Source organism: Streptomyces sp. NPDC002476 (assembly GCF_042889785.1).
Taxonomy (GTDB): domain Bacteria; phylum Actinomycetota; class Actinomycetes; order Streptomycetales; family Streptomycetaceae; genus Streptomyces.
Window position 1 is genome coordinate 161,263 of sequence record NZ_JBIARH010000004.1, and the last position, 82,093, is coordinate 243,355.

At 70.0% G+C, this 82,093-nt stretch carries 69 protein-coding genes, 1 tRNA gene and 5 pseudogenes (1 of these 75 cut by a window edge); 41 read left to right on the top strand and 34 right to left on the bottom strand.

The annotated features are described in order from the left end of the window. The 6 genes from pknB to ACFYXM_RS06535 form a co-directional block, all read right to left on the bottom strand. Nucleotides 1–552: the 5' portion of a Stk1 family PASTA domain-containing Ser/Thr kinase gene (gene pknB / locus ACFYXM_RS06510; protein ID WP_389287430.1), read on the bottom strand. It extends 1,431 nt beyond the left edge of the window; 552 of the gene's 1,983 nt are visible here — the first part of the coding sequence; its start codon is at nucleotides 550–552; its stop codon lies beyond the left edge, outside the window. A gap of 167 nt (nucleotides 553–719) precedes the next feature. Then, nucleotides 720–2,174: a penicillin-binding transpeptidase domain-containing protein gene (locus ACFYXM_RS06515; RefSeq protein WP_389287432.1), complete on the bottom strand. Its 1,455-nt coding sequence runs from the start codon at nucleotides 2,172–2,174 to the stop codon at nucleotides 720–722. After that, nucleotides 2,171–3,571 (bottom strand): FtsW/RodA/SpoVE family cell cycle protein, encoded by a 1,401-nt coding sequence (locus ACFYXM_RS06520; protein ID WP_389287434.1) that lies wholly within the window; start codon nucleotides 3,569–3,571, stop codon nucleotides 2,171–2,173. Before ACFYXM_RS06520 ends, ACFYXM_RS06515 begins: the two co-directional genes overlap by 4 nt. Before the next feature lie 22 nt (nucleotides 3,572–3,593). Further along, a complete protein-coding gene (locus tag ACFYXM_RS06525; RefSeq protein ID WP_389287436.1) occupies nucleotides 3,594–5,102 on the bottom strand; it encodes a Stp1/IreP family PP2C-type Ser/Thr phosphatase in 1,509 nt (502 codons plus the stop codon). A 129-nt stretch (nucleotides 5,103–5,231) separates the two neighbouring features. After that, nucleotides 5,232–5,747, bottom strand: a complete 516-nt coding sequence (locus tag ACFYXM_RS06530; protein WP_351517553.1) for an FHA domain-containing protein — start codon at nucleotides 5,745–5,747, stop codon at nucleotides 5,232–5,234. Between the two features lie 10 nt (nucleotides 5,748–5,757). Further along, nucleotides 5,758–6,645, bottom strand: a complete 888-nt coding sequence (locus tag ACFYXM_RS06535) for an FhaA domain-containing protein (RefSeq protein ID WP_389287439.1) — start codon at nucleotides 6,643–6,645, stop codon at nucleotides 5,758–5,760. A 314-nt stretch (nucleotides 6,646–6,959) separates the two neighbouring features. Between ACFYXM_RS06535 and ACFYXM_RS06540 the strand changes: the two genes are divergently transcribed. The 7 genes and pseudogenes from ACFYXM_RS06540 to ACFYXM_RS06570 all read left to right on the top strand — a co-directional run bounded on the left by ACFYXM_RS06540 (nucleotide 6,960) and on the right by ACFYXM_RS06570 (nucleotide 14,105). Continuing rightward, nucleotides 6,960–7,042: transfer RNA gene (locus ACFYXM_RS06540), tRNA-Leu, on the top strand. Between the two features lie 544 nt (nucleotides 7,043–7,586). Continuing rightward, nucleotides 7,587–9,212 (top strand): sensor histidine kinase, encoded by a 1,626-nt coding sequence (locus ACFYXM_RS06545; RefSeq protein WP_389287707.1) that lies wholly within the window; start codon nucleotides 7,587–7,589, stop codon nucleotides 9,210–9,212. 28 nt (nucleotides 9,213–9,240) lie between these two features. Continuing rightward, nucleotides 9,241–9,900: a response regulator gene (locus ACFYXM_RS06550; RefSeq protein WP_389287441.1), complete on the top strand. Its 660-nt coding sequence runs from the start codon at nucleotides 9,241–9,243 to the stop codon at nucleotides 9,898–9,900. A gap of 434 nt (nucleotides 9,901–10,334) precedes the next feature. Continuing rightward, nucleotides 10,335–10,902, top strand: a pseudogene (locus ACFYXM_RS06555) (hypothetical protein); the annotation flags it as partial. 326 nt (nucleotides 10,903–11,228) lie between these two features. Continuing rightward, nucleotides 11,229–12,668 carry a DUF2252 domain-containing protein gene (locus ACFYXM_RS06560; RefSeq protein WP_389287709.1) on the top strand — a complete coding sequence of 480 codons (1,440 nt, stop codon included), beginning with the start codon at nucleotides 11,229–11,231 and terminating at the stop codon, nucleotides 12,666–12,668. Nucleotides 12,669–12,736: 68 nt separating this feature from the next. Then, on the top strand, nucleotides 12,737–13,714 hold the full coding sequence (locus tag ACFYXM_RS06565; RefSeq protein ID WP_389287443.1) for a hypothetical protein: 978 nt from the start codon (nucleotides 12,737–12,739) through the stop codon (nucleotides 13,712–13,714). A 46-nt stretch (nucleotides 13,715–13,760) separates the two neighbouring features. Next, a complete protein-coding gene (locus ACFYXM_RS06570) occupies nucleotides 13,761–14,105 on the top strand; it encodes a rhodanese-like domain-containing protein (protein WP_389287445.1) in 345 nt (114 codons plus the stop codon). A gap of 279 nt (nucleotides 14,106–14,384) precedes the next feature. Here the strand turns inward: ACFYXM_RS06570 and ACFYXM_RS06575 are convergent, their stop codons facing one another. The 6 genes from ACFYXM_RS06575 to paaA form a co-directional block, all read right to left on the bottom strand. Continuing rightward, complete coding sequence (locus ACFYXM_RS06575; RefSeq protein ID WP_389287447.1) at nucleotides 14,385–15,608, bottom strand: acyl-CoA dehydrogenase family protein; 1,224 nt, start codon at nucleotides 15,606–15,608, stop codon at nucleotides 14,385–14,387. Between the two features lie 166 nt (nucleotides 15,609–15,774). Next, nucleotides 15,775–16,833 carry a 2Fe-2S iron-sulfur cluster-binding protein gene (locus tag ACFYXM_RS06580; protein ID WP_389287449.1) on the bottom strand — a complete coding sequence of 353 codons (1,059 nt, stop codon included), beginning with the start codon at nucleotides 16,831–16,833 and terminating at the stop codon, nucleotides 15,775–15,777. Further along, on the bottom strand, nucleotides 16,834–17,346 hold the full coding sequence (gene paaD, locus ACFYXM_RS06585) for a 1,2-phenylacetyl-CoA epoxidase subunit PaaD (RefSeq protein ID WP_389287452.1): 513 nt from the start codon (nucleotides 17,344–17,346) through the stop codon (nucleotides 16,834–16,836). Continuing rightward, nucleotides 17,340–18,041: a 1,2-phenylacetyl-CoA epoxidase subunit PaaC gene (gene paaC / locus ACFYXM_RS06590; RefSeq protein ID WP_389287454.1), complete on the bottom strand. Its 702-nt coding sequence runs from the start codon at nucleotides 18,039–18,041 to the stop codon at nucleotides 17,340–17,342. Before paaC ends, paaD begins: the two co-directional genes overlap by 7 nt. Next, entirely contained in the window at nucleotides 18,038–18,328 is a 291-nt protein-coding gene (paaB, locus tag ACFYXM_RS06595; RefSeq protein WP_073790700.1) for a 1,2-phenylacetyl-CoA epoxidase subunit PaaB, read from the bottom strand. Before paaB ends, paaC begins: the two co-directional genes overlap by 4 nt. Beyond that, nucleotides 18,325–19,338 (bottom strand): 1,2-phenylacetyl-CoA epoxidase subunit PaaA, encoded by a 1,014-nt coding sequence (gene paaA / locus ACFYXM_RS06600; protein ID WP_389287457.1) that lies wholly within the window; start codon nucleotides 19,336–19,338, stop codon nucleotides 18,325–18,327. Before paaA ends, paaB begins: the two co-directional genes overlap by 4 nt. A gap of 118 nt (nucleotides 19,339–19,456) precedes the next feature. On the opposite strand from paaA, the gene ACFYXM_RS06605 reads away from it, so the two are divergent. From ACFYXM_RS06605 to ACFYXM_RS06615, 3 genes are read left to right on the top strand one after another with little or no spacing between them, the layout of a single operon-like run. Beyond that, a complete protein-coding gene (locus tag ACFYXM_RS06605; protein ID WP_389287458.1) occupies nucleotides 19,457–20,269 on the top strand; it encodes a DUF5819 family protein in 813 nt (270 codons plus the stop codon). Continuing rightward, entirely contained in the window at nucleotides 20,266–21,579 is a 1,314-nt protein-coding gene (locus tag ACFYXM_RS06610) for an HTTM domain-containing protein (protein ID WP_389287461.1), read from the top strand. The genes ACFYXM_RS06605 and ACFYXM_RS06610 overlap by 4 nt, the downstream gene beginning before the upstream one ends. Nucleotides 21,580–21,638: 59 nt before the next feature. Further along, nucleotides 21,639–22,340 (top strand): TrmH family RNA methyltransferase, encoded by a 702-nt coding sequence (locus tag ACFYXM_RS06615; RefSeq protein ID WP_389287711.1) that lies wholly within the window; start codon nucleotides 21,639–21,641, stop codon nucleotides 22,338–22,340. A 235-nt stretch (nucleotides 22,341–22,575) separates the two neighbouring features. Here ACFYXM_RS06615 and paaN read toward each other — a convergent pair whose 3' ends face one another. Then, complete coding sequence (paaN, locus tag ACFYXM_RS06620; RefSeq protein WP_389287462.1) at nucleotides 22,576–24,276, bottom strand: phenylacetic acid degradation protein PaaN; 1,701 nt, start codon at nucleotides 24,274–24,276, stop codon at nucleotides 22,576–22,578. Between the two features lie 123 nt (nucleotides 24,277–24,399). Here paaN and ACFYXM_RS06625 point away from each other — a divergent pair, with 123 nt between their 5' ends. Beyond that, nucleotides 24,400–24,993: a TetR/AcrR family transcriptional regulator gene (locus tag ACFYXM_RS06625; protein ID WP_389287464.1), complete on the top strand. Its 594-nt coding sequence runs from the start codon at nucleotides 24,400–24,402 to the stop codon at nucleotides 24,991–24,993. A 72-nt stretch (nucleotides 24,994–25,065) separates the two neighbouring features. On the opposite strand, the gene ACFYXM_RS06630 is transcribed toward ACFYXM_RS06625, so the two are convergent. Then, nucleotides 25,066–25,587 (bottom strand): Lrp/AsnC family transcriptional regulator, encoded by a 522-nt coding sequence (locus ACFYXM_RS06630; RefSeq protein ID WP_389287465.1) that lies wholly within the window; start codon nucleotides 25,585–25,587, stop codon nucleotides 25,066–25,068. A 267-nt stretch (nucleotides 25,588–25,854) separates the two neighbouring features. On the opposite strand from ACFYXM_RS06630, the gene pdhA (ACFYXM_RS06635) reads away from it, so the two are divergent. The 7 genes from pdhA (ACFYXM_RS06635) to ACFYXM_RS06665 all read left to right on the top strand — a co-directional run bounded on the left by pdhA (ACFYXM_RS06635) (nucleotide 25,855) and on the right by ACFYXM_RS06665 (nucleotide 34,881). Continuing rightward, nucleotides 25,855–27,030: a pyruvate dehydrogenase (acetyl-transferring) E1 component subunit alpha gene (gene pdhA / locus ACFYXM_RS06635; RefSeq protein WP_389287466.1), complete on the top strand. Its 1,176-nt coding sequence runs from the start codon at nucleotides 25,855–25,857 to the stop codon at nucleotides 27,028–27,030. Next, nucleotides 27,027–28,058 (top strand): alpha-ketoacid dehydrogenase subunit beta, encoded by a 1,032-nt coding sequence (locus tag ACFYXM_RS06640; protein WP_389287468.1) that lies wholly within the window; start codon nucleotides 27,027–27,029, stop codon nucleotides 28,056–28,058. Before pdhA (ACFYXM_RS06635) ends, ACFYXM_RS06640 begins: the two co-directional genes overlap by 4 nt. Then, nucleotides 28,058–29,617: a dihydrolipoamide acetyltransferase family protein gene (locus ACFYXM_RS06645; RefSeq protein ID WP_389287470.1), complete on the top strand. Its 1,560-nt coding sequence runs from the start codon at nucleotides 28,058–28,060 to the stop codon at nucleotides 29,615–29,617. The genes ACFYXM_RS06640 and ACFYXM_RS06645 overlap by 1 nt, the downstream gene beginning before the upstream one ends. Nucleotides 29,618–29,875: 258 nt before the next feature. Next, entirely contained in the window at nucleotides 29,876–30,724 is an 849-nt protein-coding gene (locus ACFYXM_RS06650; RefSeq protein WP_389287471.1) for an NTP transferase domain-containing protein, read from the top strand. Further along, a complete protein-coding gene (locus ACFYXM_RS06655; protein WP_389287473.1) occupies nucleotides 30,721–32,637 on the top strand; it encodes a molybdopterin-binding protein in 1,917 nt (638 codons plus the stop codon). Before ACFYXM_RS06650 ends, ACFYXM_RS06655 begins: the two co-directional genes overlap by 4 nt. Beyond that, nucleotides 32,595–33,731 carry a potassium channel family protein gene (locus ACFYXM_RS06660; RefSeq protein WP_389287475.1) on the top strand — a complete coding sequence of 379 codons (1,137 nt, stop codon included), beginning with the start codon at nucleotides 32,595–32,597 and terminating at the stop codon, nucleotides 33,729–33,731. Before ACFYXM_RS06655 ends, ACFYXM_RS06660 begins: the two co-directional genes overlap by 43 nt. A 163-nt stretch (nucleotides 33,732–33,894) precedes the next feature. Beyond that, complete coding sequence (locus tag ACFYXM_RS06665; RefSeq protein ID WP_389287476.1) at nucleotides 33,895–34,881, top strand: NAD(P)H-quinone oxidoreductase; 987 nt, start codon at nucleotides 33,895–33,897, stop codon at nucleotides 34,879–34,881. Between the two features lie 623 nt (nucleotides 34,882–35,504). Here ACFYXM_RS06665 and ACFYXM_RS06670 read toward each other — a convergent pair. From ACFYXM_RS06670 to ACFYXM_RS06690, 5 genes are all read right to left on the bottom strand, one after another. After that, nucleotides 35,505–36,053 carry a bacterial proteasome activator family protein gene (locus ACFYXM_RS06670; RefSeq protein ID WP_389287478.1) on the bottom strand — a complete coding sequence of 183 codons (549 nt, stop codon included), beginning with the start codon at nucleotides 36,051–36,053 and terminating at the stop codon, nucleotides 35,505–35,507. A gap of 119 nt (nucleotides 36,054–36,172) precedes the next feature. Continuing rightward, nucleotides 36,173–39,022: an FtsX-like permease family protein gene (locus ACFYXM_RS06675; RefSeq protein WP_389287480.1), complete on the bottom strand. Its 2,850-nt coding sequence runs from the start codon at nucleotides 39,020–39,022 to the stop codon at nucleotides 36,173–36,175. Further along, nucleotides 39,019–39,810 carry an ABC transporter ATP-binding protein gene (locus ACFYXM_RS06680; protein WP_389287482.1) on the bottom strand — a complete coding sequence of 264 codons (792 nt, stop codon included), beginning with the start codon at nucleotides 39,808–39,810 and terminating at the stop codon, nucleotides 39,019–39,021. Before ACFYXM_RS06680 ends, ACFYXM_RS06675 begins: the two co-directional genes overlap by 4 nt. Before the next feature lie 267 nt (nucleotides 39,811–40,077). Further along, nucleotides 40,078–40,716, bottom strand: coding sequence for a PadR family transcriptional regulator (locus ACFYXM_RS06685; protein WP_389287484.1), 639 nt, complete (start codon nucleotides 40,714–40,716; stop codon nucleotides 40,078–40,080). 1,430 nt (nucleotides 40,717–42,146) lie between these two features. Next, nucleotides 42,147–43,835, bottom strand: a complete 1,689-nt coding sequence (locus ACFYXM_RS06690) for a protein kinase (RefSeq protein ID WP_389287487.1) — start codon at nucleotides 43,833–43,835, stop codon at nucleotides 42,147–42,149. Nucleotides 43,836–44,303: 468 nt separating this feature from the next. On the opposite strand from ACFYXM_RS06690, the gene ACFYXM_RS06695 reads away from it, so the two are divergent. Continuing rightward, nucleotides 44,304–45,947, top strand: a complete 1,644-nt coding sequence (locus tag ACFYXM_RS06695) for a protein kinase (protein WP_389287489.1) — start codon at nucleotides 44,304–44,306, stop codon at nucleotides 45,945–45,947. 230 nt (nucleotides 45,948–46,177) lie between these two features. On the opposite strand, the gene ACFYXM_RS06700 is transcribed toward ACFYXM_RS06695, so the two are convergent. The 3 genes from ACFYXM_RS06700 to ACFYXM_RS06710 all read right to left on the bottom strand — a co-directional run bounded on the left by ACFYXM_RS06700 (nucleotide 46,178) and on the right by ACFYXM_RS06710 (nucleotide 49,062). Next, a complete protein-coding gene (locus ACFYXM_RS06700; RefSeq protein ID WP_389287713.1) occupies nucleotides 46,178–47,170 on the bottom strand; it encodes a phosphotransferase in 993 nt (330 codons plus the stop codon). Nucleotides 47,171–47,624: 454 nt separating this feature from the next. Further along, a complete protein-coding gene (locus ACFYXM_RS06705) occupies nucleotides 47,625–48,077 on the bottom strand; it encodes a pyridoxamine 5'-phosphate oxidase family protein (protein WP_389287491.1) in 453 nt (150 codons plus the stop codon). Between the two features lie 325 nt (nucleotides 48,078–48,402). Further along, nucleotides 48,403–49,062, bottom strand: a complete 660-nt coding sequence (locus ACFYXM_RS06710; RefSeq protein WP_073790663.1) for a response regulator transcription factor — start codon at nucleotides 49,060–49,062, stop codon at nucleotides 48,403–48,405. 341 nt (nucleotides 49,063–49,403) lie between these two features. Here ACFYXM_RS06710 and pdhA (ACFYXM_RS06715) point away from each other — a divergent pair, with 341 nt between their 5' ends. The 4 genes from pdhA (ACFYXM_RS06715) (at nucleotide 49,404) to ACFYXM_RS06730 (ending at nucleotide 53,874) form a co-directional block, all read left to right on the top strand. Continuing rightward, a complete protein-coding gene (pdhA, locus tag ACFYXM_RS06715) occupies nucleotides 49,404–50,630 on the top strand; it encodes a pyruvate dehydrogenase (acetyl-transferring) E1 component subunit alpha (protein ID WP_389287493.1) in 1,227 nt (408 codons plus the stop codon). Nucleotides 50,631–50,632: 2 nt separating this feature from the next. After that, on the top strand, nucleotides 50,633–51,613 hold the full coding sequence (locus tag ACFYXM_RS06720; protein ID WP_073790660.1) for an alpha-ketoacid dehydrogenase subunit beta: 981 nt from the start codon (nucleotides 50,633–50,635) through the stop codon (nucleotides 51,611–51,613). A gap of 19 nt (nucleotides 51,614–51,632) precedes the next feature. Further along, nucleotides 51,633–53,114: a dihydrolipoamide acetyltransferase family protein gene (locus tag ACFYXM_RS06725; protein WP_389287496.1), complete on the top strand. Its 1,482-nt coding sequence runs from the start codon at nucleotides 51,633–51,635 to the stop codon at nucleotides 53,112–53,114. A 370-nt stretch (nucleotides 53,115–53,484) separates the two neighbouring features. After that, the gene (locus tag ACFYXM_RS06730; RefSeq protein ID WP_389287498.1) at nucleotides 53,485–53,874 is read left to right on the top strand and encodes a VOC family protein; all 390 of its coding nucleotides are present in this window, start codon (nucleotides 53,485–53,487) and stop codon (nucleotides 53,872–53,874) included. Nucleotides 53,875–54,114: 240 nt separating this feature from the next. Here the strand turns inward: ACFYXM_RS06730 and ACFYXM_RS06735 are convergent, their stop codons facing one another. Continuing rightward, a complete protein-coding gene (locus tag ACFYXM_RS06735; RefSeq protein WP_389287500.1) occupies nucleotides 54,115–54,729 on the bottom strand; it encodes an ATP-binding protein in 615 nt (204 codons plus the stop codon). Nucleotides 54,730–54,954: 225 nt separating this feature from the next. Here ACFYXM_RS06735 and ACFYXM_RS06740 point away from each other — a divergent pair, with 225 nt between their 5' ends. After that, nucleotides 54,955–55,842: a helix-turn-helix domain-containing protein gene (locus tag ACFYXM_RS06740; RefSeq protein WP_389287502.1), complete on the top strand. Its 888-nt coding sequence runs from the start codon at nucleotides 54,955–54,957 to the stop codon at nucleotides 55,840–55,842. Then, nucleotides 55,839–56,024 (top strand): DUF397 domain-containing protein, encoded by a 186-nt coding sequence (locus ACFYXM_RS06745; protein ID WP_389287504.1) that lies wholly within the window; start codon nucleotides 55,839–55,841, stop codon nucleotides 56,022–56,024. Before ACFYXM_RS06740 ends, ACFYXM_RS06745 begins: the two co-directional genes overlap by 4 nt. A 345-nt stretch (nucleotides 56,025–56,369) precedes the next feature. Here the strand turns inward: ACFYXM_RS06745 and ACFYXM_RS06750 are convergent, their stop codons facing one another. Then, on the bottom strand, nucleotides 56,370–56,897 hold the full coding sequence (locus tag ACFYXM_RS06750) for a sugar O-acetyltransferase (protein ID WP_389287506.1): 528 nt from the start codon (nucleotides 56,895–56,897) through the stop codon (nucleotides 56,370–56,372). Between the two features lie 114 nt (nucleotides 56,898–57,011). Here ACFYXM_RS06750 and ACFYXM_RS06755 point away from each other — a divergent pair, with 114 nt between their 5' ends. The 9 genes and pseudogenes from ACFYXM_RS06755 (at nucleotide 57,012) to ACFYXM_RS06795 (ending at nucleotide 62,799) form a co-directional block, all read left to right on the top strand. Then, nucleotides 57,012–57,977: a LysR family transcriptional regulator gene (locus tag ACFYXM_RS06755; RefSeq protein ID WP_389287508.1), complete on the top strand. Its 966-nt coding sequence runs from the start codon at nucleotides 57,012–57,014 to the stop codon at nucleotides 57,975–57,977. After that, a pseudogene (locus ACFYXM_RS06760) lies at nucleotides 57,929–58,048 on the top strand (Scr1 family TA system antitoxin-like transcriptional regulator); the annotation flags it as partial. The gene ACFYXM_RS06755 and the pseudogene ACFYXM_RS06760, both read left to right, overlap by 49 nt. A 164-nt stretch (nucleotides 58,049–58,212) precedes the next feature. Next, nucleotides 58,213–58,446: pseudogene (locus ACFYXM_RS06765) on the top strand (transcriptional regulator); the annotation flags it as partial. Between the two features lie 379 nt (nucleotides 58,447–58,825). Then, nucleotides 58,826–59,491: a nitroreductase gene (locus ACFYXM_RS06770; protein ID WP_389287510.1), complete on the top strand. Its 666-nt coding sequence runs from the start codon at nucleotides 58,826–58,828 to the stop codon at nucleotides 59,489–59,491. Between the two features lie 214 nt (nucleotides 59,492–59,705). Further along, nucleotides 59,706–59,816, top strand: a pseudogene (locus ACFYXM_RS06775) (ATP-grasp ribosomal peptide maturase); the annotation flags it as partial. Beyond that, nucleotides 59,809–60,735, top strand: coding sequence for a protein-L-isoaspartate(D-aspartate) O-methyltransferase (locus tag ACFYXM_RS06780; RefSeq protein WP_389287512.1), 927 nt, complete (start codon nucleotides 59,809–59,811; stop codon nucleotides 60,733–60,735). The pseudogene ACFYXM_RS06775 and the gene ACFYXM_RS06780, both read left to right, overlap by 8 nt. Then, the gene (locus ACFYXM_RS06785; RefSeq protein WP_389287514.1) at nucleotides 60,732–60,929 is read left to right on the top strand and encodes a hypothetical protein; all 198 of its coding nucleotides are present in this window, start codon (nucleotides 60,732–60,734) and stop codon (nucleotides 60,927–60,929) included. The genes ACFYXM_RS06780 and ACFYXM_RS06785 overlap by 4 nt, the downstream gene beginning before the upstream one ends. Before the next feature lie 369 nt (nucleotides 60,930–61,298). Next, entirely contained in the window at nucleotides 61,299–62,261 is a 963-nt protein-coding gene (locus ACFYXM_RS06790; protein WP_389287516.1) for a hypothetical protein, read from the top strand. 196 nt (nucleotides 62,262–62,457) lie between these two features. Then, nucleotides 62,458–62,799 (top strand): DUF5713 family protein, encoded by a 342-nt coding sequence (locus ACFYXM_RS06795; RefSeq protein ID WP_389287518.1) that lies wholly within the window; start codon nucleotides 62,458–62,460, stop codon nucleotides 62,797–62,799. Nucleotides 62,800–62,937: 138 nt separating this feature from the next. On the opposite strand, the gene ACFYXM_RS06800 is transcribed toward ACFYXM_RS06795, so the two are convergent. Next, the gene (locus tag ACFYXM_RS06800) at nucleotides 62,938–63,837 is read right to left on the bottom strand and encodes a D-alanyl-D-alanine carboxypeptidase family protein (protein WP_389287520.1); all 900 of its coding nucleotides are present in this window, start codon (nucleotides 63,835–63,837) and stop codon (nucleotides 62,938–62,940) included. A gap of 140 nt (nucleotides 63,838–63,977) precedes the next feature. Continuing rightward, nucleotides 63,978–64,988: a Bro-N domain-containing protein gene (locus tag ACFYXM_RS06805; protein ID WP_389287522.1), complete on the bottom strand. Its 1,011-nt coding sequence runs from the start codon at nucleotides 64,986–64,988 to the stop codon at nucleotides 63,978–63,980. A 227-nt stretch (nucleotides 64,989–65,215) separates the two neighbouring features. On the opposite strand from ACFYXM_RS06805, the gene ACFYXM_RS06810 reads away from it, so the two are divergent. Together ACFYXM_RS06810 and ACFYXM_RS06815 are read left to right on the top strand one after the other, a co-directional pair. After that, nucleotides 65,216–65,935, top strand: coding sequence for a GntR family transcriptional regulator (locus ACFYXM_RS06810; protein ID WP_389287716.1), 720 nt, complete (start codon nucleotides 65,216–65,218; stop codon nucleotides 65,933–65,935). Then, nucleotides 65,932–67,242 (top strand): nitrate/nitrite transporter, encoded by a 1,311-nt coding sequence (locus ACFYXM_RS06815; protein WP_389287524.1) that lies wholly within the window; start codon nucleotides 65,932–65,934, stop codon nucleotides 67,240–67,242. Before ACFYXM_RS06810 ends, ACFYXM_RS06815 begins: the two co-directional genes overlap by 4 nt. Nucleotides 67,243–67,477: 235 nt before the next feature. Here ACFYXM_RS06815 and ACFYXM_RS06820 read toward each other — a convergent pair whose 3' ends face one another. Further along, the gene (locus tag ACFYXM_RS06820) at nucleotides 67,478–68,302 is read right to left on the bottom strand and encodes a maleylpyruvate isomerase family mycothiol-dependent enzyme (protein ID WP_389287527.1); all 825 of its coding nucleotides are present in this window, start codon (nucleotides 68,300–68,302) and stop codon (nucleotides 67,478–67,480) included. Nucleotides 68,303–68,472: 170 nt separating this feature from the next. Between ACFYXM_RS06820 and ACFYXM_RS06825 the strand changes: the two genes are divergently transcribed. After that, nucleotides 68,473–69,273, top strand: coding sequence for a carbon-nitrogen family hydrolase (locus tag ACFYXM_RS06825; RefSeq protein WP_389287529.1), 801 nt, complete (start codon nucleotides 68,473–68,475; stop codon nucleotides 69,271–69,273). A 117-nt stretch (nucleotides 69,274–69,390) separates the two neighbouring features. On the opposite strand, the gene ACFYXM_RS06830 is transcribed toward ACFYXM_RS06825, so the two are convergent. Further along, a complete protein-coding gene (locus tag ACFYXM_RS06830; protein ID WP_389287531.1) occupies nucleotides 69,391–69,882 on the bottom strand; it encodes an LURP-one-related/scramblase family protein in 492 nt (163 codons plus the stop codon). Nucleotides 69,883–70,066: 184 nt separating this feature from the next. Here ACFYXM_RS06830 and ACFYXM_RS06835 point away from each other — a divergent pair, with 184 nt between their 5' ends. Continuing rightward, entirely contained in the window at nucleotides 70,067–70,198 is a 132-nt protein-coding gene (locus tag ACFYXM_RS06835) for a hypothetical protein (RefSeq protein ID WP_389287730.1), read from the top strand. A 32-nt stretch (nucleotides 70,199–70,230) separates the two neighbouring features. Next, entirely contained in the window at nucleotides 70,231–71,754 is a 1,524-nt protein-coding gene (locus tag ACFYXM_RS06840; RefSeq protein ID WP_389287533.1) for a recombinase family protein, read from the top strand. 76 nt (nucleotides 71,755–71,830) lie between these two features. Here the strand turns inward: ACFYXM_RS06840 and ACFYXM_RS06845 are convergent, their stop codons facing one another. The 3 genes and pseudogenes from ACFYXM_RS06845 to ACFYXM_RS06855 all read right to left on the bottom strand — a co-directional run bounded on the left by ACFYXM_RS06845 (nucleotide 71,831) and on the right by ACFYXM_RS06855 (nucleotide 73,608). Then, nucleotides 71,831–72,076, bottom strand: coding sequence for a DUF2283 domain-containing protein (locus tag ACFYXM_RS06845; protein WP_389287535.1), 246 nt, complete (start codon nucleotides 72,074–72,076; stop codon nucleotides 71,831–71,833). Between the two features lie 68 nt (nucleotides 72,077–72,144). Continuing rightward, a pseudogene (locus ACFYXM_RS06850) lies at nucleotides 72,145–72,596 on the bottom strand (transposase family protein); the annotation flags it as partial. A gap of 430 nt (nucleotides 72,597–73,026) precedes the next feature. After that, on the bottom strand, nucleotides 73,027–73,608 hold the full coding sequence (locus ACFYXM_RS06855; protein ID WP_389287718.1) for an XRE family transcriptional regulator: 582 nt from the start codon (nucleotides 73,606–73,608) through the stop codon (nucleotides 73,027–73,029). A gap of 282 nt (nucleotides 73,609–73,890) precedes the next feature. Between ACFYXM_RS06855 and ACFYXM_RS06860 the strand changes: the two genes are divergently transcribed. Together ACFYXM_RS06860 and ACFYXM_RS06865 are read left to right on the top strand one after the other, a co-directional pair. Continuing rightward, nucleotides 73,891–74,088: a hypothetical protein gene (locus ACFYXM_RS06860; RefSeq protein WP_389287537.1), complete on the top strand. Its 198-nt coding sequence runs from the start codon at nucleotides 73,891–73,893 to the stop codon at nucleotides 74,086–74,088. A 238-nt stretch (nucleotides 74,089–74,326) separates the two neighbouring features. Then, on the top strand, nucleotides 74,327–76,192 hold the full coding sequence (locus tag ACFYXM_RS06865) for an NHL domain-containing thioredoxin family protein (RefSeq protein WP_389287539.1): 1,866 nt from the start codon (nucleotides 74,327–74,329) through the stop codon (nucleotides 76,190–76,192). A gap of 128 nt (nucleotides 76,193–76,320) precedes the next feature. Here ACFYXM_RS06865 and ACFYXM_RS06870 read toward each other — a convergent pair whose 3' ends face one another. The 3 genes from ACFYXM_RS06870 to ACFYXM_RS06880 all read right to left on the bottom strand — a co-directional run bounded on the left by ACFYXM_RS06870 (nucleotide 76,321) and on the right by ACFYXM_RS06880 (nucleotide 81,771). Then, nucleotides 76,321–77,082 carry a DUF4232 domain-containing protein gene (locus ACFYXM_RS06870; RefSeq protein WP_389287541.1) on the bottom strand — a complete coding sequence of 254 codons (762 nt, stop codon included), beginning with the start codon at nucleotides 77,080–77,082 and terminating at the stop codon, nucleotides 76,321–76,323. Nucleotides 77,083–77,283: 201 nt separating this feature from the next. Continuing rightward, the gene (locus ACFYXM_RS06875; protein ID WP_389287543.1) at nucleotides 77,284–80,205 is read right to left on the bottom strand and encodes a BTAD domain-containing putative transcriptional regulator; all 2,922 of its coding nucleotides are present in this window, start codon (nucleotides 80,203–80,205) and stop codon (nucleotides 77,284–77,286) included. 267 nt (nucleotides 80,206–80,472) lie between these two features. After that, the gene (locus ACFYXM_RS06880; RefSeq protein WP_389287545.1) at nucleotides 80,473–81,771 is read right to left on the bottom strand and encodes a M18 family aminopeptidase; all 1,299 of its coding nucleotides are present in this window, start codon (nucleotides 81,769–81,771) and stop codon (nucleotides 80,473–80,475) included. Nucleotides 81,772–82,093 lie beyond the last annotated feature (322 nt).

The window sequence follows — 82,093 nt, forward strand, 5'->3', positions numbered from 1 at the left end:
CGAGAGGTACTGGGCGGTGCCGATGACGGCCGAGGTCTGGGTCATCGTCATGCCGGAGTCGCCCATGGCGCGGGCGATGCCGAAGTCCATGACCTTGACCTGGCCGGTGCGCGTCAGCATGACGTTCGCCGGCTTGATGTCACGGTGGACGATGCCCGCGCGGTGCGAGTACTCCAGCGCCTGGAGGATGCCGACGGTCATCTCCAGGGTGCGCTCGGGCAGCAGCTTGCGGCCGGAGTGCAGGAGCTCCCTGAGCGTCGATCCGTCGACGTACTCCATCACGATGTACGGGATGGAGACCCCGTCGACGTAGTCCTCGCCGGTGTCGTAGACCGCGACGATCGCCGGGTGGTTGAGCGAGGCGGCGGACTGGGCCTCACGGCGGAACCGGGCCTGGAAGGACGGGTCGCGGGCCAGGTCGGCCCGGAGCGTCTTCACAGCTACGGTGCGGCCGAGCCGGGTGTCGTGTGCGAGGTAGACCTCGGCCATGCCACCACGGCCGAGCACCGAGCCCAGCTCGTACCGGCCGCCGAGGCGACGCGGCTCTTCCATAACTGTTCCAGCCCTCTCCGTCAGTCCCGACCGCACCGGTGCGCGGTCCGGCGGTGTGCTGCTCGCGCCTACGCTACCGGCCGCGCACTACCCGATCGGCCCGGAGCCCGGACCTGATACCTGACCGGTATCCGAAGATGCAGGTATGGCACTTGGTGTGACGGTCATCACTTCTTGTCGATGACCGCTTGCATCACTGCCTTGGCGATCGGGGCGGCCAGACCACCACCGGAGATGTCGCCGCGGTTCGCCTCGCCGTCCTCGACGACCACGGCCACGGCGACCGGGGAGCCGTTGTCGGTCTTGGCGTACGAGATGAACCAGGCGTACGGCTTCTCGCTGTTGTTGAGGCCGTGCTGGGCCGTACCGGTCTTGCCGCCGACGGTGACGCCGGGGATCTGGGCGTTCTTACCGGTGCCGTCCTGGACGACGGTCTCCATCATCCGCTGGAGCTTCTGGGCGTTCTCGGCGGAGAGGGCCTGGCTGAGCTGTTCCTTCTTGTGGGTGTAGATGACGTCGAGGTTGGGCGCCTGACGCTCGGCGACCATGTACGGCTGCATCAGCTTGCCGTCGTTGGCGACCGCGGCGGCGACCATGGCCATCTGGAGCGGGGTGGAGCGGTTGGACGCCTGGCCGATGCCGGCCATGGCGTTCTGCGGCCGGTTGTCCTTGGGGTAAATGCTGGCGTCGGACCGTACCGGAGTGAAGATCTCCTTGTTGAAGCCGAACTTGTCAGCCTGGTCGATCATCTTCTGGTTGCCGAGGTCGTCGCTGATCTTGCCGAAGACGGTGTTGCAGGACCACCGCAGCGCCTCCCGGAGCGAGGCGTTCTCGCACGGGATGTTGCCCTCGTTGTTCAGGTTGTTGGTCGAAAGGGGCAGTCGCCAGGGCAGCGGGGAGTTCGTCTTCGCGTCGATGTCGGTGTACAGCCCGTTCTCCAGGGCTGCGGCGGCGGTGACGACCTTGAAGGTCGAGCCCGGCGGGTAGGTCTCGCGCAATGCCCGGTTGAGCATCGGCTTGTTCTTGTCCTCCAGGAGGACCTTACGGGCCTTCTCGTCCTCGAGGGAGTTGCCCGCGAACACCGAGGGGTCGTACGAAGGCGTACTGACCAAGGTCAGGATCGCGCCTGTCCTCGGGTCGAGTGCGACCACGGCGCCCTTCTTGTTGCCGAGCTTCTCGAATGCTGCCTTCTGTGCAGCACCATTGAGAGTGGTGACGATGTTGCCGCCCTTCTTCTGACCGCCCGTGAAGAGGGACAGCGTGCGGTCGAAGAAGAGCTGGTCGCTGTTGCCGGTCAGAATGCCGTCTTCAAGGTTCTCGAGCTGCGAGGCATCGAAGGCCTGTGAGGAGTAACCGGTCACAGGAGCCCACATGGGGCCGTTCTTCCAAACCCGCTTGTACTTGAAGTCGCTGCCTGAGGTCTCGACGGATCCGGTGACGGGGTTGCCGTCGACGATGATGTTGCCGCGCTCGTGCGAGTAACGCTCGATCTGAACACGGCGGTTGTGCTCATGCCCATTCAGTTCGTCGGCACGCACGTACTGGAGCCAGTTGACACGGACCAGGAGAGCGAGGACTAGCACCCCGCAAAAAATAGCGATCCTGCGAAGTGGCTTGTTCACGGTCGGACCACCTGGGTCATTTCGGCGTCGGGTGACGGAGCTGGGGCCGGCGCGGGGCGCCGTGCGGTGTCGCTGATACGGAGCAGGATGCCGACCAGGGCCCAGTTGGCGATCACGGACGAACCACCTGCCGCGAGGAACGGCATGGTCATGCCGGTCAGCGGGATGAGGCCCATGACACCACCGGCGACGACGAAGACCTGAATGGCGAAGGAGCTGGAGAGACCGATCGCGAGAAGTTTGCCGAAGGGGTCGCGTGCGGCGAGAGCGGTGCGAATGCCACGCTCCACGATGAGGCCGTAGATCAAGAGGATGGCCATCATTCCGGCAAGGCCAAGCTCTTCGCCGACGGTCGCAAGGATGAAGTCGGAGTTGGCGGCGAAGCCGATCAGGTCAGAGTTGCCCTGGCCGAGTCCGGTGCCGAGAGTTCCGCCGGAACCGAAGGCCATGAGGGACTTGGCCATCTGCTCGCTCGCGGCTTCCTTGCCCCAGCCCGCGAAGGGGTCGAGCCAGGCGGTGACGCGCTGCTGGACGTGTGGCTCGAACGAGGCGACGCCGACGGCGCCCACAGCGGACATCAGCAGACCGAAGACGATCCAGCTGGTGCGTTCCGTGGCCACGTACAGCATGACGACGAACATGCCGAAGAACAGCAGGGAAGAACCGAGGTCGGTCTCGAAGACCAGAATCAGGATCGAGAAGGCCCAGACCATGAGGATGGGGCCGAGGTCACGGCCTCGCGGAAGGTACAGCCCCATGAAGCGACGGCTGGCCAGGGCCAGGGCATCGCGCTTGACCATCAGATAGCCCGCGAAGAAGACCGTGATGATGATCTTGGCGAACTCGCCGGGCTGAAGGGTGCCGATACCTGGGATCCGGATCCAGATCTTGGCACCGTTCACCGCTGGGAAGAACATCGGAAGGATCAGCAGGAACAGCGCTACGACCATGGAGATGTAGGTGTAGCGCTGCAGGATGCGGTGGTCCTTGAGGGTCAGCAGTACGACCACGAGCAGCCCGACCCCGACCGCCGAGAACATCAGCTGTTTGGACGCGGCGGGTGCGAAGGTCTTCAGCGCCTGGAATCTCTCCGACTGGTCCAGGCGCCAGATGAGCGCAAGGCCCAGACCGTTGAGCAGCGTGGCCAGCGGTAGGAGAAGCGGGTCCGCGTAGCGAGCGAATCTGCGCACGGCGAGATGCGCGATGCCTGCGAGCAGGGCGAGCCCGAGGCCGTATCCGAGCATGCCGGAGGGCAGTTCGCCGTTGAGAGCGAGGCCCACGTTCGCGTAGGCGAAAACCGAGATGAAGACGGCGAAGACAAGCAACGCCAACTCGGTGTTGCGGCGGCTCGGTGCGTCGATCGCGCCGATCGTGGTCGTATTGGTGACAACGCTCATGGTGCTGAAGGCCCCCTACGGCTTACTGCTTACCGCACTGCGGGACCAGCTTTTTCTCTTCCGCCGAGAGGCTGGGACCAGGAGTGGGGGTCGCTGCGGTCGACTTGGTCTTGGCGGTGCGGCTCGGTGTGGCGGGCGGCTTGACGGCGTCCGAGTCCGTACCGGCGGCTTGGCCCTCGTCGGAGCGAGCCTTCTCGGCCGCGCGTCGCTGGGCGTCCTTCTTGCAGGCGGATGCCTGGACGGCGAGTTCGCCGATCTTCTCGCGGGCCGAGGCGAGGTCGCTCTCGGCGATGGTCGCCTCCACCTGCTTGCGCTGGTAGGCCGGGAGGTACTTGAGTTCGATCTCCGGGTGGTCCTTCTCGACCTTCGAGAGCGAGACCCACGCCAGGTCCTGGCTGATGCCCCGGAACAGCGCGACGTGCTCGTTGTTCGCGCCGACGTAGAACTGGTTCTGGGTCCAGCGGTATCCGCTGTAGACGCCACCGCCGATGACGGCCAGCGCCAGGACGGTGCAGAGCGACCTCTTGAACCACTTCCGGCCGCCGCCCGGCTTCACGAAGTCTTCGTCCGTGTACGCGTCGAAGGAGCCCTCGGGCATTTCTCCGTACCCGGCGGCGTCACCGCTCCCGGGCGGGCCGAACCCGCCCGCGGGAGGCGGTACGGGGCGGCCCAGGCCGGCCGCCCGTCCGGCGGGGGTCTGCATGGCGGCCGTGCTCTCGGCGGCGGCCATCTGCGCCGCCTGGTTCTCGGCGACAGCGCCGACCACGACCGGGGTGTCGTTGAGCCGCCCGGACAGGGTGTCGTTGTTGTCGACGTCGACAACATCGGCGACGATGCAGGTGATGTTGTCCGGGCCGCCGCCGCGCAGAGCGAGCTGGATCAGCTCCTGGATGGTCTCCTGGGGGCCCTGGTAACTGGCGAGAGTCTCCTCCATCGTCTGGTGGGAGACGACGCCCGAGAGCCCGTCGGAACAGATCAGATAACGGTCGCCGACCCGGACCTCGCGGATCGACAGATCGGGCTCGACGTGGTCGCCACTGCCCAGTGCCCGCATCAGGAGAGCACGCTGCGGGTGGGTGGTGGCCTCCTCCTCGGTGATCCGGCCCTCGTCGACCAGCCGCTGCACCCAGGTGTGGTCCTGGGTGATCTGGGTGAGCACGCCGTCGCGCAGCAGGTACGCGCGGGAGTCGCCGACATGGACGAGACCGAGGCGCTGCCCGGTCCAGAGCAGGGCGGTGAGCGTGGTGCCCATGCCCTCCAGCTGGGGGTCCTCCTCGACCATCATGCGCAGCTGGTCGTTGGCCCGCTGAACGGCCGAGCCGAGCGAAGTGAGGATGTCCGAGCCCGGGACGTCGTCGTCGAGCTGGACGAGCGTGGAGATCACCTCGGAGCTGGCGACCTCGCCGGCCGCCTGTCCGCCCATGCCATCGGCAATGGCGAGGAGGCGCGGACCGGCGTAGCCGGAGTCCTCGTTGCCCTCCCGGATCATGCCCTTGTGCGATCCGGCGGCGAAGCGCAGGGAAAGACTCATGCGCACCTCGCCCGTCGGCTCGGGGTACCGCCGGTCTCGAGCCACACTGCCCACCCTCCGGTCGGGAGCCGGGCCGGGTCCGTTGCTCGGGCCGCCGCGGCTCGCTCGCTCCGCTCGCTCATTGTCGTACTACTTCCGCAGCTCGATGACGGTCTTGCCGATACGGATCGGCGCGCCCAGCGGAACAGGCGTCGGGGTGGTGAGCCGGGTCCGGTCGAGGTACGTGCCGTTGGTGGACCCGAGGTCCTCGACGATCCACTGACCGTCACGGTCGGGGTAGATCCTGGCATGCCTGCTGGACGCGTAGTCGTCGTCCAGCACGATCGTCGAATCGTGGGCCCGTCCCAGCGTGATGGTCTGCCCCTGGAGCGCGACCGTGGTGCCGGTGAGCGATCCCTCGGAGACGACCAGCTTTGTGGGCGCTCCCCGGCGCTGCCGACCGGACTGCTGGCGCTGCTGCGGCGGGGCCGCGGCATTCTGGCGTGCCTGTTGCGGTCGTGCGTCGTTCGTGGTGCGGCGTGAGCCGCGCTGCGTGACGCGCGTTCCGAACAGGTCGCTGCGGATGACCTGGACGGCCACGATCACGAACAGCCACAGAACGGCCAGGAAACCTAGCCGCATGACCGTCAGGGTCAGCTCTGACATTGCCCCCGCTTCACCCTTCGGCTTGCCGGTAAACGATGGTGGTGCTGCCCACGACGATCCGCGAGCCGTCGCGGAGCGTAGCGCGGGTGGTGTGCTGCCCGTCCACCACGATGCCATTGGTGGACCCGAGATCCTGGATCGTCGAGGGCGTCCCAGTCCGGATCTCACAGTGCCGGCGCGATACGCCGGGGTCGTCGATCCGCACGTCGGCGTCGGTGCTGCGCCCCAGCACCAGCGTCGGGCGGGAGATCTGGTGGCGAGTGCCGTTGATCTCGATCCAGCGCCGCACCTGCGCGTTCGGCAGGGGGCTGGGACCGGACGGCGGGTGCCGGTCGGCGCCGGGCGCTCCCGGCCTGCCGGTGCCCGGCGGCGGGGCCGTGGGCATGGGCGGGGCGGAGCTGGGCGGGTAGCCGTAGCCACCGGTGGGCTGCGGGGGCCGCCCCTGGGCCGGGTAGGGGGACTGGCCGGGCTGTCCCTGGTGGTTCGACGCTCCCTGCCGGCCCAAGTCCTGGTGCTGTGAGGAACTCGACGCCAGGGTGCGGCTGCGCACCCGGTACAGGCCGGTGTCGAGATCGTCGGCCTTCTCCAGGTGGACCTTGATGGGGCCCATGAAGGTGTACCGCTGCTGCTTGGCGTAGTCGCGGACCAGCCCGGAGAGTTCGTCGCCCAACTGGCCCGAGTACGGGCTGAGTCGCTCGTAGTCGGGCGTGCTGAGTTCGACGATGAAGTCGTTGGGCACGACGGTCCGCTCGCGGTTCCAGATCGTCGCGTTGTTGTCGCACTCGCGCTGGAGGGCTCCCGCGATCTCCACCGGCTGGACCTCGGACTTGAAGACCTTGGCGAAGGTGCCGTTGACCAGACCCTCGAGACGCTGCTCGAAACGCTTCATGACTCCCATGGGGCACCTCCTCCGTTGTGGTCGGCCCGGTACTGCTTACTGATCGTATCCACGCGTCGGGAAATCGGCTGGTTCCCCTTGTCTGCCCTGTGGATGAGTGTCACCTCTCACACGGATCGTAGAGGCGGCCTCCTGCCAGTGTCCCGCACAAGGGGGGTACTGGGGAGGAGTGGGGGCGGCCGCTCGGCGTTCCCTCTCCCGCCATGCCTTCGGTGAAACAACGGATGTGAATCCACCCTGTCCAGCGTGCTAATCTTCCGGATGTCGCCAGGCGATCGCACCAAACGGTGGGAGAGCCCGGAAACACCACTCATGCGCGAGTGGCGGAACGGCAGACGCGCTGGCTTCAGGTGCCAGTGTCCTTAGGGACGTGGGGGTTCAAATCCCCCCTCGCGCACAAGGGAGAAGCCCCACGGGTCAAACGATCTGTGGGGCTTCTTCGTTCCCGGGTTTCCGTGACTTTTTCGGCGCTTCCGCTGGTTTTGGTTCTTCCGGGGCCTTCCTGTGCTTCATGGCGTTCGCTTTGTTTGCCCGGTTCCGCGGGTTCGCAGGGTTCACAGGGCTAGCTGGGCTCACGGAGCCTGTGGCGTCCACGGCGTTCGCCGTGCTCTTCGTCGCTTTCTGAATGTTTCGGTGCCTTGCGGAGATTTCTGGCTTTACGGGGCTTTCTGGTGGCTTCTGTGTACATGGGGCTACATGTGGTTCTTGGGGTTATAGCGGTTCTTGGGGATGCATGCGTCCATGAGGCTTGTGGGGGTTCGTTCGTCGGGTGACGACTTTCGTCGTGGGCGGGTGCGACGAAAGTTGGGCGTCATACACATACAGGACTGTCTAGGGTGCGGAGCGTGTACGCGATATCGAAGCTCCGGGCCGGGTGGCGATGGTGGGCCGCGCCCGAGCTGTGGTCCCGGCGCAGGACGGCCGGCGAAGCGGTGCTGGCTATGGTGCTGGGACTGCTCGCGGCCGGTACGGAAGAACTGCTGCGCAGCGGGAACCTGCGCCTGTGGGCGGTGTCGGCCGCGGTCGTGGTGCTGTCTCTGATGAGGCGCCGACTGCCCGTGACGGTGCTGGTGGTGACGTCTGCCCTGGCTGGTCTGTCCGGTGGCTTCGCGCTGCTGCTGATGGTCGTGGCGTGGAGTTCCGGGCGCAGGATCGCGGGGGCCGGGCTGGCCCTGGGCGCCTTCACCGCCTCGTACGCGCTCTATGCGGGGCTGACCGTGGCGGTGAGCTGGTCGGGGACGTGGCCGCTGACCCAGGTGCTGTTCACCACCCTCTACTTCCTGGCGACGACGCTCGTGCCTGGTCTCGCCAGCCGGTACTGGACGCAGCGCCGGACCCTGCTGCACGCCTTGCAGGAGCGTAACGCGCAGCTCATCCGAGAACGGGCCATGATCGTGGGACAGGCACGGCTCATGGAGCGCCAGCGGATCGCCCAGGACATGCACGACAGCCTCGGTCACCGGCTGGCGCTCATCTCTGTCCATACGGGGGCGCTGGAGGTCGACCGTGAGCTGACGGCACGGCAGCGGGAAGTGGTCGGGGTGCTGCGAGATGCCTCGGTGCACGCGATGCATGAGCTGCGTGAGGTCGTCGGCATTCTGCGGGACGGTGTCGAGGGACCGGTGCAGGGCGGCGAAGGCGGGCAGTCGACGGCACGGGGGACCGCAGGCATCGAGGAGCTCACGGCGGCGGCGCGGGCTGCCGGGAGCGCTGTGGAGCTTCGTCGCACAGGGAGGATCCGGGCACTTGCCGCGGCCTCGGACCATGCGGCGTACCGCATCGTCCAGGAAGCGCTGACGAATGCGTACAAGCATGCGCCGGGTGCGGAGATCGCGGTCGAGTTGCGCTACGAGCCGGATTCTTTCGTCGTCGAGATCGTCAATGGTCCACAGGGGCATGCGCGGCCCGCGGGTGAAGTCGTCAGTGGCGGGCAGGGGCTGCCCGGTCTGCATGAGCGGGCCCGGCTGGTCGGCGGCATGGTGCACACCGGCCAGACCCAGGACGGCGGCTTCCGGGTGGCCGGGGTTCTTCCGTACGGCGCCGAGGGCGCGGGCGGCGGGTTGGCGGGTGCGCCGATGGTTGATGCGGAGGACGACTTTCGGCAGCAGTCCCGGATGGTTCTGCGGGGAAATGGTGGTCCGGTCATGGACTGGACGGTTTCCGAGCGGGAGTTGGCGATGAGCGGTGGCAGAAGAGGTACGGGCAGCGGGGTCGCGCTGGGCTGCGGGATAGGAGCGGGAGCCCTGGTGCTGTTGGTACTGGCCTGTGGCTTCGGTCTGTACTTCTTGGTGGTGGAGGCGAACAAGGGGATGATCGATCCGAGTCAGTACCGGTCGATTGAGATCGGCACTGCGGAGGACGAAGTTCGGGAGAAACTGCCTGCCGGGGATACATTCATGACGGACGGAATCGACGATGAGGGGCCAGAGAAGCCCGCCGGGGCGAGGTGTCTGGTCCTGATGTCTTCCGAGATCGGCGACAGTTTCGACACCGAGCCGGTGTTCCGGTTCTGCTTCCGGGACGGCAAGCTGATCGAGAAGAAGTCCTATGAGGTCGCCAGTAGATGAGGCGCCTGGGACGAGCGCGGGGGTGTGAGTGATGGGTCAGCTGATCAGGGTTGTCATCGCTGACGACGAGCCTCTCATTCGTGCCGGGATACGAATGATCCTCACCTCGGACCGTTCCATCGAGGTTGTCGCCGAGGCGGCGAACGGGCGGGAGGCCATCGAGCTGGTCCGTGCCCATGGCGCGGATGTGGTGCTGCTCGACATTCAGATGCCGGTGATGGATGGGCTTACGGCGTTGGCAGAACTGCGAACGGCGGCTCCGGCGGCACGGGTGATCGTGCTCACGACGTTCGGGGAGCGGGAGAACGTCCTGCGGGCGCTGGAACAGGGGGGCGCTGGCTTCCTGCTCAAGGACACCGCCCCGGCCGAACTGATCCAGGCCGTGCGGGCGGCGGCGGCCGGGGACGCGTATCTCTCCCCCGGCGCCACCCGGCACGTGGTGGATCAGCTCACTCTGGGACGGGCTGCGGTCCGGGGCGAAGAGGCGCGCCAGAGGGTCGCGGCCCTCACCGGGCGGGAGCGCGAGGTCCTCGGACTGCTCGGGGAGGGGCTGTCCAACGCGGACGCGGGCCGACGCCTGCATATGAGTGAGGCGACCGTGAAGACGTATGTGAGTCGGATCCTGGCGAAGCTGGGATGCGAGAACCGGGTGCAGGCCGCGTTGCTGGCGAGGGACGCCGGGCTGTAGGCGGGGAACGCGGGGCTGCGAGTGAGGGACGCCGGGCCGTGGACGGGCCGTCCGGCGCGATACGTGGTGGTGGCGGCGAACCCGTCCGATCCATGGTGAACTCGGTCGAGCCCCAGGGTCGTGTTTCACGTGAAACACCCCATTGGGGGTGTTCTCGCGGTTGGGGTGGTCTCACACGTACGAGTCCCGGAACCGAGTCCCGGAACTGTGGATCCCGATGCGTCCTGCGTTGTCGCCGCAGGTCGACCGGGATGGCAGCGGCTACCGCGGTTCGACCGGTGTGGCGGCGTTCGCGCAGTTCGCGGAGTTGTAGCGCAGCAGGTACTCCGCGAACTTCGCGGGATCGTCCTCCGTCCAGCCCGCGAGGCGGTCCTGGTAGGCGGCGCGTCGGCTGGCCTGCGTCGAGGCGAGTGTGCGGGTTCCGGCCTCCGTGGGGTCCGCTGTTCGGCCTGGTGGATCAGGGGCTCGGCGGACTGTGGGCGACGGCCTGGCTCTACTCCGCGGGCATCCTGCTGATCGGCGTGGGGATGCACACCTTCCTCGAGCGGTGGACGACGCCCGGCGCGATGGTGCTCTTCGTGATGCTCAACCTCACCAGCGCCGGCGGCATCTTCCGGCTCGAGATGCAGCCCGGTTCTTCGGCTCGCCGCACTCCTTCTGGAACGAGGCGGGCTTCGTCGAGGGCGTACGGAGCCACGTGTACCTCGGCGGGCACGCGCTCGGACGGCATGTCCTGGTGTTCGCGCTCTGGTTCGCCGTGGGCCTGGTGATGATGTGGCCGACCGGTCTGGCCGAGTCCGGGCGCCGGAAGGCAGCCTCGGGGACGGCCCCGGCGGGAACGGCTCCGGCCGGCACCGTCGCCGTATTCGTCGGCACCGTCGCCGGATTCGTCGAGGCCGAAGGGCGCGTGGGCGGGGGCGGCATGTCAGGACCGGCGCCACGGCCGGGGCGAACGAGGGCGAGCGGCTGGAGGAGGAACTGAAGGAAGCCGTCGACGTCTGACCGGGCCGAGCCCGACCGGGTCGGCCCCGACCGGGTCGGGGCCGACCGAGCCATGTCCGACTGCGTCGCGTCCGACCCGGAGTGCTGGAGAGTCCACAGGCCGACAGGTGGTTTCCACAGGGTTGTCCACAGGGGGAGACGGATTTCGGCCGACAGCGGTAGCGTCGTCGCGGTTGATCTGCGACAAGGCACCGGGCCGGTGCGCAGGACAGAGTCGGGGGAGGCTGCGCGCCATGCGTGAAATCGAAGTGACAGCTCTGGAGCGAAGGACGGAGCCGGGGCGGGGGACGGCGCCTGATCGGGCCGCGGTGGCGGACCGGGCGTCGATGCCGGAGCAGTGGGCTGCGACAGGGGAGCAGCGCATCCCGGTCGTGCCCGGATTCGCACCGCGGGGGTATGTGGCGGCCAAGGGTTCCGGCAAGGCGCCGCGGTCGCTCAAGGCGGCGGGCAAGGCGCTGCGGGAGCGGGTGCCCAGGGCCTCGCATTCCTCCTTGGTCCTTCCGCCCGGGCGGCCCGATGCCGTGCAGGCGGTCGAGCGGTCGAGCCTGGGCAGGGTGCCCGCCCTCGCGCCGATACGGGTCGGACGGATGGCGGCCACGCCGTTCGCCTTTCTGCGCGGCTCGGCCGGGCTGATGGCGCATGACCTGGTGGGCACGCCGGTCAGCCGGGTGGGCGCCCAGCTCTGCGGCGATGCCCACGCGGCCAATTTCGGGTTGTACGGGGATGCGCGCGGCAGCCTCGTCATCGACCTGAACGATTTCGACGAGACCGTGTTCGGTCCCTGGGAATGGGACCTCAAGCGCCTCGCCACCTCCCTGGTGCTGGCCGGGAGGGAGGCCGGTGCGGACGAGGACACCTGCCGTCGGGGCGCGTACGACACGGTGGGTGCGTACCGGCGGACCATGCGGTTGCTGGCCGGGCTGCCCGCGCTCGACGCCTGGAACGCCATCGCGGACGAGGAACTGGTCTCGCACACGGACGCGCGGGATCTGCTCGGCACACTGGAACGCGTCTCGGAGAAGGCCCGCAGCAACACCAGTGCCCGTTTCGCCGCCAGGTCCACCGAGGACTCCGGTGACGGGGGGCGCCGCTTCGTCGACGCCCCTCCCGTGCTGCGGCGGGTGCCGGACGAGGAGGCCGCGGCGGTGGCGGCGGGGCTCGGTGACTATCTGGGCACGATCTCCGAGGACATGGTGCCCCTCCTCGGCAGGTACGCGATACACGACGTGGCGTTCCGGGTGGTCGGCACGGGGAGCGTCGGCACCCGGTCGTACGTGGTGCTTCTGCTCGACCACCGGGGCGAACCCCTGGTGCTCCAGGTGAAGGAGGCGCGGCTCTCCGCGCTCGCGCCGTATCTGCCGGCCGTCGGGTTCGACGTTCCGGAGGCGGCGCACGAGGGGCGCCGGGTGGTGCTCGGGCAGAGGCGGATGCAGGTCGTGAGCGACATCCTGCTGGGTTGGGCGACCGTGGACGGACGTCCGTACCAGGTGCGGCAGTTCAGGAACCGCAAGGGCAGTGTGGACCCGGCGGCCCTGGCAGCCGACCAGGTGGACGACTACGGCCGGATGACCGGGGCATTGCTGGCGCGTGCACATGCGCACAGCGCCGACCCGAGACTGATCGCCGGGTACTGCGGCAAGAACGACGAACTGGACGAGGCGGTGGCGGCGTTCGCTGTGACGTACGCGAACCGTACGGAGGCGGACCACGCGGAGTTGCTGCGGGCCATAGCGGCGGGGCGGATAGCCGCCGAGCCGGGCGTGTAGGTGCGTGCAGGGGGGCGCTCCGCCACCATGCGTCCTCGGGACGGTGGTCGTGGCCATACGCTGGACGGGTGACGCACGAAGCCGCCGGGGTGCCGACCACCCGGAACGACGATGACCGGCAGGACAACGACCAGCAGTACGAGCCGCATGCGCGGCCCGAGCCGGCCGAGCGGTCCGGGCAGCCCGAGCAGGACGGTCGGTCGGCCGGTGGTGGTCCGGGGACCGATACCGCCGCCGGGAGCGGTGGAGCCACGGACGGGAAGGCCGAGGAGGCGCGGCCCGAGGCGCGGCTGGCCAGGGCCGTGCGGGTGGCGGAGCAGGCTCTGATCGAGTTCGAGATCGCGGTGGAGACCTTCCGGGTGGAGGTTGAGAACTTCTCCCGGTTGCACCACCAGAAGCTCGGCCCGATGTACGCGAGCCTCGACGAGCTCGACGCGCGGATCGCGGAGGCCCGGGCCGCCAGAACGGGGGACCCCGAGGATCTGCGCAAGGCGCGTGAGGCCCGGGCGGCCGTGATGCCGATGCCGGGTGTCGACGAGCTGTTCCACGACTGGATCGACTCCGACGGGCTGTCCCCCGAGGCGGCGGCGATGCTGACCGAGCAGCCGGTACGGCCGCCGAAGCGGGTCCGGCCGAGCGACGAGGCGCGCAAGCGCTACCGCGAGCTGGCACGCAAGGCCCACCCGGACCTGGCGCAGGACGAGAGGGAGCGGGCGCGCCGGGAGGAGTTCATCACCCGGGTCAACGCCGCTTACGGACGCGGTGACGAGGCGTTGTTGGAGGAGCTGGCGCAGGAGTGGGCGGCGGGTCCGGTGGTGCCGGAGGTGGAGCTGAGCGAGAGCGAGGAGCTCTACGCCCGGCTGAACTGGCTGACCCAGCGCAAGGAACTCCTGACGGTTCTGGCGCGGGAGCTCGAGGAGAGCGCGATCGGCGCCATGCTGCGGATGGCGCCCGACGACCCGGACCGGTTGCTCGACGAGATCGCCGACCAGCTGCTGGCCGAGGTGGCCCGGCGCGAGGAGGAGCTGGCGGGACTGGTGCAGTAGCGTTCCTGGTGACTCAGGAGCGTACGCACGAGAGAAGGCACACCCCATGAATTTCGCCCCGCTGCCCTCGGTGGATGCCGCGGCGGTCCCGTCGGACGGCTTCGTGCTGGACGTCCGGGAGGACGACGAATGGGCGGCCGGGCACGTCGAAGCTGCCCTGCACATTCCGATGAGTGACTTCGTGGAGCGTTTCGGTGAGCTGACCGAGGCCGTCGAGGACGGTCGGCGGGTGCATGTGATGTGCCGGGTCGGCGGTCGGTCCGCCCAGGTGACCCAGTACCTGGTGGGACAGGGCATCGATGCCGTGAACGTGGACGGCGGCATGCTCGCCTGGGACGGTGCCGGGCGCCCCATGGTCACCGACAATGGCAACGCGGCCGTCGTGCTCTGAAGCGGTCCTGAGGTGCCCTGAGGCGGCCCTGAGGCGTTCCGAGGGAGCCCCGGCCTCCGTTTCCGGGGCAGAGGGGTGTGCACAGCCCTTCCGGGGCCGGTTCCCAGGATCACCAGGACGCCTGGGCCTCCGGAGCGGTTCGGTCCCGTCGCCGTGCGGGCCTCGTGCGGTTCGGGCCCGCTGTGGTTCGATTCCTGGTACGGCACGGGCGCCGATGTCGTTCGGTGCGGCGTCGGTGCCTTTCTCGGCGCCTCCGCGCCGGGTGAGGCGCTGGTCGGGTCAGCCGAGCAGGTGCGCGGCCAGCAGGTCGCCGAGTGCTTCCTCGTGTGCGGCAGCCGGACCGAGGGAGAGCTCCACCTGCTTCGCCCAGGCATGGAAGCGGTGCAGGGAGTAGTCGGTGTCCGTACCGAAGCCGCCGTGCACATGCTGTGCCGTTTGCACGACCCGGCGGACTCCCTCCGAGGCCCAGATCTTCGCCACGGCGATGTCGCCCTCGACCGGCAGGGCGCCGTCGGCCCCGGTGGACAGGCGCCAGGCCGCCTGCCAGAGCGTGACCTCCATGGCTCGAAGGTCGATGTAACGGTCCGCGGCCTGCACGGCGACGGACTGGAAGGTCGCGATCGGATGACCGAACTGCTCGCGCCTGCCCGCGTATTCGCTCGTCATGCCGAGCACGGCCTCGCCCAGCCCCAGCGCGAGCGCGCACGTCTCGGTGGTGAGCAGGGCGCGCAGCCATTCCCAGGCCCCGGCGGTGTCGATCAGCGCCTCGCCACCGACACGTACCGCGTCCAGCCGGATCTCGGCGAACGGTTCACCGCTGGTGGAGAACTGCTCGGCCAGGGTGACGCCTTCCTGCGAGGGGCGGACCAAGGCGATGACCGTCCGGCCCTCCTCCGTACGGGCGGGCACCGCGATCCGGTCCGCGGACGCCGCCCACGGCACTCCCGTCTGCACCCCGTCCAGCACCCGAACGGTGTCGTCCCCCCTGTGGCCGGACGCATCACGGCGATCACCGTCGGGAGCACCGCCCGGGGTGTCACCGGCGCCTCGTCCCGCGACATCGCGAGGGACGGCCCGAGCGGTGACGGCGAGTTCCGCCGGGTCGTGGCCGGAGCGGCCGTTGGCCCCGACGGTCAGGACCAGTTCCCCTCGGCCGACCCGGGGCAGAAGGCCGGCGGCCGACGCCGGGTCGCCGTAGCGCTGGAGCGCCATCGCGACGGCGTACGTCTCCAGCAGCGGTACCCGAGCGAGCACCCTGGCGGATTCCCGCAGCACCAGGCAGAGGGCGACGAGGTCGAGACCCGCCCCGCCGTGTTCCGGTGTCAGGGGCAGACTCAGCAGGTCGCTCGCGGCGAGCCGGGCCCACAGACTCCGGTCGATGTCGTCGGCCACGGCGCCCGGCACGCGAGCGGGGCTGGGAACGCCGTCGGGTGTGACACCCGAGAAGACCGCTTTCGCCGCCTCCGCGGCCGCTCGCTGTTCCTCGGTGAAGGTGAAGTCCATCGTCCCTGCCTCCCGCGAACCGCCGCTCCCGATCCCATGTCTGACGGTCCGTCAAGATAGAACAAGTTCTACGAGAAGGGAACCAGGAGACCATGCGAGTGCGCGCGGCGGACGGCGGGATGGCGGAGTGAGGTGAGGCGGCGCGGGGTGGGCGGTGCGGGTACGCTCAGCGGTCGAAGTCCAGCTCCACCTCCGGTGTCGCCGGATGCGACTGGCACGCCAGCACGTATCCCGCGTCCGTCTCCTCGGGTTCCAGCGCGAAGTTGCGGTCCATCCGGACCTCGCCCGAGACCAGGAACGCCCGGCAGGTCCCGCACACACCGCCCTTGCAGGCGTACGGCGCGTCGGAGCGGCTGCGCAGGACCGTCTCCAGCAACGACTCGCCCTCCTGAACGGGCCAGGTGCCGGACCGGCCGTCCAGGGTCGCCGTGAGCCTGCTGTGGGCAGGTGCTGCGGGCCGGGGCCGGGTGGCCGACTCCGGGGCGTCGTCCACATGGAAGATCTCCTGGTGGATGCGCGTCCGGTCGACACCAAGGTCGTGCAGCGCGCCTTCCGCCGCCTGCACCAGGCCGAAGGGTCCGCACAGATACCAGCCGTCCGTCTCCGCCACCGGGAGCAGCGCGGGCAGCAGTCGGCCGAGCCGGTCCCGGTCCAGTCGGCCAGAGGGCAGACCCGCCTGCTGTTCCTCCCGGGAGAGCGCCGTGACCAGCTGGAATCTGTCCGGGTAACGGTCCTTCAGGTCGGCGACCTCGTCCAGGAACATCGTCGATCCGGCTGTCCGGTCGCTCCGGATCAGGCAGAAGACGGCGTCGGGCTCCCGCTCCAGCAGCGTCGCCGCGATGGACAGCACCGGTGTGATCCCGCTGCCTCCGACGATCGCCGCGAAGCGCCCGGGGCGCGGGACGAGCACGAATCGGCCCATCGGGGGCATCGCCTCGACCATGTCGCCCACGGAGAGTTCCTTCAGCGCGTAGGTGGAGAACGCGCCGCCGTCGACGAGCCGGATCCCCACGCGCAGCACCGGGTCGGCCGGTTCCCCGGCGGCCGGGGAACAGATCGAGTACGAGCGGCGGATCTCCTCGCCGTCGACGGTGTAGCGCACGTTGAGGTGCTGACCGGGCTTGTGGCGGAAGGTGTCGCGCAGCTCGGGCGGCACGGCGAGGGTGACGGCCACCGAATCGTCCGTGAGCCGTTCGATCGCGTGGACCCGGAGCGGATGGAACATCTACAACTCCTTGAAGTGGTCGAACGGTTCGTGACACGCCACACACCGGCGCAGCGCCTTGCACGCGGTGGAGGAGAACCGGCTCAGCAACTCCGTTTCGGTCGAGCCGCAGTGCGGGCAGCGCACCGAGAGCGCGAGTGGTACCGGGCCGGCGCCGGGGGCCGCGGACGAGGCGTCGTGCGGGCGCGGGGGCGCGATGCCGGACTCGGCGAGCTTGCGCCGTCCTTCCGCGCTGATGTCGTCCGTGGACCATGCCGGGGAGAGGACGGTGACCACGGAGACCTCCGCTATGCCGTGGTCGTTCAGCACTCGCTCGATGTCGGCGGACATGGCCTCGATCGCCGGGCATCCGGTATACGTCGGGGTGAGACGCACGGTGACCCGTCCGGGTGCGAGCACCTCCACGCCCCGCAGTACTCCCAGTTCGTCGAGGGTCAGCATGGGCATCTCGGGATCGGGCACGGAGCCCGCCAGCCGGTGCAGTTCCGCTTCGAGAAGGGTCTCGGTCACCATGTCGCCCCCGGATGGCTGCGATGCAGATGCTGCATCTCGGCGAGCATCCGGCCGAAGGGTTCGGTATGGATGCCCTGGCGTCCCGCACCCGCCGTCCATGCTGTGGACCGCGGGCCGTCCGGCACGGTCAGCGCGGCCCGTTCCAGCACGTCCGTGACGGATTTCGACCAACTGTCCTGCAGCGAGGGCCAGTCGACCTCCACTCCCTCGACGGGCTGGAACAGCTCACCGGTGAACCGCCAGAGTGCGTCCACGGCGCGCTGCATCCGCTCATGGCTCTCGTCCGTGCCGTCGCCGAGCCGCACGGTCCAGTGCTCCGCGTGGTCCAGGTGGTACGCGACTTCCTTGACCGCCTTCGCGGCCAGGTCGGCGAAGGGACCGCCGCTCGCCGCCAGTCGCTCGTACAGCAGGTGCTGGTAGGCGGAGAAGTAGAGCTGCCGGGCGATGGTGTGGGCGAAGTCGCCGTTCGGTTGCTCGACCAACTGGACGTTGCGGAACGCGCGTTCCTCGCGCAGATACGCCAGCTCGTCCTCGTCGCCCGCGAGGGAGAGCAGCACACGGGCCTGTCCCAGCAGGTCCAGGGCGATGTTGGCCAGCGCCACCTCCTCCTCCAGGACAGGGGCGTGACCGGCCCACTCCCCCAGCCGGTGCGAGAGCACCAGCGCGTCGTCGCCCAGGGCGAGTGCCGCGGTCACAGGTGCTTCACCCCTTCGGGGATGTCGTAGAACGTCGGGTGCCGGTACGGCTTGTCGGCGGCCGGTTCGAAGAACGAGTCCTTCTCGTCCGGCGACGACGCCGTCACCTGGGCGGACGGGACGACCCAGATGGAGACGCCCTCGGAGCGGCGGGTGTACAGATCGCGTGCGTTGCGCAGGGCCATCTCCGCGTCCGGGGCGTGCAGGCTGCCCGCGTGGGTGTGGGACAGTCCGCGGCGCGAGCGCACGAACACCTCCCACAGCGGCCATTCGGTCGAGCTGCTCATGCCGTCGCCTCCCCGTTGCGTACCGGTGTGTGCTTCGCGGCGTACGCCGCCGCCGCGTCCCTGACCCAGGTGCCTTCCTCGTGCGCCCGGCGGCGCTGGCCGAGGCGTTCTTCGTTGCACGGACCGTTGCCCTTGAGGACCTCCTGGAACTCCGCCCAGTCGATCGCTCCGAAGTCGTGGTGCCCACGCTGCTCGTTCCATCGAAGGTCCGGATCCGGGAGGGTGAGTCCCAGGGCCTCGGCCTGCGGGACGCATATGTCCACGAAGCGCTGCCGCAGCTCGTCGTTGGAATGCCGCTTGATCTTCCAGGCCATCGATCGTGCCGAGTGGGCGGATGCGTCGTCCGGCGGACCGAACATCATCAGGGACGGCCACCACCAGCGGTTCACCGCGTCCTGCGCCATCTCTTGCTGGGCCGGGGTGCCGCGGCTGAGGGCGAGCAGCAGCTCGTATCCCTGGCGCTGGTGGAACGACTCCTCCTTGCAGATGCGGACCATCGCCCGGGCATAGGGGCCGTAGGAGCAGCGGCAGAGCGGTACCTGGTTGGTGATCGCGGCGCCGTCCACCAGCCAGCCGATCGCTCCGACGTCCGCCCAGGTCAGCGTGGGGTAGTTGAAGATCGACGAATACCGTTGGCGGCCCGCGTGAAGCTTGTCCAGCAGCTCCTCGCGGCCGACGCCGAGCGTCTCGGTGGCGCTGTACAGATAGAGCCCGTGTCCTGCCTCGTCCTGCACCTTGGCCATCAGGATCGCCTTGCGGCGCAGCGAGGGCGCTCGTGAGATCCAGTTGGCCTCCGGCTGCATGCCGATGATCTCGGAATGGGCGTGCTGGGCCATCTGCCTGATCAACGAGGCGCGGTAGGCGTCCGGCATCCAGTCGCGGGGCTCGATGCGTTCGTCCGCCGCCACCGCGGCGTCGAAGGCTGCTTCGAGCGCCTCGTCCGTGCCGCAGGCCCCCTCGGGCCCGCCTGCCCCCGTCTTCGTCGTCTGGCCCGCAGTCACTGCCGTCATCCCGGACTCCCTACCGACCGACCGATCGTTCGGTTCGTTGTCTACAATGGTGAGTCGGCGGCCCGTAGGGTGTCAACCCTGTGGACAACTCACCGGGATCGACGGGGATCGGGGCGGGATGGATTCGTACGACGAAACGGACGGCGAGAGCGGAAACGGAGGTGCCGAGCCGGGGCGGCAGCGGCGCGGAGCGCGGCAGGGCGAGGACGCGCCGACCGGCGCCGCCCCGGGGCCGGGACGTGCCTCCCCGGGCGGCGTGGCCGCGCTCTCGCTGCCGTACCAGGCCGTTGCGGCGATCGCGCTGTCGGTCATCGGACTTCTCGCCTGCGGCCACCTGGCCATGGTCTTCCTGCACGTCGCGCCGTCCAACACGCTGACCAAGCAGCACGGCGAAGCGGTCGACGACTGGATCTACCCGGAGTTCGAGCAGAACTGGAAACTGTTCGCCCCCAACCCGCTCCAGCAGAACGTGGCCGTGCACGTACGGGCCGAGGTGGCGGGGGACGACGGCCGGCGCACCACCGCCTGGATGAGCCTGACCGGTGAGGACACCGAGGCGATACGCGGAAACGTCATACCGAGCCACATCCACCAGAACGAGCTGCGACGCGCCTGGGACTTCTACATCAACTCCCACGACAACGAGAACCGGGCGAACGGCGTGCGCGGCGAACTGTCCGAGCGCTACATACGCCGCATCGCGATGCGGCGCCTCACCGGACACGACTACGGCGGCACCATTGAGCGCATCCAGCTCCGTTCCGAGGTCCGGTCCGTCGGGGCGCCCGCCTGGAGCAACGAGAAGATCAGCCCCAAGCCGTCCTATCGGGTGCTGCCGTGGTGGACCGTGACCTCCGCCGATCTTCCCGAAGACGCTGAGGAAGCCGGGAACGCGATGAGTGCCGGGAACGCCGAGGGGGCCGACAAGTGAGTACGCTCTCCCTCGATCGCAAGCTCGCCCGCGCCGTCCAGCGCGTCACCTCCACGGCCCTCGGCCCGTACCAGAGCGCCGTCATCCGGATCGGTTTCTCCGCCACCTATCTGCTGTTCCTGCTGCGCGAGATACCGAACCGCCATGAGATGTACGGCCCCGATGCTCCGTGGCACTGGGACATGGCGCGGGAGCTCATATCGGGCAACCAGGCGTTCACCACGCTCATGTGGTCGGACAGCACGGTCTGGTTCGAGATCGTGTACGCGGTCGCTCTGCTCTCGGCCGCGCTGCTGATGGTCGGATGGCGCACCCGCGCCGCGTCGGTCCTCTTCATGGTCGGTGTGCTCTCCCTGCAGAACCGCAGCATCTTCATGGGCGACGGCGGTGACAACGTCATCCATCTGATGGCCATCTACCTCGTACTGACGCGCTGCGGGCAGGTCTGGTCGCTGGACGCGCGACGCGCGGCCCGTACGGCGCGTGCCGCCGGTCTCACGGCCCTTCCGCCTCCGGTGGGCGACGAGGCGCCGGGGCAGGCGGACGCGCCCGCGGAGGCGAACGCCGACGAGCCGGCGCGGCCCGTGCGGCGGGATGCGGTCGGCCCGGTTCTCTGGGCAGCACTGGGCCTGGTCCTGATCGCGGCCACGCTGACCGACGGCCTCGGGGGCACCTGGTGGTTCCCGGCTCTTCTCTGGATCCTCTGGGTGAGCCAGGGGCTCTGGTGGATCGTGAACCGGCGCGCCCCGCACAGCGAGATGCGCACCCTGCTCGACGTCGTCGCCAACCTCGCCCACAACGCCGCCCTCGTCGTGATCATGGCCGAGGTCTGTGTGATCTACGCGACGGCCGGCTGGTACAAGGTCCAGGGCTCGAGGTGGCAGGACGGTACGGCGCTGTACTACCCGCTGAAGCTCGACTACTTCGCGCCGTGGCCGGCGCTGTCGGACATCCTCGCGTCCAGCGGTGTGATCGTGATGCTGGTGAGCTACGGCACGGTGATCGTGCAGGTCGCTTTCCCGTTCACCCTGTTCAACCGGAAGGTCAAGAACGTCCTGCTCGCCGTCATGATCTGTGAGCACGTCGGCATCGCCCTGCTGCTCGGGCTGCCCTTCTTCTCCATGGCGATGATCGCCGCCGACTCCGTGTTCCTGCCGACCGTCTTCCTGGTGTGGCTCGGCGACCGGATGACCCACGGGCGGAGGCTGCTGTTCGGGCGGAAGGTGAAGGTGCCCGGTCAGCGGCGTTCCACCGATGCCGAGGAGGCCCCGCAGCAAGTCGGCAGCGAGGGTCATACGCTCGTCGGGTGAGTAGCGAGAACGGCAGCAGAACCGGCGGTATCGGCCGCACCAGCAGCATCGGCGGGAATCTGCCGACCGATGAGCTGCCAGGACCCGTGGCGTCCGGTGCGCCCGGACCGGCGGCGGAGCCCGTGCAGTACGACGACGGGTTCGGGCCGCAGGTCGGGGTGGGCCCGCATCCCCTGCCCTGGCCCGTGGACGAGCGGTACGACCCCGAACTGCTCGCCCACGGGGACCGGCGCAACGTCGGCGACGCTTATCGCTACTGGACGCGGGAGGCGATCGTCGCCGACCTGGACCTGCGGCGGCACGACTTCCACGTGGCGGTCGAGAACTGGGGCCACGACTTCAACATCGGCTCCGTGGTGCGGACCGCGAACGCGTTCCTCGCCAAGGAGGTGCACATCGTGGGGCGACGGCGCTGGAACCGGCGCGGTGCGATGGTCACCGACCGGTACCAGCACGTGCGGCACCACCCCGACACGGAGTCGCTGACCACGTGGGCGGCCGCGGAAGGCCTGCCGATCATCGGCATCGACAACCTTCCGGGCTCGGTTCCGCTGGAACGCACCGAGCTGCCGCGTCGATGCGTGCTGCTCTTCGGACAGGAAGGGCCCGGGCTGACCGAGGAAGCCCGCGAGCACGCGGCGATGGTGTGCTCCATCGCCCAGTTCGGGTCGACACGGTCGATCAACGCGGGCGCCGCCGCCGCGATCGCCATGCATGCGTGGGTGCAGCGGTACGCGGAGATTCCGGAGCCGGGGCAGTAGCCGGGGCAGCAACAGGGCAAGCGCCGCCTCAGGACTCCTGGCGCGGGCGGGAACATCCGGCGAGGCCAGGTCGCGGATGTGGGCGCGGATGCGGACACGGACGCGGGTACGGTGCCGTTGCTGGTTTCCCGGCTCTCGGCTCCCGGACCCGACCTCGGCCCATGACCCTGCCCCTGACCGTGACCCGAGGCCCGGCCCTTCGCCCCCGGCCGGCTCCTCGTCGCCCGGCCCGGTGTCACGCCTGGCGACGGACTTCCACCATACGGAAGCGGTTGGCCACGAAGGCCCCGTCGCACAGAGCCGCGTTCGCTGCCGGGTTGCCGCCCGAGCCGTGGAAGTCGGAGAACGCCGCGGTCTGGTTGACGTAGACGCCACCCGTGAGGTTCAGCGACAGTTGGGCCGACTCGTCCAGGCAGACGTCCTCGACGGCGCGCTCCACGTCCGGTGAGGTGGTGTACGCACCGACGGTCATCGCGCCCTTGTCGCGGATCGTACGGCGGAGCAGTTCCACGGCGTCGGCCGCCGAGTCGACAGCGACGGCGAAGGAGACCGGTCCGAAGCACTCCGACATGTAGTGCTCCGCGTCGTCCGGCTTGTTGCCATCCAGCTTGACGATCACGGGCGTGCGGACCACGGCGTCGGGGAATTCCGGGTTGACCACAGCGCGGGAGGGCAGGGCGACCTCGCCCAGCCCCGCGGCCGCCTCCAGCCGGGCCTTCACATCGGGGTTGACGAGGGCGCCGAGCAGGGCGCCCGCCCGCGCGTCGTCTCCCAGCAGGCCGTCGACCGCGGTGCCGATGTCGGCGACGACCTCGTCGTACGTCTTGTCGCCGGCGTCGGTCGAGATGCCGTCGCGGGGAATCAGCAGGTTCTGCGGGGTGGTGCACATCTGGCCGCTGTACAGCGAGAGGGAGAAGGCCAGATTGGAGAGCATGCCCCGGTAGTCGTCGGTGGAGTCGAGGACGATCGTGTTGACCCCGGCCTTCTCCGTGTACACCTGCGCCTGGCGGGCGTTGGCCTCCAGCCAGTCGCCGAAGGCGGTGGACCCGGTGTAGTCGATGATCTTGATCTCGGGGCGTACGGCGAGGGTCTTCGCGATGCCTTCGCCGGGCCGCTCGGCGGCCAGGGCGACCAGGTTGGCGTCGAAGCCCGCCTCGACGAGCACCTCGCGGGCCAGCCGGACCGTGAGCGCGAGCGGGAGCACGGCGCGCGGATGAGGCTTGACCAGGACGGGGTTGCCGGTGGCCAGCGAGGCGAACAGGCCCGGGTAGCCGTTCCACGTGGGGAACGTGTTGCACCCGATCAGCAGCGAGATGCCGCGGGGAGCCGCGGTGAACGACTTGTGCAGCCGGAGCGGATCGCGCTTGCCCTGCGGCTTGGACCAGTCGGCGCTCCCCGGCGTGCGCACCTGCTCCGCGTACGCGTACGCCACGGCCTCCAGCCCGCGGTCCTGGGCGTGCGGGCCGCCCGCCTGGAGCGCCATCATGAACGCCTGGCCGCTGGTGTGCATAACGGCGTGGGCGAACTCGTGGGTCCTGGCGCTGATCCGCGAGAGGATCTCCAGACAGACCAGGGCCCTGGTCTCGGGGCCCGCCGCCCGCCACGCGGCCATGCCGGCACGCATCGCCGGGAGCAGCACGTCCAGGTCGGCGTGCGGATACTCGACGCCCAGCTCCGGTCCGTACGGAGACACCTCTCCGCCCGTCCAGCCGTCGGTGCCGGGCTGGCCGAGGTCGAGGCGGGTGTGCAGCACGGCGTCGAACGCGGCCTTGCCCTCGGCGGCGCCCAGGCTGCCTGGGGCTCCGCCCTCGCCGTACGCCTTCGGGTGTTCGGGGTGCGGGGACCAGTACGCGCGGGTACGGATCGCGTCGAGGGCCTGGTCGAGCGTGGGGCGGTGCTTCTCGGAAAGCAGATGCGGGGTGAGCTCGGCGGCCATGACGGACCAACTCCTCATCGAGCTGGGCAGGAACGGGTGGACAGAGTTAGAGTAACCGAACGATCGGTCGGGACAAGGGGGCCCGCCAAACCTGTGGACAACTCGTAGGGGAGGATCGCGGACATGACCACGGCCAAGCGGGACACGTACACCCCGGAGACCCTGCTCACCGTCGCCGTCCGCGTCTTCAACGAGCGCGGCTACGACGGCACGTCGATGGAGCACCTCTCCAAGGCGGCGGGCATCTCCAAGTCCTCCATCTATCACCATGTCACCGGCAAGGAGGACCTGCTCCACCGTGCGGTGAGCCGGGCGTTGGACGGGCTCTTCGGGATTCTCGACGAACCCGGTGCCACACACGGGCGGGCGGTCGAGCGCGTCGAATACGTCACGCGACGGACCGTCGACGTGCTGATAGCCGAACTGCCCTACGTCACTCTGCTGCTGCGGGTGCGGGGCAACACGAAGACCGAGCGCTGGGCGATGGAGCGGCGGCGCGAATTCGACCAGCGGGTGACGGATCTGCTCGGGGCGGCCGTCACGGAGGGTGATCTCCGTTCCGACGTGGACATACGGCTGGTGACGCGGCTGCTGTTCGGAATGGTCAACTCCCTGGTGGAGTGGTACCGGCCGCAGCCGGACAGCGGCGCCGACGGCGAGCGGCTGGCGGACACGCTCGTCCGGGTGGCCTTCGAGGGGATGCGGTCCAGCTGCTGAGACCGCTGACACCGTTGAGACACCGCTGAGACCCGGCGCCGGGGTCGTGGTCGACGCCGATGCGGGCGTCGGTCAGGTGAGCTCGGCGGGCCTATCCGGGCCCGGGGCCAGGTCCGTCTCCTCGAACACGAGAAGCGTGCGGGTGGAGAGCACCTCCGGAATGGACTGGATCTTCGTCAGGACCAATTCGCGCAGCGACCGGTTGTCCGGGGTGTGCACCAGCAGCAGCACGTCGAAGTCGCCGCTGACGAGCGCGATATGGGTCGCGCCCGGCAGGGCCTGGAGCTGCTCGCGCACGGTGCGCCAGGAATTCTGGACGATCTTGAGCGTGATGTAGGCGGAGGCGCCCTGGCCCGCCCGCTCGTGGTCCACGCGGGCGCTGAACCCACGGATCACGCCGTCGTCGATGAGCCGGTTGATCCGCGCGTACGCGTTGGCGCGGGACACGTGGACGCGATCGGCCACCGACCGTATTGAGGCGCGGCCGTCCGTCTGGAGCAGCCGCAGGATGTCGCGGTCGACGGCGTCGAGCGGGCGTGCCGGCGGGATCCGGTCGGGTTCTGCGATCCCGTCGGCCATTTGTTCAGCTGCCATGTGCCCGCGCCTCCTCGTCCTGGACGACCTGTCCCTATCCCAGGCTGTGGATAACCGTTTGTCCACAGGCTGAAGGCGCCTGTAGCCAAAATGCGCTCGCGACCGAACAATCGGTAGGTGAGGCACGCCATAGCCGCGCCTCGGACAGCGCTCGACATTTCGATGTATTTCGACACTCCTCGGCATCGGACGATCCCCCCGGGACCAGACGAACCCCGAAGCCGACAGACGCCGCTCGAAACCCCTCGACGCCAGGAGGTGCTTGTCATGACGGTCCAAGAGCTGCCCGGCGCGGCCGCTTACCGCCCCACGCCGCCCCCGGCCTGGAAGCCGCTCACCGATGCCGCGCCGCTGCTCCCGGACCCCGAGCCGTACCGCGTGCTCGGTACGGATGCCGCGGGCGACGCCGATCCCGGGCTGCTGCTCCGGCTCTACGCGGAACTGGTCCGCGGTCGCAGGTACAACGCGCAGGCCACCGCCCTGACCAAACAGGGACGGCTCGCCGTCTACCCGTCGAGCACCGGGCAGGAGGCGTGCGAGACAGCGGCCGCGCTGGTGCTGGAGGACCAGGACTGGCTCTTTCCCAGCTACCGCGACACGCTGGCGGCCGTGGCGCGCGGTCTGGACCCGGTCGAGGCGCTGACGCTGCTGCGTGGCGACCGGCACAGCGGTTACGACCCGCGTGAGCACCGCATCGCACCGCTCTGCACCCCGCTTGCCACCCAGTTGCCGCATGCCGTGGGCCTGGCCCATGCGGCGCGCCTGCGGGGCGACGACGTCGTGGCGCTGGCCATGGTCGGCGACGGCGGCACCAGCGAAGGGGATTTCCACGAGGCGCTCAATTTCGCGGCCGTCTGGCGGGCCCCGGTCGTCTTTTTCGTGCAGAACAACGGCTTCGCGATCTCCGTGCCGCTGGCGAAGCAGACCGCGGCCCCGTCCCTGGCGCACAAGGCCGTGGGGTACGGGATGCCGGGCCGGCTGGTGGACGGCAATGACGCGGTGGCCGTGCACCAGGTCCTCGGCGAAGCGGTCGCGCGGGCGCGGAGCGGTGGCGGTCCTACGCTCGTCGAGGCGGTGACATACCGCATGGATGCCCACACGAACGCCGACGACGCCACGCGCTACCGCACCGACAGCGAGGTGGAGGCGTGGCGTGCGCACGATCCGATCCAGCTCCTGGAACGGGAGCTGACCGAACGAGGGCTGCTCGACGACGGTGTGAGGGAAGAAGCGCGCGCGTCCGCCGAGCGGATGGCGGCGGCGCTGCGTGAGCGGATGAACGCCGATCCGGTGCTGGACCCCATGGATCTCTTCGCCCACGTCTACGCGGAGCAGACCACGCAACTGCGTGAGCAGGCCGCCCTGTTGCACGCGGAGTCGGAAGTCGAGCAGGACCAGCGGTACGACCAGCAGGACCGTGACGGAACGGAGGAGGGGCGATGACCACCGCAGCGGCGCCGACCGGCGAGCGGACCGCGAAGACCAGGCCCGCCATGATGGCGCAGGCTCTCGGACGGGCGCTGCGCGACTCGATGGCCGAAGATCCGACGGTGCACGTCCTCGGTGAGGACGTCGGCACGCTCGGCGGGGTCTTCCGGATCACCGACGGTCTGGCGAAGGAGTTCGGCGACGATCGCTGCACGGACACCCCGCTGGCCGAGGCGGGCATTCTCGGCGCGGCCGTCGGCATGGCGATGTACGGGCTGCGGCCCGTGGTGGAGATGCAGTTCGACGCGTTCGCCTATCCGGCGTTGGAACAACTCATCAGCCATGTCGCCAAGATGCGGAACCGGACGGGCGGCGCCATGCCGCTTCCGATCACGGTCCGGGTGCCTTACGGAGGCGGGATCGGAGGGGTCGAGCACCACAGCGATTCCTCGGAGGCGTACTACATGGCGACGCCCGGCCTCCATGTCGTCACCCCTGCCACGGTCGAGGACGCGTACGGGCTGCTGAGGGCGTCGATCGCCTCCGACGACCCGGTGGTCTTCATGGAGCCGAAGCGGCTCTACTGGTCGAAGGCGGACTGGTCGCCCGACGCGCCCGCGGCCGTCGAGCCGATCGGGCGAGCCGTCGTCCGCCGACGTGGGCGCAGCGCGACGCTGATCACGTACGGCCCTTCGCTTCCGGTCTGCATGGAGGCCGCGGAAGCGGCGGTCGAGGAGGGCTGGGACCTCGAAGTCGTCGACCTGCGTTCGCTGGTGCCGTTCGACGACGAGACGGTCGGTGCCTCCGTACGGCGTACGGGGCGCGCGGTCGTCGTCCATGAGTCCTCCGGTTTCGGTGGTCCGGGCGGTGAGATAGCGGCCCGGGTGACCGAGCGGTGCTTCCACCACCTGGAGGCGCCGGTGCTGCGGGTCGCCGGGTTCGACATTCCGTACCCGCCGCCGATGCAGGAGCGGCACCATCTGCCGGGCGTGGATCGGGTGCTCGACGCAGTCGCCCGCCTGCAGTGGGAGGCGGAGAGCTGATGGCCCAGGTACTCGAATTCAGGCTGCCGGACCTCGGTGAGGGGCTCACGGAGGCGGAGATCGTGCGCTGGCTGGTGGAGGTCGGCGATGTCGTCGCCATCGATCAGCCGGTCGTCGAGGTCGAGACGGCCAAGGCGATGGTGGAGGTGCCGTGCCCGTACGGGGGGGTGGTGACGGCTCGGTTCGGTGAGGAGGGTACGGAACTTCCGGTCGGAGCCCCCCTGTTGACCGTGGCGGTGGGATCCGGGGAGGACGGAGGGACCGAGGCGTCCGCAGGGGCTGGGACGTCTGCGGAGTCCGGAAGGACCGTGAGGGCTGAGGGATCCGTGGGAGGTGCGGGGGCCGCGGGACCCGGCGGGTCGTCGGGTGCCGGGGCCGGGGCCCGGGCCGCGGGGGTGTCCGGGGCCGGTGAGGCGGAGTCGTCCGGCAACGTACTCGTCGGGTACGGGACCGGCGCGCCGGTGGCACGCCGTCGACGGGTGCGTCCTTCGGCGTGGGCGGTGGCGGGCGTCGAGCGGGAGACGACCGGTTCGGCCGGGGCCGCTCCGGTGGCTCGCGCCGCCGTTCCCGACGCGGAGCGGGGGCCGGTGGCCGTTGTCTCGCCGCTGGTGAGGAAGCTGGCGCGACAGCACGGCCTCGATCTGCGCCGACTGGTGGGATCCGGGCCCGAGGGGCTGATCCTCCGGGCCGATGTCGAGTCCGCGATCAGGGCGTCGGAGCAGGCTGCGGAGGTCCGTGCCGCCGCCCCCGTCTCCGCTGCCACAGGCACCGCCTCGCAGTCGGCTGCGGTCCCGCAGCCGGTTGCGCCGTCGGCGCCGTCGATGCGGCCCGCGTCGGTGGGTCAAGGGGCGGTTCCGGTTGCGGAGCGGATCCCGCTGCGGGGTGTACGGGGCGCGGTCGCCGACAAGTTGGCGCGCAGCCGCCGGGAGATTCCCGACGCCACGTGCTGGGTCGACGCGGATGCCACCGAGCTGATGGCGGCCAGGGCCGCGATGAACAGCGCGGGCGGCCCGGCGGCGAGCGCCAAGGTGTCGGTGCTGGCTCTGTTGGCGCGTATCTGCACCGCCGCGCTGGCCCGGTTCCCCGAGCTCAATTCCACGGTGGATCCGGAGGCGCGGGAAATAGTGCGGCTGCCGGAGGTCCATCTCGGGTTCGCGGCACAGACCGATCGTGGACTGGTCGTCCCCGTCATACGGGACGCGCAGGCCCGGAACGTGGAGTCGATCGGGGCCGAGATAGGCCGACTGACCGAGGCGGCGCGGGCGGGGAGGCTCACTCCGGCGGAACTGACCGGGGGCACGTTCACGCTGAACAACTACGGGGTGTTCGGCGTCGACGGCTCGACCCCGATCATCAACCACCCGGAGGCGGCGATGCTCGGCGTCGGCCGGATCGTGTCCAAGCCGTGGGTGCACCGGGGCGAACTCGCAGTCCGCCAAGTCGTCCAGCTCTCGCTGACCTTCGACCACCGGGTCTGCGACGGCGGTACGGCGGGCGGGTTCCTGCGCTACGTGGCCGACTGCGTGGAGCAACCAGCGGTTCTGCTGCGCACGTTGTAGCCGGACGGCCGGGGAACGGTCGCGGATTCCGTCCCTCCGCGTGCTCCTTGCCTTTCCTCACCGCCTTCTCGCCCCCTCCTCGTCCGTGTCTGCGTCTGTGTCCGTGTCTGCGATCGGTCTGCGCCAGCGGTCGCGCAGGGACACGCGGACATGGCGGGGAGGGGACGGGGGGACGAGAGGCACGGCGAGGAGCGGGGCCGGAAGGACCGGGAGGACCGGGAGGACCGCCGGGAGGGCGTGGCCCGCATACTCGGAGGCATGACCGCGTATGACGCCATCGTCCTTGCCGGAGGAGCCGCCGCACGACTCGGCGGAGCGGACAAGCCCGGAATCCGGGTCGGCGGCCGCACGCTGCTCGACCGGGTGCTCGCGGCCTGTGCAGGCGCCTCGACCACCGTGGTGGTGGGCGGGCGTCGGCCCACGGCGCGTGCGGTGACCTGGACACGTGAGGTTCCGCAGGGAGGCGGGCCGTTGGCCGCGTTGGACGCCGGGGTGCGGCACACCCGAGCGGAACAGGTGCTCGTGCTCTCCGCCGATCTGCCGTTCGTCGCGGAGAGCACTGTCGCGGCGCTGCTGGACGCCGTCGGCGACGGCGAGCAGGAGGGGGCCCTGTGCACGGATCATGAAGAGCGCGACCAGCCTCTCGTGGCCGTCTACCGGGCCGAGCCGCTGCGCCGTGAACTCGCCCTGATCGCCGTCGAGCACGGCGGTCTGTCCGGACTTCCGCTGCGGCTGCTGACGGAGGAACTGGATCTGGTGCGGGTGCCGGCCGGCCCTCTCGCCTCCTTCGACTGTGACACCTGGGAGGACGTCGCGCAGGCCCGAGCCCGCATCAGGGAGCATGGGATCGTGCTGGACGAATGGATCACCACAGTCAAGAACGAACTGGGCATCGAGCTCGATGTGGACACCGAGGTCCTGCTCGACCTCGCCCGTGATGCCGCTCACGGTGTCGCCCGGCCCGCAGCGCCGTTGACGACCTTCCTGGTCGGATACGCGGCGGCGAAGGCGAGCGGTGACGGCGACGGCCCGGCAGCGGTGGCCGAGGCAGCCCACAAGGCTGCCGCGCTGGCTCGGCGGTGGGTGGACGAGAACGAGAGTCGATGACGACCCGGGACGACGGGCCCGACCCGTTTCCGGGGTGGAGCCCGGGGCTGAGCACGAGCCATGGCCCTGGCCCGGCAGCGGGACCGGACCTGGGAACGGGACAGGGCCCGAGTGTGAATCCGGGACCTGAGCCGGGCGCGGCTCCGAGCGCGGAGCAGGGTGTGCCCCCGGGGTCGGGTGCGAATCCGGCTCCGGGTACGAATCCGGCTACGGGTGCGAGCCCGGAGGAGGCGCGGGCCGCCGAGGAGGAGCTGGCTGTCGAGCAGGCCCTTGCCCTGGTCAGACGTCAGTCGTCGGGTGAGCCCCGTCCTACGGGTCGGCCCGCCTCGGCGGATCAGGGGCTCGATGCTCACCGGGCCGTCTCCGCCGGGCAGGGGTACGCGGCCGGCCGGCCCGGCCCCGCATCCGAGCACGAGGACGCGGCCCGGTCGTCTGCCCCGGACCGGCATGCCGACCGGCCCCCTGCGCGGGATCGGCGCGGGCGGTCGACCTCCTGGCCGGAGGCGCGCGCACTTGCCGCCCGGTCGGGCCGCGGCGACCCCGTCCGCGTCCGGCACCTTCCCCTCGACCGGGCACTCGGGCACGTACTCGCCGAACCGCTCATGGCACTCACCGATCTGCCGCCCTTCGACACCTCCGCCATGGACGGCTGGGTCGTCAGCGGGCCGGGACCGTGGACCGTCCGCGAGCCGGCGGAGAGCGAGGAAGGTCTCAAAGGGGCCGGGGACGCGGCTCCCGGTCCTGGGCCGAGCCCGGACCCGGGCGCGAAGAGCCGGCCGGTCCGGGACCGGGGGATCCTCGCCGGTCACAGTGCTCCCGCCAGGCTCCCCGACGGGGACGCCGTACGGATCGCCACCGGTGCGCGCATCCCGGCGGATGCCAACGCCGTGATCCGTAGCGAGCACGGCCATGTCGACGAGGCCAAGGGACTGCTCCACGCCCGGTACCGGGTGCACCCCGGGCAGGACATCAGGCCTCGCGGCCAGGAATGCCGCTCCGGTGATCTGCTGCTGCCCGCCGGAACCGTGGTGACCCCCGCCGTTCTCGGACTGGCCGCCGCCGCGGGATACGACGGACTGGCCACCGTTCCGCGCCCCCGCGTCGATGTCCTCGTCCTCGGCGACGAGCTGCTGACCAGCGGTCTGCCGCACGGCGGACTGATCCGCGACGCGCTCGGGCCGATGATCGGCCCCTGGCTGCGGGCGCTGGGTGCCACCGTCTCCGCCCCGCAGCGTCTCGGCGACGACGCGGCAGCCCTTCGGCGCGCGCTCACCGGTTCCGACGCCGATCTTGTCGTCACCACGGGCGGTACGGCCGCGGGCCCAGTCGACCACGTCCATCCGGTGCTCTCCGAGCTCGGGGCCGAGCTGCTGGTCGACGGTGTCGCCGTTCGTCCGGGCCACCCGATGCTGCTGGCCAGACTCAAGGCAGCCGGACCGTACGTTGTCGGGCTGCCCGGCAACCCGCTGGCCGCCGTGGCGGGTCTTCTCACGCTCGCCGAGCCGCTGCTCCACGGCCTGGCCGGCCATGTTCCGTGCGAGCCGTACTGGGCCGCTGTCCGCGACGAGTTGCCCGGGCATCCGCATGACACCCGGCTGGTGCCCGTCGTCCACCGGGTGGCCGTTTCCCGCCACGAAGCGACCGGGCGCCGGGGGAGCGGCGGCCGAGGAGCCGGGGGCCGGGGAGCCGACCGCCCGACCGGTGGCGCGGGTGCGCGTGACATCGGAACCGGAGGAGTTGCCGAGTACGTCGTACCACTGCGTTACGACGGTCCGGCGATGCTCCGGGGGGTCGCCGCGGCGGACGGGCTGGCCGTTGTGCCGCCGGGCGGGGTACGGTCCGGCACCGAGGTGGAGATTCTCGAACTACCGTGGGCGTCGGCGACGCCGTGGACGGAAGGGTGTTTCACGTGAAACTTCCCGGCCACGATGCGATGGCCAGGCGCGCTGACGAGCATGTCGTCCCCACACGGGTACAGCTCCCGCGCAGGGTCGTCGACCGGCCGGCCCGGCAGGTGGCCAAACGGTTGTTGATGGCGCTGCTGGTGCTGGCCATCACCGTGGTGATCGTCTACGTGGACCGTGACGGATACCACGACGGCGCCGATGGCAAGGTGGACCTGCTGGATGCGGTGTATTACACGACGGTCACCCTCTCCACCACCGGATACGGCGACATCACCCCGTACAGCGACAGCGCCCGGCTCGCCAATGTGGTGCTTGTGACGCCGCTGCGGGTGCTCTTCCTGATCATCCTGGTCGGCACCACCCTTGAGGTCCTCACGGAACGGACCCGGGAGGACTTCCGGCTGAAGCGTTGGAGAACCAACTTGCGTGACCACACCGTCGTCGTCGGATTCGGTACGAAGGGCCGTTCGGCCATCCAGACCCTGCGTGCCTCAGGCCTGAGAAATGACCAGATCGTCGTCGTCGATCCGGCGAGCAAGGTGATAGAGATCGCCAACGCCGAGGGATTTGTGGGGGTGGTCGGCGATGCGACGCGCAGCGACGTGCTGCTGCGGGCCGAGCTCCAGAAGGCGCGTCAGATCGTCATCGCCACGCAGCGCGACGACACGGCGGTGCTGGTGACATTGACGGCGCGGCAGCTCAACCGGAGCGCGAAGATCGTCGCCGCGGTGCGTGAGGAGGAGAACGCCCCGCTGCTGCGGCAGTCCGGTGCCGACGCCGTGATCACCAGCGCCAGCGCGGCCGGACGACTGCTCGGCCTCTCCGTCCTCAGCCCCAGCGCGGGCACGGTGATGGAGGACCTGATCCAGCAGGGCAGCGGCCTCGACCTCGTCGAACGACCGGTGATAAAGGCCGAGGTGGGCAAGAGCGTCCGGGAGACGGACGATCTCGTGGTCAGTGTGCTGCGCGGGCACCGGCTGCTCGCCTACGACGACCCGGCGGCGAGCCCGTTGCAGCTGACGGACCGCGTGATCACCATTGTGCGCGCCACGAACGAACAGGCGCTCGGCAACCCGGCGCCCGGCGGCCCCCGCCCGTAGGCGGCGTTCGGACGCACCGCATGCCACCGGCCTGTACGGTGGCGCTGTCCGACCTCGTGCGCGTTGCTGGTCGGCTCCCGTGAGGGGGTGGTCTCCCCTGTCACGGGGGTTGTCCGGCTTGCGTCAGGGCGCCCGGCCCGCGGCACGGAGTAGCCTCGCGGCCATGTATGCGATCACCATCCCCGAACCCGGTGGCCCCGAGGCGCTCGTATGGGCCGAGGTGCCCGATCCGGTGGTCGGCGAGGGCGAGGTCCTCGTCGATGTCGTGTCCAGCGCGGTCAATCGCGCCGACGTGCTGCAGCGGCAGGGGTTCTACAACCCGCCGCCCGGGGCGTCACCGTACCCGGGCCTGGAGTGCGCGGGCCGTGTCTCGGCGGTCGGCCCCGGGGTCAGCGGCTGGTCGGTCGGCGACGAGGTGTGCGCGCTGCTCGCCGGTGGCGGATACGCGGAGAAGGTCGCCGTGCCGGTGGGGCAGTTGCTGCCGGTGCCGGAGGGGGTCGACCTGGTGACGGCCGCGGCGCTGCCCGAGGTGACGGCCACGGTCTGGTCCAACGTGTTCATGGTGGCCCATCTGCGCCCCGGCGAGACCCTGTTGGTGCACGGCGGGTCCAGCGGAATCGGCACGATGGCGATCCAGCTCGCCAAGGCGGTGGGCGCGCGGGTCGCGGTGACCGCGGGCGGACCGGAGAAGCTGGCGCGCTGCGCGGAGCTCGGGGCCGACATCCTGATCGACTACCGCGAGCAGGACTTCGTCCAGGAACTGCGCAGGGCGACGGACGGGGCGGGCGCGGACGTCATCCTCGACATCGTCGGCGCGAAGTACCTGGACCGGAACGTGAAGGCACTCGCCGTCAACGGCCGACTGGCCATCATCGGGCTCCAGGGCGGAGTGAAGGGCGAGCTGAACCTGAACGCCCTGCTGCGCAAGCGGGCCGCCATCACCGCGACCTCGCTGCGGGGCCGTCCGCTCGCCGAGAAGGCGGCGATCGTCGCCGCCGTACGCGAGCATGTCTGGCCGTTGATCGCCGGTGGGGTCGTCCGGCCGATCGTGGACCGCTCGCTGCCGATGCCGGACGCGGCCGAGGCCCACCGGGTGCTGGAGTCCAGCGCCCACATCGGGAAGGTGTTGCTGCGGAACCCGGCGGCCTGACCGCGCGCGGCGTCCGCCTGACCGCTGCCCGTGCCTGGTCGACCGCGCGCGGCGTCTGCCTGACCGCTGCCCGTGCCTGGTCGACCGCGTTCCGTGCCTGGGCCGACGGTGCTCCGGACGCCCTGACCGGTGCCCGCGGCACGTGCGGCCCACGCGCGCACGGCGACGCATCGCGCTCGTGCCGGGCGCGTACACACGCACGTCGGGCGCGGGTCGCGGCGACCGCGGGCGGGTCCCTACGCGTCCGTACGGGGACGTGCATGGAGAGGCCCGGCGCACCGGTCGTCGACCGGTGCGCCGGGCCTCCTGCTCGATGTGATCGACCTGCTCGGTGCGATCGATGTGGTGTCCGGGTGTGAGCGAAGCGAGCGGTGCAGACCGGACGATCGGCGTACGGGCCGCCGACCACCGGTCACGACCACGGGCTCGCAGGTCGGAGAAACGGGCCAGACGCAGGGCCTGGGGCGTGTTGCGAAAGTCCCGTCCGGCCCGCGACGCCTGGCACGGCGCCTCGCCGCGTTGTCGGGATCGTCCATGCACGTCCAATACGAGGACGACCCTCCGCCTTGCGATCGCACGCACCGGACGACGCTCCTTCGGGGCAAACCTTGCCGGTCGCGGCACTAGAGGTACGGGCCGGTCCGGATGGCTCCGCTCTGATCGCCGCCGCCGTCCTGCTCCTCGTGCGTGGCGCCCGACGGAAGGGCCCGGCGCATCTGCTCCAGCTGGGCACGCGCCGCCATCTGCTGGGCGAACAGCGCGGTCTGGATGCCGTGGAAGAGGCCCTCCAGCCAGCCCACCAACTGGGCCTGAGCGATCCGGAGTTCCGCCTCGGAGGGAACCGAGTCCTCGGTGAACGGCAGGGAGAGCCGCTCCAGCTCCTCCACCAGCTCCGGCGCGAGACCGTCCTCCAGCTCCTTCACGGAACCGGCATGGATCTCCTTGAGCCTGACCCGGCTCGCCTCGTCGAGAGGAGCCGCCCTGACCTCTTCCAGGAGCTGCTTGATCATGCTGCCGATGCGCATGACCTTCGCGGGCTGTTCGACCATCTCCGTCACCGGGACCTCACGCGAGTCGTCGTCAGTGCCACCGCCGCCGATCGCCATGCCGTCCTGCCCCACCACGAGGACATGGGGGTGCTCCTGCGACCGTTCATTCCTCGGCATCTCCATGGCGTCATTGTCTCCCACACCCGCCCTACGAGACGGCGGTGCCCCCGCAAACGGTTGATCCACCGTCTGCGAGGGCACCGGAACGGCTGCTCAGGCCCCGGAACAGGCCGCTCGTGCCGTCAGCCGGCCCGCCGGGCCAGGGTCTGACGCGACCGGGTGATCACCGCCGCGAGCGCCCCGGCGAGCAGCGGAACGCCCACGACCAGTACGGCGAGCGTGCCCCAGGGCAGCACGATCGGCGTGTACGCCGACTCCATCGGCTCGGCCCGCATCGTCGCCAGCGCCTCCTGCAGGTCGACGAGGCGCAGCGCCACCGCGGGCACCAGACCCGTGATCGTGCCCAGGACCACGCCCGTGAGCGCCACCACCAGGCACTGGAAGCCGGTCAGCGTCCGCCGCACGCCCGGGGGCGCACCGACCGCACTGAGCGTGGTCAGGTCCGCCTCCGCGTCCGCCTTCGCGAGGCCGGTCGTGATCGCGGCCGCGCCCAGCGTCACCACTCCGGCGAACAGCGTCAGGATCAGCAGGACCGTGTTCTCTTCCTGGCCGGGGCCGGAATCGGACTGGAGCCAGAAGCCGCCGCCGGCCTGTTCGAATGCTCCGTCGATGCGCTGCTGCTCGGCGTTCGACGGCGGCTGCGAGGCGGCGTACATGCTGCCGGCCGGCTGGGTGTGCAGACCGAGCCGGTCCGCGGTCTTCTGCGGAAGGATCAGGCGGATGCCAGGGGTCGCCGCGTACTTCGCGGGAGCCACGTACACCTTCAGCCGGTCCGTGGTGGTCCGTGCCTTGCCCGGGTGCAGCTTCCGGTTCTCCTTGTCGCGGTCGTCGTACTTGTGGACCGCGGTGAGGGTGATCTCACCGTCCTTGGCGTACGCCGGGTTGAGCAGCACCGGTGTGCCCGCGGCCAGGGCATCGGCGGCCGCGGGGTCGTCGAGCTTCACATACGTGCTGAGCATGTTCGCGTCTGCCACGAGAATCTGGTCCTCGCCGGTGGGCAACGCGTGCGCGAGCGTGTGCTCGCCCAGGCAGGCCGGGGTGTTCATCAGTTCCTTGTGTTCGTTCGCGGAGAGCCGCGCGGCGAGTTCCCGGGCCCTCTTGCCCTTCAGCGGGCAGGTGTGGCCCTCGCCGGTGGGCTTGACCAGCCGCAAGGTGCCGCAGCCGTTCTCCTCCTCGTAATAGACGTTGCAGTCGCTGCCCGCCCAGACCCGCTTGAAGTCGGCGCGCCCGCCGCTGACGGCCATGTTCCGCTCGACGGCGGCGCGGGCCAGCGGCAGCCGTTCGGCCGACCCGTCATCGTTCGACATGACGGCGATGGTCCCCTGGGCGAGCGAGGGGGTGTACTCGTACTCGTGCTCGGCGGCCTTGCTGGACATGAAGGTGGCGATCGCCACCGAACCGGCCACGGCCGCCATCACCGCGGCGACCGCGGGAGCGGTGCGGCCGCGGTTGCGGGCCGCGTCGCGCAGCGCCATGCGGGGCGAGAGCGGCAGCCTGCGGCCGAGCCGCCCGAGGAGGCCGACCACCACCGGGATGCAGCCGAGCATTCCCAGTTCGGCGACGACCGAGCCGCCGGCGACCAGTGACGTGTCCCCGTTGATGGCGCCGTACACGGCGGCGGCGCAGCCGAGTGCCAGCACGCAGGCGCCCACGACGGGCAGCACCCGGGAGGAGCGCCGGACGCCACGACGGCCCGTGAGCGACTCCAGAATGGACTGCCGGCTCGCCACGACGGCCGGGGCGAACGCCGCCAGAAGGCCGGTGACCAGGCCGATCGCGGCGATGAGGAGCAGCTCCTTCGGCGCCATGACGAGGGAGCCGAAGCGTTGTCCGGCCCAGTTCTCGAGCATGGGCCGGAACGCCGCGGTGAGCCCGACGCCGAGCACCACACCGGTCACGGCGCCGACACCGCCGAGTACCAGACCGCCGCCGAGCACCACGGCCCGGACGTGCCGCCGGTCCCCGCCACAGGTGCCCAGCAGGCCGAGCTGGCGACGGGAGCGGCGCGCGCCGACCGCGAACGCGGGCCCGGCGAGCAGCACGATCTCCAGGACCGCCATGGAGACCACGGTGAGGAGGGCGGCACTCCAGCCACCGGAGCTGCCCCAGTCCGGGCGCTCCGTCTTCTTGAGCAGCGGGACCTCGGAGTCCGGCGGCGGGTCGAGGACGACCTGGCGGGAGGTGACGAGGACGCCCGACTTGTTGGCCTCCATGACGTCGGGCCAGGTCACGCCCACCCCGTCGGGGCCCTTGACCAGCCATTCCTTGGGAGTGGTGTTCGGCGGCAGCACCTTCTTGTCGTGGTCGGCCTTCGCCTTCCACGGGGCGATGACCGCTCCAGGGTCCGCGAACAGGGCCGTGCTCTTCAGATCGTTCGGCTGCTCGATCACGCCGGTGATCTTGAACTTCGCGCCGTAGTTGCGCACGGTGGTCGTCGAGCCGACGCTCAGGCCGGTCTCCTCGAGGAACGGCTCGGTGGCGGCCATCTCCCCCGTGCCGTGCGGGTAGGAGCCGCGCACGAGGTCGATCTTGCCGCGCGCCAGCCCGTCCGAGGTGCGGAACTCGTAGATGTTCGTGTTGGCGATGCCGTACTCGGTGGTGACGCTCGCCGGTACGGACTGGATGCTGATCGCGCGTGAGCCCTTGGGGAACGTGGTCGTGACGTCGACCGGAGGCAGGGGCTCGACGGACACCGGGGCGTCCGGGTCGGCCTGCTGGAGTATCTGCCCGTCGGGCATCTGCTCCAGCGGGCCCATCTGCTGGTCGGTGAAGAGGGCGTCCGCCGACCCCATCTGGCTTGTCAGTCTCTCGGAGGTGGTCTGCTCCATGCTGCGGTACGTCACGTCGAGGGCTGTGACGCCCAGCACCGGCACCGCGATCATCGCGACCACCAGCGCGCTGCGGCCCTTGGCGCGCAGCGCGTCGCGGCGGGCTATTCGGAGGGCGGCGCGCCAGCCCGTGAACACGCTCACTCGGCGCCCTCGCCGGTCAGCAGCGCGTCGGCCCCGACGGTGAGCGCCTGGTCGACGATCGAGCCGTCCCGCAGGAAGACGACCCGGTCCGCCCAGGCCGCGAACCTCGGTTCGTGCGTCACCATCACGCCCGCGGCCCCCTGGTCGCAGCGGCTGCGCAGCAGCGCCAGCACGTTTTCGCCGGTCTCGGAGTCCAGGGCGCCGGTCGGTTCGTCGGCGAGCACCAGGCGCCGGTCGCCCACCAGGGCGCGGGCGATCGCCACACGCTGCTGCTGACCGCCGGACATCTCGTCGGGGAACCGGTCGGCGACCTGGAGGAGGTTCATCTCCTCCAGCGCCGCGCGCGCCTCCTTGCGGGCCTTGCGCACGGAGACCCCGTCGAGCTCGCGCGGCAGGGCGATGTTCTCGGCCGCGGTGAGCGCCGGGATCAGGTTGTAGTCCTGGAAGACGTAGCCGACGCTGCGGCGGCGCAGGGCGGCGATCCCTTTGGGGCCGAGACCGGATATGTCCTGCCCCTCGATGATCACCTGGCCGCTGGTCGCGGTGTCGAGCCCGCCGGCGATGGTCAGCAGGGTGGACTTGCCGGAACCCGACGGCCCCATGACCGCGACGAGTTCACCCGCGTACACGGACAGGTCGATGCCGCGCAGGGCGTGCACCTCGGCGACGCCGCTGCCGTGGGTACGGGTGAGGGCCCGCAGTTCGAGCACCGGTGTGCCACCCGGTGCCGGGGAGCCCGGTGGGACGGCGGCCGTGGATCCGGGGCGGGACGGGGTGTGTGAGGACATGGTGGGTGGTTCCCCCCTGTGACGGTTCTGTGGTGCGGCGCCGGACGTCGAGGTCCGTACGCCGAGGTGCTCCGTTCGCCGGTGAGGGCGTGTGCGGGCGCCGGTGGCGGGCTGCGGTGGATGGCCTTCAGCGGCCTTCCCGTGGCCTTCGCGGTCCCGGTGTTCCCCGGCCGGTCCCGGCGGGGCCGCGGCGATCCCCGGTGGTACCGGGGCGCCCCCGGCGGTGCCGGGTGGCTCGGCGGCGTACGCGGGCGCTACGTGCCGCGGTCAGGCCCGGCCGCGCAGGCGGCCTAGGCGGGCAGGCGTACGGGCCGGGGCGCGAGCCGGGCCACGGCTCGCGGCACGCGGCTCGGGCTCCGGTTCGGTGGCGGCGGCCTCGGCGAGGCGGACCAGCCGTGATTCGCAGTGGTCCAGCCAGCGTGCCTCGGCCTCCGCCTGGAAGATCAGCTGTTCGAGCACGAGCAGCCAGGCGACCTCGTCGCGGTTGGTTGGGACGTCGGCGAGGGCCTGCGCCTTGAGGCGGGTGTAGTCCTGCATCGCCTTGATGGTGTGGTGGCGCTGGGACTGGATGACGGCCCGGATGTCCACGCCCGGCGCTCCGACCGCCATGGCGAGCTTGATGGCCAGCTCATCACGCGGCGGACTGCTGCGGTCGACGGGCGTCTCGAACCAGTTCCGCAGCTCGGTACGGCCCTTGTCGGTGATCGCGTAGAGGGCGTGCCCCTGGTCGTCCTCGTCGTCCTGGACGACCAGGCCGTCGCGCTCCAGCCGGCTCAGCGTCGTGTACACCTGGCCGACGTTGAGCGGCCAGGTGGAGCCGGTGCGCGACTCGAATTCGGTACGGAGCTGGGAACCGTATCTGGGGCCCCGCTCCAACAGGGCCAAGAGCCCATGGCGGATCGACATACTGAGTATGTATACCGAGTATGTTCATCGGTGCAAGTCGTCTTCGGGGGGCGAGACCGCTGGTGAATGAGGGGTGGAGGAGGAGCAGGGGAGGGATGGGGCGGGGAGTGGAGCAGGGAGGGGGTGGTGGCCGGAGCAGGCGGTGGGCCAGGGGTGGAGGTGACCGGATTCACGCGGCGGAGAAGGTCAACCGGGGTGCCGGAAGCGGAGGGCCAGGAAGCCCAGGCCCAGTCCTATCAGCGCGATTCCCGCCCCCATGGACACCTGCCGGACCTGTCGTGCGGAGGGCCCGTCGAGGGCCTGCGGGGCGCTCCGGCCGGCCCCGGGGGAGGCGCTCGGTGCCTGTTTCCCGGCGGGCGTCAGCGGCGCCGGATCGACGGCCGCGGGGTGCGCGTCGGGCTCGGTGAAGTCGTCGAGCGATTCGTCCGTTTGTGCGAAATCCTCTGCGGGGTCCGGTGCGGGTTCCTGTGAGAGCCCCTGTGGCGAGAGCGATCGCCCGGGCCGGGTACGTCCTTCTCCGGCCTCGCGCCCGGCGTGCGGGGGCTGTGTTTCCGGAGGCGTCGACTCTCCGTCGGCGGAAGAGCTGGAGCCGGGGGTGGGGGAGCCCGAAGCGGCCGGGGAAGGCGGGGAAGCCGGAGAGGCCGGAGAGGCCGGGGGCGTGGCGGGGTCCGGGGGTGTCGTGCGGGCCGCGGGGGCGGAAGTGGCGGGGTGCGCGGACCCGGACGAAAGAGGTGTGGCGGGGGAGGAGAGGGATATGGGTGGGGACGGATGCGACGGGGGTGGTCCGGGCGTCGGGGGTGTGTCCGCGGGGAGGGCGGACGGTACGGCCGAAGAGGTGAGGCCCCTGGTCGACGGTTCGGTGCCGGGGGCGGGCGAGGGGCGGGCGAGGGGCGTGGACATCGCGACCGTCGCAGTCGTCACCGGGGCGTCGGCCGTACCCGGTATGTCGCCGCTCGGGCGTCGGCCCGCGTGCGCCTCACCGGCCGCGGCCCCCAGTGCCGCGCCCGCCGAGAGTATGAGGCAGGCCACGCACCTCGTGGATCGCGAAGGCAGAAGTCCTTGAGCCATGAGGTCAGAGTCACATGTCGAAATATGTCAGGCATCTCGGATGTTTCGGGCATGCAGAGTGCCATGGACATGCATGGAGCGTCATTGGCATGTGCGGGCGTCATGGATATGTGCGGGCGCCAGGGACATGCAGGGTGCAGCCTCTCCCCGGGAGCGCCGCATCCGGTTATGCCGTCACACAGGCCCCACGCGCGGCCACTCGGAGGCAAGCCCCACCCGGCCCGCACCGCCCTCGGCCCGCACCTGCCCGTCGTCCGGCAGCCGGACCGGCGTGCCCCCGCCACCGGGACAGCCGGGTCCGCCACCGGGACAGCCGGGTCCGCCACCGGGGGAGCTGACCCGCCACCGGGGGCCGGATCCGCTCAGGCCGGGTCGCCCGTCGCGACGCGCAGTTCGAACTTGGCGCCCACCTTGTCCACGGCGGTGTTGGCGGACGGGAACTGGTCGATGATCTGGTCCTCGGCGTACGTGTTCCCCGGCACCTCGACCTTCTTGACGACCCAGCCGGCCGCGTCGGCGCACGCCTTGGCGGACAGGAAGTCCTTGTAGAGGAAGTTCGGCGCGTCGACCTTCGCCAGGTCGTCGGTGCTCTCCAGGGCGTCCGTGCACTTCTCGGTCTTCATCGTCCGGTTTCGCTCCGGCGGCTTGTGCTCGCCCGTCGCGGCCGGGGTCTCGTCGGCCTCGTTGTCCCGGCCCGTGTCCGAGCCCTGCAGCGAGAGGTACGTGATCAGCCCGCCTATCGCGACCAGCGCGACCACGATCGCGCCGACGACCACCGGCATGCTCCGCTTCGAACCGCCACCGCCACCGCCACCGCCACCGCCACCGCCCGGGACGGTCTGCGGTCCGACCGTGTACGGCGGCGGGGTCTGCTGCATCGACGGCGCCGTCGGCACCGATGACATCGCCGCCTGGTTCTGGTACGCCGGAGCCGACTGCGGATAGCCGTACGACGGGCCGGGCGCGGGTGCCGGGGTCGCGGGACCGTACGAACCCGGCTGGGCGCCCTGCTGGTACGGGCCCGGTTGGTAGGGCGTCTGGACGTTCTGCGGCGCCGGGGTGGCCTGGCCGACCGGCGGGAAGACCGTCGAGCCGACGCCCGAGCCGCTGTTCACCGGGCCGCCCGCGACGATCACCGGGGCGCCCGCCTGACCGTCCGCGCTCAGCACGCGCGCGATCTCGTCCTGCATCGCCGCGGCGCTCGGGAAACGCTCGTTGGGGTTCTTCTTCAGTGCGCGGGCGACGAGCGCGTCCATCGCCGGGGTGACCGCGCGATTGACGGTGGAGGGCGCGACCGGCTCCTCCTGGACGTGCGCGTACGCGATGGCGAGCGGCGAGTCCGCGTCGAACGGGAGACGGCCGGTCAGCAGCTGGAACAGCATGATGCCGACCGAGTACAGGTCGGAGCGCGCGTCGACCCCGCGGCCCAGGGCCTGTTCGGGGGAGAGGTACTGAGGGGTGCCGACGACCATGCCGGTCTGGGTCATCGATGTGACGCCCGACTGCATGGCGCGGGCGATGCCGAAGTCCATGACCTTCACGACACCGCGCTTGGTCATCATCACGTTGCCCGGCTTGATGTCGCGGTGGACCAGCCCCATCTCGTGGCTGGTGTCCAGCGCGGCCAGCACGTCGGACGTCACCTTGAGCGCCTTGTCGGCGGGCATCGCCCCGTACTTCTGGATGTCCGCCTGGAGCACGGAGCCGAGCGGCTGCCCCTCCACGTACTCCATGACGATGTACGGCATCAGCGCGCCGCCGAGCTCGTCCTCGCCGGTGTCGAAGACCGAGACGATGTTGGTGTGCTGCAGTTTGGCAACGGCCTGCGCCTCGCGGCGGAACCGCTCGCGGAAGGACTGCTCGCGGCCCAGCTCCGTGTGGAGCGTCTTGATCGCGACCTGCCGGTCCAGCGCGGTGTCGTACGCCAGGTACACGGACGCCATGCCGCCCTCGCCGAGCAGGTCGCGAAGCTGGTACCGGCCACCGGCGACCGAGCCGCCCGCATAGCGGCCCTGCGCGCTCTGCGCGCCGTGTGCGCCGTCCTGGCTCATGACTTGCTTCCCCCTCGGCGCGCGACCCACGCGATGATCCCTATTACGCGCCAAGTCTGCCCCAGGGGTCCGACACGTCAAGCCGGGTGCCCGTTCCGTGACCCTCCGCACAAGAAGCGTCCTGGAAGCGTTACAGGAACCGCATGGAATCCGCGCGGGCTCCCCATAGGTCCCCGGGGGGCGGTTCGCCGGGCTGTGCCTCGCGGGAACGGGGCGTCCGCCAAAGGCTGTAGCGTGGCGTGGCAATGCAGCTAAGGGCTGTCCCGTAATCCGTGGCGGACCAGCGCGCGGCGTCGGATGTGGTGCATCGCAAGGCGGAGGGGCGTCCGCATACTGAATGTATGCGGACGTTCCGACAACGCGGCGAGGTGCCGCAGCTGTCGTCGCGCGCCCGCCGGGGATTACGGGACAGCCCTTAGACACCGTGAGAACCCGCGGACGCGCGGACAGATACGACGGCGAGGACTGATGGCACCCGATTCCGAAGCAAACGGCGGCGGAGTCTCGGATGGCACCGACTCCTGGGGCATCGACGGCGTCGTCGGTGACGGGCGCTACCGGATGACCCACCGCCTCGGCCGTGGCGGTATGGCCGAAGTCTTCGCGGCCGAGGACGTCAGGCTGGGACGTACGGTCGCGGTGAAGCTCCTGCGTTCCGATCTGGCCGAAGACCCGGTCTCCAAGGCCCGGTTCACGCGCGAGGCGCAGTCGGTGGCCGGTCTCAACCACCATGCGATCGTCGCCGTGTACGACTCCGGCGAGGACGTCGTGGGCGGCCAGACCGTCCCCTACATCGTGATGGAGCTCGTCGAGGGCCGCACCATCCGTGATCTGCTGCTCAACGCCGAGGCCCCGCCGCCCGAGCAGGCGCTGATCATCGTCTCGGGGGTGCTGGAGGCACTCGCCTACTCGCACCAGCACGGCATCGTGCACCGTGACATCAAGCCCGCCAACGTGATCATCACGAACTCGGGCGCGGTCAAGGTGATGGACTTCGGCATCGCCCGCGCGCTGCACGGCGCGCAGTCGACGATGACGCAGACCGGCATGGTCATGGGCACGCCCCAGTACCTCTCCCCGGAGCAGGCACTGGGCAAGGCCGTCGACCACCGTTCCGACCTCTACGCGACCGGCTGCCTGCTGTACGAACTCCTGGCGCTGCGGCCCCCGTTCACGGGCGAGACGCCGCTGTCCGTCGTGTACCAGCACGTGCAGGACATGCCCGTTCCGCCGTCACACGTGCTGGAAGCGGCCCCGCCGGAGCTGGACGGGCTGGTCATGCGCTCGCTCGCGAAGGACCCGGACGACCGGTTCCAGAGCGCCGAGGAGATGCGCGGACTCGTCCAGTACAGCCTGCAGATGGTCCAGACGCAGGGCGGGCACACCGGTACCTGGAACACCGGCCCGGCCACGATGTTCGAGGGCGGGCACACCCCGCCCATGGGCGTCACCGGCGGCACGATGGCGATGAACCACCCCCGCCACGGCGACACCTCGCAGGGGCCGATCCTGCCGCCGATGAACCCGGACGACGGCGGCTACGAGGGCGGGCACCAGCGTGCCGGCGGGCGCGGCAAGATGTGGCTGTTCGTCGTGTTCGCACTGATCGCCATCACCGCCGGGGTCGCCCTCGCGGTCAATGCCGCGAACAACGGCGACGACCAGGACAAGAAGACGCCGACCCCGACCTCCAGCTCGACGTCCTCGCCGGAGAGTTCGCCGACGCCGAAGGACGACGAGACCGAGCAGGACCAGCAGCCGGAGAACTCCAGCGGCGACCAGCAGGGAACGTGGCCCCGTCACACCTACACCCCGCCGGCCCGGCAGAACGAGCCGGATGATCCGTCCACCGACGAGCCGTCGACCCCGGCCACGGGCGGTACGGGGGACGGCGGCACGGGGACGTCCGAGGGCAGCACCGGCACGACGGACGGCAGCACCGGTACGACGGACGGCAGCACCGGTACCACCGACGGCAGTACCGGTACCACCGACGGCAGTACCGGTACCACCGACGGCAGTACCGGTACGACGGACGGAAGCGGCACCGGCAACGGAACGACCGGATCCTCCTCAGGCCCCCTGGGGACCACGATGGGCACCGGCCAGTGACCGTCGACGCCGCGTGATCGTCGTGGATGCGTGACCGCAGGAAAGGACCGCCCCGGGCCGATGGTTTTCCGGCCCGGGGCGGTCTTGCGTGAAGTGGCCGGGACCGCCCCCGCGTGAGGCGGCCGGCAGTGGCTCCGGAGCCACTGCCCCGCCCCGGAGCCGCCGCCCCCGCGCGGACGCCGGGTCCCACCCCCGCGAACGTCACTCCGTGAACGTCACCCCCGCGAACGTCACTCCGTGAATGCCTCGCACACCGCCTCGTACTCGCGCGTCCACCAGACCACCAGGGCCGACACCGCCGGGAACTGCGGGTCGGCCCTCCGGTCGTGCAGGCAGTACCGCCAGCGCAGTATCCAGAAGTCGTTGAGCCGCTCCCACCACACCCGGTGCACCGCCGCGGCCAGCTCGGCCGTCCCCGCCCCGGCCGCCCGCCGGTAGGCCCCCGCGTACGCCCGTACCTTCGTCAACTCCAGTTCCCCGCCCGGCCGCACGAAGAAGATCGCCGCCGCCCGCACCGCCTCCTCCGCGCGCGGCTGGACCCCCAGCCGGTCCCAGTCGAGGATCGCGACCGGGTCCGTGCCCCGGTAGAGGACGTTCAGCGGGTGGAAGTCGCCGTGCACCCAGCCGGTGGCCGGGACGTCGGGGGCGGGAGGCCGTCGGTCGGCGTGCCGTTCCAGCAGCGCGCGCCGTTCCAGCAGGCGGTGTTCGGCCAGTTCGTCGAAGCAGTCGCGGTGCCGCCGACCGCGCGCCGCGGCCAGCAGCTCGTCGATCAGCGTGAAGGTGTCGACGGGGTCCGGGCTCGGGTGCCCGCCGGACCGCCCGGCCGGCTCAGGGAGCGTGCCCATGACCCGTTCCAGTCCGGTGTGCACGGCCCCGAGCAGGGCGCCGAGCCGCCGCGACTCGGCGCGGGTCAGCTGGTCGCCGCTCCGGTGCAGTCCGTCGATCCAGGGGTGCAGGGCGTAGCACCGGCCGCCGATCTCCGTGACCGTGTCCCCCTCGACGTCCTCGACGGGCGGGGCGACCGGCAGCCCGAGCGACTGGAGGCGCTGGGTGGCGCGGTGCTGGCGCACGATCGTGGCGCGGTCGCCGGTGGAGGCGTCGAGGTGGTGCTTGAGGAAGTAGGAGCCGCGTGTGGTGGAGACGCGGTAGCCGTGGTTGAGCAGGCCCTGTGTGACGGGCTTGCAGGTGAGCGGCGCACCGACGTCCGGGTAGCGGCGCAGCACCTCTTCGACCGGCGGCACGGGCGGGCGCGGCCCGGTGGGGCGGCTCGCGTCCCGGCGGTCCGTTCCGTCCCCGTGATCCGTCCTGTCCAGGCGGTCCGTTCCGTCCCCGTGATCCGTCCTGTCCCGGCGGTCCGCTCCGTCCCCGTGATCCGTCCTGTCCCGGCGGTCCGTTCCGTCCCCGTGATCCGTCCTGTCCCGGCGGTCCGCTCCGTTCGGATGGTCCGTTCCGTCCTGGCGGCTCGATGCGCTCGGGCGGTTCGCCGTCGGGCGAGGCACGGCCGGACGGGGTACGGCCGGACGGGGCACGAGCGCCCGGGGAACGGCCGACGGAGCGGCGGCAATAACCGGCGGTGCGGAAGGAAGGACCGACGGGGCGGCGGTAAGGACCGACGGACCCGGCGAAAGGGCTGAAAGGGCTGAAAGGGGTACAGATGAGCGCAGCACCCGCCAGATGTTAGATCACGCTGTGTTGCGGATCGGCTGACTTGCGTGAAAGTCCGGAGTGTGCGTGGAAGTCGAGCGTGTGCACGGTGACGAAGTGCGGGACGACCGCGAGGTAGGCCGGGGCGAAGGGCTCCCCGTTGACCACGGAGGGTGCGTCACCGAAGCGTTCCCGCTGCCCGGGGGTCGGGTGCACGATCTGGGCGAAGCCGGTGAACTGCACGGACCACAGCTCGCCGTCGCCCCCCGAGGGTGCGGTGTTGTAGTTGTCCGCCCCGTACGCCACCACCGTGCCGTCGCACGCGTCGTGATAGCCGAGGCCCTCGTGCATCCGCAGGACGACCCGGCCGTCGGCCACGATGTGACGGGCCATGGCCAGTATCGGAAGGGCCCGCATGCTCGTCGCCAGTCGGCCGTACGCGACGCGGCCGAGCAGTTCGAGCGCGTGGAGATCCTCAGAGGGCATGTCCTCCACTCTCCCGGCACCCCGCGGCGGCGGGAAGAGGCCCCTGCCCCGGTTGCCCCGGGACCAAAGTCCCGAAGATCACCAAGGGGGCATCGATGGATCACCGGGGATCGCCCGGGATCATCAAGAGTTCAACGAGGGGTCACCGATACGCCACCGGAGGATCACTGGTGCCCGGTAGGCGCGGAGCGAGGGGTGGGCGGCGGCCGGGCCACTCAGCGTCTTTCTTCCCGGATCGGCGGCCGGACCACTCGGCCCTGCTCCGCCCGGATCGGCGGCCGGACCGCTCGGCGCGTTCACGCGCGGGTCGGGGGCCGGACCCCGCTCAGCGCTTCTCCGCCTGGAGCCTGGCCACGTACGCGGCGGCCTGCGAGCGCCGTTCCATGCCCAGCTTGGAGAGCAGGCTGGAGACGTAGTTCTTGATGGTCTTCTCCGCGAGGTGCAGCCGCTCGCCGATCGCGCGGTTCGTCATTCCCTCCCCGATCAGGTCGAGGATCTTGCGCTCCTGCTCGGTGAGCGAGGCCAGCCGCTCGTCGCCCCCGCCCTTCTTCCCCTCGCGCAGCCGCTCCAGCACCTGGGCGGTCGCGACCGGGTCCAGCAGCGACTTCCCGGCTGCCACGTCCCGGACCGCGTTCAGCAGTTCGGTGCCGCGGATCGCCTTCAGCACGTACCCGGACGCACCCGCCATGATCGCGTCGAAGAGTGCCTCGTCGTCGGCGTACGAGGTCAGCATCAGGCACTTGATGCCGTCGTCCTGGGAGCGGATCTCCCGGCAGACCTCCACCCCGCTCCCGTCCGGCAGCCGGACGTCGAGCACGGCCACGTCGGGCCGGGTCGCCGGGATGCGGACGAGCGCGTCCGCCGCCGTGCCGGCCTCGCCGACCACCTCGATGTCGTCCTCGACCGACAGCAATTCGTGGACCCCGCGCCGGACCACTTCGTGGTCGTCCAGCAGAAAAACAGTGATTTTTCCTTGTTCGCGCACAAAATGAAGTCTCACATACTCGCCTCTTCCCTGCCGCCGAACGGCGGGATAACGTGCCGGTGTTCCGGCAGCCCACAAGGCTGTTCCCAGGGCTGTGACCAGCGAGAGTTCCCGACTTTTTCGATTTACTTGGAAATCCAAGCAAAATCGCAGGTCAGGAAGGGTTTCGCAGTTATGCGGCGTACTGGGTAACGTGCTTTTGACAGGGCGCTCGCCGGGGCACCTGTCACGCCTGTCTCCCGAACCGAGCGGCACCCACCCCGTGCACGGGTACGGGCGCAGGCGAGCCGCACTGGCTTCCCGGCAGACCCCGGGGGCCGGACCGACGGAGGAGCACGCACGTGACCGTGGAGAGCACTGCCGCGCGCACACCGCGACGCAGCAGCAAGCGGACCAGCGCCGTGAAGACGACCGCGAACAAGCCCACCAAGGCGCCCGCGAAGGCGCCCGCGAAGAAGCCGGCCAAGGCGTCCGCCAGGACCCCGCGGAATTCCGAGCCCGAGCTCGTACAACTGCTGACGCCCGAGGGCGAGCGTGTGGAGCACCCGGACTACCAGGTGGACCTGACCGCCGAGGAACTGCGCGGTCTGTACCGCGACATGGTCCTCACCCGCCGCTTCGACGCCGAGGCCACCGCCCTCCAGCGCCAGGGCGAACTGGGCCTGTGGGCCTCGCTGCTCGGCCAGGAGGCCGCCCAGATCGGCTCCGGGCGGGCCCTGAACGACGACGACTACGTCTTCCCGACCTACCGCGAGCACGGCGTCGCCTGGTGCCGGGGCGTGGACCCGACCAACCTCCTCGGCATGTTCCGCGGCGTGAACCACGGCGGCTGGGACCCGAGCAGCAACAACTTCCACCTGTACACGATCGTCATCGGCTCGCAGACCCTGCACGCCACCGGCTACGCCATGGGCGTCGCCAAGGACGGCGCGGACTCGGCCGTGATCGCGTACTTCGGCGACGGCGCCTCCAGCCAGGGAGACGTCGCCGAGTCCTTCACGTTCTCCGCGGTCTACAACGCCCCGGTCGTCTTCTTCTGTCAGAACAACCAGTGGGCCATCTCCGAGCCGACCGAGAAGCAGACCCGCGTCCCGCTCTACCAGCGCGCGCAGGGCTTCGGCTTCCCCGGGGTCCGGGTCGACGGCAACGACGTGCTCGCCTGCCTGGCCGTCACCAGGGCGGCGCTGGAGCGGGCCCGCCGGGGCGAGGGCCCCATGCTCATCGAGGCGTTCACCTACCGCATGGGCGCGCACACCACCTCCGACGACCCGACGAAGTACCGGGCGGACGAGGAGCGTGCCGCGTGGGAGGCCAAGGACCCGATCCTGCGGCTGCGCAGGTACCTGGAGGCGGAGGGCGCCGCCGACGAGGCGTTCTTCACCGGGCTGGAGGCCGAGAGCGAGGCCCTCGGCAAGCGCGTGCGCGAGGCGGTGCGGGCGATGCCCGATCCGGACCCGATGGCCATGTTCGACCACGTCTACGCCGACGGGAATCCGCTCGTCGACGAGGAGCGCGCACAGTTCGCCGCGTACCAGGCATCGTTCGCGGACGCCGAGGAGGGCAAGTAGCCATGGCCGTGGAAAAGATGTCGATCGCGAAGGCGCTCAACGAGTCGCTGCGCAAGGCCCTCGAAACCGACCCCAAGGTCCTCATCATGGGTGAGGACGTCGGCAAGCTGGGCGGCGTCTTCCGGATCACCGACGGGCTCCAGAAGGACTTCGGCGAGGACCGGGTGATCGACACCCCGCTCGCCGAGTCCGGCATCGTCGGTACCGCGATCGGTCTGGCCCTGCGCGGCTACCGGCCGATCGTCGAGATCCAGTTCGACGGCTTCGTCTTCCCCGCGTACGACCAGATCGTCACGCAGCTCGCCAAGATGCACGCCCGCGCGCTCGGCAAGGTCAAGATGCCGGTCGTCGTGCGGATCCCGTACGGCGGCGGCATCGGCGCGGTCGAGCACCACAGCGAGTCCCCCGAGGCCCTGTTCGCGCACGTGGCGGGCCTGAAGGTGGTCTCGCCGTCGAACGCGAACGACGCGTACTGGATGATGCAGCAGGCCGTCCAGAGCGACGACCCGGTCATCTTCTTCGAGCCGAAGCGCCGCTACTGGGACAAGGGCGAGGTCGCCACCGACGCCATCCCCGGCCCGCTGCACCGCGCCGCCGTGGCGCGCACCGGCTCCGACCTCACGCTCGTCGCGTACGGGCCGATGGTGAAGGTCTGCCTGGCGGCGGCCGAGGCGGCGCAGGAGGAGGGCCGGTCGATCGAGGTCCTGGACCTGCGCTCGATGTCCCCGATCGACTTCGACGCCATCCAGACGTCGGTCGAGAAGACCGGCCGGCTCGTGGTCGTCCACGAGGCGCCGGTGTTCTACGGCTCCGGGGCCGAGATCGCCGCCCGCATCACGGAGCGCTGCTTCTACCACCTGGAGGCACCGGTGCTGAGGGTCGGCGGCTACCACGCCCCGTACCCGCCGGCGCGGCTGGAGGACGAATACCTGCCGGGTCTCGACCGTGTGCTCGACGCCGTCGACCGCTCGCTGGCGTACTGAGAACTGGGGCGTGACAACGATGACGACCGACACTTCCGATGCCGCTCGCGTCCGCGAGTTCAAGATGCCCGACGTGGGCGAGGGCCTGACCGAGGCCGAGATCCTCAAGTGGTACGTCCAGCCCGGTGACACCGTCACCGACGGCCAGGTCGTGTGCGAGGTCGAGACGGCGAAGGCGGCCGTGGAGCTGCCGATCCCCTTCGACGGGGTGGTGCACGAGCTGCGCTTCCCCGAGGGCACGACCGTCGACGTCGGCGAGGTGATCATCGCGGTGGACGTGGCGCCGGGCGCGCCCGTACCTGCCGCCGAGCCGGTCGCCGAGCCCGCCCCCGAGCCCGTTGCGGCTCAGGAGCCCGCGGCGGCCCCGACGGCACCGGCGCCCGCGTCCGGCTCGGGCCGCAAGCCGGTCCTGGTGGGGTACGGCGTCGCCGAGACGTCCACCAAGCGGCGCGCCCGTAAGGGCGACGCGGCGGCGGCCCGCACGGCTGCCGCGACCGCGTCGGCCGCGGTGCAGGGCGAGCCGAACGGCCACGGGCCCGGCTCCGTGGCCACGGCGGTCCGGGAGAACCGGCCGCTGGCCAAGCCGCCGGTGCGCAAGCTGGCCAAGGACCTGGGCATCGACCTGGCGACGGTCGTGCCGACCGGCGCGGGCGGGATCATCACCCGCGAGGACGTGCACGCGGCGGCCACGCCCGTACCGGCCCAGGCGCAGGCGCCGGTCTCCGCGCCGACGCCCGCCGAGCCGGCTGAGGCCCAGGCTCCCGTGCCCGCCGAGGAACTGCCCGCCGTCGCGTCGGGCGCGCGGGAGACCCGGATCCCGGTCAAGGGCGTACGGAAGGCCATCGCGCAGGCGATGGTCGGCAGCGCCTTCACCGCGCCGCACGTCACGGAGTTCGTGACCGTCGACGTGACGCGGACGATGAAGCTCGTCGCGGAGCTCAAGGAGGACAAGGACCTCGCCGGGGTCCGGGTCAACCCGCTCCTGATCATCGCCAAGGCGCTCCTGGTCGCGATCCGCCGCAACCCTGACATCAACGCCGCCTGGGACGAGGCGAACCAGGAGATCGTGCGCAAGCACTACGTCAACCTGGGCATCGCCGCCGCCACCCCGCGCGGCCTGATCGTGCCGAACATCAAGGACGCGCACGACAAGACCCTCCCTGAACTCGCCGGAGCGCTGAGCGAGTTGGTGTCCACGGCGCGTGAGGGCAAGACGTCCCCCGCCGCCATGGCGGGTGGCACGGTCACGATCACCAACGTCGGCGTCTTCGGCGTCGACACGGGTACGCCGATCCTCAACCCCGGCGAGTCCGCGATCCTCGCGGTCGGTGCGATCAAGCTCCAGCCGTGGGTCCACAAGGGCAAGGTGAAGCCGCGTCAGGTCACCACGCTGGCGCTGTCGTTCGACCACCGGCTGGTCGACGGCGAGCTGGGCTCCAAGGTCCTGGCGGACGTCGCCGCGATCCTGGAGCAGCCGAAGCGCCTGATCACCTGGGCGTAGGGGTTTCAGCGGTACGCGTGCCTTGGGCAGTACGCGTACGAGGTGGGTCCGCGCGGAGTTCGCGCGGACCCACCTTCCGTGCGGGGCCTGCCGCCGTCAGGGCTTCACCGCCGCACGAGGCGACAAACCGTGCGGGCGCGACGGCGATATCGCTGCCGATACGGCGAGCTCCGAGAAGGTGGGCGCGGCGCGGCCCGCCGTGCGGAATGCTTCTCGTCGCCCGACACGGCCTGGGCGGAGGCCGCGCGGGAGCGGGGCACCTCTGTGGGCGTGGGGGCGGGCAGCCGGGGCGACTGCCGTTCATTTTCCGGTCAACATGTGAATAATCTCCGGGAATTGGGCTGTGGAGGCGCCTTGTTAGGGTGGCCCGATGGCATCGGTCAAGAAGTTCCAGGTCACTTTCGACTGCGCAGAGCCCGAGCGTGTGGCTCGCTTTTGGTGCGAGGTGTTGGGGTACGCCGTAACGCTGCCTTCTGAGGGACAAGGTTCATGGGCCGCGTGCTCCGATCCCACGGGTGAGGGCCCGCGCATGTACTTTCAGCGCGTTCCCGAGGGGAAGGTCGTCAAGAACCGGGTGCATCTCGACGTGCGGGTCGGCACCGGGCTCGTGGGCGAGGAGCGCCTGACCACCCTTGAGGCCGAACGCGATCGGCTGGTCGCGCTCGGCGCGGTGTGCGTGAACGTGCTGTACGCCGATGAGGAAAACGAGTCCTGCATCGTGATGCAGGACATCGAGGGCAACGAGTTCTGTATCGACTGAGCACCTTCCGGGACGACGAGGTGGGAAGTCGTCCTCGGGCGACGTGTTCGTCGCGACCCCTCGGGAGGCCGCCGTTCGGGCGTTGGCCGCCGACGCCCTCGCCGCCCCGCACGCCACGGAGCCCGAGGCCGTCGACGTGACGGCGTCCGACAAGACCTCGCCGGAACATGCCGACGTACCACGTGAGTTGGCATCGAGCGGCTGAAGCGGCTGATCACCCGGGCCTCACAGTCTTGACGTTCACTCACCGCCGGTGGGCCCGTGCGTTCCGACGCGCGGGCCCACCGGCGTCTTCACATCCCTTGCCATGAGGTCGAGTTCGGCGAAGACGGTCTTGCCGACGGTGCGGGACTCGGCGCCCCAGCGGTCGGCCACCCGGTCGACGATCAGCAGCCCGCGCCCGCTCTCGTCGCCGGCGCCCACGCGCGCCCCGGGCCCGGTCGGTCGCTCGCCGCACGCGTCGCTGACCTCGATCCGCAGGATGCCGGGCATGAGCGCGAGCCGCACCCGGAACAGCCGGTCGGGCACGGCACCGTGCAGCAGCGCGTTGGTCGCCAACTCGCTGACCAGCAGCGCCGCGTCGCTGGACAGCTCCGGGTACCCCCACTCCGTGACGAGCCGGGCCGCACGTCGGCGGCTGAAGGCGACGTTGTGGGGGTGCGGTGTGTAGTCGAGCCGGTCCTCGCGGAGAACGGGGCCGGGGCCGCTCAACCCGTTCGGCCCGGGGCAGGCCCGTACGAAGCCGTTCGGTACGGGACGGGTCGGCACGGATTCGGGTGATGCGTGGCCGGTCGGGCCGGGGCCGTCCGGTACGGGGTCGGGGCCGGGCGTCGGAACGTCTTGGGCTGCGGTCATGGGCGCGAGCTCCTCGGGTGCGTGCGGTGGCATGCCGCGCCTGTGCGAAATGGGCAGGGCGGTGCGCTTCCGCCTATGGGCACGCCGCTAGGTGAGCGGCTGGGCACCGAACGTAGTGAATCACGGGCGTCGGTACAACCTACTTGGAGATATTTATCTCCAACGGGTGATTGTGACTGCTCGGCTACGCCGTGCAGACTGAGCGCGCACGGGAGGTGTTGAACGGTGTCAAAAGCACGTGTGGGCTTGGGGAATCGCGTTTCTACGGTCCTCGCCCGCCAGTTGGGCGGTCAGTTGCTGGCCTTCCGAGAGGCCGCAGGGCTGAATCAGACGCAGGCTGCGGCTGCCCTCAGCGCCCAGGCGGCCAAGATCGCCAAGATGGAACACGGGTGGGTTCCGGTCAGAGATCCGGACGTTGCGGCGCTCTGCCGGGCATATGGCGTCGATGACCCGCAAGTGGTTGAGGGATTGCTTCGGCTGGCCAAGCTCGACCGAGAGCGGCGTAAGGCAAAGGGCTGGTGGACAACTTCGCTCACTCCGGGAAGCCTGCGCGAGTACGTCGCGATGGAGGATGTCGCGCTCAGGGTGCGAACCTGGCAACTTGCTCTGATTCCTGGCCTGTTCCAGACATCCGAGTACGCGAGAGCCCTTGCGGTGGCGGCTGTTTCGCCCGACAGGATCGATGAGATCGAGCGTATCGTTGATGTGCGTGTGCGCCGTCAGCGTCGTCTGCGGGGTGAGAATCCTCTGCGTGTGCACGCGGTGATCTGGGAAGCCGCACTGCGCCAGATGATCGGTGGCTCTGATGTCATGGCACGGCAGTTGGAGCATCTGTGCCAGCTTGCGGAGCAGCCCAACATCGACATGCAGGTGCTTCCCTTCCGGGCAGAGGTGAATCCCTGTAGTGGCGGACCCTTCAATATCCTCTCGTTCGCTGAGGAAGACGCCGTGGACGTGGTGCACATGGACGGGCTGCGCACCACCAACTGGGTGGAAGGAGCGGAGGAAAGCACGGCGTACTCCGAACTGTTCGCACGTACTTGTGCCATGAGTCTGTCGCCATACGATTCGGCGCGGTTCATTGCGAGCATCGCCAAAGGGACGAGTAAATGATCGAGTTCTGCTTCAGAAAGTCCAGCTACAGCGAAGCGCACGGCGAGTGCGTCGATGTGGCTGTCAACGTTGCCGGCATAGTCGCCGTCCGCGACTCCAAGGACCCCGCCAGCCCGGTCCTCGTCGTGGCGTCCGCCGCGTGGGACGCCTTCCGGGCCGGGCTGGTCCGCTCGTCGGACTGACCCGGCCCGCCCGGCTGGCGCTGAGACTCCACCGCCCTCCCTGGTACCAGTAGGGCGAGGGTGCTGCGCGCTTCACGCCGCAGTGTGCGACGCCGGGCGAAGGTCGCGGTGAGGGCGAGGATGGAGACCGTGCCCCCGTAGAACACGGCGGCAATCGTGGAGAGGAGCCCGATGGGCATCGGGCACGCACGTTTCTTCCCCCGCTCGGTCCGCCCAGCTCACAGCCCCGGGCGGGTACGCACGCCGTCAACTCCCTTGCCCGCGCGGACGAGGAGCGTTCCGATGTGCCCTGGATGAGGGGCGTCCAGCACCCGCGCCTCGGCCGTGCCGGCAGCCCGGCCGGGCTCAGTCGATCGTCTTGATCACCCGGGCGGGCACTCCCGCGACCACGGTGCCGGCAGGAACATCACGAGTGACCACCGCACCGGCAGCGACCACCGCACCGGCACCGATGGTCACCCCCTGCGTGATCACGGCAGCCGTCCCGATCCAGACGTCGTCCTCGATGACGATCGGGGCGAAGGAGAGGTACTCGCGGCGCTCGGCCAGGGGCAGTGGATGGCCTCCGGTGATGAGGCTGACCTTCGGGGCGATCATGACGCCGTTGCCGATACGGATGCCTCCCTTGTCCATGAAGGTGCATCCCTGGTTGACGAAGACGTTCTCCCCGAACGTCGTGTTGAGCCCGTACTCGGTAAAGAACGGCGGGTAGATCACCACCGACTCCGGCAGCGGGCCACCGAACACAACAGAAAGTAGTGCCTCGCGACCTTCGCTGTCGCTGAACGGAAGCACGTTCAGTCGAGACGTCGCATCGGTCACCTCCACGATCCGCTCCGCATGACGCGCGAACTCAGGCGTCTGGACATACATGACCTGCTCTGTGCGGGTAGACATGCGCTTATCCCACCACCGCGCAGAACACTCGATCAAACAACCCTGCACCACAAGAGGCACAACCAATAGTTGTGGAAGTAGGGTGGAAGCGTGGATGTTGAAGCGCTGCGGACGTTCGTGGCCGTCGCCGGGACCGGCCAGTTCCAGGCTGCTGCCGACAAGCTGGGGATCAGCCAGCAGGCAGTCTCCAAGCGGATCGCGGCCCTGGAGAGGCACATCGAGGTCACGCTCCTGGTGCGGACCTCCCGAGGCTCCCGGCTGAGCCTGGACGGGCAGGTCTTCCTGCCACACGCCAAGAAGGTCCTGGCGGCCCTTGAGCAGGCCGAGCAGGCCGTGCGCCCCGGCTGCCGTCCCTTGCGCGTCGATGTCCTCAATCGGCGCATCTCCCCGGCCCAGGCCGTCTACCGGTTCTACCGCTCCCACCCCGAGACGGGCCTGGACGCGGTCACGCTGAGCAGGGAGAACGCCGCCCAGGCCGCCCAGGCGGTGCTCGAAGGGACCGTCGACGCGTCTTTCCGTGCCCTGTCGGCAGACCAGGTCCCGGCCGGGATCAGCGCCGAACGACTCCTGGACGCACCCTTGGAGCTCCTGGTCGGTCCCGGCCACCCGCTGGCTGACGCGCCCCGGGTCAGTCCTGCGGACCTGGCTGGCCACCGCATCTGGATCCCCGGGATCAGGCCGGGTACGGAGTGGGCGGCGTTCTACCAGGCGCTGTCCGAGGCCTTCGGCCTGAGCATCGACGCGCTCGGCCCCAACTTCGGTGACGAGGCCCTGATGGACGCGCTGGCCGACTCGGCCTCGTTGGCCACCCTCGTCGGCAGCGGGGACCGGTACCTGTGGCCCCAGACCCACGACCTACGGCGCATCCCGTTGCACGACCCGACCCCGGTCTACCCGCACGTGCTGCTGTTCCGCAGCGGAGACCAGCACCCCGTGCTGACCGCGCTACGCGACTATCTGCGCACCGCAGGCCCGCGAACCCCGCATGACGTGTGGGCGCCAGACTGGGTAGAAAGTTTCACGCCCTGGTGTGGGAAGCGGCCCTCCACGCCCTGATCTGCCGTCCATCCGTCCTCGCCGGCCAGCTCGATCGACTCGTCGGCATCATCGGCATGGACACCGTGGAGCTAAGGGCTGTCCCGTAATCCCCGGCGGGCGCGCGACGACGGCTGCGGCACCTCGCCGCGTTGTCGGAACATCCGCATACATTCGGTATGCGGACGCCCCTCCGCCTTGCGATGCACCACATCCGACGCCGCGCGCTGGTCCACCACGGATTACGGGACAGCCCTTAGGGATCATTCCGCTCGGCGCCGCGCTCAAGATCCCGGCGGCCAACGGCTTCTGGGTCCTGGATGACAGGCTCGTGATCGCCGAGGACTGGCATGCGGAGCTGTGGCTCGACGAAGCCGACAGCGTGGCGACCTACCTGCGGGTCTGGAACACACTCAGGGAATCCGCCGTGTACGGCGTTGACGCGCAGAACCTCATTTGTGCGGCACGACGGGCGTTGCGAGCACGCTGAACTTGCGGGCTGTCAGTGGGCCGACCGCATGGCGAGCGGCTGGGCCGGGCACGGGGGGCACCTGCGGCCCCGGGCCCCGTTGGACACTGGCCAGCGCCTCTTCCTCCGCATGAGGGGGAGGAAGAGGCGCCGCAGCGTGGGCGGGGTGGACGATCAGGGGTGTGCTGGGGCGGTGGCGGTGATCGTGCCCCAGCCGAACCAGTTGCCGCGAGCCGGCCCGTTCAGCACCTGGACCGACCAGGACAACCCCGAACCGGCGCAGAAAGCCGGGGAAACCCGACGCCGCGTCGTTGTGGCCACGATGACCAGTCCCATGAGGCCAGTCCGGAGCCGAAGACGGTAGAGAGGTGGTTGTCGTTGCGCGAGAGGACGAGAAGACGTGGATGTGTATGAAGCCGTGGACAGTCGCCGGGCCGTGCGGGCGTTCAGCGATGAGCCGGTATCCAAAGAGATACTCGAACGAGTGCTGGCTGCAGCGACGCGGGCTCCGTCGAGTGGGAACCTCCAGCCGTGGCATGTGTATGTCGTCACCGGCGAGCCCTTGGCCGAACTGAAGAGGCACGCGACGACCAGGGCACTGGCGGGAGACCCGGGTGATGAGCGGGAGTATCCGATGTACCCGGCCGAACTGACCTCGCCGTATCTGGACCGCTTTTCCGCCGCGGCCGCCCAACGCTACAAAGCGCTGGGAATCGAGCGCGACGACCCCGGCAGGCCCATGAAGATCGCCGCCTTGAACTCGGAGGCGTTCGGAGCGCCGGTCGTACTGTTCTGCTACCTCGACCGGACGATGGGGCCCGGACAGTGGGGGGACGCGGGGATGTACTTGCAGACGGTCATGCTGTTGTTAAGGGCGGAAGGGTTGCACAGCTGCCCCCAAGTGATGTGGACGATGTATCGCAAGACTGTCAGCCAGGTAGTCGGAACCGATGACGGGCTTGTGCTGTTCTGCGGTGTCGCGGTGGGCTTCGAGAAGGAAGGCGTGCCACGGCTGCGTACCGGGCGGGCGGACCTGACAGAAACAGTGAGCTTCATCGGCGTGTGACCGCTAAGCGGTCAAGATCCACAGGGCAGACCTGATGCGCCACCCGGCCCCTCATGCGAGCTGAGATTCCAACTCGCCGAGGCAGACGCTGCCAGCAGCTGGTATTTCGTCCCCCCACTCTCTCGAAGAGCCAGCTGCGGGTGGTTCACATGACGAACATGCACGTCACGTGAAACAGCAGGTCAACGCCACAAAACCGGCCGCGGTCGGAAAACTGGAGTGCAACCCCAACGGCCAATGGGCATGGCTCGAAGACGTGGCCGGACTGCCGATCACCGCCGCAATCGCAGACCTGTTGGAGAACGGAGCGAGTCAGCATGAGTGACCCCCTGCCGTCGGAACACCTACGGGCCGACCTCGCGCGGCGCCTGTCCAAGGCCGGTGCTCTGCGCAGCCCGGATTGGGAAGCGGCCGTGTTGTCAGTACCCCGCGAGGCGTTCCTCTCGCGTGGCTGGTTCGAGTACGGAGAAGGCGGCTGGTACCGGCCCGTGGCCGGAGACTCCGCGGAAGAACTCGCGCGGATCTACGAAGATGACACCCTCGTGACGCAAGTGGCCGGGGGCGTCTTCCCCGACCAGGTCGAGGGGCGCATCGCCGCGGCCCCCTCGTCGTCGTCCACCCTGCCGAGTCTGGTCGTGCGGATGCTCGAAGGCCTGCGGGCGACCGAGGGGACGCGGGTTCTGGAGATCGGCACGGGCACGGGCTACTCGACCGCGCTGCTGTGCCATGTCGTCGGCGAGGACAACGTGACCACGGTCGAGGTCGACGTGGAGGTGTCCGCCCGTGCCGGGATTGCGCTCGCGGGCGCCGGGTACTGGCCTGTCCGCGTGGTCGGTGACGGCTTGGCGGGCTGCAAGGAGGGCGGCCCGTATGACCGCGTGATCGCCACGTGCGGCGTGCACACGGTGCCGGCCGCCTGGCTCGCGCAGACCCGGCCCGGCGGTGGGGTCCTGGTCACGGTCGGCGGATGGATGCACGCATCCGAACTCGTACGGCTCACGGTCGCCGACGACGGAACGGCAAGCGGCCCGGTTCTCGGCGGACAGGTCTCGTTCATGCTGGCCCGCCCCCACCTTCCGCCCCCGCCGGGCATCCTGCCAACCTCTGCGAGGGCGACGCGGTGCCCGCAGAGCTGGGCGCGGATGTGCTCGACGACTGGACCGCCCGGTTCGTCGCGCAGTTCGCCGCACCGCGCGCACAGCGGCTCACACTGGAGCGCGACGGGCGGACGGAACACGTCGTGATCGACGTCAACGCCGAGACGTGGGCGGTCGTCTTCCAGGACGGCGCGCGGTGGATGGTCCGACAGGGCGGCACGGCGCGCCTGTGGGACGAGATCAGCGAACGGCTTGCGCGGTGGCAGTCGGACGGACGCCCGTCCGCCGACCGTATGTGGCTGCACGTGGGCCCCGACGGACAATGCCTCACCTGGACGTAATCCCGCTCCGTATCACTTCGTGCGCCGCTGCCCGTCGTTGGGGAGCCCGGTCGTTGCGGGTGGGCGCGTGGCCCTTCCATCTGTGCTGCGGGCGGCGGTAGTTGAAGGGTGAATACCCGACGTGTCGGGCGTGGTACGTTCTGTGACCTTGAAACTCAATAAGGTGACCCCGGCGGCGCGCCAACGTCCCGGGGTCCGGCACAAGGAGAAGATCCCCTCCTCATGCAGATTCATCGTAGCCGTCATACGTGCGGTTTCACGGTCCTGCCCAACGCGTTGTTGCAGGACCGGCGGTTGTCGTACACCGCTCGTGGCCTTCTTGCCGATCTTCTTTCCCGTCCTGATGGCTGGTCCGAGGACGGTCGGCGCATGGCCGATGCGAGTCCGCAGGGGCGGTTGGCGGTGGCGAAGGCGCTGCGGGAGCTGACGGCCTTCGGGTACTACCGGGTCCACAAAGTCCGTCGTGAGGACGGGACGTTCGTCAGCGAGGCCCACGTCTACGACACCCCGCAGCAGCCCGTTCCGGGCCTTGCCTGCCAGGTCGTGCCGGGTATCGACCGTCCGGGTTCCGGTGGGCCGACCGCCGGTGGCGCGGGTTCCAACCCCGTAAAGAACCGAAGGAAAGAACCCTCCCTCCCCGGTCGACGTCGACCGGGAACGGTCGGTGCGGCCGGCGTTCCCGGCGGTACGGGCGAGCCCTCGAAGGTGCCCGTGGCGTCGAAGGGGCTCGTGGCGTCGAAGGGGCCCGCGGCGTCGAAGGGGCCCGTGGTCGGGGACGAGGTACTCACGGTCAAGGAGGTCTTCGGAACAGGTGTCGGGTCCGGGGACGGTCGGGACCTTGCCGATGTCGATCCGTCGGGGGCCGAGGCCCATGGCGTGGCTGTTGCCACGTTGTTCCGGGTGATCGGTTCGGAAAGGCGTCTGCGGCTCGGTGCGGTCGAGGCGCTCGGTCTGGCGCCGCTGGTCTCCGCCTGGCTGGAGCGCGGGTACGACCAGCGCGACCTCGCCGGGGCCCTTCTGGAGGGGCTGCCCGCTCGTGTGTACTCCGCCCGGGAGTTCCTGCGCGACCGCCTGACCCGGAAACTGCCCCCGCCGCCGGAGCCCTCGTTCCCCGGGTACGCGATGCCCGAGCCACCGCCCGGCTCGGGCCTGCCCCGCTGGGCCGAGTGCGACGAGTGCCGCCGCCCGGTCCCGGACAAGGGCCTCTGCCACGACTGCGCGGCCCCGGCCGACCGAGCAGACCACCCCCGACCCGACGATGACACCGCCATCCGTGCCCGTACGGCCGTCAGAGGTCGCGCACTGGTACGCGCCGCGCTGCGGACGACGTAGCCCCGGATCCGGAGCCGGAGCCGGGCCCATTGGGCTGGTCCCGTCAACCCTGACGGGCACGCCGCCGCCTTGCGACGCGCCACGCCCGACGCCGCGTGCCGATCCGGCCCGGCGCTCAGGGGTGGCGTCGTTGTCAGTGGTGTCGTGCATGATCGGCACGTCAGTTCTTCCACCCCTTCTACAAGGGCGGGGCGCCATGCCGATCACGAACCAGCAGATAGCAGAGCACGCGTTTTTGGGGCTGCTGTACGAGGACTCGTACTTCCCCGATCACGTCGTTGACAAGGGCAGGGCGATCCTGCTGCGGCTGTGCGAGCGGATCGAGGCCGAGCAGCCGTCGGATCTGGCGGCCCTCTGTGTGCTCACCCACGCAGCGACGGAGGAGTTCAACCTTCTGGAGGCGGAGTTCGAAGCAGCCGGGAGCGAGATCGAGACGGTCGCCCGCGAGGAGATCGCCGAGGACTTCTGGATCATCGCGTCGGCCTACGGGTTCACGGATGCGGACGTGGAGGAGCTGATCGCCCCCCGGGACTGGTGAGCCGCGACGGTGGGTTCGGCGGGGGAGGCGCGCCGGTTCCGGACCGACCAGTCGCGGCGAGCGCGAGAAGGCTCGGACCCGCGTACGACAGGAGGGGTCCCGCGCGGCGCGGGACCCCTCCTCGTGCTTCTGGTACGGCTACTTCTTGAAGCCGTAGTCCATGAGCTTCTTCATGTCCGCGGAGCGGGTGGTCGCGCTCGTGGAGGAGAGCACGGTGCCGATGATCGTCTTGCCGTTGCGGGTCGCGGCGAAGACCAGGCAGTACTTGGCCGTAGGGCCGGAGCCGGTCTTCACGCCGATCGCGCCGCTGTAGCTGCTGAGCATCGCGTTGGTGTTGGACCACGACATGTAGCGGTAGCCACCGGACTTCGTGGTGACCTTCTGCTTGGTCGACTTGGTCTTCACGATTGCGCGGAACGTGGAGTTCTTCATCGCGCTGGAGGCGATCTTCGTCAGGTCGCGCGGCGTCGAGTAGTTGGAGCCGTTCCCGATGCCGTCGAACGAGTCGAAGTGCGTGTTCTTCAGGCCCAGGGCCTTGGCGGAGGCGTTCATCTTGCCGACGAACGACTTCACGCGCGCCGCACGGGTGGAACCGGAGCCGAACTTGTCGGCCAGCGCGTACGCGGCGTCGCAGCCGGACGGCAGCATCAGGCCGTACAGCAGCTGGCGGACCGTGACCTTGTCGCCCACGATCAGACGGGCCGACGAGGCGCCCTTGGAGACGATGTAGTCGCTGTACGCCTTCTGGATCGTGACCTTGGAGTCCAGGTTGAGGTTCTTCTGCTCCAGGACGACCTTGGCGGTCATGACCTTGGTGGTGGAACCGGTGGAGCGACGGGTGTCCGCGGTCTTCCCGTACAGGGCCTTGCCGGTCCCGTTGTTCATCACGAAGCCGCCCTTGGCGGTGATCGTGGGGGTGGGCAGTGTGGCGGCCTGTGCGGTGGAGGCGAACACGCTGCCCGCGATGACGGCACCCGCGGTGAGGGCCACGGTGGCAGTGGCAGAAACGCGGTGTATGCCCTTAATGCCGATTTTCAACTTGAGTGCTCCCAAATGCCCCTGAAATGCGGCCACATGAAGGTGCCGCCGGTGATGTGACTCACCGGGGGCGGGAAAGGATGTGCTGATTCCCGGGATTTCTGGGGCAATTTTGGAGTCAAGGAAGTGTCGGCGGAAGGTCAACGGCGATTGAGGAGATAGATCGGTGAGCCGTCGTGTGTGACGCCGTGGGGGTGCAGACAGGCGTGCTTGCGCATGAACCGCAGGCACTCATCGACGCGATGCACGGTGAGGCCCGTGCGGTCGGCGATCGATTCGAGCGGCTGGGCCAGTTCACCTTCCGCCGCCAGTACGGGGGCGATGCTGACGGCGACGGCCCATACGTCCTCCGTGACCGACATGCGGGACCGCCAGTCGTCGAGGACGGCCTCGGCCGTGGGGCGGACCGGCCGGGGGCGTGGCTGTGGCGCCGGCTGCGGTGGCACGGCGGCGGCGTGGGGGTGATTCAGGGGCGGGGCCGACACGTCGCCGGTGGCGAACAGGGTGTCGAGGCGGTCGGCGATACGTTCCAGGGCGCGTGCGGTGGCCTGCTGCGCGCGCAGGGTTTCACGCTGTGCGGCTGCGAACTGCTCGTCCAGCCGGATGTTCCGTTCCTCAAGGCGGGCGATCGCCTCGGCCACCCGACCGGGAAGGGGGTGGACGACGGTGGGGGTGGGCGGGACCGCTTCCGGTTCCGGTTCCGGCGAGACCGTGCGAGAGCCGGCGAGAGAGTACGATCCTTCTCGCTGGACCGTAACGACGATGTCGACGACCCACTCCTTGAACGGCTGGCACGAGGGCTTCGTGCAGCCGTTGACGAGGTGGAGCAGCCCTCGTAGGTCGATGAGATTCAAGTCTCGACGCCACTCCCTACCTGCGGGAATGCTGAGACCATAACCTCCAGTCACTGTCTCAAGACAGTCTCGGTGTGTCTCGGGTACATGGTCGAGGAGAGTCTTCTGGGGGTTCGTGTACCCCAGGTGTTTGCACACGTCCACCGCCGGAAACCAGTGCTCCCCGTCCGGCATCGTCAGTCGCCGGATGCGGGCACCGGTCGCCCCGTGGACGAAGTCGCTGATGTCGATCGCGTCCGGCCGTACGGCATTCCGTCCCGCTGCGCCGGTCGCTTCCGTCGCGTTTTCCGTGGTCATCGGAAACCACCTCCGTAGCGGAACGTAAAGCGGAGCAAAGCTCGGATGCCCACGGAAGCGGGAACTTTCATCACATCGAGGAGGGGTGGCGAGGTTTCGCCCGTCCTGATCCCGACCCGCGTCCGTCCAGGATGCGTCCCGGCCGGGTCCGTAGATTGGACGATTTAATGATGTACGCATGTTGTATCTATCATGTGTGCATGCCTTCCCCTCTCCCCGTCGTGAAGATCCCTGCCGCGCCCACAACCGAGTCCACCGTGAAGACCGACGTGAAGGTGTCCGCGAAGTCGGCCAAGCCGGCGAGGGAGGCCAAGCAGCCGCCCGCGGCCGAACGGGTCTACGCCCATGTCAAGGAAGCGGTCCTGAACCGTCGTTACGAGGGCGGCACGCTGCTCACCGAGGGCCATCTCGCCGAGGCGGTCGGGGTGTCGCGCACCCCGGTGCGCGAGGCGCTGCTCCGGCTGGAGGTCGAGGGGCTGCTCAAGCTCTACCCCAAGAAGGGCGCCCTCGTGCTCGCCGTCTCCGCGCAGGAGATCGCCGACGTGGTGGAGACCCGGCTGCTGGTCGAGGAGTTCGCGGCCCGCAAGGCCGTTCCCGCTTCGGCGCGGTTGATCGAGCGACTCGAAGAACTGCTGGACGAGCAGCGGCAGTTGGCCCGGGATGGTGACCTGGCGGCGGTGTCCGTGAAGGACCGCTGTTTCCACGCGGAGATCGTGCGCAACGCGGGCAATGGCATCCTCGCCCGCCTCTACGACCAGTTGAGGGATCGTCAGCTGAGGATGGGGGTCGCCGTGATGGAGGCGCATCCGGACAGGATCGCCGCGAACATCACCGAACACGGCGAGCTGCTGGAGGCGATCAGGTCCGGGGACGCGGACGGCGCCGCGCAGGTCGTACGGCGCCACGTGGGCCGGGTCAAGGTGCTGGTCAGGGGTGAGGACCGGTGAGTTCGGGCGCCGCTCCCACCCTTTCATTGCCCGGCGATCCACCCGGCGGCCGGCGTGCCGCATGGGTGTGGGGCATCGGGGTCGCCGTCTACTTCGTCGCCATCATCTTCCGTACCAGCCTGGGCGTCGCCGGACTCGACGCCGCCGACCGATTCCACGTCAACGCCTCCGCACTCTCCACGTTCTCCATCCTTCAGCTGCTCGTCTACGCGGGCATGCAGATACCTGTCGGCCTGATGGTCGACCGGCTCGGCACGAAGAAGGTCCTCGCGCTCGGGACCGTCCTGTTCACGCTCGGGCAGCTCGGCTTCGCGCTCTCGCCCTCGTACGGCATGGCGCTGGCGTCCAGGGCCCTGCTCGGCTGCGGCGACGCGATGACGTTCATCAGTGTGCTGCGGCTGGGCGCCCGCTGGTTCCCGGCCCGGCGCGGTCCGCTGATCGGCCAGATCGCCGCGCTGTTCGGGATGGCGGGCAACCTCGTCTCGACGCTCTTCATCGCGCGGGCCCTGCACGGGCTCGGCTGGACCACCACCTTCGTCGGCAGCTCCGTCGCCGGGGTCGTCGTTCTGGTGCTTCTGCTCCTGTTCCTGAAGGACCACCCCGAGGGGCACGAGCCGCCGCCCGTCGCGCACACGGGCGCGGCCTTCGTGCGCAAGCAGATCGCCGCCGCCTGGCGGGAACCGGGCACCCGGCTCGGCATGTGGGTGCACTTCACCACGCAGTTCCCGGCCATGGTGTTCCTGCTGCTGTGGGGGCTGCCGTTCCTGGTGGAGGCGCAGGGGCTCAGCCGGTCCACCGCCGGTGAGCTGCTGACGCTGGTGGTGCTCTCCAACATGGCGTTCGGGCTCGTCTACGGGCAGGTCATCGCCCGGCACCACGCGGCCCGTGCCCCGCTGGCCCTGGGGACGGTCGCGGTGACGGCGCTGCTCTGGGCGTCGGTCATCTTCTTCCCGGGCGACCACGCTCCGATGTGGCTGCTGATCGTCCTGTGCGTGGTGCTCGGCGCCTGCGGTCCCGCGTCGATGATCGGCTTCGACTTCGCGCGGCCGGCGAACCCGCCGGAGCGGCAGGGCACGGCGTCGGGCATCGTCAACATGGGCGGCTTCACCGCCTCGATGACCACGCTGTTCGCCATCGGTGTGCTGCTGGACAGCACCGGTGACGACTACCGGATCGCGTTCGCCTCGGTCTTCGTGCTGGAGGCGCTCGGCGTCGTCCAGATCCTGCGGCTGCGCTCCCGGGCCGCGCACCGCGAGCGCGAACAGCACGTGATCAGCCGTGTGGAGGCCGTGCACGTACCGGTGTGACTGGTGTGAGCGGTGTGAGCGGTGTGATCCGCGTGCCGTGCGGCCGTCCACGACCGCCGGCCCGTGCGATCCGCCCGCGCGGGCCCGGCCCTGTGCCCGCGTGGTGCCCGTCGGGCCGGCTCGGCGGCGCGCCCGTCCTCGTTCGACGGGCGCCGCCGACCTCGGTGGCACGGGTGGCACCGGAGGAGGCGTCAGGACGCCAGGACCCCACGCCGTAGGGCGACGCGGCAGGACTTCACGGCGTCACGGCGAAGTTCCGCAGGATCGCGTCCGCCAGGTCCTGGTCGCCCTCGACCTTGACTCGATCCGGCACCGCGCCCGCGCGCATCCGCCCGCAGGCCAGCCGGGAGTACGTCTCCCAGTCCATCGCCAGGGTCACGGCCGGCCCGAGCGACGGCGAACCGTCCACCGAGCCCCGGCCCTCCGCGTCGACCCTGACCGTGCGCAGGAACTCCACCGGGCCGTTCACATCGATCACCACCGCCGAAAGCGGCGGCGCCCCCGCGTCCTTGGCGACCACCTTCGGCAACGCCTCCAGCAGGACGTCCCGGACGATGGTGGCCCCGGGCGAGTCCAGGTTGCCGGGCCGGCCCAGTGCCACCCGCAGATCCTGCTCGTGCACCCAGACGTCGAAGGCCCGCATCCGCAGGGCCAGTTCAAGGGTCTGCTCGGTGCCGAGCGGGGCTCGGACCATGGTCTCCGGGGCGCGGTTCTCGTTGCGGAGCTGACGGGCGCGCCGAATGATCGTGTACTCCAGTTCGGCGAGCATCTCCGGCGAGGTGTGGTGGCGCCGCACGTCGACCTGCATCTCCATGTAGCGGGCCAGGTCGTTCTGCATGTGGTACAGGTCACGCGGCAGTGAGTGGATCGGGCGCGGATCGCCGAGCTGTTCGGACTCCATGCCGATGATGTGCGACACGATGTCGCGCACGGACCAGGCGGGACACGGCGTACGGCCGTTCCACTCCCCTTCGGCGAGCGGCTTCACCAGCTCGGCTATCGCCTCGATGGAGTGGGTCCAGGCATCGGCGTAGTTCTGAAGGCTGGGATGGACGGTCACGGGACCCCTCGTGCGGTTCTGCGGTGCATGGGCTGGAGTGCTGGGCGCGGGCGGCGGACTGCGTGGGAGGTTCGATCGCTAAGTTACGCTGCGAGCAGGCACCCCGGCAGTGCTTTCGTGTGACGATCGTAGGCCTGTGTTGACGACTCGAATGCCAGGACGGTGGTAGTGTGCGCGCCTCCCTCATCCAGATCGCGGTAGACCCGGACGAATCCGTCGATTCCCGCAGGCAGCGTGCGGCTTCGCTGGTCTCCGCCCAGCGCGGCGCGGATCTGGTGGTCCTGCCCGAGCTCTGGCCGGTCGGCGCCTTCGCGTACGACTCCTTCCGGGACGAGGCCGAACCGCTCCAGGGGCCCACCCACACCATCATGGCGAAGGCCGCGGCGGACGCCGGTGTCTGGCTGCACGCGGGCTCCTTCGTCGAGCTCGCGCCCGACGGCACGCTCTACAACACCGCGCTCGTCTTCACGCCCGAGGGCGAGCGGGCCGCCGCGTACCGCAAGATCCACCGCTTCGGCTTCGACCAGGGCGAGGCGGTCATGATGGGCGCGGGCGAGGGACTGGTCACGGTGGACCTGCCGCAGACCACGCTGGGCCTCGCCACCTGTTACGACCTGCGCTTCCCGGAGCTGTTCCGGGGGCTGGTGGACGCGGGCGCCGAGACCCTGGTCGTCGCGGCGGGCTGGCCCGAGCGGCGCCGCTCGCACTGGACGCTGCTGGCCAGGGCCCGCGCCGTCGAGAACCAGGCGTACGTCCTGGCCGTCGCCACCGCCGGAACCCACGGCGGGGTCCCGCAGGCCGGCCACAGCATCGTCGTCGACCCCTGGGGCGAGACGCTCGCGGAGGCGGGTGCGCAGGAGGAGGTGCTGAGCGTGGAGTTCGACCCGGAGAAGGTGGCGACGACCCGCGAACAGTTCCCCGCGCTCAAGGACCGTCGGCTCGGACTGGCCCCGCCTCCGGTCCGCGCGTAGCCACAGGTCCGGTCCGCGCGTACAGGTGGCCCCGGGCTCGGCCCGGCCCGGCCCGGCCCGAGCCGAGCTGGGCTGGGCCGGGCCGGGGCGGTCCTGATCGAACCGGGCCGGGCCGGGTCAGCCCTCGTGCTCCTTCTCCGCGAGCACGATGACGCACACCGACACGGCGATGAGCAGTGCCGCGTCGGCGTCCTCCCGCACGATGTCGATGCCGTAGGTGTCACGGACGGTCAGCCGGCGGCGCGAGATCTGGGCCAGCAGCTCCCCGTCGTACTCGACGGCGAATTCGCGGTCGAGGATCCTGCCGCCGACGTCCAGCTCGGTGCCGTCGACCAGCGTGACCCGGTAGTGGTTGCGCAGCAGCGACAGTCGCTTGCGCCTGATCGTGGCGAGCTGTTCGCCGCCGCGCTCGATGAGCATCGTGTCGCGGAGGCTGAACAGCTTCTTATGGATTTCGACCAGTACGCGGCCCTCGGTGTCCTTCAGCTCGAAGGTGTCCCGCAGCCGCATGGCCTTGCCGTCGACGAGGAAGACCTTGCGGCCGTCCGTGTCCTCGATCCAGTAGTCGTCACCGATACCGAAGAGGCGTTCCCGCACCTGGAATCTCATGGCCCACAGGTTCCCCCATGACCCTCCGGAACACGCGGACCCCGGGAACACGCGGACGCCGGGAACACGCGGACCCCGGGAAGACGCGGACCCCGCCTCCGGAGCACATGGACCCCTACGGAACCCTCCGGCCCGCGCGCACCCTCCGGAATGCGTGAGGGCCACGGTGCTGTTGACTTTCGACATGTCAACACGTGCGCGCGTCAGGGCCCCCGAGCTGATCGGCAAGGGCGGCTGGCTCAATACGGGAGACCGGCAGTACACCCTTGCCGACCTGCGAGGACGCATTGTCGTCCTGGACTTCTGGATGTCCTGAATCATTGAGGGAACTCCAGATAGGGTGAAGCCGTGCATAACCACACCATTGCTGACCTGTACCTACGCCTGTCACTGGACCGGGAGGGCAAGACAGCAATCGACCGCCAGGAAGCCGACTGCCGAGCTTGGGCGGAGCGCAATGGGATCACGGTCCGCAAGGTCCACATCGACCGGGGACGGTCCGGTTACAAGAGCGTCAGCCGCAAGGGCTTCGACGCTGCGATCACCGCAGTGACATCCGGAGTCGTCGGCGTGCTGATCGTGTGGAAGCTTGACCGGTTGAGCCGCAAGGGAATCGGTGAAGTGGGCAAGGCGCTGGACGACTTCAGCCGTGCGGGTGGACGACTCGTGTCCGTCATGGACGGTCTGGACACGTTGAATGACAGCGCCCGCGTCACCATCGCACTCCTCGCCGAGCTTGCCCGCAATGAGTCCCGGAACCTGGGAATGCGCGTCGGCAGCGCTAAGCGGTACCTGCGGCAGCGTGGCCAGTGGATTGGCGGTCAGCCCCCCTATGGACTCAAGGTCGACCCGGATACCAAGAGGCTTGTACATGACCCGGAGACGGCTGTTTACGCGCGTCTGATCGCTGATGAAGCGCTCTCGGGGAAGGCGCTGGTTCATGTGGCTCGGTTTCTGAATGAGCACGGGATCGAGTCGGCGCGTGGTGGACTGTGGAATTCGTCCAGCGTGATGCAACTGCTTCGCGGACCTGCCTTCGCCGGTCTCATGCCTCAGACCGTGTACGAAGAGGCGGCGGACGGAACCCGGAAGTACAGCTCGAAGGTCATTCCGTACCGCGACCCCGAGACGCTGGACACCGTAAGCATCGGTGAAGGCATCATCACGGTGGGAGAGCGCGAACTCGTCATCAGACAGCTTGAATCCCGCACCTTCCCGCTTGCCGGAAAGCGTCACGGACACAAGCAGGGAACGGCGCTCCTCACCGGTATTGCCCGCTGTGGTCTGTGCGGGTCACGTATGAGCCAGGCGGGAACGTCATATGTCTGCTCCTCGAACCGGATGGGACGTGGCTGCATTGGAGTCAGCGCACGAGTCGAGAGCCTCGATGCCTATGTGAGCGATGCTTTTCTGAGCCGTCTTCCCGCGCTTGAGCCCGACGACGACCTGCTTGCCGTCATCGCGGAGCGCTGGGTGAAGCAGGAAGACCCGGAAGTGTTTGCGAAGCGCGATGCGATCGAGGCGGAGATCAGGGAAGAGGAAGCGCGTCTCACTGACCTTGAGGAAGCTCGTTACGTGCGCGGCGAGTTCAGCGGAGCGGAAGCCATCGACCGATACAACAGGCTTGCCGGAAGGCTCCGAGGGCGCATTGACGGGCTGCGCGTCGGCCTCGCCGAGATGCCCGCGCCGACCATTGATATTTCCCCGCTACTGGACGGTGAGCTGCTACGGAAGGCGTGGGTGACGGACGATACGGCGGCGCGTCGGGAACGGCTCCGGCTTGCGATGGACTCCGTGACCGTCAGCAAGGGGCGGCGTGGGGCGCGTTTCGTCGGTCGTGAGCGCTGCGAGATCGCGTGGGCTGAGCACTAGGGTTACCTGAGAGTTAGCCTTTTCCAACCTGCTGCAGAACGTGGTGAGGTCGCTGCGACTGCGGTGCTCGACTGTTTCATACACCTTCGGTGTCCAGCCGCTCCGCGGACTGGAGCAGGTACTCAGGCAGTTTTGAACTGGCCGCCAACACCTCGATGCCGATAAGGCGGCCATGTTCGTCGAAGTCGAGGTTGATCACGGCGTCGGCATCCACCGGATCGCAGGGATACATGCGCGCGGACTTCACGCAGGCCTGTGGTTCGATGAGGTACACGTACGCTGCGTCCGCAGCCTTGTCGTAAGTCACTCTGACGTCTGCCACGGTGAGCGGCTCCCTTGGTGTCGTTGATGGCGGCGCTGTCCTTGTCCATGCTTCAGGCTGCGCCGACCTCACGCTGACATGGCGCGGTGCAAGGCCAGGACGGCCTTGACGATGTCGGTGATGCGGGCGGTGCTGCAACGGAGTTGCGCAGGAGCCGCCAGCTCTTGAGGGTGGCGTTGGCCTGCTCGCCGACGGCTCGGATGCTGGCGTGGGAGGAGTTCACCGCCCGCTTCCCGGCTGGGAGCGTGCTCCAGCGGCCCCGGTAAGGCACCCGGATCGTCCTCCGAGCTCCCTGATATCCCTTGTCTGCCCACGTCCGGATGCCGGCTTGGGTGAGCGCTTCGATGATGGCGTGGGTTCGTGCGGCCTTGATGTCGTGGACGGCGCCTGGCAGGGCAGGTGAGGCCCAGAGCAGGCGTCCCAGCGGATCGGTGATGACCTGGACGTTCATGCCGTGGCGTTTGTGCTTGCCGGAGTAGTAGGGGCGGTCGGTGGTGATGCGGTCGATGGACAGCAGAGAGTCCGCTTCCGATGCGCGGGCAACGCAACTCATGGCTCTGGCACCACAGTTCGATGCATTTCGCGCGCCGCTGAACGACCCTGCGTCATGGGTGCGGAACCTGGGCACCGCACCTCGCAGCGTGCATGTGTGCACTTCTGCGGTGTGGAAGGCGTTCGTCACGGCGGAACCCGTCTTGGCTCGCTCGCTGGGCACGGTGACGGGCAAGCGCGCCTTGTCGCAGCGATGGACAAGCGCTTTGGGGCGTGCCGGAAGCTTGCTGTGGCTAAGGCGCGAAAGGCTCAGAGGGAAAGTGCCACGGCCATTGCCAATGGCTCTGAAGGTGTCCTGTGCGACGCTGTATCGGGCGCTTGCCGACACGGAGTGACCCCGACCCGAGAGACCGTTCGCCTATGGGTGGGCGGTCTCTCTCGTGATCGGGTACGCATAGTCAGACGTTCGCGGGTACGCCCCTGTCCCAGAGTTCTTCGCTGTGCTCCGCAAAGCGATCGAACATGCCGCTGTTCCCCTGTCTGCGCAGGTGGAGGAGAGGGGAGTCGTGTCCGACCAGTCGGGCGAGGTGGGGTGTCACCAACGCGTGCTGATCGAAGCGGAAGACTGAGAGGCTCACATGATTCATCGCGTCTTCCCGGGCGCTGAACCGGGCTTCAATCCCTTCCACGGGGCCGAGTCGGTCCAGATGTTCCAGCGTGATCCTGATGCGTGTGGAGACGGTCAGGGCCACGTCTTCGATGCCTTCGCGCTGACGGGTCACTTCTCCATCGGGATCGCCCAGCAGGAAGCGCACACGGCATCCTGAGTCGGCCTTCCGGCGGAGCGTCTCAGGGAATGCGGGCACCTGAGTCCAGAGGAAGTAGTTCGTGTACCCGGCGAAGAACAGGTCTCCGCTCGCGTCGCTGACCAACTCGCTCCACACCGTAGAGGAACACGCGGAACGGTACGGATAGCTGTGGACGAGTTCACGGTCATGCCCGCTCTTGATGCGGTCCTTGACTACCTGCGGCCAGATCATCTCTTCGTCCACCCCCAACGCCCGGCAGGCGTCATCGCGGTTTCGTGCATGAGGCGTCAGCTCTGCGTCCGCGAGCCAACGTTCGACTGTCTTGCCAGTCACACCAATATGCATGGCAAGCTGACGTGGAGTGAGACTGGCATCCGCCATAGCTGAGCGTAGCGAAGAGTTCAAGAGGTCTCCCGTTGACGTTTGGGCCTTTCTGGGACCGTAGCGGGCAACGGCTCAACTGTCCCCGCCTCGGGCGCAGATACGTCCGTGAGGAAACGCCACGATGGCGGCATGAGCGAACCGACGCGGTACCAGACAAACCCGGTTGAACTTCCGTTGTGCTTCGAGCTGGAGCCGACACCTGTGGAGGGGTGCGCGGGATGCGCCGAACTCGCCGACGTGCGGGACCGTGCGCGTGCGGGGGGCGATATGACCACGGTGACCGACTGCAACGTCTTCTTGCGCCGTCACCCGGACGGTCACGAGTGATCACGCGGGCGGACATCGGTACTCGGGTTGAGGATGAGGCGGGGCGTGTCGGCATCCTGCGCGACGTGATCCCCGACCATGAGGATCCTGCCGAATCCCCAGGTCGTAAGCGTCCTACGGCGTTCCTGCGGCCCGTGGGCGGGGGCGCTGAGTGGCTGGTGTCCCCGGACGTAGTGAGGCTTGCGTGGTGAGGCGGCGCCGTCGTACCCACTGCGGCAGCAGTGGCACCCTTGACGGCATGAGTAAGCGTGCCCGCGTCCGCGCTCCTGAGCTGCAAGGACGGTCCTGGATCAACACCGGCGGCAAGGAACTGTCCCTCGCGGACTTCCGGGGTCGCACATTGGTGCTAGATTTCTGGACCTTCTGCTGTGTGAACTGTCTGCACGTCCTCGACGAGCTGCGCGAGCTGGAGGAGAAGCACCGCGACACCGTCGTGATCATCGGGGTCCACTCGCCGAAGTTCGTCCACGAGGCCGAGCACGAGGCGGTCGTCGACGCGGTCGAGCGGTACGAGGTCCGGCATCCGGTCCTCGACGACCCGGAGCTGGCGACCTGGAAGCAGTACGCCGTACGGGCCTGGCCCACCCTGGTCGTCATCGACCCCGAGGGCTACGTCGTCGCGCAGCACGCGGGCGAGGGCCATGCGCACGCCATCGAGAAGCTGGTCGAGGAGCTGGAGACGGAGCACGCGGCGAAGGGCACGCTGCGGCGCGGCGACGGCCCCTACGTCCCGCCCGAGCCGGTCGCCACGCATCTGCGGTTTCCCGGCAAGGCACTGCTCCTGCCCGACGGGGGCTTCCTCGTCTCCGACACCACCCGTCACCGCCTGGTCGAGCTCGAAGCGGACGGCGAGACGGTGCGCCGCCACGTCGGTACCGGCGACCGGGGATACGCCGACGGCGCGGCAGACGAGGCCCGGTTCTCCGAACCGCAGGGACTCGCCGTGCTGCCCGACGGCCGGATCGCGGTCGCGGACACGGTGAATCACGCCCTCCGGGCCCTGGACCGCACCACGGGAACGGTGACGACCCTCGCCGGTACCGGTCGCCAGTGGTGGCAGGGGTCGCCGACGTCCGGCCCGGCCCGCGAGGTCGACCTCTCCTCGCCCTGGGACGTCGCCTGGTTCGCGGACCGGCTGTGGATCGCCATGGCGGGGGTCCACCAGCTGTGGTCCTACGACCCCGCGACGGAGACCGTGCGGGTTGCGGCGGGCACGACCAACGAGGGCCTGGTCGACGGACCGGCCGAGGCGGCGTGGTTCGCCCAGCCCTCGGGGCTCGCCGTGTCGGCGGACGGGGAACGGCTGTGGGTCGCGGACTCGGAGACGTCGGCGCTCCGGTACGTCGAGCGCGACGGCACCGGCTTCGCCGTCCGTACGGCCGTCGGCACCGGGCTCTTCGACTTCGGGCACCGCGACGGTGCCGCGGACCAGGCGCTGTTCCAGCATCCGCTGGGGGTGACCGCCCTGCCCGACGGGTCCGTCGCCGTCTGCGACACGTACAACCACGCGCTGCGGCGCTACGACCCCGCGAGCGACGAGGTCACCACCCTGGCCACGGATCTGCGCGAGCCCAGCGACGCCGTGCCGGCCGACGGCGACCTCGTGGTCGTCGAGTCCGCCCGGCACCGGCTGACCCGGCTGCGGCTGCCCGAGGAGGCCGTCCGCGTCGACGACCGGGCGCACCGCACGCAGCGGGCCGCCACCGAGATCGCTCCCGGCACGCTCCGGCTCGACGTGGTCTTCCGGGCGCCCGCCGGCCAGAAGCTGGACACCCGGTACGGCCCGTCGACGCGGCTGCTGGTCTCCGCGACCCCGCCGGAACTCCTGGCGGAAGGGGCCGGTGCCGGTACCGGCCTCTTCCGCGACCTGGTCCTGGCCGACGGGATCACCGAGGGGGTGCTGCACGTCTCCGCGATGGCCGCCTCCTGCGACGACGATCCGTCGAACGAGTACCCGGCCTGCCACGTCCACCAACAGGACTGGGGCGTCCCCGTCCGCTTGAGCGCGGAGGGAACGCCCCGACTGCCGCTGGTGCTGGCAGGGCTGGACGAGCAGGAGCAGGAGCAGGAGCAGGAGCAGGAACAGGAGCAGGAACGGGCCTGACGGCGCGCGCGGAGCCCCGGACGCGGAGGGGCTTCCGCGCCGGGAGAGGTGTGGGCGGTGTGTGCGGTGTGCGCGGCGAGGCGGGGGCCGCGTCCCGCGGGGCTCGTCGTACGGCCGGGCTCAGCGGGTCAGGAGGTGCCCGCCTGCTTCATGGAGCTCACCGCTTCGGCGACCGTGCTCCGGTACAGGCCGAGCTTCGGGTCGCGCACCTTCACATCGGGGCCGAGCTCGAAGTTCTGCGTCTCCGCGTTGGGCATGTGGTCTCCGTCGGCGAGCACGCTCATCTCGTTGATCCAGGTCAGACCGTTCGCGCCGCTCGGGTTGAGGTCGATCACCGCGATGGCGGCCGTCTTGGGCTTGACCGGGTACGCGGGTGCGCCGCCCAGGCCGCCGGGGACGGCCGGCGCGATGTCGGAGCTGTGGTCCGAGGCCTTCGCGGCGCCCAGGCTGACCCGCGGGAAGTAGCTCAGACCGCAGGAGTTCGCGCCGACGTTGTTGACCTCGATCACGTGCTGGGTGGCCGAGCCCTGGCGGGGGTACACGCGCACCGACAGGTCCCCGCTCTTGCACGGGTGCGCGTAGGCGTAGCTGTCGCTGGTGTTGCCGCCCCCCGTGCTGGTGCTGCCGTTGGACGTGCCGGTCTTCGAGGTGCCCGTCTTCGTGGTCCCGGTGTTCTGCGCGGCATCGCCGGACTTCGCGGTGGTCGCGGTCGCCCCGTCGGTGGCGGACTGGGAGGAGTCCGCCCCGGCGGCAGCCGCCGCGGCGTCGTTCGCCGGGCCGGCGGACTTCGTGCCGGTGTCGTCGTTGCCGCCGCAGGCGGTGAGGGCCAGGGCGAGCACGGCGGTGGTCGCGGCGGCGAGGGCGGCGGAGCGGCTGCGGAAGGTACTCATGGTTCTTTTCCCCCGAGTGTGACGAGTGTGACGGGTGCGATGGGAGGCGGACGCCTCGGCCCCGGTCATCCGGCGGGCGCCTCTGACCTGCTGACATCCATGAGTCTGGGGCGCGTCGCTCATGTTCCGCTGTTGTCCCGCTGACGTCCCGCTGACGTTCCCGCCCGTTCGAACGGTGGGAACGCACGCGGCGGCGCAGGCTCAGACGTCGCCGACGGCGAGCCGTCTGACCGCCTCTTCGTACCGTCTGCGGTACTCCGCGCGTGCGGTGACCCGCAGCAGGGCTTCGAGGGCCCGCACCGCCCCGTGGTCGTACTCGGCGCGTTCCGCCTCCGCTGCCGCCAGGTTCAGCATCCGGATGCCCTCCTCCTCGTCGCCGAGCGCCAGCCTGGCCTCTCCGTCGACGGTCAGCAGCAGTACCCGGCGGGCCTCCTCCCGTTCGGGCCCGAGGCCGAGGGCCGCGCGGGCGGAGTCGAGGGCGTCCTGAGGCCGGTTCGCGGTGAGCTGCATCCGGGCGAGATGCTGCAGGGCGAGCATCTCCGTGTGCGCGTCGCCCTCCTCGCGTGCCAGGCCGACGGCGCGGGCGCAGTCCTCCAACGCCGCGTCGAGCCCGCCGTCCTCGGCCTGGACGACGGCCAGGTTGATCAGCGCGGTCGCCTCGCCGAGCCGGTCACCGGCCTGCCGGGCGAGACCGGGCGAGCGTTCCAGCAGGGCGATGGCCTCCGCGGTCCTGCCCTCCTCGGTGAGCACCCAGCCCAGCAGGTTGAGCACCCGCGACTCGGCGTACGGGTCCTTCTCGGCGCGGGCGGAGCCGAGGGCCAGTTCCAGCAGCGGCGACCAGTTGTCCCGTACCCGCCACACGACCTGCGGCCACTGGAGGAGGACGATCCGCCAGGCCCGGTCGTGGTGTCCCGCGGTCCGGGCCGCCACGGCGGCGAGGGCCAGATCGTCGCGTTCGGCGGCCAGCCAGCGCATGGCCGTCGCCCGGTCGGTGAAGTCCCGGACCGCGGCGGGCGCGCGGAAGTCCTCCGGCAGGACGAAGCAGGGCTCACCGCCGGGTTCGGCCGTGTCGGCGGCGGCGAGCGCGGTGGCGATGTAGTGGTCGAGGACATTGCGGAGCGCCTCGTCCGCGGACGCCGGGTCCAGGCCGCGGGCGTAGAGGCGCACCAGGTCGTGCAGAATCCAGCGCCCGGGAGCCGTCTCGGTGACGAGATGGGCGGTGGCGAGCCGTTCCAGTGCCGCCGCGGCGGTGACCGGGTCCGTGCCGGCGAGCGCGGCGGCCGTGTACGGGTCGAAGTGGCTGCCGGGGTGGTGTCCGAGCCGGGTGAACTGGTGGACGGCGTCCGGCGACAGCTGCTGCACGGTCAGACGTAGCGCGGCCGGGACACCGGTGTCGTCCACATCGAGGTACGTCAGCCGGCTGCGTTCGTCGGCCAGTTCGTCGGCCAGGCCCGCCAGTGTCCAGCGGGGGCGCCCGGCCAGCCGGGCCGCGGTGACCCGCAGGGCCAGGGGCAGGCCCCCGCACAGCTCGGCGAGCCGCCGGGCCGCCACGGGTTCGGCGAGGACCCGTTCCTCGCCGAGTACTCCGGCCAGCAGGGCGGTGCCGTCCCGGGGTTCGAGGACATCGACCGGCACGGGGCGGGCCGCGTCCGAGGCGATGAGGCCCTCCAGCCGGTTCCGGCTGGTGACCAGCGTGACGCAGTCGGCGCCGCCGGGCAGCAGCGGCCGGACGGAGGCGGAGTCGCGGGCGTTGTCGAGGACGACGAGCAGTCGGCGCCGGTCGGTCAGCGACCGGAACAGCGCGGCCGCCGCGGACACGGACTCCGGGACGCGACGCGGTGCGACGCCCAGCGCCAGCAGGAACTCGCGCAGGACCTCCATGGGCGCGGTTTCACCGGTGTCGCTGAACCCGCGCAGATCGGCGAAGAGCCGCCCGTCCGGGAAGGCGGCGGCGTTGCGGTGGGCCCAGTGGAGGGCCAGCGCGGTCTTCCCCACCCCGGCCGGTCCGGTGACCAGGCAGACGGGTGCCTCGCCCGCCGCAGCCCGGCCGAGCGCGGCCAAATCGGCGGCCCGCCCCTGGAAGCCGCGGGGCGCGCGGGGGAGCAGATCGGCGGGGCGCGGTTCGCCGGCCGACGGGGCCGGAGCCGGGGCGGTGGGGGCATGGGGAGGCGGCGGGACGGCTGCGCGGCCCGCGAGACCCGGTCCGCCCGCACGGTCCGTCTGGACCGCGTGGTCCGTGCGGGCCGGTGTGTGGTGCGCTTCGTCCGTGCGGGCCGTTCCGGCCGCGCGGTCGGTCCCGTCCGCTCCTTTGGCCGTACGTTCCGGCTCGGCGGCGCGCTCCGGGCCGACCGCGCGCTCCGGGCCGACCGCGCGCTCCGGGCCGGGGGCGCCGCGCAGGATCAGGGCGTACGCGTCGGCGAGTTCGTGTCCCGGGTCGATGCCCAGCTCCTCGGCGAGCAGCCGTCGGGTGCGGTGGAACCAGTCCAGCGCCTCGGACTGGCGCCCCGCCCGGTACAGCGCCGTCATCAGCGCGGCGGCCAGCGACTCCCGCATCGGATGCGCGGCAGCCTCCGTGCGCAGCACCGCCGCGGCCCGGCTGTGCTCGCCCAACGCCCCATATGTGTAAGCCAGTTGCTCGACCGTCGCCAGCCGTGACTCCTCCAGGGAGTGAGCGGCCGCCTGGAGCGGCGGGGCGGCGAACACCCCGGTGAGCGCCGGGCCCTGCCACAGGGACAGGGCCTCCTTGAGCATCAGCACGGAGTTCGCGGGATCGCGCTGCTCCCGTGCCAGCAGCAGGAGTTCCTCGAACCGTTGCGTGTCCAGCAGGGACTCCGGCAGCCGGAGCAGGTATGCGTCGCCGAGGGTGACCAGCTCCACCCCGTACGCCCCGGCGTCCGCGCCGACCAGGAGGGCACGGAGCCGGGACACGTGTCCCTGGATGACGCCGCGGGTGTGCCGCGGCGGGGTGTCGTCCCACAGCGAGTCCGTCAACCGGGCCATGGACACGGGGGTGTTGGCGGACAGCAGCAGCGCGGCGAGCAGGCTGCGGCGTTTCGCGGGTCCGAGCGGCAGCGGTCCGGTGAGCGTCTCGACGGAGACGGTGCCGAGCAGCCGGAACTCCACGTGCGGCTCCCCTTCCGGGCGGGATGCGCCCCGGCGGGGGCACGGCATGGCCCAGGATATCGGGGTGTCGGGGAGCCGAGAGCGGCCGTTCCCGGCCGGCCGTGGGGCCGCCGGCCCGAGGAGCTCCTCCCGGCTGATCAACCCCGCGCATCAACCCCGCGCATCAACTCCGCGCATCAACTCCGCGCATCAACTCCGCGCATCAACTCCGCGCATCAACTCCGCGCATCAACTCCGCGCATCAACTCCGCGCATCGGCCCGGCGGATCAGCCCGTCAGGAACGCCGACAGCGCGTTGGCCAGCAGGTACGGGTCGTCCGCGCCGCACAGTTCGCGGGCGCTGTGCATCGACAGGATCGGGACGCCGATGTCCACGGTCTGGATGCCGTGCCGGGCGGCGGTGATCGGCCCGATGGTGGTGCCGCACGGCATCGAGTTGTTGGAGACGAACGTCTGCCACGGCACGCCCGCCTTCCGGCACGCCTCCGCGAACACGGCCCGGCCGCCGCCGTCGGTCGCGTACCGCATGTTGACGTTGACCTTGAGGATCGGCCCGCCGTTGACCACCGGGTGGTGGGTGGGGTCGTGGCGCTCGGCGTAGTTGGGGTGGATGGCGTGGCCGGTGTCGGAGGAGAGGCAGACGGTCCCGGCGAACGCCCGTGCGCGGTCCTCGTACGCACCGCCACGCGCGAACACCGAGCGCTCCAGCACCGTGCCCAGCAGCGGCCCGTCGGCGCCGGTGTCCGACTGGGAGCCGTTCTCCTCGTGGTCGAAGGCCGCCATGACCGGGATGTACGGGAGCTCGGCGTCCGGCTGCCCGGCGACGGCGGCGAGAGCCGCGGTCGCCGAGTGCACGGAGAGCAGGTTGTCCATCCGCGGGCCGGCCAGCAGCTCGCGATCCCGGCCCAGGTAGGCGGGCGGCTCGACGGGGTGCGGCATCAGGTCCCAGCCGATGACGTCATCGGCGTCGACCCCGGCCTCCTCGGCGACGAACCGGATCAGGTCGCCCTCCTCGACGTCCCCGAGGCCCCAGATCGGCTGCATGTGCTTCTGCCGGTCGAGCTTCAGACCGTCCGGATTGGCCGAGCGGTCCAGGTGCACGGCCAACTGCGGCACGCGCAGCAGCGGCCGGTCGATGTTCACCAGCCGGTGCGTGTCCCCGCGCAGCGAGATCCGTCCGGCGAGGCCGAGATCGCGGTCCAGCCAGGTGTTGAGGAGCGTCCCGCCATAGATCTCCACGGCGACCTGGCGCCAGCCGTGCGCCCCGGTGTCGGGCAGCGGCTTGACCCGCAGGTTCGGCGAATCGGTGTGCGCCCCGACGATCCGGTACGGGGTGTGCGCCTCGGCGCCTTCCGGCACGTACCAGGCCACGATCGCGCCACCGCGCAGGACGTACTTCCCCCCGGGTGTGCCATCCCAGGCCGCGGTCTCCTCGACCTGCCGGAACCCGGCCCGCTCCAGCCGCGCCGCCGCGGTGGCCACCGCGTGGTACGGGGAGGGGGAGGCCATCAGGAAGGCCATCAGGTCGTCGGTGTGCCCGCGGTCGAAGCGGAGGGAGGAACTCATGTTCTTCACTGTAACGAGGCCGGGCCGGAACGTTTCCCCCTCGTCCCGCAGTCGGCGCGCGCCGGGCGGTCGGCGCGCCTCGGGCCGTCCCCTCACCCGTCCCCGCCGTTGCGCCTACAGCTTGTCGATGGCGGTCAGGTCGATGTCGATGTCGTACGGGACGGAGACCTTCAGCCGGTCGTGGGGGACGCCTGATCAGGGCGTGTTTCGAAAGTCCCGTCCGGCCCGCGACGCCTGGCACGGTGCCTCGCCACGTTGCCGGGGTGGGGGCCCCAAGCCCCCCACCGGGGGCCCCCCCCCCCCAGCGGATGCCCCCCCCCCC

Bases quoted from the DNA above. Each gene is read 5' to 3' on its own strand.
- ACFYXM_RS06665 (WP_389287476.1), top strand. From the start codon at position 33,895: ATGTATGCGATCACCATCCCCGAACCCGGTGGCCCCGAGGCGCTCGTA.
- pdhA (WP_389287466.1), top strand. From the start codon at position 25,855: ATGACGGTCCAAGAGCTGCCCGGCGCGGCCGCTTACCGCCCCACGCCG.
- ACFYXM_RS06670 (WP_389287478.1), bottom strand. From the start codon at position 36,053: ATGGAGATGCCGAGGAATGAACGGTCGCAGGAGCACCCCCATGTCCTC.
- ACFYXM_RS06880 (WP_389287545.1), bottom strand. From the start codon at position 81,771: ATGAGTTCCTCCCTCCGCTTCGACCGCGGGCACACCGACGACCTGATG.
- ACFYXM_RS06725 (WP_389287496.1), top strand. From the start codon at position 51,633: ATGACGACCGACACTTCCGATGCCGCTCGCGTCCGCGAGTTCAAGATG.
- ACFYXM_RS06575 (WP_389287447.1), bottom strand. From the start codon at position 15,608: ATGGACTTCACCTTCACCGAGGAACAGCGAGCGGCCGCGGAGGCGGCG.
- ACFYXM_RS06525 (WP_389287436.1), bottom strand. From the start codon at position 5,102: ATGAGTCTTTCCCTGCGCTTCGCCGCCGGATCGCACAAGGGCATGATC.
- ACFYXM_RS06530 (WP_351517553.1), bottom strand. From the start codon at position 5,747: ATGTCAGAGCTGACCCTGACGGTCATGCGGCTAGGTTTCCTGGCCGTT.
- ACFYXM_RS06870 (WP_389287541.1), bottom strand. From the start codon at position 77,082: ATGAGTACCTTCCGCAGCCGCTCCGCCGCCCTCGCCGCCGCGACCACC.
- ACFYXM_RS06605 (WP_389287458.1), top strand. From the start codon at position 19,457: ATGGATTCGTACGACGAAACGGACGGCGAGAGCGGAAACGGAGGTGCC.
- paaD (WP_389287452.1), bottom strand. From the start codon at position 17,346: ATGGTGACCGAGACCCTTCTCGAAGCGGAACTGCACCGGCTGGCGGGC.
- ACFYXM_RS06735 (WP_389287500.1), bottom strand. From the start codon at position 54,729: ATGACCGCAGCCCAAGACGTTCCGACGCCCGGCCCCGACCCCGTACCG.
- ACFYXM_RS06570 (WP_389287445.1), top strand. From the start codon at position 13,761: ATGAATTTCGCCCCGCTGCCCTCGGTGGATGCCGCGGCGGTCCCGTCG.
- ACFYXM_RS06520 (WP_389287434.1), bottom strand. From the start codon at position 3,571: ATGAGCGTTGTCACCAATACGACCACGATCGGCGCGATCGACGCACCG.
- ACFYXM_RS06835 (WP_389287730.1), top strand. From the start codon at position 70,067: ATGTCAACACGTGCGCGCGTCAGGGCCCCCGAGCTGATCGGCAAGGGC.
- ACFYXM_RS06680 (WP_389287482.1), bottom strand. From the start codon at position 39,810: ATGTCCTCACACACCCCGTCCCGCCCCGGATCCACGGCCGCCGTCCCA.
- ACFYXM_RS06780 (WP_389287512.1), top strand. From the start codon at position 59,809: ATGAGTGACCCCCTGCCGTCGGAACACCTACGGGCCGACCTCGCGCGG.
- ACFYXM_RS06655 (WP_389287473.1), top strand. From the start codon at position 30,721: ATGACGACCCGGGACGACGGGCCCGACCCGTTTCCGGGGTGGAGCCCG.
- ACFYXM_RS06650 (WP_389287471.1), top strand. From the start codon at position 29,876: ATGACCGCGTATGACGCCATCGTCCTTGCCGGAGGAGCCGCCGCACGA.
- ACFYXM_RS06805 (WP_389287522.1), bottom strand. From the start codon at position 64,988: ATGACCACGGAAAACGCGACGGAAGCGACCGGCGCAGCGGGACGGAAT.
- ACFYXM_RS06535 (WP_389287439.1), bottom strand. From the start codon at position 6,645: ATGGGAGTCATGAAGCGTTTCGAGCAGCGTCTCGAGGGTCTGGTCAAC.
- ACFYXM_RS06695 (WP_389287489.1), top strand. From the start codon at position 44,304: ATGGCACCCGATTCCGAAGCAAACGGCGGCGGAGTCTCGGATGGCACC.
- ACFYXM_RS06790 (WP_389287516.1), top strand. From the start codon at position 61,299: ATGGCCGATGCGAGTCCGCAGGGGCGGTTGGCGGTGGCGAAGGCGCTG.
- ACFYXM_RS06855 (WP_389287718.1), bottom strand. From the start codon at position 73,608: ATGATCTGGCCGCAGGTAGTCAAGGACCGCATCAAGAGCGGGCATGAC.
- paaB (WP_073790700.1), bottom strand. From the start codon at position 18,328: ATGAGCAGCTCGACCGAATGGCCGCTGTGGGAGGTGTTCGTGCGCTCG.
- ACFYXM_RS06750 (WP_389287506.1), bottom strand. From the start codon at position 56,897: ATGTATGTCCAGACGCCTGAGTTCGCGCGTCATGCGGAGCGGATCGTG.
- ACFYXM_RS06640 (WP_389287468.1), top strand. From the start codon at position 27,027: ATGACCACCGCAGCGGCGCCGACCGGCGAGCGGACCGCGAAGACCAGG.
- ACFYXM_RS06630 (WP_389287465.1), bottom strand. From the start codon at position 25,587: ATGGCAGCTGAACAAATGGCCGACGGGATCGCAGAACCCGACCGGATC.
- paaA (WP_389287457.1), bottom strand. From the start codon at position 19,338: ATGACGGCAGTGACTGCGGGCCAGACGACGAAGACGGGGGCAGGCGGG.
- ACFYXM_RS06860 (WP_389287537.1), top strand. From the start codon at position 73,891: ATGAGCGAACCGACGCGGTACCAGACAAACCCGGTTGAACTTCCGTTG.
- ACFYXM_RS06745 (WP_389287504.1), top strand. From the start codon at position 55,839: ATGATCGAGTTCTGCTTCAGAAAGTCCAGCTACAGCGAAGCGCACGGC.
- ACFYXM_RS06730 (WP_389287498.1), top strand. From the start codon at position 53,485: ATGGCATCGGTCAAGAAGTTCCAGGTCACTTTCGACTGCGCAGAGCCC.
- ACFYXM_RS06830 (WP_389287531.1), bottom strand. From the start codon at position 69,882: ATGAGATTCCAGGTGCGGGAACGCCTCTTCGGTATCGGTGACGACTAC.
- ACFYXM_RS06580 (WP_389287449.1), bottom strand. From the start codon at position 16,833: ATGTTCCATCCGCTCCGGGTCCACGCGATCGAACGGCTCACGGACGAT.
- ACFYXM_RS06865 (WP_389287539.1), top strand. From the start codon at position 74,327: ATGAGTAAGCGTGCCCGCGTCCGCGCTCCTGAGCTGCAAGGACGGTCC.
- ACFYXM_RS06625 (WP_389287464.1), top strand. From the start codon at position 24,400: ATGACCACGGCCAAGCGGGACACGTACACCCCGGAGACCCTGCTCACC.
- ACFYXM_RS06720 (WP_073790660.1), top strand. From the start codon at position 50,633: ATGGCCGTGGAAAAGATGTCGATCGCGAAGGCGCTCAACGAGTCGCTG.
- ACFYXM_RS06795 (WP_389287518.1), top strand. From the start codon at position 62,458: ATGCCGATCACGAACCAGCAGATAGCAGAGCACGCGTTTTTGGGGCTG.
- ACFYXM_RS06685 (WP_389287484.1), bottom strand. From the start codon at position 40,716: ATGTCGATCCGCCATGGGCTCTTGGCCCTGTTGGAGCGGGGCCCCAGA.
- ACFYXM_RS06645 (WP_389287470.1), top strand. From the start codon at position 28,058: ATGGCCCAGGTACTCGAATTCAGGCTGCCGGACCTCGGTGAGGGGCTC.
- paaN (WP_389287462.1), bottom strand. From the start codon at position 24,276: ATGGCCGCCGAGCTCACCCCGCATCTGCTTTCCGAGAAGCACCGCCCC.
- ACFYXM_RS06690 (WP_389287487.1), bottom strand. From the start codon at position 43,835: ATGAGCCAGGACGGCGCACACGGCGCGCAGAGCGCGCAGGGCCGCTAT.
- ACFYXM_RS06705 (WP_389287491.1), bottom strand. From the start codon at position 48,077: ATGCCCTCTGAGGATCTCCACGCGCTCGAACTGCTCGGCCGCGTCGCG.
- ACFYXM_RS06560 (WP_389287709.1), top strand. From the start codon at position 11,229: ATGCCGGAGCAGTGGGCTGCGACAGGGGAGCAGCGCATCCCGGTCGTG.
- ACFYXM_RS06545 (WP_389287707.1), top strand. From the start codon at position 7,587: ATGGTGCTGGGACTGCTCGCGGCCGGTACGGAAGAACTGCTGCGCAGC.